Source organism: Duncaniella freteri (assembly GCF_004766125.1).
Classification (GTDB): domain Bacteria; phylum Bacteroidota; class Bacteroidia; order Bacteroidales; family Muribaculaceae; genus Duncaniella; species Duncaniella freteri.
In genome coordinates this window covers 284,119-399,461 of the sequence record NZ_SJSA01000001.1, presented here as the reverse complement: position 1 = coordinate 399,461, position 115,343 = coordinate 284,119, and the positions used below count along the sequence as shown (strand labels likewise).

The window sequence follows — 115,343 nt, the reverse complement described above, 5'->3', positions numbered from 1 at the left end:
CTGTTTGAGCCGGCACAGGAGAATCTTAAGGATGTAGACCAGATGTATGACGATTCGAAGTTCGCACAGGGTTTCCTTGTGAATGTGTATCGTAACATCCCTGCCTACTATGACAACAGCGATTATGCCACTGACGATGCTGTGACCAATGAGACCGACAACGCTTTCCGTAAGATGACTTCCGGCTCATGGACCTCTGACAATGATCCGACATCGCAGTGGGTCAACTCGCTCAACTCCGTGCAGAACCTTAACCTGTTCCTTGAGAATGTCGATAAGGTGAACTGGGCGAATGATCCCGAGACAGCAGAACTGTTCCGTCTCCGCACCATTGCCGAGGCTCGCGGTCTGCGCGCCCTGTTCATGACCTATCTGCTCCGTTCGCATTCAGGCATAACAGCTGACGGTCAGCTCACCGGTGTCCCCATCCTTGACCATTATCTTACAGTGGACGATGATTTCAATATGCCTCGCGCATCGTTTGACGACTGTGTGAAGTTCATCCTTGAAGATCTCGATTTCGCTCAGGAAAATCTCCCCATGGAGTATGAGAGCATAGGCACCGATGACCCTGTCCCCGCACCGTTTGACAAGATCACTTCCAAGCCCGGTACCTACAACCGAGTAATGGGACATTATTCACGTCTGCTCATCAACGGCCTGGCTTGCCGTGCCATCCGTTCACGTCTCCTCCTCCTTGCTGCCAGCCCTGCCTATGATGCATCGGCAACTACCTGGGAGGATGCGGCAAATGCGGCAGCCGGAGTGCTCGACCATATCGGAGGCACAGCAGGCATGGATGCCACCGGTGTCACATACTACTGCAACACCACTGAGATCGATAACATGTCGGACGGAACAAACCCCAAGGAGATAATCTGGCGTGAGTCCGTCAACAAGAACAACACCGAGCAGGAAGAGGCAAACTTCCCCCCATCGCTCTACGGAAACGGACGCATGAACCCCACTCAGAATCTTGTTGACGCATTCCCGATGGCTAACGGTTATCCCATCAGCGATGAGCGCGGCAAGTATGATGCAACGCAGCCTTATGCCGGCCGTGATCCCCGCCTCGCCCACTATATCATATATAACGGTGCAGCCGAGGGTGTGAACAACACAGCTATCTATACAGGTTCCGACGCCACTACCGCCGACGGTCTCAACAAGCGTGAGACATCTACCCGCACAGGCTACTACATGAAGAAGCGTCTGCGTATGGATGTCAACATGGATCCCTCCATGAAGCAGGGTCAGAATCATTTCAAGCCACGTTTCCGTTACACCGAGATATTCCTCAACTATGCCGAGGCAGCCAATGAGGTTTGGGGCCCGAGGGGCAATGGCGGACACTCTTATTCGGCTTACGATGTGATCAAGGCTATCCGTCACCGTGCATTGGGTATCGACAGCGATCCTTATCTTGAGGAGTGTGCTGCCAATCCTGACAAGATGCGCGAGCTCATCCGCAACGAGCGTCGTCTGGAGCTTTGCTTCGAGAGCTTCCGTTTCTGGGACCTCCGTCGCTGGAAAGCCGATCTCAAAGAGACAGCACGCGGCATGAATATAACCAACAACAGTGTATATAATGTGATCCCGAATGTGGAGGCCCGTTCGTACGAATCGTATATGTACTACGGTCCTATACCCAAGACTGAGTTGCTTAAGTTCAGCAATCTTAAGCAGAATCAGGGCTGGTGATCATGTAACCCCGGATAATAAGTTCATTAACTTAATCTATCATTTAGAATCATAATGAAAACCTTTAAAATATTGACTCTCGCACTGGCCGCGTCGATGGCCGTAACCTCTTGCCACAACGGTGACAATGAGTTCCCTGATTTCGATTATCAGGCGGTGTACTTCGCCAATCAGCGTGTGGGTCGCACTATTGAGCTTGGCCGTGACAGCGATATCGATCTCACGCTCGACAATCAGCACATCATGTATGTGAAGGCTGTGATGGGTGGTGCCTACTCCAACTCAAAGAACCGTGTAATCAACATCTCGGTTGATGAGTCGCTCTGTGACGGACTGTACCTGTCGTCCGATTTCGGTGGCAGGAAGGTGCTCCCTCTGCCTGAGAGCTATTATACCCTCGAAAGCAACGCTATCACTATCCCCTCGGGATCGATGGACGGCGGTGTGAATGTGAGACTGACCGATGCTTTCTTCAATGACCCCAAGGCTCTTGATTTCAACTATGTGCTTCCGCTGGTCATGAACAGTGCTATCGGAGTGGACTCTATCCTACAGGGCAAGCCTATGGTGGAGAATCCTAACCGTCTCGTTTCTTCCGACTGGACTGTTGCCCCCAAGGACTACACTCTCTACTTTGTGCGTTATGTGAATCCGTGGCATGCAATCTATCTGCGTAGCGGCAAGGACATACTTACTGTCGACGGTGTGAGCACCGAGATAGTGCGCAAGGCATCGGATGTAATCAAGGATGAGCAGGTTAGCGTTGTTACTGCCGGATATAAGGAGTGCACTCTCGCGCTTTCCACCAAGACTGACGGCGACCACGTGTACAACTACACCCTCAAGCTGACATTTGCCGAGGATGGCACTTGCGCCCTCTCTTCCACCGATCCGGCTGTCACCATCACAGGCACCGGTCGCTTCGTAGAGAACGGCGAAAAGAATGTGATCAACAACGAGGATCGCGATGCGCTCTATCTGGAATACACTGTGACTACTCCCGGATGGTCGCTCAAGACCAACGACACCCTCGTGCTCCGCAACCGTGGCGTACAGGCGGTTTATCCGACCATAGAAGTTAAATAGGTTTAACATCTTTTCTGAATTCCCATGAAACATATTAAAATAACCATGGCATTGGCAGTCGCTCTCGCAGGATTCACCTCCTGCGATGAGGACTATGATGTCACCATCCCCACTCCCGACGTCCCCTACGACGCCGAGATGGAGGCTGCTCTCAGCAAGTATGATGTCCTCACAGAATATGCCTCAAAGGCGGGTGTGCCTTTCGGCGTGTCTGTATCACCTGAGGATTTTGCATCCAAGAAGCTTGCATACAGCATTGTTGCCACAAACTATACTCAGGTAGAGGCCCCCGGGCTATTTACTCCAGCCAAGCTCATCAATGAGGAAGGCGTTTACAATTTCTCCTCTCTCTCAAGCCTTATATCGACCGCCGGCGAGGCCGGTGTGTCGGTGTTCGGCCCTGCTCTCTGCTCAGCGAGCAATCTCCCTGCCGATTATCTCAAAAAGCTTATCGCTCCTATAGTGATACCTTACGAGCCTGTTGAGCCTGAGGTCGGTGAGTTTGTGCTGACCGATTTCGAGAGTGATGAACTTGGTAAGACCTATCCCATGACAGGCGGAAGTGTCTCTACTGTCGAGGAGGACCCCGACGGAGAGAGCGGTCATGTGCTGCATGTAGGTGCTGAGGGGAATGTTGCTGCATATTCATTGCCTACATTTGAGGTGACAATGCCTGAGGGCAAGACTCTCGCACATCTTAAGATGGTGGTATTTGACATCAAGGCTCCGGGTTCAGGCGGTCTGTATGGTGCCGGTCTGCGTCTTACTATCGAGGGCACCGAAATGGCGTATGGCAATTGCACCTCTTTTGGCTGCGAGGACAACAAGTGGGGCCGCGGACTTATCAAGCTCGCCTTCGAGCCGGGTAAGTTCAGTCAGTCTGACCTTGACAAGAACACATTCAAGATGGCTATCGGATCGGCTACCGGTTCAGGTAACTACTATATCGACAATGTGAAAATCAAATGGGAGGTTGCAGGCGATGACACAGGTCTTGACAATGTTCTCGATTTCGAGGGTGACAATATCGGCAAAGACTATCCCACTACCAATGGCGGAGTGGCAAAGATTGTAGATGACCCCGAAGGAAAGAGCGGAAAGGTTCTCCAGGTAGGTACTGCTGAGGCTCCTGTCAAACAGTCGTTTGCTAAGGTAACAATAAAGCTTCCCAACGGTCATAAGCTGGGTGATTATGAGATGTTCCAGGTGGATATGAAAACTATCAAAGGTCAGTATGGCGGAGGTATGAGATTCATAATCAACGGCAGGGAGTTTACAGGTGCCAATGCTGCATCGTCAGGAGCTACCGAAGGTGGTCCGTGGGCGCGTGGAGGTATACGTCTGTCGTTCGTTGACTCAAGCGATCCATCAAGATACCTTGAACTTACCGAAGAGGAGAAGGCTCTTACCGAATTTGAGTTTGCAGTCGGCTCTGCAACAGGCGCAGGATTCTACTATCTCGACAACTACACCTTCAAGCGTGTGGTGTCTACCGAGGATACTGTGATTGAAAAGACTCCTGAAGAGAAAGCCGAGATCATAGGCGGAGAGTTTGACAAGTGGATCGACGGTCTGACTGCCGCTACAGGTGACAAGGTGACCGATATGATCATCTATGACGAGCCGTTCGATGACGAGTCAGCGGCGTTCAACTGGGCTGACTACATCGGCGAGGACTATGTGGCAAAGGTTCAGGCAAAGATCAATGAGAATGCCGCATCAGATATGCGTTATTTTGTAAGCCAGACTCTCGTTATCAGTGATAACACTCCTGCCGAGATAGCCGAACTCAAGAGAGTGATTGAGGCTCTTGAGCAGAAGGGTGTGACTGTCGATGCTGTCAACCTTGTGCTCTCGTCAACATTCTCCGAGGATTACGCTACCCAGGAGGGACTTGAAGCTGAGGCTGTGGCTGCAATGCAGGCTCTCTCGGCATTTGGCAAGCCAGTACGTATCTCCGACTTTGCAGTGCGTGTGATCGACCGCAACAATCTTGGCGTGAATCCCTCGACAATCAACATCTCTGAGCGTCGTGCTATCGGCGAGTATTATGCTGAGGTGATCAAGGCTTACAAGGCAGCCCTCGGCGAGAACGCCATAGGATTCAATCTCTCCAAAGTGCTTGAGGATGGTTCATACGTAGCTCCGTGGGCAGGTGGCGGTAACCGCAACTATATCTACGAGGGGCTTGTAAACGGACTCACTAAGTAAATTATCCCCTAAATCGAGATTATGAAAATCAATCATTTATTCTCGACCGCTGTACTCCTGTCGGCACTCTCGGTGATGTTCACCGGGTGTGACGACAAGGAGTTCACAGCTCCGGTGCTTAAGCCTGAGGCTGTGGAGACTCCGGTCGATAACATAAATGCCAATATCGCGGCAGTGCGTAGCTTTGTGCAGGCAAAGGAGACAGGCTCCAAGGTACGCAAGACAACCGTACTTCCTGACGATGCTGGCTTTATGGTAGAATTCTCCGACGGCAACACTGTGTCGCTCAGGACCAAGGTGGGGGCTCTTGCTGATTTTCCGCAGCAGCCCGACACCTATACTCCCACTGTAGCAGCTATGCCCGATGAGGATGGTGTGTACTATTGGACCATCGACGGTGAATGGCTCACCTCGGCGACACGTGCCGGTGAGAAGATCAATGTCACCGGAGCCAAGGCTGTGACTCCGCGCGTGAGCATCAATGAGAACGGAGATTGGGTGGTGGACGCCCTTGACTATGGCAAGACTGTGTTGCGTCCGGCTTCACGCGGAGAGCAGATCAGTGCCATTAGCACTGTAGACATATCCGATCCCGAGAATGTCACTGTATATTTCTCTGACGATACCGAGCCGCTGCAACTTGCGGCAGGCGGAGGCAGCACTCCTCCCGATGTGCCTATCACCGGAAGCCTGCGTCGACCCATCGATGCCGATCATCCGGCATGGTTTGTGCATATCGACTGCTGGAACTATGCCGACCCTGAGAAGATCATCAGCCTTATACCAGAGGATGTGCGTCCATACTGTATATTCAACCTTTCGCTCTCTGTGAGCCACGATGAATCAACAGGACGGTTCAAGGTGAGCGAATATGGCTACGAGCTTGTGAAATCATGGCTCCGCAGCTGTGGCGAGCATAATCTCTGGGCTATGATCCAGCCTTCGTCGGGCGGTTACAGCCATTTCCCTGATGTTGAGACCTACTCTCAGTTCGATGAGGAGAAGTACGGTATGTACAAGGAATTCTTCACATATCCCAACTTCCTCGGATTCAACTACTGCGAGCAGTTCTGGGGCTTTGATTCAACCGATGCCCTTTATTCACCATCATGGCTACAGCGTGTGGCTCACTGGAACGAGCTTCTCAAGCTCACTCATGAGTATGGCGGCTATCTGACGGTAAGTTTCTGCTCCAACCAGTGGTCAGCTCCGATCAATCCTGTGGCTATGATCAAGCGTAATCCCGACTTTGCCCGCACCACAGCTCTGTATCCCGAGAATTTCATATATTGTGAGAAGTACACCCAGTCCTCCATGTTCTATGAGGTGGAGGCTGCAAGTATGGGTGTATGGCTCTCAGGTCATGCAGGCAACTACGGACTCCGATTCGACCAGTGTGCGTTCAATGAGAAGGCTGCTGCTTACTATGGTATCCCCAACTGGGAGCAGGACAATACATTCCCTGTGGCACTTGGAGCCGCTCTCACTCTTGAGCATATCACTCTCACAGGTCAGACCGTATATGACGGTCCTGAGCTGATATGGCGTCAGGACTTCAAGGAGACCGGCATCATTGATGTCTCCGACGGTTACAAGACCCGTAGCTGGGATACTTTCGCACAGTTCCGCAATATCAATATAGATCTCTATCGTAAGATCATTGACGGTACTATCCGTCTCCTCACTCGTGATGAGGTGATCGCACGATGCAAGTATGCCGTTATACAGGATATCGCTGGCGGTTCGGATCTTGACAAGTACTGCTTGCCGAAGTGGTTCCACCAGGGTATCGGTGCCTTGGACCATGATGGCGGACGTGAGGAGAATTTCTTCTATCTTCGCAAGACAGGACGTTACCCGGCTATACCTGTGGTGGCTGAGTTTGCCGGAGATATGGCTAAGAAATTCAAGTATGTGCGCAATCAGTCGGAGATCATAAACTCCTGGTCCAATACATCGGACAAGACTCGTGAACTCAACCGTGTGTTCCCCAGCGAATACACCGGCGATCTCTTTGCCGGACGTCATGAGAACACTTGGGTGACATATAACCCCTGGAACTCTGTCAAGAGTGCCAAGGTGCCGTTCAAGTATAATACTTGCGAGAATGTAGAGTTCACACTGGAGACTTTCGCGACCACCGTATGGAAGGAGTACAGCGACCGTGTCACTTTCTATCTCACCAAGTATCAGGAGGACGGAAAGTCCACAAGATCGATAATAAAGATCAATGGCGCGACATCGAAGCCTTCTGTTCAGTTTACCCCTCGTGCCGAGGCTACAGCCAAGGTGAGCGAGTCGTGGGCTGACGGCGTTCTCACTCTCACTGTGGACCACAACGGTCCTGTCGATATCACAGTGAACTGTTCGGGCAATGGTACCGGCCGTCTCACAGAGTACACCTACTCGACTATTCAGATGCCTGGAAACCCGCAACTTTATCATGGTCCGCGTCAGCATGAGGCAGAGGTGTTCGATTTCAAGAACATCGAATATGATGGACGTGTCACAAGCGGATATGACAAGGATGTGCGTAACTACACCGGTCAGGGCTATCTCCGCATGGGCACCGGCAGCAATGTGGCTGTCCGTGATGAGGTGAGTGTGCTCACCGAGGGTCGATATGCCATCAAGTTCCGCTATCGTGCCGAGTCAGCCGACGTCACCAACTACGACCTTTATGTAAATGGTGAGAAGGTTGGGTCTCCAAAGTTCACTCAGTCGGGTGGCGACAAGACAGTATGGTATGTAAACTCAACAGCGGCATATCTCAATGCAGGATCTAACGTGATAGAACTTAAGGCAAATGCCACAGGTTCATGCGAACTCTATCTTGACAATGTAATTGTCGAAGCCGTAGAGTAGCATCGGGCAAGAGTTATCTTGTATGATAAATCCCTTTAGAGAGGTTGTGTCGTAATTATATATTGATATAATTATGATACATCCTCTTTTTTTATTTATTTTGTGGAATCTATGAAGAAAATTAATATTAAATCCTGGATCGTGCCGATGATGTTCATGTCGGCGCATCTGTGTGTCCAGGCTCAGGACAGACTTTACGACAATGAGTTCCCTCTCGGGGACGTTGAGTTGCTTGACGGTCCGTTCAAGCATGCGTGTGACCTCAATGTGCATGTGCTTCTGAAGTATGACACGGACAGGCTGCTTGCCCCATATCTCAAGGAGGCAGGTCTCACTCCCAAGGCTGAAAGCTTCCCTTGCTGGGATGGGCTTGACGGACATGTCGGCGGACATTATCTTTCGGCACTCGCCATCCATTATGCCGCTACAGGTGTTCCGGAGCTTAAGGAACGTATGGACTATGTGATCTCGGAGCTTAAGCGTTGTCAGGACGCAAACGGCGACGGCTATGTGGGTGGTGTGCCCGATGGAGCCAGGCTGTGGGACGAGCTGCGAAAAGGGAATGTTGACCTTATATGGAAGTACTGGGTGCCATGGTACAATGTGCACAAGACGTATGCCGGACTGCGTGACGCATGGGTGTACACCGGGAACGAGACTGCCAGGGATATGTTCCTTAAATTCTGCGACTGGGGGCTTACTGTCATAGCTCCGCTTGACGATAAGAGCATGGAGTCGATGCTGGGCAACGAGTTTGGCGGCATGGACGAGGTGTATGCCGATGCCTATGCGATGACAGGCGACAGCCGTTATATTGATGCAGCAAAGCGTTTCTCCCATCATTGGCTTCTCGACAGCATGGTGGCAGGTGTTGACAACCTCGACAACAAGCATGCAAATACTCAGGTGCCCAAGGTTGTGGGTTACCAGCGTATTGCCGAGCTCAGCGGTGATGCGGATTACTATGACGCGTCACGTTTCTTCTGGCACACTGTTGCTGACACACGCTCGCTCTCGATAGGAGGCAACAGCCGTCGTGAGCATTTCGCTTCCAAAGAGGATTGTAAGAGCTATGTTACCGATCGCGAAGGTCCGGAGACCTGCAATACAAACAATATGCTCAAACTCACCGAGGGGCTGTTCCGCATGTCGCCTGATGCACATCTTGCCGACTTCTATGAACGTGCACTCTACAATCATATCCTTTCGTCGCAGCATCCTGATCATGGCGGATATGTGTACTTCACATCCGCACGCCCCGGGCATTACCGTGTGTATTCCCAGCCCAACGCTGCGATGTGGTGCTGTGTGGGCACAGGTATGGAGAACCATGGTAAGTACGGACAGTTTATATATACCCATGAGTCGGACTCTCTTTATGTGAACCTCTTTATGCCATCGCGTCTTAACTGGAAGGAAAAAGGCGTAACCGTCACTCAGGAGACGGCTTTCCCCGACAGTGAGTCCACCCGAATAACAATCTCTACACGCAAGGCTCGCCGCTTTCCTATCATGGTGCGCTATCCGGGGTGGTGCAAGGGTATGACTGTTAAGGTCAACGGAAAGGCTTATACTGTTGATGCGAAGCCTGAATCGTATGTAGCGATTGACCGTAAATGGAAGAATGGCGATGTGGTAGAGGTGAATCTGCCGATGGAGATGCGTCTTGAGGAGGTGCCGAATCTCCCTGAATATGTTTCTATAGTAAGAGGCCCTATTGTTCTCGGTGCATCCTATGGCACGGAGGGGCTGAACGGACTTGTGGCCGATGACAGCCGTTGGGCTCACATTGCAGGCGGTCCGTTGGTGTCGGTGTTTGATACTCCCATCCTTGTCGGAGAGCGTTCCGACATACTTTCCCGCCTCTCTTCAGCCGAGGCAGTTCCCGGCAAGGGGATGACTTATGTGGTGAAAGGTGTTACGTCCGATCCGTCGCAGCAGCTGACTCTTCAGCCTTTTGCACGTCTGCACGATTGTCGCTATATGATGTACTGGCTCATGATGACCCCTGCCGAATACAATGCATATCTTGAGCGTGAACGAGCTGCCGAGGAGGCAATGCTCGCGCTTGACCGCCGTACGGTGGATGCTGTCAACACTGGTGAACAGCAGCCAGAAGCCGATCACTTTATGGAGAGTGAACGGTCAAACTCAGGTGTGAATTACGGTGTTGCATGGCGTGATGCCTCTGACGGAGGTTTCTTCACCTACAGAATGAAACCGTCAGGAAAGTCGGAGCTTGCTCTCCGTGTCCGTTATTGGGGTAATGAAGGTGGCAAGCGCGCTTTCTCGATATTTATCGATGACACGCTTCTGACTGATGAGAATGTCGGAGGGAAGTGGAACAAAGAGGAGTTTGTCGATGTGGAGTATCCGATTCCGGCATCGATGATCGACGGAAAGGAGTTCATAAAAGTGAAGTTCCAGAGCAATAAGGGCAACACAGCCGGAGGCGTGTATAACTTAAGGCTTGTTGCCCCCGAAAAACAATAAAAAGATTTTGCCTTATGAGAATACTATTGACAACATTGCTTGCAGGGATGTCGCTCGCGGCATCAGCTCAGAATCCTGTGATACAGACCTGTTACACCACTGACCCTGCACCGATGGTGCATGACGGCACTTTCTATATTTACACCGGACATGACGAGGACGGTGCGGATTTCTTCTGGATGCAGGAGTGGCGTGTGTACTCTTCCAAAGATATGGTCAACTGGACTGATCACGGCTCACCGCTCGCTATCGAGGATTTCGCGTGGGGCGATGACCGGGCATGGGCACCTCAGTGTGTGGAGCGTAACGGTAAGTTCTATTTCTATGTGCCGCTTCATTCCAAGCTCTCGGGTGGCATGGCTATAGGTGTTGCTGTCGGTGATTCGCCTGTAGGTCCGTTCAAGGATGCGTTGGGTGCCCCATTGTTTGACAACGGTTCGTGGGATAATATAGACCCTACGGTATATGTCGACGATGACGGACAGGCATACATATATTGGGGCAATCCTGAGATATACTATGCCAAGCTCAATGAGGATATGATATCGTTTGACGGAGAGGTGCGAAAAGTGGAGCAGACAATAGAAGGCTTCGGCGCGCCGGCGATAAAGGAGCGCAAGAAAGGGGAGAAGTATAAGGACATGTATACCGAGGGTCCCTGGTTCATGCGCCGTGGCGATAAGTATTATCTGATTTATGCTGCCGGAGGTGTGCCCGAACATATATCCTATTCAATGAGCGACTCGCCTGTGGGTCCTTGGAAATATATGGGCGAGATTATGCCTCTCGGCGGGACCGACTCGTTTACAAATCATTGCGGAGTCATGGATTTCAATGGGCACTCGTATTTCTGTTACCATACAGGCAAACTGCCTGGCGGTGGCGGATTCGGACGAAGTGTTGCCATAGAGGAGTTCAAGTATAATCCCGACGGGACATTTCCGCTGATACGTCCCACAGAAGAGGGTGTGGCACCTATCGCACAATTTGATCCTTACAGGCGTGTGGAGGCTGAGACCATGGCTTTCAGCAAGGGGCTCAGCACCGAGCCGAATGCCAAGACCGGTGTGTATGTGTCGGATATACATAACGGAGATTACCTGAAGCTGCGGAATGTGGATTTCGGATATGAGGGCCCGCGTACGTTTGGGGCATCTGTTGCAAGTGCATTGCGTGGTGGTGCCATAGAAGTGCGTCTCGACAGTATTTCCGGTCCTATAGTGGCACGTCTTGAGGTGCCCGGCACCGGTGGCTGGGAGGAGTGGAGATATATTGAGGCTCCTTTCTCAGCAGAGGCTGTCGGCAATCATGATGTGTACTTTGTGTTCACAGGTCGCAAGGGGCCCAAACTTTTCAACTGGGACTATTGGGAATTTAAGAAATAGTCCTGGTGTGGAGCGATTGATATGATTCCTACCAATGACCTCATCTAAACTTTTTATCATTTAAAGAAAAGTTTAGGTGAGGTCATTATTACACTGTATATTAGTCAAATAATATAATCTATCACATAATATGAGACCATATTTTTGTATCTTTGTTATAACCCTATATTTGTTTGGTATTCAATCTTGTAAGAGGCAATCCCAATCATCGGCAAACGATGAACCGGCAACCGACAGGTTGTTAAAGACTGAGACAATAACAGTTAAATCTAATCCTACAGTTGTCTCATTATTAAGCTATGGTCTTTCGGATTATTGTCATAATAACAGGTGTATATATTCATATAATTATAAGGAACATGCTATTGACATATTGGATTTGAAGACAGATACGGTTAGCCGGTCAATATCTCTCGAAAGCGAGGGTCCTAATGCTGTGATGAGGGAACTTCATGGTCTGCAAGTTTATAGTCCGGATACTATTGTCACCTATGATTTTGTAGCGATAAAAATAATTGACAGCGTAGGAAATGTCATATCAAAGATCGAATTACCTGACAATGGTTTTAGCCGTATAGACTGTAATGTTCGCAGCAATATATCTGATTTTAAAATAGATATGGATAATCATACCATATTATATCCAATAAAGCAACCAGGCAAAAATGAAATTATTGAGTATGATTTCGCAGAAAAGAATGTTGTTAATCATATTGCATTAAAAAATCCAATTCATGAGGGCTATTATGGATTCATGGATTATCCGAATGTCAGTTTCTATAAAGATTGTATAATATATAATTATCCTTTTGAGGCGAATGTCTATATCTATGACAGAAAAAGTGATTCGACCAGAATGATTTCACCGAAAAGTAAATTCACGGATAAGTGTATTAAGGAGTACGATGGCAAATTTGTGGAGGAATTGAGCTGGTACGGAGCCACCAATTGTTTTTATTCACCGTTATATTTGATTCCGGGAAAAGATTGTTTTGTGCGAATTACTCTTGGAGCAGGGCTGGCGCATGAGATTTAACTCAAATTCAGTCAAAAATTCACCTGATTATGTGAAATAAACTTTCAGATATTGCATATGTTGCTGAAAATGGTTATATTAGAGGTATGCAAATAGAAATTTTCAGCAAAGTAAAAGACCCGCGCGACTTGGGCAAGGTTAAACATGAGCTTGAGGATGTGCTCCGAATGGCACTCATCGGCGTGTTGTGTGATTGTGAGGACTGTGACGACATATCGGATATGGTTACAGACCGAGAGGAAGAATTCAAGGCCGCCGGATTGCTGAAGCTTAGCAACGGTGTCCCGTGTGGTGACACGATACTTCGTGTTGTAGAGTCTGTCAATCCCGCTCAGCTCCGGGCAAGTCTTGATTGCTGCCGAGGCCACATAATCGAATCCCTGTGCGGCAATCAGGTCATCATTGACGGTAAGAAACTGCGGGGTGAAAATCCCAGGAGTCCCGGATGCCACGGACTGTATATCCTCAATGCGTGGGTATCTGAAACAGAAATCTGCGTTGCCGAAAAGCCGGTGGATGGCAAGACCAACGAACTTACGGTTCTGCCGTCCGTATTGTCCTCTTTATGGCTTACAGGGGCATTGGTTTCAGTCGACGCAATGGGGACCCACCGTAATATCGCAGAACAGATCATACTCCAGGGCGGCGACTATCTGATGGCGCTTAAAGACAATCAGCCGATACTCAAGGGCTTGACGGAGAGTATCTTTAGTAGCACTACTCCAATATCGGTATACACAACCGAGGAAAAGGGGCACGGAAGAGTTGAGAAGAGAACCTGTTCAATTATGGATACGACACTTTTGGAACAGGAGGGAATGTACGAGAAGTGGCCCGGTCTTAAACGTATCATAAAGATGGAGCGTGAGCGTACTGAGAACGGTGCCCGCTCGCGTGAAACAATCTACTATCTCAGCAGCGTGGAGAAAGATGAGGCTTCTTACTATGCGATGCGTATTCGTGCGCATTGGGGTATCGAGAACAAACTACACTGGCATCTCGACGTGACGTTTCAGGAAGATATGTGCCGCGTACGCGCCAAGAATGGCGCTGTCAATTTTTCAGCGATGCGCAAGTATGCATTGGAAATGCTTAAAAAGCAGAACGATAAACTCAGCCTTAAACGAAGACGCAAAAAATGTATGTGGAGCACTGAATATCTGTACAAAGTCTTTAAGGATAGTTAAATCTCATGCGTCAGCCCTGCTCTTGGAGAGACCTCTCTTGACAAATCGGATAATATTGACAAGGCATACTATGATCGTCCTATCTATGTTATGACTTTTGACAATGAGTTTAAGGTCATAGATGAATTCGAGATCGAACGCAATAGATACAATACATTTGCCGGATGGTGTCCATTATATGACAGGATTGCGTTTTTTCAAGAGAATGCATGTGACCCTCAGAATGATAATGACATAGTAATAGACATGATTTCGATAGACTAAACGTTGAAATGACGCGCCCCATAAATGCTTTCTGTGTGGCATTTATGGGGCGGTTTTCAATGTCCTTTCGAATCGAATGTCTTAAATCCTGATGCTGGTCTTCTTTCCGTTGTAGTTGACACTCCTTTCTCCCCAGGGTGTCTTTATAGTGATTTTGCGGGAGGTAGGCATGCCCGGGTATGAGCCTTTTTGGGCATTGAGGGTGAGGATGCGTTTGCGGTCATTCCAGCTTATGCGGATGGTGGTGTAAGATCCGGATTCATAATTGTAGTTGTCCCCTTCATCCTCGTAGAATTCAAATTCTGAATCCCGTCCGGGGTATACATTTATTGTTATAGGGGATCCGATCTGTGCGTCAGCGTATTCAGTAGGCTGTGCTGTAGGTATCAGACTGCCTCCTCTCACAAAGAGCGGCAGCCGGTCGATGGGGGTCTCGATGTCGATCCATCCGCCACCTTCATATACAGTTCCTGACCAGTAGTCGGTCCATTTTTCGCTTGAGGATGAGTGCGGTAGATACACTTTACGTGATTTTGCTTCAGGGACTGTCACCGGACATACCATTATATTGCCGAACATATACTGGTCCTTGATGTCAAATACATTAGGATCGTCAGGGAAGTCGAAAGCCAGTAGCCTTGCCATTGTGTAATCGTGCAGAGTCTGCCTTGCCGCCATGCTGTATATGTAAGGGATGAGAGTGTAACGCAGATTTATCATTCGGAGTATTGCGTCGTAGAATCTTGTTCCAGGCTCTCCGAACCGCCATATTTCGCGAGGGGTGTCGGACCCATGGCTGCGCAGCATGGGAAGGAATGTCCCCCACTGGAACATGCGGGTGTAATATTCCTTGTATGCATCGTCCTTTACACCATCGGGGAACTCTCCGAGGTAGAACCATCTGCCATCGTTTTTGGTGAAAAAAGAGCCTACATCTACCGTCCAGTATGGGTTGCCTGTAGCCATATAGTTGAGTCCGGCGGGGATCTGTTGTCTGAATGACGCCCATGAGGCATGGGTGTCTCCGTTCCATACTATTGTGCCGTATCTTTGTTGACCGGCGTAGCTTGAGCGGGTGAGGTTGACAACGCGCTTCCGTGTGGATGTGGCTCGCTGGTTCTCGTATATGCCTTTTGAGTGATAGAGAGAATATAGGCTGCTGCGCTCGGCTCCGAGAGTTGTGCTGAGGATATCCTTGTTGAGCGACCACCTCCTTTCATGATCGCCCCATCTGTAGGGTATTCCGTCCTTAGGCTCGGGCATTCTGTTCCAGTCGCCGTCGAGAGGCTCGCTGCTGTCGCACCACCATGCATCGAATCCGTTGGAGAAAAATTCGTCGTTGGCATATTTCCAGTAATGTTTTCGTGCGTCAGGATTGAACACGTCGTATACCGAGTTATCAAGCATGTAGCCTTTCTCACGAAAATCCTTTTCCTGCGGGCAGTATTGCGGATTGGGCCATATGCTTATCATGAGTCTTGCATTCATCCTGTGTACGGAGTCGGCAAGAGCTTTGGGATCGGGATAGTACTTTCTGTTCATCTTCATGTATCCCCATCCTTCGGGCCAGTAATTCCAGTCCTGCACTATCATATCGATGGGTATGTGCCGTCGCCGGTATTCGGAGAGAGTGGCGATTAGCTCGTCACTGCTTGTGTACCGCTCTTTTGATTGTGTGTAGCCGAACACATATCTTGGGGGCAATGACACTTTACCTGTCAGATGGCGATATCCTGACACTACATTGTCAATGGAACCTCCGTTTATGAAATAGTAGTCAAGTGAACGGGCGGCATCAAGCTCAAAGGTTCCGTTGTCAAATTTCATGGCACATCCTGCATCAAACATAAGTCCATAGCCTTTGGTCGACACCAGTACCGGGATTGTCACTTTCAGATTATGCTGTGTGAGATAAAGAGTCTTTCCGTTAAGGTTCATGTAGTCCTCCATATGGGATCCGAGCCCATAGAGGGCTTCTTTATCATCGAAACAGAATCGGTTGATGTAACGCGTGGTATATCCTATGGTGTCCCTCCTTATTATGTCCTTGACTGTCACCTTGCCATTTGCTGTATCCTCGATGCGTGCGGATTTCTCGTCATATACAATGCGTTCGGTCACATTCAATACTCCGTTACGAGGCATGTCGTGTCGCTCTCTCAAAATGGTGGTTACACCTTTATGATCCTTGAATGATAGGCTATATGTGTCTTCCATCATTTCCACCGACAGTTCCGGTGACATGAATAATGTGGAACTGTCGGTCTTGACGATCCTTACATCAACGTTTTCCGGCTTGTACACGCATATACCGGTGTTGTTGTCCTCTAAAATGCTGTCAATGCTCCAATGGACTCTCACGATGGATGGTGTTATGAACGTGATTTTTGGCGGATGGTTGTTATGGCTGTCGGCATGCAGTGTGACGAAGCCGCATATAAAAGTTAAAAGGATTCTGGGATAGACATATTTTCTCATAGGAATGTGACAATTGGTGAGTGTATGCAAATTTACGGAAACTATGCAGTCCGTACAAAAGGATAGTGTTTCAGATGGATTTATACTTGTATTGTAAGATAAATTTGTACGATGAGGTAGTGTGCTGATTTATAGTGGTGTGTGTATTTGATATTACGAATTGAAACGAATATGTTACATGATAGTAGTGTTATGTTACGATAATATATGAGTATGACTCAGAATTATTTTTAAAAATATATCAGCTCTGAATAACTTTGCATACCGAAATGAACCAATAAAATAAACTCCATGAAAATTCTCAAGTGCATATTCACTCTTGTTGCTATGACGTGGTTGCTGAACACCACTCCGGCGTGGTCGAAGAATGACTCAGCCCGTCTGAATCCGGTGATATGGGCGGATGTCCCTGATCCGGATGTGATCAGAGTCGGTGACACATATTATATGGTAAGCACTACTATGCATCTGATGCCCGGATGCCCTGTCATGAGATCGAAGAATCTTGTTGACTGGGAAACCATAAGCTATGTATTTGACACGTTGGACGATAATTCGAAATATCGTCTTATTGACGGTAATGTGTATGGACGCGGACAATGGGCTACATCCATCAGATATCATAACGGAAAATTCTATGTGCTTTTCTCTCCTAATGACCAGCCATACAAATCATATGTCTATACGGCTGATGACCCGGCTGGAAAGTGGACTCTTGTGAGCCGTACACAGCACTTTCATGATGCGTCATTGCTGTTTGACGATGATGGCAGGGTGTATGTATATTATGGAACCGGACAGCTTTGCGAGCTTGAGCCTGATCTCTCCGGAGTGAAGGAGGGCGGAATCAATACCACCATCTTCAGTCGTGACGAATCGGAGACCGGTCTGCTTGAAGGCAGCCGTGCTATAAAGCATGACGGCAAATACTACCTGCTCATGATTTCATGGCCGAAGAACGGCAAGCGTCGTCAGGTGTGCTATCGTGCCGACAACATTGAGGGTCCGTATGAAAAGAAGGTGATTCTTGAGTCAGATTATGCCGGATTCCCATATGTAGGGCAGGGATGTATATTTGATTGCCCTGACGGAAGCTGGCGTGCTATGATATTCCAGGACAGAGGTGCTGTAGGGCGTGTTCTCACTGTGATGCCATGTGTGTGGCGTGACGGATGGCCTATGCTCGGTAATGCTGAAGGGAGAGTTCCTTATCTTATAGAACCGACTTCCGATGAGGCTGTGGAATCTAATCTGATATTAAGTGATGATTTTGATAATAAGACCCTTGCAAGTTGCTGGCAGTGGAATCATGTGCCTGACAACAAGGGCTGGAGCCTGAAAGATGCTCCCGGAAGCCTGCGTCTGTACACCACACGTGTGGTGCCGAATATCTACTTTGCGCCCAATACTATAAGCCAACGTATGTCAGGTCCTACCTGCTCTGGTTCCGTCAAGATTGATATTTCAGGTATGAAGGATGGCGACGTTGCCGGCTTTGGAGCATTTAACGGTCATTCCGGTCTGCTCAACATCGTATGTGAGGGCAAAAAGAAGTATCTTGTAATGACAACTGAGGTCGTTAATTTTGATGACAAAAAGGATATTACGGATGTTGAAGTGCAGGATTACAGCAAGATAGCTCTTAAAGGAAACAATGTATATCTGCGTATTGACGGTGATTTCAATCCCGGAAAGGATATAGCCACATTCTACTACAGCATGGATGGTGATTCATGGCAGAAAGTAGGACCGGATTTCAAGATGGTGTATGATTACCGCAAGCTCTTTATGGGTAGCCGCTTTGCGATATACAACTATGCCACCAAGAAGAAAGGCGGCCACATCGATGTTGATTATTTCCATTATGACGGAGCGTCAAACAAGCTGCCCTCACTTGCATCGGCTACTGAAGGAAAATATCTTGCAGGTGTGGCGTTGGGTGTCCGCGATATAAATTCGGAGGCTGCACGCAAGCTCGCTGCTGATAATTTCAACTGTATTGTAGCCGAGAACTGTATGAAGTCGGCTGAGATCCACCCCGAGGAGGATGTGTATGATTTCACTGACGCTGACAAGTTTGTAGAGTTCGGTGTAAAGAACAATATGAAGATCATAGGCCATTGCCTCATATGGCATTCTCAGTGTCCTCGTTGGTTCTGTCATGACGAAAAGGGCAATCTCGTCTCTCCCGAAGTCCTGAAGCGTCGCATGAAGGAGCATATCACTACAGTCATGCAGCGTTACAGAGGTAAGATTCATGGCTGGGATGTTGTCAACGAGGCAATTGAGAATGATGGCTCATGGCGCAACTCTGATTTCTATAAGATTCTTGGTGCTGAGTTCATTCCGTTGGCATTCCGGTATGCTCATGAGGCTGATCCGGATGCACAGCTCTACTATAATGATTACTCTATGGATGCGGAAGGTAAGCGCAACACAGTGGTCAATCTGATACGCGATCTCAAGAAGAGAGGTCTGCGCATAGATGCTGTTGGGATGCAGTCGCATGTCGGGCTTCATGAGCCTACTATAGATGAATATGAGAAGAGCTTGTTGGCATTTGTAGCTGAGGGTGTGCATGTGATGGCGACAGAGTTTGATGTGAGCATACTTCCGTTTGTTCATGCCAGTGCCAATATATCGGATACTGCCAAATATGATGAACGCCTTAACCCTTATCGCAACGGTGTGCCGGAGGAGGTGCAGTTTGAATGGAATAAGCGTGTCAGAGACTTTTTCAATCTGTATGACAAGTATTCCGATGTGTTTGACCGTCTCACCGTATGGGGGCTCACTGATGCGTCATCATGGAAGAACAATTTCCCGATAGTGGGACGTACTGACTATCCGGTATTCATAGACCGTGCAGGAAAGATCAAACCAGTAGTTTACGATATAATAGGTGATTATATAAGGAATAAAAAATGACCTGACTTTATATAGATTTCAATGGTAAAAAAGAAAAAAACAGCAGGGTAAGCAGAAAAAGGTAAAAAGATTTGTTAGGTTACTATTTTAAGCATAGAGCGGGGTGTGACAACCTCATGGAGTTCATCCCCGGTCTATGCTTTTTTTATTTTATTAAGGCTTTAAATTTTACTATGAATAGAATGAAATGTCTTTATTTGATCGCATTTGCGATATGCGCTTCGGTGCTTGGCTTCAACTGTGCCGTAGCCGGTGAGCTTGCTGATGAGGACGGTTCACGTCTGTGGCTTCGTGGAGATAAATATAACGGAGCCGAAGTCCTGTTCAGAGGTTCTATGACGCCATCGATAGAGATTGCCTTATCCGAACTGCGTGGCGGATGGCGAGGCGGACCAGTGAGGCTTGAGCTAAAAAAAGGTGGCGGCAAGGAGAGTTTCAGAATCTTTTCCGACAAGAATGGGATTAAGATCACGTCAGCCGGAGATGCCGGGTTGTTGTATGGTGCCTATCATCTGTTGCGTATGCAGAATACAGGAGCTGACATGTCGAATATCGATGTGAGTGAGATGCCTGCATTCGATTTGCGTATCCTGAATCATTGGGACAATCCTGACGGGAGTATTGAACGTGGTTATGCCGGACATAGCCTGTGGCGTTGGGATGAGCTTCCGGGGGTCGTGGCTCCGCGTTATCGTGAGTATGCAAGGGCAAATGCCTCGGTAGGCATAAATGGTGCCGTGCTCAATAATGTGAATGCTTCACCGACCATTCTCACTAAAGATAATCTTGTAAAGGTCAAAGCTATTGCCGATGAGCTCCGTCCTTATGGTGTGAAGACTTACATATCGGTGAATTTTGCATCGCCTATGGTTGTGGGTTGTCTGCCTACAGCTGATCCTCTCGACAAAGGTGTGGGCAGATGGTGGAAAGATAAAGTCGATGAGATATATGGGCTTATACCAGATTTCGGCGGTTTTCTGGTAAAGGCTAATTCCGAAGGGCAGCCCGGACCGTGTGATTATGGTCGTACTCATGCCGAAGGTGCCAATATGCTTGCCGCTGCGCTTGCTCGTCATGGGGGCATAGTGATGTGGCGTGCTTTTGTCTATAGTGCGAGTGACAGTGACCGTGCCAAGCAGGCATCATTGGAGTTTCAGCCACTTGATGGAGAGTTTGCACCTAATGTGATAGTCCAGATAAAGAATGGCCCGATTGATTTCCAGCCTCGTGAGCCATATAGTCCCTTGTTTACGTCACTTGAGCACACCCCGACAATGGTGGAGATGCAGCTTACCCAGGAGTATCTCGGGTTCTCCAATCATCTTGCCTATCTCGCTCCGTTATGGAAGGAGTTCTTTGATTTTGTACCGCCGTCGAGTCTCAAGGGGATAGCCGGAGTCGCTAATACCGGTGATGATGTAAACTGGTGCGGGCATCATTTCGGACAGTCCAACTGGTATGCTTTCGGCCGTATGGCTTGGGATCCTGGTTTGACATCCGGCGAGGTGGCTGAAGAATGGCTGAAACAGACATTCTGTTCTGACAGTGCTTTTGTAACTCCTGTCAAGGGGATGATGCTTGACAGCAGGGAGGCTGTTGTGGATTATATGATGCCTCTCGGACTGCATCATATATTTGCATGGGGGCACCATTATGGTCCGGAGCCTTGGTGTGAAGTCCCGGGTGCTCGTCATGACTGGTTGCCGTCATATTATCACCGTGCTGATAAGCAGGGTATCGGTTTTGACCGCAGTGTAACCGGTAGCAATGCTGTGTCGCAGTATCCCGATTCATTGTGCCGGCTGTATGGCGATGTTTCCACATGCCCTGAAGAGTATCTGTTATGGTTCCATCATGTGCCGTGGGGGCATAAGATGCGCAGTGGGCGCACTCTCTGGGACGAGCTCTGTCACCGTTATGATCATGGAGTATCTGAAGCCCGCAGATTTCAGTGTGTGTGGGATATGGCTGAGCCGTATGTCGATTCGCGTCGTTTCAGGGATGTCCAGTCCAAACTCAGGATACAGTCGCGTGATGCTGTGTGGTGGAAGGATGCATGTCTGCAATACTTCGCGACATTTTCAGGCATGCCGATATCTTATGGGATAGAACGGCCTGTGCATGATCTTGATGATATGATGAAATTTAAGCTCGACATTACCAATGAGGAATGCCCTGAATCCGGATTTAACAAATAGGAGAAGTTGTATGACAGGATGAAGAGGATGTCATAAAACTTCTGATTGAAATATTTTACCCCTGCTACAGTCATGGTTTCACATGGACTGTGGCAGGGGCGTTTGTATAAAGGAGCCTGTTTCGCATCCAAATTTTTACCGTATGGATTAGGGTGGGGAGGACCTGATGCATCCTTTTCATTGCAAAATGTCAGGACCCTTCTATTGAGTTTGAGTCCATGTAGGCGGATGGCGTGGTGCCGTATAGCTCTTTGAATGCAACGGAGAAATGGTTGGCATTTTTGAATCCTACCATGTAGGCTACCTCCGAGATGGGCAACTTGTTTTCTGACAGTAGCCTGGATGCCTGTTGCAGCCGCATGTTGCGTATGAAGTCGCGTGGTGACTGATTGGTAAGTTCCTTGAGTTTTCTGTGAAGATGCACGCGGCTCATGCCTACTTCTATAGCGAAAGCTTCCACAGTGAAATCGGCATTGTCCATATTTGCGTTTATCACTTTCATTATCTTGGAGAGTAGGGCTTCGTTGGTTGATATGACCCCAATCTCTTCAAGATGCTCTTTCTGTGCCTGATTTCCAGAATAGATGTTTTGCAGGTTTTTTCGCACGAGTATCAGGTTGTTTATTGTGGTCAGTAGTATCTCAATGTTGAACGGCTTAGAGATATATGCGTCAGCACCTGCTCTGAGTCCTTCCAGAGTATCCTCGTCACGCCCTTTGGCTGTCAGGAGTATCACCGGAATATGGTTGAGGTTCACATTCTGTTTTATCTTCTGAGCGAGTGTCAGACCGTTCATTTCAGGCATCATAAGGTCGCTGATCACAAGGTCGGGTTTGTGCCTGAACATTTCGTCAAAAGCCAGTTTGCCGTTCTCGAAAGCAATGACTCTGTAATGGGTGGAAAGTTCATTCTTAAGATAGTTTCTTATCTCCGCGTCATCCTCAGCAATGAAGATAGTGCCTTTTGTGGAGTTAAGTTGCTGAGTATTGTTTTCCGATGGCAGGTCGGGTAGGAGAGTGGTTTCGAGAGAGTGTCCGTCGGTCTTGATATTATTGTCGATCACATGGTTGGTGTCGGCTGGCGGAAGTCCGAGCGGAATGCGTACAGTGAAGCATGATCCTTGACCTTCAGGATTGTCGGTGACTTCGATATCTCCATGGTGGAGTTTCACAAGTGCTTCCGTGAGATTCAGACCCACGCCTGAGCCTCCGGCATTGTTGTTCATCACCTGATAGAATCGTTCAAATATGTGTGGCTTCTCCTTATCGGGTATGCCGCAGCCTGTATCGGTGACACTGATCTGTGCCATTTCCTTGCCAGTGGCGTTTCGTACAGTAGACAGCCATATTTTTATACTTCCGCCTGAGGGTGTGTATTTCAATGCATTGGAAAGCAGGTTGACTATCACCTTATCAAAATTGGATGTATCGATCCACACTTTAAGGCCATCATTCCCCTCATGATGGAATGAGAAGCTGATTCCTTTGGCTGCTATTGCTTCGGAATAGGTGTAATATATGTCATCGATGAACTGAACAATCTGCACCTCTTTGTATATAAGGTTCATCTGTCCTTTTTCGATTTTTCGGATATCCATGAGCTCGTTCACCAGTCGGAGCACACGTTTGGCATTTCGGTATATCAGGTTGTAGCAGCGCAGGCGTGTTGTGTCTGATTCCTGTGAGATGAGTTTTTGTAGCGGAGCTATCACTAGCGACATCGGCGATCTGATCTCGTGAGACACATTTATGAAGAATTGCATACGTGCCTCGTTGACTTGCCGCATATATTCCCGCTCAAGAGCTTGGTTGCGCATATGGCTGCGGGTTTTTATGAATCTCCACAGCATGAATGCTATCACAACCATGAGTATTGAGTATACGATGTATGCACATGTTGACTGGTACCACAGAGGGGATACGTACAGGTCGACTCTGCTGATGTTGGATTCGATACCGTTGTCTATCACTTTCATATCGAGAGTGTGGTGTCCGGCAGTGATATTGCTGAAGCTCACAATTCGGCTTTCTCGCGGGAGGCTCACCCATGGTTTGCCGTCAAGTGAGTACATATATGTCACGCTTTGGGTGTTACCAAGTTCGCATGTGGCAAATTCGAGTGCTACAGGTGTTTTCGGACTCGGAATTTTTATTTGGGTGGTAGCATATACCGGACCTTTTACTATAGAGCCTAATTTAGGATTGCGGTTTACAGGTATGCCGTTGACATACAGATCGGTCACTCGTACATTGAGCTTTCTGCCGGGCTTTACCACCGCATCGGGATTGAAGTAGCTAAGTCCGTTTATGCCTCCGAAATATAACGTATCGTCGTCGCAAAGAGAGGAGTTTTTGTAGAATTCGTTGGCTTGCAGACCGTTTTCTATATAGTAATTGGTGATTGTTCCGGTCTTTCGGTTAAGTCGGGCAAGACCTTTGGTTGTCGATGCCCAGATGTCATCCTGGCATGCTTCAAGTGAATATACTGTGTTGACCGGGAGTCCGTTATCAATTGTATAGGTGACGGTCTGTTCGGTGAGTGGATCAAGCATTTTGAGCCCTTCCGAGGTGGCAAACCATATGTTTCCTGCCTTGTCCTCACGAATTGAAAAAACAATGCTCTTTTCCTCGAAATTTTTTACTTCGTTTTTTGTCGGGTCGGCTATTATGTCAAGTCCGTCGTATGTGCCGAGGTATAATGCTCCTGACTGTTGAGAGAAGTATATCGCATCTATATAGTATATGGACTGTTTGCGTCCGTGGTTCCATTGTGTCGTCTGTCCGGTTGCGACGTTGTGGCGGAACAGTCCGAATCCCATTGTGGCGATCCATATGTTGCCGTTGTTGTCCTCGGTGTAACTGTAGATACGCACCACTTTTTTTCCGTTCATGTCATAGATAGGTATGCTGGTGAACTTTCCTGTTGTCTGGTCCACATATCCAGCCTCGCCTCTGATAGAGCCTACCCATATACGCCCGGCACTGTCCTCAAACAGCGATAGCACGACTTCCGGAATGCCGTTGCCTGACAAGTGTTTTGATGATTGGCGGTTTTTGTCCACTATGTATATGCCGTCGTTGTCGGTACCTATCCACAGACGTCCGTCGCCGGTCTTGTGTATCGCTGTGACACAACTGTTGCCTATGATATTGTTGACAGCCGATCGGCTTCCGAGATAATTGAATGCATTGAGGTGGTTGGATACCAGCTCCACTCCTTTCTGATATATGCCGAGCCACATGTTGCCGTCATTGTCCTTGGTGACACTATGCACTTTCTGCACGCTTGCATCAAGCGACCATAGCCCATCATAGAATTGGCTTACAGTTCGGGTGTCACGAGAGTATTTAAGCAGACCTCTGCCGTCGGTGGCTATGTATATGTCGCCGTTTTTGTCGGCATATAGGTCACGTATAATACTGCCTCCTGGGCAGTCGGCTATATGCTCGAATGAATCTTTATCGTAATTGTAGCGGAACAGTCCTTTGTCATATGATCCGAAGAACAAGCCTGATACAGGGCTTTCGACAACAGATACGAGCCCAGGTGAGTCAGGATTACTGAAGTAATGTTTTATTTTGCCGGATCGGTCTATACGGTAAAGCCCTGCCTCATCCTTTATGATCCATATGTTGCCTGCACTGTCCTCTATGCCTTGATGGCTGAAGCCAAACAGCTTTCTGCTCTCAGGGATATGCCTGACCTTAATTTTGCCATTCTCAATCGATTTTATCGGGGCCGTGATATTGCCCACTATCCATATCTCTCCGTTGTCGCGCTGGAAGAATGACTTGATGTTTCCGGTATGACTTTTGCCGTTGCTGTCAAAAACTGCCGGAGGCGAGAATGTGTCATCATCGCGGTTATACATCTGAGCGCCGTTGTGTGTGCCTATGAAAAGGTTCCTGTCCTTGTCCTCAAACACAGAGTTTACGAAGTTATGGGCAAGTCCGTTCGGCCTGTCATTGCAGCGTCGGTACACAGTGAATTTAGCTCCGTCATATCTGTTGAGCCCATCTTCAGTGGCTATCCATATCATTCCATAGGAATCTTGAAATACATCGTTGATAAGGCTGCTTGACAGGTCTTTGTCCGAGGAGAACAGCCGGTGGGTCTGTCCTTCTGATATAAGGGCAGACGAGAAGAAGATGATGGTGGTGAGTAATAGATGGATAATTCTCATGGTTTATTACAGGTTGACGGAGAATCAGATGTTAGATTTGGCTGTGTAACAAATTCTATTTCGCAAATATAATTGTAATTTTCTTATAATTAACAAGTAATATTATAAAAATGCACTACAAGGTTATATATGTTACATGGGGAAAGATAATTGTATCATGCATGTTACGGATTTGAAGGAAAATGAGATTGTATTAATATATAACTTAAGTTATGCTTAAGTAAATTTGCATAATCAAGAAAAAGTACTGTAGAATCTAAAACACAATGGAAACTAAAATGTCTATGGAAGCATCAGTGCCTGTAAATCGGGATGATAGTTTCTGCCGGCTTAGCTGGATGCAACGAGTAGGTTTCGGCTCCGGCGATTTGGCTCAAAACCTTATTTACCAGACGATAAGCATGTATTTGCTTTTCTTCTATACCAACGTCTACGGGCTTCTGCCCAAAGTCGCTGCCGTTATGTTCCTTATAGTCAGGATTATCGATGTGATATGGGACCCCCTTGTAGGAACATTTGTCGACAAGCGTAATCCTTCGATGGGTAAATATCGCTCTTATCTTATTACTGGCGGTGTGCCTCTGACCGGATTTGCGATACTATGTTTTTGGAATGGTTTTTCAGGGTCTCTTCTTTATGCCTATGTGACCTATGTCGGGCTCTCGATGTGTTACACCCTTGTTAACGTACCATATGGTGCGCTTAATGCTTCTCTGTCGCGCAGCACCGATGAGATAACCATTCTTACATCTGTCAGGATGTTTATGGCGAACATAGGCGGTCTTGCTGTGGGAATGGGCATACCCTTGGTTCTACGCTTTTTCGATTCGGCCGAGACTACTGACATGTCAACATCCGATAGTGCCTGGCTTAAGACCATGATGCTTTATGGTGTTGTAGGTCTTGGCTTGTTGATATTTTGCTTTTCCCAAAGCCGTGAGAGGGTGGTGATGGATAAAAGCCATGCAGAAAACGTGAAGGTTGCAGACCTTTGGATGGAGTTTGTGCATAATAAGCCGTTGCGTGTTCTTGCTTTCTTCTTTATTACGGCATTTGCCATGATGGCGATAGGTAATTCTGCGGGAGCTTATTATATCAACTATAATCTTCATGGTTCGGCAGCCCAGTTGTCGATATTCATGGGGCTTGGTTCCATACCTGCATTTATTTTCATGCCGATGATTCCCTCTATCAAGCGTGCAGTGGGAAAGAAAGGTATGTTCTACATATTCCTTACGGTAGCGATCGTGGGAATGGCGATGCTTTATGTGATCTCCGTGGTGGAATCGTTGCGTTCTCATATGTGGCTTGTGTATGTGGCTCAGTTTATTAAGTCCACAGGTGTGATTGTAGCCACCGGATACATGTGGGCTCTCGTGCCTGAGGTGATAAGTTTCGGAGAGTATACCCATGGATGCCGTATCGCCGGCATTGTCAATGCTCTCACAGGCATCTTTTATAAGGCAGGCATGGCTCTGGGCGGTGTTGTCCCTGGACTTGTGCTTGCTTTTGTGGGCTTTGATCAGACTAATGAGGTGAGTCAGACTGCGTTCACCCAGCAGGGCATACTGTGGCTCGTGGCTGTGATTCCTGCCATGCTGCTCATGCTTGCCATGTTCATAATATCTCGTTATGATCTGAGCGATGAGAAGATCGAGGAGATAAACCGAGAGATAGAAAGACGTAACAAATAATTAAATTTATGATATAATGAAACCAAGATATCTTATTCCGGGTGATTATATGGCTGATCCGTCGGTCCATGTGTTCAATGGCAGGGTGTATATCTATCCATCGCATGACCGTCAGAGCGAGTTTGAGGAGAATGACAACGGTGATCATTTCGATATGAAGGACTACCATGTGTTCTCTACGGATGACATTATGAACGGTGAGATTGTAGATCATGGCAAAGTGCTTGATGTGGATGATATCCCCTGGGCCGGACGTCAGCTATGGGACTGTGATGTCGCTGAGAAAGATGGTCGCTATTACATGTATTTCCCCTTGAAGGACCAGAATGATATATTCCGTATCGGTGTGGCTGTTGCCGACAGTCCCGAGGGACCGTTTGTTCCGCTGGCAGATCCTATGCATGGAAGTTATTCCATTGATCCGGCAGTGCTTAAGGAAGGTGATGAATACTTTATGTATTTCGGTGGTCTGTGGGGCGGTCAGTTGCAACGCTATCGTGACAATAAGGCTATAGAAAATCCGCATCTTATGCCTGACGAGGCTGATGCCCTGCCGTCACGAGTGGTGCGTCTGGCTCCTGATATGTTGCAGTTTGCCGAAGAGCCACGTCCTGTGGTTGTCCTCGATCCGGAGACCGGCAAGTCATTGCTTGCAGGTGACAATGAGCGTCGTTTCTTTGAGGCATCATGGGTGCATAAACGTGGCGGGAAATACTATTTCTCATATTCTACAGGTGACACTCACCGTCTATGTTATGCCATCGGTGACAATCCTTACGGACCGTTCGTTTATGCCGGATGTATCCTTACCCCGGTTGTAGGATGGACCACTCATCATTCTATCATAGAATATAAGGGAGAATGGTATCTGTTCTATCATGACTGTGTGCCGTCCGGAGGAAAGACGTGGCTCAGAAGCCTCAAGGTGCGCAAACTTGAGTATGACGAGTCAGGCCACATCATTGAGATGAGCGGTGAGGATTGAGTCCCTCTTGCAGTAATATAATCATAATCCCAGCTATAACCCCATCCCTGTTGCATTTATGCAGGGATGGGATTTTTTTGATGCGGTCATTGTCATGATCAATCTCAGGTGCGGAAGTGTGTTGTTTTCCATGTCTCGATTCTTTGTAGTAACTTTGCAGGGCTAATACTTACAGGCATGTATTCTTCAATTCCGACAACTGGCATAAAGGAAAAAGTGATATCTTTTATCTGGCAACATATGCTGCTCCTGATCTCATTGTATCTGATGACGTTGGGAGTCGTTTTTTGTGTGAAATCCTGTTTGGGGAGCAGTGTTGTCTCCTCCCTTCCGTTTGTGTTCTCCCTGGCGGGGATGGATGGCAAGGTCCCCGGATTGACTATAGGAGGCTACACGATTGTGATGAATTTTATTCTGGTGTTGTGTCAGATGCTTATTTTGAGAGGTCGGTTCGACCCCATGCAACTGTTTCAGCTTGTGATAGGGTTTGTGTTCGGATGGTTGATTGACGTTAATATGATGCTGACATCCGGTCTTCATTGTGATACATTGTTTTCTCAATTGATCGTCCAGGCGATAGGGTGTACGGTCATGGGTATAGGGATTGCCTTTGAGGTCAGGTGCGGATCGGTCACCATGCCAGGCGAGGGTATTTCGATAGTTGTCAGCCAGGTTGTGCAGCGGCCGTTCGCGAAAGTCAAGATATGGGTTGATACCACTCTCGTATTGCTCGCGATTGTGTCTTGTTATCTGTTTTTCGGCAGCTGGCAATGGAATGTCATAGGTGTCGGGACTCTTTTTGCAATGATATATGTAGGGCTTGTGGTTAAATTTATGACTCCACATCTTGGATGGTTTGACCGTCTTTTGGGGTATATTCCCGGATTCCGGCGTTATCTGTTCGGGCTTGCCCGGTTTATATATCGTCATGGTTCCAGATCGGAATAATAAGAGGTATTTTCAGTAAATCTGAATCCGTAGAAAAAATTTTTCTACGGCTTTAATGATTACAGTTCTCGTTATCTCGGGTATAAGTGTTATATTTGCAAAAAATAATCTGTAAAATTCTCAACTTATAATACCACTCAACGATATGAGCGTTAATAAGGTTATACTTCTTGGCAATGTGGGGCGTGATCCGGAAATCCGTTATGTGGAGAAGCGTCCTATAGCTTCATTCCCGCTTGCGACGGATGAAAGGCCTGTGAGAATGCCTGACGGGACGGAAAGGCCTGGACGTACAGAGTGGCATAATATCATAATGTGGGATGGTGCTGCCGAGATGGCAGAACGATATATACGCAAAGGGACCAGGATGTATATCGAGGGGCGGCTACGTTATCGCACATGGGAGGACCGTAACACCATAAAGCGCACTGTCACGGAAATCTATGTCGATTCTTTTGAGCTTCTCGGATCTCCTAAATCCAGTTGATCTGCATGGTAGGGCGTTTCTCATTCAATTGAATCCCCTCGCGGTATTGGTCCTGACATGTTCATAAGTTTTTATCATAACCGCCAAAATTTCAGTCTGATATTTTGGCGGTTACACATTTAATTCCTAACTTGTGGCCGAAATCCTTATGCAAGCGCGCTAAGGATAAATCTACAGACCTCATCACATTTTATATTTATTTTATCAATTCTAATAACATGACTGGATTTTACCTGCAAGGTCCGCGTTTTGAGTCGGTCTTTGCTGTGACATTGGTGGTATTTACATCTATTTTTTCTTTTGTACGATCTTCTGCTCAAGAGGTGTTTTACCGTGTTCATGCTGATGAATACGAGCTGATAAAGGATCATCTGCGTAATTATCCTAACGGTTTTCTAATAGTCTCCCCTGATAAAAAGATGGCTATGCCTCATATTCTTGCTGCAAGCGGGAGTAAGACAGTTCTGGAAGGGGTTCCGGTCGACATCTCGGACGACGGTGAGACTATTACGGTGGATGATGTGGAAAACAGCAATATATTGTATGAGCTGACATTGCCGAAAGGGAGCAGCTATGTCAATCTGCAATATACTCGGGATGGCAGCATAATGCATATCTATAATAAAGGGGAAAATGCGTTTTATTCAGAAAAGGAGACAAATGACGCTGTGGATAAAAGATTCAGGATAAAATATAACTCCTCTGACGATGCTCTCCTTGAGATCGTGACACCCGAAAAGGATGGAAAGACTTATCATATAATATATGGGGATACACCGACTACTTCCACTGAACGTTTCCGTATGCGTGACGATATGACCGACAAAGAGTTGTCGATATATCACCGCGATTGCTTCAACATACATATAATAGGTCAGGACGAGCGTAGGGCTGATAGCTATGTGAAAATAGGGCTGGATATTGCAGGACTTGTCGCAGGAGTGGAAACTCGGCTTAGCTATGTACAGAACAATGGTGCGGAAGTGGGGATTGCAGAGCTTGTCGGATCTCCTGATTATGAGGTGATATATGCCGATGATGCTGTGCGGTCGGCTGCTTCGGTCTCGATTCCTGTCCGCGATGGTTGCAATACCATTTGGGCGATGCCTGTAATGATGGAGGGCGATGTTGCATATCCGGCAGGCAGGATCTTCAAGGGTAATATAAATTCAGCTTCTTCGGGAATTGCAGGAGTAGGGGAGGATGAGGATGATTCGACTCCTGTCTATTTCGACCTATACGGCAGGAAAGTGTCACAACCGATGTCGCGAGGCGTGTATGTCAGGCGCGTTGGATCGAAGGTGTCAAAGATTATAGTGGAGTGATTTATGACACATTTGTCAGCATCGTTTAACACTATTTGTCAGTTTTAGGCTTTGGCATTTGTTTTGCAAGTTGTTATAGGAAAGGAAACAAAAACACAAAAAACATATATAACATCATGCAGAAAGGACAGATTGGAGTAACAACCGAGAATATCTTCCCGGTCATCAAGAAATTCCTTTATTCAGATAATGAGATATTTTTGCGCGAGCTTGTTGCTAACGCCATTGACGCTACGCAGAAGCTTAAGACTCTTGCTTCGTTTGGAGAATTCAAAGGAGAGCTCGGGGATATGCGCGTCGAGGTCAAGGTCGACAAGGATGCAGGCACACTCACTGTCACTGACCACGGTATAGGCATGACAGCCGATGATGTCAACAAGTACATCAATCAGATAGCGTTCTCCGGGGCTGAAGAGTTTGTCAATAAATACAAGGATAATGCCAATTCCATTATAGGTCATTTCGGACTCGGGTTCTACTCGGCTTTCATGGTGTCGAAGAGGGTGGAGATACGCACACTTTCCTATAAGGACGGAGCCGAGGCTGTGCGTTGGGATTGTGACGGCTCGCCGGAGTATACTATGGAGCCTTGCGACAAGTCGACACGTGGCACAGAGATAACTCTGTGGATCGATGATGACAACAAGGAATATCTTGAGCAGTCGCGCATTGACATGCTGCTTAAGAAGTATTGCCGATTCCTTCCTGTGCCTGTTGTCAGTGGCAAGGAGCAGGAGTGGAAGGACGGAAAGTATGAGGACACTGACCGTGACAAGGTGATCAATTCCACCGAGCCTGCCTGGACCCGTAAGCCTGCCGACCTTACCGATGAGGATTATCGCAACTTCTATCACGAGTTGTATCCCGGTCAGGAGGACCCGCTGTTCTGGATACATCTTAATGTGGACTATCCGTTCAATCTCACAGGCATCCTTTATTTCCCTAAGATCAAGAGCAATCTCGATATACGTAAGGACCGCATACAGCTCTATTGCAATCAGGTGTTTGTCACCGACTCGGTTGAAGGGGTGGTGCCGGAGTTCATGATGCTCCTCCAGGGAGTGATAGATTCTCCCGACATACCTCTGAATGTATCCCGCTCCTATTTGCAGAGCGACCGTGCCGTGAAGAAGATTTCAGGCTATATCACCAAGAAGGTAGCGTCTCGCCTTGAAGATCTTTTCAAGGCTGACCGTTCCGATTTCGAGTCAAAGTGGGACGATATAAAGATATTCATCGAATATGGAATGCTCACTGATGAGAAATTCTGTGATGCGGCCCTCAAGTTCACTCTTTTGCGCGATACGGAGGGCAAATACTTCACTCTTGATGAGTACAAGACCCTCGTCGAAGCATCTCAGACCGATAAGGATGGCAACGTTGTGTACATCTATGCTACCGATCCTGTAGAGCAGTACAGTTATATAGAGGCTGCTAATGCCAAGGGGTATAATGTGCTTCTGATGAACGGTCAGCTTGACGGACATTTCATATCAATGCTTGAAAATAAGCTTGAGAAAACCACTTTCGTACGTGTCGACAGCAATGTCGCTGACAATCTTGTGGTAAAGGAGGAGAGAAAGGATTCGGGGCTTTCAGCCGATCAGATATCTCTTCTCACCTCTATATTCCGCTCTCAGCTCCCTAAGCTTGAGAAGTGTGAGTTCATGGTGTCGTTCGAGTCCCTTGACCCTGCCGCCAGTCCGGTTCTGATAACTCAGAACGAGTATATGCGTCGTATGAAAGATATGGCTGCCACTCAGCCAGGCATGAGTTTCTATGCCGAACTGCCTGACAATTACAATCTGATTGTCAATACTTCGCAGGCTGCTGTGGCAAAGGTGCTTGCCGATGCCGAAAGTGCACTTGAGGATAAGATATCGCCTCTGCGTGCAGCATTGAATGCCGACAATGAGAAGCTGACAGCACTTCGTGCCGAGATCAAGGACAATAAGCCCACTGATGAGCAGAAGGCTGATGAACAGAAACTTATGGATTCTGTTGATGCCTCTCGTCGTGAGCAGGAGGCTATGGCTTCTGATTATGCCGGCGGAGTGCCTTCTGTGAAGCAGATGATCGATCTCGCACTTCTCGGCAACGGATTGCTCCAGGGCAAAGAGCTGAGCGAATTTATAGCTCGTTCGGTCAGGATGCTGTAAGCATCTTTTTCGCTCGGATATAAAATAGATCAAATGACTGTGGACGATTGAACAACGTCCGCAGTCATTTGATTTTTATTTTCGGATTCACAGTGATGTCTTTGGTCTACATGGATTCTGCTATCCATTCCTCTATGGCGGCAGGGGTGGTGTCTTTGAGCATTACTGTATTGTCGGGAGCTATGAGGTATATTACCGGCATTGCCGGGAATGAATATTTTTCGTTCTCGTCCACCTCTCCACCTGGAGATACTCCGTTGATCCACTTGCCTGGCATGGTGTGGCGGGCTCGCTCCCATATATCCTTGTCTCCGTCGGCGTATACGGCTATGACTTTTATTATGCCTGAGTCCACAGCGGCACCGAGCATCTCCGACGTTTTGAGTATCTCCATTATTTCATGGCAATGGCTGCATTCAGGGTCGTAGAATACGAGGAGTCTGCACTGTTCCGGGGAGGCTTCCGAATAAAGCGATGTGTGACGTCCGTCATCGGTTACGATCGCGAAATCGTTAGCCGGAGTGCCTCGACGGTTTTTCAGTACATCTTCAATCTGTGCTTTGATTCTTAACCGTTGGATGTTGTCAATGAATGTCGACTTGTCAGCCGCCTGAAGAAAGAGGTAGTAGATCTCTTCATCACGCATAGAGGAGTTAGGGCTGGTGAGAAAATGTTCTGCCACTTCAAGTACTTTCTGGTAAGCTGCCTGACTTGCCTCGGCTCGTTTCATCAATGTCTCTGCTGCGAGTGAGGCATCCTCCTGGCTTGCATATGGGAATGCCGAGAGATAGTTCATGAAGCTATGTTCCATGAACTTGTCGTCCGATACCTTTGTGTAGTCCGAAAAATCCATATTGTCCCAGTAGTGCACGATGGCGTATCCGGCTATAGCCTGAGGGTCAGTGATGGTTACAGGTATCTTAGGAGGTGTCAGTCCGTATGTGGAAGAATCATCTGTGGCTGTGGTGACGGCTGATTCTTTACCGGTCTCTGCTGACTTAGCACCATGGTCTGATGTGCATGATGATGTCATGGCAATTCCAAATATGGATATAAGCAGTGCTTGAAATTTCATGGTTGTAATTTTTTTGCTGCAAAATTAAGTATTTTCATATTAATTATAATATTTATCGCCCTTAATTTTAAGAATTAGCAACAAATTTAAACAACTGTCTTGTCCTGTTGTTCCGAACATATGGTCTGTAAATCGCATATTTATATCTTGGCATACCTCTAAATAAATGAATTTTTGGTTAAAGTAGGTTAAATAATTGGGGGGGTAAAAAATTGTAATAAATTTGCATCCGATTTTTGAGGATAGAGACTGCTGATAAAGCAAGTAGCCTTATATCTTACTTTACGAGAATAATATAGACTTGTACATTCTCTACTATTGGTGACAAATTTATAGGTAATTAAAACATTATGCACTCTAATCATTCATTTTTGAAAGGAATGACAATTGCCTCTTGTTTTGCTTGCATCGTTCTCTCTACGATTAAGACAGAGGCTGGTGAGTTATTCACCGAAGTTGATCCGGTCGTCGAATTGCCGGCAGCAGATACCGCAGCGGCAAAGGGATATGCCGATACCATGACTACCGATACAATTCCATCCAGGATTGTCGAGTATCCTAAATGGAACGTAGGAACCAATATTCTTGAATGGATCGGCGTGATGCCTGATCTTAAGTACACCACATGGGGTGCCAATATCTATGGGGAATTTTATTTCAAAAAACAATTCTCAGTAAAGCTGACAGCAGCCTATAGCGAACATCATTATGGTGGAGGGGAGAAGTTCCAGGGATTCACATCTTATGTTGCTGAGCCTCGCTACTGGTTCCGTAAGGATTCTACCTTCAAGGGTTTCTTCGGTGGAGTTTACGGACAGCTCGGTGATTATAACGACATCGACACCGAACGTAAATACACAGGGCACTTCTGGGGTACTGGTCTCTCAGCCGGTTATCTATATCCGGTGTGGAAAGGTCTTGCCGTAGAGTTCAACGTGCGTGCGGGATATCGTTCCACCAACATTAACAAGTACGTCTACAATGGTACGGGCGATCGTTGTTTGTGCCAAAGATTTGGCGAGCATAAGTTTGTGCTTTCAGGATTCGCGCTGAATCTTTCATGGCGTTTCTGATAAAAAATAAGTTGTAAATTTTCTTATCTGGCAGTAGCCTTTGACTCATGTCAGACAAAAGTTCCGGAACTTTTATTTCTCGGGACCACTTATTGACATGCATTTAAATGCCTAATATCGAACATTAAAAACAATACATCATCAATCGACAATTTATGAAAAAGATTTTTTCAATGTTGGCAGCCGGCTCGATGCTTTTGGGATTGTGCGCCTGCTCTTCTGAGGAAACTGAAGTTGATAGCGTCGCCTCATCGGAAGGACGTGTGTTCATTCGCCTTGTGAATGTCGTAGGGCCATCCGAGTCACGTATGACAGAGACTCCTAAAACCGAGTCTGATGTGACCGAATTTCACAATGGATTCATCATCTTCGGCACTCCTAAGTCAGCTATCCGCAAGCACTATGAGATTGTGACAGATCCTGCAAAAGTTGATCCTAAGAACGATCATGTCATACTTCTTGACGATCTCCGTGAGGGCAAAACTTTCGAAGGCATCCCTGGTGATGTCACTAATGTCGCCATCATAGCCAATGTCACAGAGGATGAACTCAGTGCTGAGGAGTTCCATAATGGGACAATCCGATTCCACAACGATGTGCTCAACCATGTCATCCAGTTGCGCAACCAGTATGCCGACAATATGAGCCATGTTGCACTTTATGATATGAAGAAACTCGCCTCTACCGGTCAGAACTCCATGAGTGCATCGCTTGAGCTAAAGCCTATGTGCGCACGCCTGGAGATTGCAAAGATTACCCCGGGTCCTGACATTATTCAATATAAGGTGGATGGTATTTATCTTGCCGGTTTTTATTCCCAGATGTATATCAGCCAGATTTCCAACCGCGATTTCTGGACCGGTCCGGAATACGATACCGAAAATGCGGCCGAAGAGCTTAACCGTTTCTACACTCAGTATCCTTACCTGAAAAATGAGGATATCAGAGGTGTCGCTGAGACAGTGAATGTGACTAATGAAGATGGTTCTGAGGGTACTAAAGAGATCAAAGTTTTCTATCCTACCGAGGAGGGCAAAGTGTGGGCATATCCTTTCTTCGGCAAATATGAAGCACGTGATGATAACGATCATTACGGTCTGCGTCTGATCGTGAAAGTTTCCGACCTTATAGTGTACCTTAAGGATGAGAACGGAGATATGCAGCTTCGCGATGTGACGGCGAATGACATCTTAAATGGTGTTCCGGCTGAAAAGGCAGGTATTCGTTATCTGAACATCAATGGTTTCGTTGAGGATTACCACAATACAGAGGCTGAGCCTATCCAGTTCTACAATGGAAATGTCTACACTGTGCAGAATTTTGATATCACCACACAGAATCTTTCCGACAAGATCATGCCTAATGATATCTCAGTGAACGTAACGCTCACTGTCAAGCCCTGGACTATCAAGAAAGTGTATCCACAAATCTAATCTTTCCTCATGTCGAGAGTATTATATAAAATCCTCGTCCCGGTATTCGTGTTGCTACTCTGCCAGGCCTGCATTACTGAGGTCGATGTCGGAGCGTGCAACAACACCGTGATACGGTTCGAATATTTCGGTGACGGCAAGGATGATGTCTTTGCTGATAATGTCTCCTCCGTGACCGTCTGTGTCTACGACAGCGAGGGCAAACTGGTGACGCAGGTGACCATCGACAAGGACAGCCTCAAGGACTTCCCGGGCCTGAAGTTGCGCTTGCCGGAGACAGGCTCGTATACTGTGGTCGCATGGGGCAACCTCGATGATGACTGCAAGCTTGAGTCGCAGGACAAGTATACTGATGGCAAGGTGGTCGTTGACGGTGACAATCCGGATACGTTCGACAAGATTTTTGTAGGTAAGATCGAGTTCGAACTCGATGATCTGGATGGACGTAAGGAGATGGAGATTCCGTTCAAGTCCGGTCATGTCACTGTGAACACCTACATACAATCATCGCTTGACGAGACACCGAAGTACATGGTAAAGATGGGTGAGTTCGCGTCGGGTATATCCAACTCCGGCGATCCTGTAGGTCCCATGCGATACTATCAGACCGACTTCACCACTACTCCTGAAGGTCGTCATGAGGCTGTCACCCATCTGCCGCGCTTCAGCGAGGACACTGACGCTGTGCTTGAGGTGTATGATACCGCTACCGGTACTCTTGTGGCATCAGTCAAGCTTGCCGAATATATTGCCGCTCACGGTATAAAGCTTACCGGGGTGGAGGATGCGGTGATCGATGTTCTGATAGCCATTTCAGGCACGAATATTTCAATCAAATTTCCCGGGTGGAAACCAAAGCCGGTCTACCCGAGCATTTAAAAACGAATGGAAATGTTCCGAAAATTGCATAATATAATTGCAGTAGTCTGTTGCGGTGTGGTTTCCATGCTGTTTGCTGCCTCCTGCTCATCAGATGAGCCTTTCTCATCTGATGGCAAAGGCAATGAAATAGTGGTCACTATCGAGGTGAGAGGCTCACGTGCCGCTGCCGATGACAAAGACAGTCTTCATACCGATCTCAAGGTACATGAGGGTATCGTACTGATTTACGATGAGAACGGCGTATATGAGGGTGGAGAGAAAATCGACCCTGACAAGATGAAGACATCTCTGCGTCTCACCGAAGGTGATAAGCGTATCATAGCAGTGGCTAACCCCACCAAGGCTCTGCGCGATCTGCTTGCAGTGGACTGTCATGAGCCGATACTGGATGAGTTTGGCAATGTAAAGACCTATAAAGGTGACACAGTGTGGAGGAATATAAAGCCTGTCTACAACCGTTATGACAGTCTGGTGCCGAAGCTTTCGCTTAGCGCAGACTATCTCAAGGGTGTTCAGAACAGTGGCCGTATGCTTCTGCTTTACGATAATGTCGTAAACGTGATAAGCGAGGACGGCAAGACCGGATACCTGGAGATACCGCTGAGCTATCCTATAGCGCGTGTGGATCTGCATGCCCGATGTCTTTCGACCGAGAAGACAAGGGTTGTGGATGCCGCGATACGCTTGAGCCATATATCACCGTGGCTCAATTGGGATCACACGCGTCCTGCTGTGGAAGGCATAGTGGAAGCGAAGTTTACGGATGTCTCCGACCGGATGACAGTTGTTGTTAAGGAGGACGAGCTCTTCGGTGACTGGGTTGTGGGAAATGTCAAGGAGAATGCCCCGCTGGCTACACTCTATACATATCATACCGACACCAATGCGAGTCTTGAGATAGGTTTGCGCTTCAAAGGTGGTGCCGACTACGATTGGTATCCGATCGATATGGCGGAACTACTGAAGGAATCCGGTTTCAAGGGGTTCGAAGCCGGTCATCTTTACCAGATTTTCATAACGGTATATCCCGATAAGGTGGGTCATATTATAGTTGACCCATGGGTAGTGTCTGAAGAACTTGATTTTACCATAGGATAATGCAGGTGAGGGTGTATTATCAGTCAGATGATACACCCTCTCTATTTTTAACCTTAGATAATGAGACTGACCAATCATCTTGCAAAAATTGTATTGGGGGCACTTGTCCTGGCATTATCATCATGTAGTGATGACCGGTTTGCGGATAATGCCGATGCCTGCATGGTTCTTCCCGGTGACCGCGCTGCCACCATTGAAGTGCCGTTGCGTCTGCACGCCGATGCTCCGTCGGTAATCGGCAAGCCCCTTGTCAACGACATCGTGTCGAGGGCCGACGGTGATGCCGGCACCCCTGCTGATCCTGAGCAGGCAGCCGAGGAGGCCATCAAGAACATCTGGGTGTTCCAGTTCGACTCGATCGGCAACCAGCTCATAGCCCCGCGCTATTACGAGGTTGCCTCCACCGAGATCCGCAAGCTCAACATCCGTCTTGCCGAGGGGGAGGACAGCTACGTCTATGTCCTTGCCAACACCTGCGACCCCGATTGGGCAAAGGGAAAGGACCTTTCCACAGTGGAGAAGTTCGTTGGCTACGAATACCCCTTCACCGAGGACAATGTTGAGATGGGCAAGGATGAATACCTGCTTATGGAGGGTAACGTAAAGGAGACCATACGCAAGGAGACCGATTTGCTTCCCATCGATATCCACCTTACACGTATGATGGCTAAGATCAGTTTCAAATACGTCACTGCCGAAGCTGCCAAAAACCTTATTGTGACACGTGTGATCATCCATAACATGCCTGAGAAGATGCGTATGGAGGAGACTCCGATTGAAGAGAATTATCCTACAGGTGACTTTGCAACACGTTCGGTGACAATCGACAAGAAGCTGGCTTCCGGGGAATTGTACACTTTCTATATGCCTGCCAATCGTCGAGGCGAGACCGCCAACACAGATGCTTCCTTGAAGAACAACGAGGCACCTGACAAGGCTCTATATGTGCAATTGTTTGTGACATCGCGCACCAATGGCTCCAACTTCCTTTACACCATCTATCTTGGAGCCAATGATACCAATGACTATAATGTGTGCCGCAACCACAATTACAATATCACCTTGAATCTGAAATCGGAGAATCGCGATGATCGTGTTCTTGCAGCTCCTGCCAACTGCTTTGTGATGAACACAGGCAATGAGATCATGTTTGATCCCTATACGCGCACTGAGACCGGTGGCGGATTCAAGTACTCGGATTTCGTCAACAAGAGCGATCCTAAGAAAAAAATTGCCAAAGTGAAGATCCTTTGGCAGGAGGCCGGAGTGATCGGCAACAATAAAGATTATGACAAGGTCTACATTGATGACTATTCTCGCATACATGTCAAGTCGGGCACAAGCGTTGGCAACGCACTGATAGCGGCATACAACAGTGTAGACACTATCGTGTGGTCCTGGCATATATGGATCAACAACGAGTCGCCTGCCAATCTTGACGAGGCAGTGCCTTATTATACATTCGAGTGGGATTCATCCGGTATCAAGGCTGGTGATGACAAGCGCACTGTGAAGGGGCGTTCACTTATGAAGTGCAATCTCGGGGCTAAATCGGCTGATCCCGAATCATATGGTCTCAGCACCTATGGCACGGTATATCAGTGGGGGCGCAAGGACCCGTTCCCTCTCGGTTGGAAAGTCGATTATTATCCGTCAGGATATTATGCCTACAACAGTTCTAACATCGGTACTCTTTACGACAATGAGTACAACCCCATAAAGATGACTACCGATGGCGGGGTCAGCACTACAGAGCTGTTCAGCACTGAAAAAGTCACTCGCGAAATCGGCTCGATCAAATATGTGACCGAGCATCCCACTCACTTTATCAGCACGGTGAAAGCAGGGGATTCTTATAATACCTCTCCCGCCAATCACATCAATGATGCCGACTGGTATTGGGAGCATAATGATCTACTGTGGGGAGGCACATCCTATGATTCAGCTGAAAAGAAGTATACCGTATCTTCCAATATAGAGCTTACCGACAATGGTGCCAAGGAGAAATCCATTTTCGATCCCTGTCCGGCAGGGTGGATGGTGCCTCCGGGCGACATGTGGCTCGGTTTCACAAAAAATGGATTGAATGCATCTTCATATTCCAACATCAACTCCATGCACAGCGGTGACAACACTTCCTACCGCGGATTCAGAATGTATGTGCAGGAATGGGGTAAAGGCAAGTGGGTATACTTCCCGAGCCAGGGATTGCGTACTATGGGCGGCAAGCCATGGCGCAACGGAATGTGTGGTAACTATCATACATCTACAGCCTCCAAGGGAGGACGCGTAAATATTCTCCATCTTCACACCCCAGGTTCTTTGGCACCGTTTGAGACCGATTACGGTTACACCGGACGAGCTGTTGGCGGACCTGTGCGCTGTGTGCGTGATGTGGATGAGGAGTAGAGGGTGATATATGTGTGAATCTACGGTGAGTGAGTGTGACAGCTCACTCACTGGCAAAATGAAAAAGTAATCTTTGAAATGAAGACAATCGATAAATTTCTCAATTTCTTGATTTCATTGCTGCTGTTGCCGGTGATGATGTCGTGCTCTGATACGGATCTTGATGTGTCGGATGCACCATTTGCTCAGCCCGGAGACCGCGCTGCTACTATTGAAGTGCCGTTGCGTCTGCACGCCGATGCCCCGTCGGTAATCGGCAAGCCCCTTGTCAACGACATCGTGTCGAGGGCCGACGGTGATGCCGGCACCCCTGCTGATCCTGAGCAGGCAGCCGAGGAGGCCATCAAGAACATCTGGGTGTTCCAGTTCGACTCGATCGGCAACCAGCTCATAGCCCCGCGCTATTACGAGGTTGCCTCCACCGAGATCCGCAAGCTCAACATCCGTCTTGCCGAGGGGGAGGACAGCTACGTCTATGTCCTTGCCAACACCTGCGACCCCGATTGGGCAAAGGGAAAGGACCTTTCCACAGTGGAGAAGTTCGTTGGCTACGAATACCCCTTCACCGAGGATAATGTGGAGATGGGCAAGGATGAATACCTGCTTATGGAGGGTAACGTAAAGGAGACCATACGCAAGGAGACCGATTTGCTTCCCATCGATATCCACCTTACACGTATGATGGCTAAGATCAGTTTCAAATACGTCACTGCCGATGCTGCCAAGGGATTGAAAGTCACACGTGTGATCATCAACAATATGCCTGAGAAGATGCGTATGGAGGAGACTCCGATTGAAGAGAATTATCCAAAGGGTGATTTTGCCGTACGCTCCGTTTCTATCGATAAGAATCTCGCATCGGATGAGATATACACTTTCTATATGCCTGCCAATCGTCGAGGCGAGACCACCAATACAGATGCGGCACTGAAGAATAACGAGGCACCCGACAAGGCTCTCTATGTTCAGCTGTTTGTATCGTCGGAGACCAATGGCTCCAACTTCCTTTACACCATCTATCTTGGAGCAAACGACACTAACGATTTCAATGTGCGCCGCAATCACAACTACAATATTAAGCTCAACATCAATTCGGAGAGCCGTGATGACCGTGTGCTTGCCGCGCCGGCTAACTGCTACGTTCTGGCTTTTAACGACTCCATCATGTTCGACCCCTACAACCGCACGGAGAAAGGCGGAGGATGGGTGTACAGTGACTATGTGAAAAAAGGTGATCCTGACAAGGAATTCACTAAAGTAGAGGTGCTCTGGCAGGAGGTTAACGTGATAGGCGACAACAGCAAGGGCGACAGGGTGTATCTCGACAGGTACAACCGCGTGCATGTCAGGTCCAGGAGCACAGCCGGAAATGCTGTAATAGCCGGATACAATGCCAAGGGTGATATCGTATGGTCATGGCATGTGTGGGTAAATAACGAGATGCCTGCCAAACTGTCAAAGGCGGTTCCCTACAATACTTTCGCATGGGACAGCAACGGCATAAAAGTATCTGAGGGCCGTAAGGTCAAAGGCCGTTCGCTCATGCAGTGCAATCTCGGAGCCCATAGTGCTACAAAGACCGGCAGAATGGGATATGGAGCTGTGTACCAATGGGGGCGTAAGGACCCTTTCCCTATCGGATGGATGATTGATAATCAGTCATCAGGAGCCTATATGTTTACTAAGACGAGTGTGGGTTTGATCACTGACAATGCCAACAAAGAGATCAAGATGACTACCGACGGCGGTAGGGAGAACTGCGGAGAGCTGTTTGACTATCGAAAGACAAATTCGGATATCGGAAATATACCCTATGTCCTTAAGCATCCTACAGTGTTTCTCGGAGCTACAAATACCGAGACTTCGTCCGGTGCGATGAGTAGTGATAGCTGGCGTCAGCCTGCCTCCTGGGTCAACAATGGTGACTGGTATTGGGGTGGAAAGGATACGCTTTGGGGCGGCAAGCCTTTTTCTGAAGCAAAGGAGAAATTTTGTGTGCATAAAAAGGGCGAAGAATGGCTGGACGTAGGAAAGATGGCAGTCGACGGATGGCTGAGCGATAACGGAGCCAAAGAGAAGTCGCTGTTCGATCCGTGTCCTGCCGGATGGATGGTGCCCCCTGCCGACATGTGGCTTTCGTTTACGTCCGACGGTAAGAATTCTGGTTGGGGGTCTAACGCTACAAGTCGAGTGAACGGAACGTTCCAGTCAGGTATATACGGTCATAAGATCTATGTGCAGAAGTGGAAGGGTGGTCCTACCGTCTACTTCCCGAGCAATGGATTCCGAAACAGCAACGGTACCATGAGGCGTAACGGCAATTGCGGCAACTATCATACCTCGACTCCGAGTACCGATGGCACAGTCAACTGTTTCCACATACATAACGCATCGGCGGCATTGCCGTTTGAGTCAGGCTATGAGTCCACACGCCGTGCGTTTGCTGGTCCTGTGCGTTGTGTCCGTGATGTTGATGAGTGATATGTCATAACTTTTACACTATAATTATAATAATGATAAATTTTCGACAGATTGTACGTATAGCAGCTTCGGTTCCGTTGCTGTGGGGTGCGGTGGCGTGCTCCGATACAGTATTTGATCGTACTGAAGATCCCGAGGCTTTGCCAGGTGACCGTGCCGCCACTATTGAGGTGCCATTGCGTCTGCATCCCGAAAAGCCTAAGGTGATCGGAAAGCCGTTGGTTAACGATATCCCTTCTCGCGCAGAGGGCGATAATGATGATGAAGAAAAGCCTGCCGATCCAGAAAAGGCGGCTGAGGAGGCCCTGCATGACATATGGGTGTTCCAGTTCGATTCGATCGGAAATCAGCTTATAGCTCCGAGATATTATGAAGTGGTCTCAACCGAAATCCGTAAGCTCAATATACGTCTGGCTGAAGGTGAGGACAGCCATGTGTATGTGCTTGCCAATACCGGCGACCCTGAATGGGCTAAGAACAAGGACCTGTCCACAATCGAAAAGTTTGTTGGTTATGAGTACCCATTCACCGAGGAGAATGTTGAGATGGGCAAGGATGAATACCTGCTTATGGAGGGTAACGTGAAGGAGACCATCCGTAAGGAGACAGATCTGCTCCCCATAGATATCCACCTCACGCGTATGATGGCGAAGATCAGTTTCAAGTATGTGACGGCGGAGGCTGCCAAGGGACTGGTGGTGACTCGTGTGATCATCAACAATATGCCTGAGAAGATGCGTATGGAGGAGACTCCGAAAGAGCAGAATTATCCTCTTGGAGACGAATTCGTGACACGTTCGGTGACAATCGACAAGCAGCTTGCTTCGGGCGAGGTATACACGTTCTATATGCCTGCTAACCGCCGAGGCACCAACGGAAATACTGATCCAGGAACCAAGAATGACGGTGCGCCTGAAAAGGCTCTCTATGTACAGCTCTTTGTGTCTTCTAAATCCAATGGATCAAACTTCCTCTATACCATATATCTTGGGGCTAACGATGTCAACGACTTCAATGTGCGTCGCAACCACAATTACAATATTACCCTGAACATCAATTCCGAGCACCGTGACAACCGTGTGCTTGCCGCTCCTGCCAACTGCTTTGTGCTTGCTCACAACGATGAGATAATGTTTGACCCCTATACCCGCACCGAGACCGGCGGAGGCTGGAAGTACACCGATTATGTCAATAAGAAAGACCCGAAGAAAAAAATCACAAGTGTCAGCATCATATGGCAGCAGGCCAATGTGATAGGCAACAATTCATCAAACGATCGGGTATGGCTTGACAAATATGACCGCATACACGTCAAATCGGGAACTGCCAACGGCAATGCCCTTATTGCCGGCTACAATGCCGATCATGAGGTTGTATGGTCCTGGCACATCTGGGTCAACAACGACAAGCCTGCCGAACTTGCGGCGGCTGTGCCTTACTACACGTTTGAATGGGATGCCAAGGGGATCAAGACTGCTCAGGGACGTACCCGAAAGGGACGTTCGCTTATGACGTGTAATCTTGGCGCTTTGAGCCGCAGCCGAAAGCCGTCCCGTCCTGCCGATACATTCGGTTGTCACTATCAGTGGGGGCGCAAAGATCCGTTCCCGGCTGCTTGGGGGCGTGGCGAAGCCGGTTCAAGCTATGGATCGTTAGGTGGTCAGAAAAATTATGACAAAGCCTATATCGGACAGCTCTATGATAATTCATATAAACAGATACCGATGACAAGCCAGACCGGTAACAAGGTCAATACAGGTTATATATTTGATGTAGCTCAGACATCTGCTACAGTCGGTACTATCGAATATTCAATTAAAAATCCCACGAAGTTTATTTCACCATTGTTGGATACCGACGGCTCTGTGCAGAATCCTTCTTTAGCCTCTCAATGTGTGGCAGGAACGGATGGTGACTGGTATTTCCCGAATCCTAATCATGCCGATAATCTTTGGGGAGGTACTTCATTTACATCTGCTTTGCAATATGTTGTTGATTCTGCGAGTGGAGCTATTCTTTCTGATAATGGTGCAACTGAGAAATCTATTTTTGATCCATGTCCTGCCGGATGGATGGTTCCTCCGGGCGACATGTGGCTGTCATTCACAAAAACGGGAGTCAATACAGGATCGGATGATTATCCGAGCATGAATACCAAGGATTCCAAGGCTGTTAATGAGGCGGCACGCGGTTATAATATGTGTATGACCAAGGTGTTCAAGAATGCAGGATTGAGCGGTGCTGCTGATATCACGGTGTTCTTCCCGTCGCAGGGTGTGCGCATGGCTGGCGGCACATTCAATCAGGTGGGCTATTGCGGTAACTACCACACCACTACCGGTGGAAAGGGTGGACGTACCAATGCATTCCACATGCACACTCCGTCGTTCATGTACCCCTTCGAGACAGGTTTCGGATATACCCGCCGAGCCACCGGATGTTCTATCCGCTGTGTGCGTGACGTGGATGATTGATTTCCGGTAATATATTATCGACTTCATATAGGGAAAGGCATTGCTGTGATCGGCAATGCCTTTTTTATGTTATTATGGCGTGTCATTTAGCCAGGCATATGCTGTGTTTTAACTTTTTTAAGTCTGAGTGGGCATGAAAGTTGCTCGTGTGGAGGTGTATTTTTGTATCGGCAAACATAAATCTCTCTTATTATGACTGCAATACATCGCACCGACCTTCTTCAAGTCACCGCCCAGTCATGCGGGACTGTACTTTTGTCACTCACCATGAGTGGCGTGACAACGCTCAGCGACGTGTTCCAGCAGGTGCGTACATCCGCTCCTGCCGAGTCGGGTATCGTCACTGTCAGGCTGCGTAACCGCACACAGGGATGGACGCAGCAGCATAATATAGTTTTCCGTCCCGCATCTGCCAAAACGTCATCTCCCGGACGCCGGACTGATGACACATACCCTTCCCTGTTTGCTTAAAGCGCTGTTTGTTACCCTCGGTCCTTCTGTCCCGAAAACCAATTGGCATGATTTTTGTTAGTATAGGTATAAGGATTATATCACGAACCTTCAACTTACAAAATATAGCTCATGAACTTCAATAATTTTACAATTAAGTCTCAGGAAGCGATACAGAAGGCGATAGAGATTGCCCGGGGAGCAGGCAATCAGGCTATCGAACCCGTACATCTTCTTAAAGGGGTTATGACTGAGGGTGAATCGCTCATCAACTTTATATTTTCCAAGGTGGGGGCAAGTACTGCCACCTTGATGCGTCAGGTTGATGAAAAGATAGCCTCCGAACCGCGTGTGTCAGGTGGCGAGCCATACCTCAGCCGTACTTCCAATGATGTCCTCCAGAAAGCTCTTGACATAGCCAAAAAGCAGGGTGATGAGTACGTGACTCTTGAAGCTCTGCTTATGGCGATCTTCACGGTCAACTCTCCGGCTGCAACAATCCTTAAGGATGCCGGATTGAGCCAACGTGAACTTGAAGCCGCTGTGGCTGAGCTGCGCAAAGGGAAGAAAGCTACTGACCAGAGTGCCGAGGACACATATCAGGCATTATCCAAATATGCCATTAACCTGAATGAACGTGCCCGCGAAGGTAAGCTCGATCCGGTCATCGGTCGTGATGACGAGATACGCCGAGTGCTCCAGATCCTTTCGCGACGCACGAAGAACAACCCTATGCTCATCGGTGAGCCGGGCACCGGCAAGACCGCTATCGCCGAGGGGCTTGCACAGAGGATTGTGCGCGGTGACGTGCCCGAGAATCTGCGCAGCAAGCAGATATACTCGCTTGACATGGGTGCCCTTGTTGCCGGTGCAAAGTATAAAGGCGAGTTTGAGGAGCGTCTGAAGGCTATCGTCAATGAAGTGACCGGAGCCGATGGTGAAATCATCCTCTTTATTGACGAGATCCACACTCTTGTGGGTGCCGGTAAGGGTGAGGGTGCCATGGATGCCGCCAATATTCTCAAGCCCGCGCTCGCCCGCGGTGAGCTGCGCTCCATCGGTGCGACGACTCTTGATGAGTACCAGAAGTATTTTGAAAAGGACAAGGCTCTCGAACGCCGTTTCCAGAAAGTGATGGTGAATGAGCCTGATGAGGCGGCTGCTATCGCTATCCTGCGCGGACTTAAGGAGCGTTACGAGAACCACCACAAGGTACGTATCCGTGACGAGGCTATCATAGCAGCGGTCACTCTGTCGGAACGTTACATCACCGATCGTTTCCTCCCTGACAAGGCTATCGATCTTGTTGACGAGGCTGCATCCAAGCTGCGTCTTGAAATCGATTCGGTACCTCAGGCTCTTGACGAGATATCCCGTCTTATAGCTCAGAAAGAGATAGAGAGGGAGGCTATCAAGCGCGAGGGTGACAAGCCTAAGGTGAAGGAGATTGAAAAGGAACTTGCCGATCTGCGTGACCGTGAGAAGGATTTCACAGCCAAATGGAAGGCTGAGAAGGATCTGATCAACAGAATTCAGCAGAATAAGATCGAGATCGAACAGCTGAATTTCGATGCCGAGCGTGCCGAGCGTGAGGGTGATTATGCCCGTGTAGCCGAAATCCGTTACTCCAGGATTCAGCAGAAGGAGAAGGAGAATGCCGACATCCAGGAGCAACTGAAGATGATGCAGGGCGAGAAGGCTCTCATAAAGGAGGAGGTCGACTCGGAGGACATCGCCGACGTGGTGTCACGCTGGACCGGGATTCCTGTCAATAAGATGGTGCAGACCGAGAAGGAGAAACTGCTCCATCTTGAGACTGAGCTTCATCATAGGGTTGTGGGTCAGAACGATGCCATCCGTGCTATTGCCGATGCCGTACGCCGCTCTCGTGCAGGGCTCAATGACCCCCGGCGTCCTATCGGCTCATTCATCTTCCTCGGTACCACAGGTGTAGGTAAGACCGAGCTTGCAAAGGCTCTTGCCGAATACCTGTTCGATGACGAGAATATGATGACCCGTATCGATATGAGCGAGTATCAGGAGAAGCATTCGGTGTCAAGGCTTGTAGGCGCGCCTCCGGGATATGTCGGTTATGACGAGGGTGGGCAGCTCACTGAGGCTGTGAGGCGCAAACCTTACTCGGTGGTGCTGTTCGATGAGATAGAAAAAGCCCATCCCGATGTGTTCAACATTCTTCTACAGGTGCTTGACGACGGCAGACTCACCGACAACAAGGGGCGTATGGTGAACTTCAAGAACACCATAATCATCATGACATCCAATATGGGATCGTCACTCATACGTGATAATTTCGCCAAGATGACCCCCGACAACCGTGAGGTGACCATCGAGAACACCAAGAATGAAGTGATAGAGCTCTTGAAGCAGACTATCCGTCCTGAGTTCCTCAACCGCATCGATGAGATCATAATGTTCACACCTCTTGACGAGGCTGAGATCGAAGAGATAGTAGGTTTGCAGATAAGGTCGATACAGAAGATGCTTTCTGCCAACGGTATTACTCTCGAAGTCACTCCGGCGGCACTCAAGTTTCTTGCCGAGGAGGGTTACGATCCCGAATTCGGTGCGCGTCCGGTCAAGCGGGTGATCCACCGCATGGTGCTCAATCAGTTGAGCAAGGATATCCTCGCTCAGAAAGTGGACCGTGAGCATCCGATTGTCATAGACTATGACGGAAATGATATAATATTCAAAAATTAATACATATATAAGTAGATATCAACTCACTAATTAACTATAATAATTATGAAAAAGTTCCTCTCTCTATTTCTCGCACTCCCTATGCTGGCATTTGTGGCATCTTGTGATGATGACGACAGCAAAGTGCCTGATGTAAGCGTATCCATCGAGTATTCAGGCGGCACACTCACTGATGGGGTGCTGACAGTTGTTGAAGGTGATACCCTGAAGATCGAAGGGCTGAAAGTGACGCCTGCACCCGGAACCGGAGAGGCTGTACTCGGTATGACCACCTATTTCCTCGACAACATACCTTTCCTCACCACATCGATAGCTCCTTTTGCGGTTGATATCGACACTGAAGGGATGAAAGAAGGCACTCACTATCTCAGGGTTAACACTCAGATATTCCAGGTCAACAAGTCGATAGGCTGGGGCATATTCCAGTATAAGCTCAACATCGTGGCTTCACCTGATGACCAGCCCGGTGATACCGGCGGAGGCACTGACACTCCGGAGCAGACCATCACTGATTCGGTCGACTGACAGTAGGCAGGACGTTATGATACAGTTGATGTGAAACTGTATTATATGAGTAAAGCGATTGGAGGATGTGCCATGATATGATTATGGCACATCCTCTCTTTTCAATAAGCCTGACAGGGGATTAGGTATTATTCAAAAACACAAGGGACAGAAGTTCCGTAGATACGGAATTTCTGTCCCTTGTGTTTATTGTCTGCAATAATATTTTGGACGAGAGGAGAAAGCTGTAGACTTCTACTTGTCTATTTCGTTGTTTCGTGGATTGTTGTTGAGTTCTTTGGTCTCCTCGTTCAGAAGTTGAGGGGTCACCTTATTGTCGTCAGCTCTGTTGATGTCTACGCCTGGTAGTGTCTCTGCTGCTTTGTCGGGGGTATTGTCGTGTTTCTTTTCCATAATAGTTGATGTTTAATCTATTATAAGAAACATCGGGCACGGCTTAATGGTTCACAAACAGCTCGTGAAGAGCAGTCACGAGCCCTATGGCACCCATGAGCATTATAAGTGCCCCCACTATACGGTTGAGCAACCATAATGAGCGGATGTTGAAATGGCTCCTCATCTTATTGACAATCCATGTCACACCAAACCACCACATTACAGCTCCTGCGAATATCGAGATGTATCCTGCCACATAGTGGTATGCTTCAAACTCAGGTGCGAGAAAACTGAACCTTGCAAACAGTCCGATAATGAAAAACAATATGAACGGATTGGAGAATGTCAGCAGGAATCCTGTCACGAAGTCTTTCCAGTTGCTCATTGACTGCACTCCTTGCGACTGTAGCGTGCGTGACGGATTTGCTCCGAAGAGATAGCCGGCATATACTAACAGCACCACCGAGCCTATCAACTGAAGAAGGCTTTGATTGTCCTGTACGAAATCGGTGACAAACGATAGTCCCAGTCCGGTGAGCAGACAGTAGATAAGGTCGCTCAATCCGGCTCCGACACCGGTATAGAATGCAGGCCATCGCCCACGGTTGAGTGTTCGTTGGATACACAGCATCCCTATCGGCCCCATTGGAGCCGACACAAGAATCCCTATGAGGATTCCCCTCATCATTATGATAGGTAAGTGTATCACTACAAAATGCAAAGTTACGAAATCATCCTGTAGGATGCAAATAAAGAGGCAATTTGGGCGGAAACATTTGCTGTCGGAGTGACGTTATACCTTAAATCAAAATAATTGACTGATAAGAAGAAATTTTTAATCGCCTTTCTCGCCGTGTTTTGCATCAGTGTTGCAGCTCGTGCTGATAAGTACACTCTTGACCGCAGCCAGCTGCCTCAGCCGGCGCAGGAGATGATTGCCAAATATTTCCCTAAAGCCAAGATCGCTATGATAAAGGTTGACAAGCATCTGCTTAAGAGGACTGACTATGATGTGAAGCTTGTCAATGGCACTAAGATTGAGTTCAATAATGCCGGGAAGTGGACATCCGTGGACTGCAAGAAGAAAGAGGTGCCTCAGGAACTTGTGATCCGGTCTATACGCAATTACGTCAAGAATAATGGCAACGGAGCCTACATTGTCAAGGTTGAAAATAGTTTCAAGGGCTATGAGATAGAATTGTCCGACGGTGTGGAATTGAAGTTCAGCAAGCTCGGAAAGCTCAATGGCATTGACATGAATGATTAGGCTGTCTGGGCGTCGTCCCTCTGACTATGGCTGGGGAATGCATTCCATGGAACGAGTAGGAACTGCATCTTTTCCCCTTTGATGAAGTATACGCAGTATCGTGAAGTGTATTTAATTTTCGCGATTTCGTTCCAGTATATTGTCTCGGGTTGCGGGACCGTTTCGGCGGTTCCCGGTCCGGGATTGTTTGTGTCTCGGTCATTGGTGGCATCGCCAGCCGTCTCGGCTTCATTGCCGCCTGATGTCCGGCTCTCGGATGGGAGATATGTCAGTCTGATGTATTTTCCTTCTGCAATCTCCACTCTTTTGTTCAGGATTGTACGGCGAGCCTCGGGCGTGAGCATGTAGTAAGTATATAGAAACGACATTACCATGGGAGCCACAATGAAGGTCAGTATAAGAGCTGTAATCAGCCATCGTTCATCCTGAAGCATATAGCCGAGTGTTACAAAAAATGCAACCGGAAGCAGCATCAGCCATCCGTAACGAGGAATCCATGCTCCGAGAAGCACGGAAAAATAGTCGCCTGATACGGTCCGGAAAGGCTTTGTGACACGGATTTCCGGACCTGTTGGGTTCATTGCGGTATTATTCTCAGTCATCAAGGTAGCGTCGGGTGAGTCCGGAGAAACTGTCGATGCGCCTGTCGCGCAGGAATGGCCACCAGCGGCGCACCTGCTCGCAGCGTTTCATGTCGATATCCACTACAGCTACAGCCTCGGTGTTGTCGGGTGCTTGATAAAGGAATTCTCCTTGCGGACCGGCAACGAAGCTTGAACCCCAAAAACTGATGCCTCCGGTCACCCCTGACGGATCAGGCTCGAAACCGACACGGTTGACTGTGACTACAGGGAGTCCGTTGGCCACGGCGTGGCCGCGCTGCACTGTGATCCATGCTTCGCGCTGACGCATCTTTTCATCGTCGGTGTCGCTGCTTTCCCATCCTATGGCTGTAGGATAGATGAGCATTTCTGCTCCGCGCATAGCCATGAGTCGGGCAGCCTCGGGGTACCACTGGTCCCAGCACACGAGAACCCCGAGCCGTCCCACACTTGTTGATATGGGCTCGAATCCCATATCACCCGGAGTGAAATAGAATTTCTCGTAATATGCGGGGTCATCGGGAATGTGCATTTTGCGGTATTTCCCGGCTATTGAACCATCTTTTTCGAATATCACTGCGGTGTTGTGGTATAGTCCGGCGGCACGGCGTTCGAATATTGATGTCACGAGCACAATGCCGCTTTCGAGAGCCGTTCTGGAATAGAATTCTGTTGTGTCTGACGGTATCGGAACTGCTATATCGAAATTGTCGACACTTTCCACCTGGCAGAAGTAAAGGGAGTCATGGAGTTCCTGGAGCACTACAAGTTGGGCTCCTTCACATGCGAGTGCCTTGATTTTCTCGCCGAGGCGCCGGCGGTTGTCAGGTATATCAGGGGTGTTGTGCTGCTGAATGATTCCTACTTTCATAGATTGCGTGATTTTTCCTCCCATCGTCCGTCCTTTATGCCTCTGACTGCTCCGGTGGGGAGCTGCATTGTGACACAGTGGAGAGAGCCGTGCTGCTTTATGAGTGCCCGGCAGTCGATAGGTATTATTTCGTGGTCGGGATATGCTATTTTTAGGGTCTGTTCGGCAAGCAGGTCATTGGCTGCCTGACCGTATACCGGCAGATATATCGCATCCGGTGTGACAAGATAGTTGGCATATGTTGCGGGGAGCTGCATTCCGTTCTCGTCATATATGGGGGAGGGCAGAGGGAGTTCGATGAGGTTGAACGGAGCACCTTCGGCAGTACGCATTCCTGTGAGTTCCTCTCGCATTCTGGCGAGTGATTCCACTGTGTCACCATCCCTGTCGGTCGGACTTACATATATGATGGTGTCGTGTGGTGCGATGCGGGCTAATGTGTCGATATGGCTGTCGGTGTCATCTCCTGCCATACCGCCGTTGCGGAGCCATAGCTGGTGGGTGAATCCGAGCGTGTCGGCGAGATACTCTTTTATATCCGCTTCGGTCATCTCTCCGTTGCGGTTGGGTGACAGGAGGCATTCGGCGGTGGTAAGCAGTGTGCCTTTACCGTCGGTTTCGATACTTCCTCCTTCGAGAACGAATCCCATGCGGTTGACATATTCGGCGTTCAGTCTGCCGTTGAGTACAAGATGGGTGGTGATGAGATTGTCCTTATCGGCTGCAAATTTCATTCCCCAGGCGTTGAACTTGAAATCCAGTGACTGTAGGCAGCCATCTTTTTCAATTGTTATGGGTCCGAAGTCTCGTGCCCATGTGTCATTGGTGGGGATATCCTCGATTCTTACTCTTGAGGAGTCAAATTTGTATGCCTCGATTGATTTCCTGCATATGTGTTCGGGACAAGCGAGTATCACACACTCGCGTTCCGATATGGCTCGTACTATCTCCGCAAAGCATTCGCGCGCTTCATCAAGCATATACGCCCAGTCAGTGTACTCATGAGGCCACGCCATGAGCACACAATCGTGACTTTCCCATTCGGCGGGCAGGCGAAGTTGCTGGCGTACAGGGTTACTCATCTTCATATTCGTCCTTTAGATTGTCCCATATGGAGTCCTGTGATTCGAAATACTCCTCACAGTAATCCAAAAAACCTTTCTTTTCACTGCTGCCTACCTCGTGACACCATTCGCGATAACGTTCGCGAAGTTCGGGATTCTCATGTACCAGTTTTTTAAATTCAGCTTCAGCGATGTCTATACTGCCATATTGTTGAAGCATCTCATTAAAAAAATCAGTAATGTGTTCCATAATGTTTAATTTTTCACGATAAAGTAGTAGGTTTTTGTTGTCAAATATAGGGCTTTATAGGCAAAATTCCAAATTTTTAGGTGTCTATATTTAAATGTTGTTATTTGAGAGTGTCAGAAAACAGTATCTGACACCTGTCTTTGGGTCTTCACGGTCAAACTCGGGAGCGGACACGCACAGCCTGCCGAGATCTATGTCGGGGAAACGTGTGTCGGCATCAGGCCGTTCGGCATCTATGAGGGTCAGTTCTATGCAATCGGCTACCGGGAGAGCCTGACGGTATATCTCTCCGCCTCCGATTATGAATGCACGTTCAGCACCTTCACACATTTTCACGGCATCGTCAACCGACGATGCGGTCTCTATGCCTGGGGCTGTGTAGCTTATGTTGCGGGTCACCACGATGTTCCGTCTGCCTGGGAGTGCTCCTTTGGGGAATGATTCGAATGTCTTGCGTCCCATGATGATGGGATGTCCCATGGTGAGCGATTTAAACCGTTTCAGATCGTCGGATATATGGTACAGGAGATCGCCCCGGTTGCCTATTGCCATGTCGCGTGTTGCGGCTACAATAATAGTTATATCTGTCATACTGCTACAGTGCCTTTGATATGGGGGTGGGGGTCATATTCTTCAAGAGTGAAGTCCTCGTATCTGAAATCGAGGATATCCTTTACTTCAGGATTGAGCTTCATTCTTGGGAGTTTGCGCGGTGCACGCTCCAGTTGTGTCCTCACCTGATCGAAATGGTTGTGGTATATATGTGTGTCACCGAGTGTGTGGATGAATTCACCTGGTTCGAGTCCGGTCACCTGTGCCACCATCATGAGGAGCAGGGCATATGAGGCTATGTTGAACGGCACTCCGAGAAAGCAATCGGCACTTCGCTGATAGAGCATCAGGGACAGTCTGCCGTCGGCGACATAGAACTGGAATAGTATATGGCACGGAGGTAGTGCCATCCCGCTTATGTCAGCCACGTTCCACGCGCTCACTATCATGCGGCGCGATTCCGGATTGTTTTTTATGGTCTCGATCACCTTCTTTATCTGGTCGATATGTCCCCCTTGATAGTCGGGCCATGAACGCCATTGGTAGCCGTAGATGTGTCCGAGGTCTCCGTCTGGCCGTGCCCATTCGTTCCATATTCTCACTCCGTTGTCCTGTAGGTACTTCACGTTTGTGTCACCTTTCAGGAACCATAGCAGCTCGTGTATTATGGATTTCAGGTGGAGTTTCTTGGTGGTGAGAAGCGGGAAGCCGTCGCGGAGGTCGAAGCGCATCTGATGTCCGAACACACTCCGTGTTCCGGTGCCGGTGCGGTCGCCTCGGTCGGTCCCTTCATTCATTATTCTATTCAGAAGGTCGAGATATTGTCGCATTTTGTGGATTGTTTTGTTGGTTGACCTGTGGGTTGCTGCTGCATCCGGTGCATCCGTCAAGTTTGAAACGTGTGCCGGAAGGTTTTATGTCACCCACTTTTATCATGAGAGGAGTTGAGAGCTGATGTCTTGACCAGGTGTAGTGTATGGCATCATTTTCGCATACCGGCAGGCAGTCAAAGCATTCTACGCATCTTGAGGAGTCCACCACATGCGATGTCAGGTCTATGCAGGATGCTTTGCACGCCTGCTCGCATTTGCGGCACTGGGTGCACTTGTCGGTGTTGATGTCAATGTGGTAGATAGAATACTTTGCCACGTAGCCAAGAGTTGTGCCTACAGGACATATGGAGTTGCAGAATGTGCGGCCGTTCTTAACGGCAAGCCAGCTTATCACTCCTGCTATTATTATAGATATCGTTGTTCCGGTCAGAGAAGCTGCGGCTATCATTACCGGAGGGTAGGAGAGGATGTTGACAGCTGCGCCCCATATGGGTTTTGCCACATCTGTGCATAGTTCCGAGTATATTTTCCAGGGATCTGTATGCGATGTGACTATATTGATTCCGAGCAGGATTGCTGCTGCCACAAATGCAAGCGAGATGTTGCGTAGCAGTGTAAGTGGCTGGCTGTAACGGTATCGGAGATGGGATGGCAGATGGCGGCGCAGACGTGGCAGACGAGAGCATATATCCTGCCACACACCTAAGGGACATGCCACCGAGCAGTAGACTCGCCCGAACAGTAGAGTGACTATTAGCCATATCACTATGGTGGTGATGCCAAATGTCATGGCTGCCGGCATGAACTGCACACGTTCTATCCACACGGCAAGCCTTGGAAACGTCATTCCGTAGCTTGTCAGTCCAGCTGTGGCTGCCACCCACATGATGAGTGCCGCCACGATACGTCCCCAACGCAATATGTCAGCACTTCTTATGCGCATCGATGCAGGCTCTGATTCTTAGATTGGATTTCTTGATGCAAATTTACAATCAAAAAACGGATTAAGTCTCAGAGATATGGTGACAATATGTTAAAACTTATTAATTGTAGTGCAGTCTCAATTGATGAGAGCGACGGCGAGAGCTGCTATTCCCTCGCCACGACCTGTAAATCCGAGATGTTCCGTGGTTGTGGCTTTGACCGATACGCAATCGGTGGGGATGCATAGGTCTGCGGCGATATTTTCTATCATCTGAGGGATATGATTTAGCAATTTGGGGCGTTGTGCTATTATCGTGACATCCACATTACCTATGGAGTATCCCTTTCCGGCTATTATTTCTGCCACTCGTCTCAGAAGCCGCCGTGAGTCGGCACCGGCATAGGCTGGGTCTGTGTCGGGAAAATGATAGCCTATGTCGCGCATTGCTGCGGCTCCCAGTATGGCATCTGCGAGTGCATGCAGAGCCACATCAGCGTCACTGTGGCCGAGCAGTCCGAGCCCGTATGGTATCTTTACTCCGCAGAGTATCAGTTCGCGCCCCTCCACAAGGCGGTGCACATCGTATCCTTGTCCTATTCTCATCGTCCGAATATCTCTTTAAGTCCGTCCATATCAAATGTAAGTGAAAATCTCAGTGTCTGGTCCAGTGGGGATGTCTGGGCTGTAGCAAGCATGTAGGAGGCATCGAGTCGGAGTACATTGAGTGCGAATCCGGCCCCGATGCTGAAATATTGAAGGTTCCCCTTGGCTGGATGCTGGTAGAAATATCCTCCGCGCAGGAAGAATTGTTGGTTGTAATTGTATTCTGTACCCACCGAGCAGGAGATCTCTCTGAGTTCCTCTTTGAATCCTCCTGGCGCATCGCCGAACGATTTGAATATTCCGGTTATGGGCGACATGTTTTGCCAGTCGGCGTAAGCTTTTGCCCATTCCTTTTCCCCTTCTGGTCCTTCCTCATAGTCGGACAGGCGGGGCATTGCCGGGACAAGTAGTTTGTTGAGGTCAAGATTGAGCGAAAGGTTGTGGTAGTCGGCAAGAGGGAATGTGAATGATGTGCCTATACGCAGATTGGTAGGGAGGAATGCCGGATTGGTGCCATTGTTGAAGTTGACTTTCGATCCTATATTGGATATGTCCCATCCCCACGACCATTGGCATTCGTTGCGTCCTATGATGGGGTAGGTGGTGTAGTAGCCTGCTATGTCGGCTGAGAATGCCGATGCGCCCGATGACTGGTCTACTTCCGATGCTCCGAATCCGAGATCGGAGTAGATGTAACGGAACACTATGCCCATTGAGAATTTCTCGGAAAGCTTTCGGGAATATCCTACATCGACCGACATTTCATAGGGATTTATTGTGCGGTCGGAATTGCTTGACACCACTTCTCCGAGCGAGAAGTAGCGCAGGGATGCCGATATTGCCTGATTGTCATCGCTGCCGAGCTTCCAGTAGCCGGAGAGGTTGGCGAGGAATATGTCGTTGACAAGTTTGCGCAGCCAGGGGGTATAGCTGAGCGATACTGCTCCTTGGCTGTAGGCGAACGCATATTTCGACGGATTCCAGAATTGTGAGTTGGCATCTGGGTCGGTTGCGGCACCGAGGTCGCCCATTGATGCTCCGCGGGCATCGGGAGCTATGCCGAGTGATGTCACACCTGTGGTTATGGGATTAAAGTCATTCTTGTCCTGGGCAGAGGAGGAGATTGCTGTTCCCGCACACACCGTGCAGACAAGAAGCATTTTGGCGGCAATATTCATTTTCGAGATAAGGATATTCATATAGATAACTCCATGTGCGACGAAATATTGCGCGTGAGTATAAAAATGCGGTTAAATTGAGCGGCGGTTGACACGAGCAGTGATTAAAAAGTGAAAAGGCGGGAGCTACTCATGTAGACCCCACCTCATCAACTTAGAGAAACGAGAATTTCAACTCAGATGTTGAAAAACCGTATGGTTGGTTATGAATGTTTTACGTTATTAAGTTGTCGTTTTTAGTAGCTTTCGAGTCCGGAAAGACCAGAGGAAGCTGTTGAGCCGTAACCGTTGTCGCCGTATTCCTCAGCATTGAGGATAACGTCAAGGAATTCCTGTGATATGGGACGGTTGTACATGTAGGGCTTGAATGATTTTGCAGCACGTTTGTTATAGCGTGCAAGACGTTCTTCGATGTTGTTGTGACGCTTGAGGAGATTCCAGCGGCTGAACTCACCGCAAAGCTCGCGGGCATATTCATCAAGCACGTCATCCTCGGTGGCAGTGGCGAGTTCATAGTTGCCTGCGTATCCGGGGCGTAGGGAGCGTTTGCGCAGATCATTGATGAAGCCTGCTGCACGTGCTCCGTCTCCAAGCATCTGGTTGGCTTCGGCAGCTATCAGATACACTTCTGCGAAACGCATGATGTACATGTCGCCGATCTTGATCTGTAGGTTGCTTGTGTAGCAGCCGTCATAAGCCCAGTTGAACTTGATGAGCGAGGGACACACCTTTCCGTTAACAGCAGTGCCGTTTCCGACAGGCAGAGTAGAGCCGGCTGAGCCGTTGGCTGTGTTGCCGTAGGGGTAGGTGTCATTGTAGCAGTCGCTGAGTGTGATGACTACATAGGGGCATTTCGCCTTTTCGTCGGCAGTTAGAGGCTTGTGTACGAAAAGGGTATTGAAGCGGTTGTCGTTGCTTGCCACCGGGTAGGGGACGGCATATGCCTTGGTGGTGTTGGCTACACCTGCTGAACCGAATTCAGCCGATGAAGTAGCCACGCGGAGGAGCTTTGAGGCATCATCCTCGGTCACTCCGAGAGGCCATATTCTTACGTTGTACTGGTTGGCAAATGCGCCGTTGTTGATCCATGAGCAGTCTGCAAAAGGCTGTAGGGTCTGTCCTATCTGTGACTTGTCAATGCCATATTTGTTGCAGATATCCTCCGTAAGCTTGCAGGTCGCCTTCTTGCGTGGGGTCACTACGCTTCCGCCCCAGTCGAGGAATGTGAATGTGCTTGCGGTGTAAAGCCATGTGTATTCCCAGCGGCGGTCCCATTCAGGGTTGAAGCAGTACATGAGATACTCTGACGGCTGCCATACCTGCTGATTGAGACGACCGTAGAAATACGAGCCTCCTTTGGTGGGTTTTCCGTTTGAGTTTCCGTTATAGAAGTCATCTTCAATGAATCCTCCGCAGCTGTAAGAGAACAGTTTGTTGTTTTTTGTGGTTGTGGACAGATTGAATATCTCATTATAAGGGTCGGCTGCTGATGCAATGAACAGGGCTTCCTTGTTCTGGCGGTTGTTTGCGTCAGCCCACATGTCGGCAATGTCAGAATACAGGTAGGCTCCATATGTGCCCTTGTTTGTGATCATGTCCTCCGCACAGTCACGGGCGAGAGTCCAGTATTCTTTTCCGTCACCGAAGAATTTGTCTCCGAGGCCTGCGCGCTGGGCATATACACGGCAGAGAAGCCCCTTGGCTGTCTTTTTCGTAACTCGTGCACGGTTGCCTCCGTAGGGCTCGACAGGGAGCACAGGGATAGCTTCCGACAGGTCTTTTATTATCTGAGCGTATATGTCCTTCTCGCTTGCACGCTTGGGATAGAGGTCCACTATGCCGGTGATGCTTGAAGAGCTTTCAAGATTGAGTGTAACCGGTCCGAACTGGCTAACAAGCAGTGAGTAATAGAACGCACGTAGGGTCTTTGCCTCTGCCACAAGTATATTCTTGGCATCAGCTTCTCCATCAAGGATATTATCCACCTCATTGATCACAGTGTTACAGGTCGATATTGTTGTGTATGCCTGTTTCCAAAGTTTCTTTGAGTTGTTGGTGGAGGTGCCGAATTCCTCATAATTGAAAATCTGCTTTGCGTAGTCACCGTTGTTGGACGATACCCATATGTCAGTTCCGGTCTCAGCCATGATAAGCCAGTCGGATGATGAGTAGAGTTCGTTGTTAAGCGGAAAATAGCAGGTTGCCTGCATGCCGTACCACGCCTGGAAATTATTGAGGGTGGCATCGCCGGCGTGCGGATTGTCTTCGTCAAGGCTGCAACTGCTGAGTAGAAGCCCGGCTACAATCGCGCTACCGATATATTTGAATGAATTTTTCATTGTGATTTCTGTAATAAATGATGGAAAGGAATCTTAGAGTGTGAGACTTAGACCGAACACGAGCTGTTTGGTGAGCGGGTTGTTGAGCTGACCGTTCATTTCGGGGTCATAGTCCTTCAGCATCTTGTTGGTTGCGTGAACGAGCGGATTGGTCAGGGTGCCGTAGAGACGTAGATTCTGAATTCTCATCTTGTTGCATGCTACCTTTGGAAGAGTGTAACCGAGGGTTATGTTCTTGATCTTGAAGAATGAGCCTTCCTGGTAAGCGAGTGAGCTGTGATAGGTGTCGTTTCTCCAGTCGCGGTTGGCATCAAGCGCGGGGAAATCATTGGATGGGTTGTCCTTGGTCCAGTAGTCGAAGTAAGCGGGGAATGCTCCACCCTTGGAGTCATACTGGGTCATCATATTGTACTTGATCATCTGGCCGCCACGGTAGTACATGTACACCGAGAGATCAAACCATTTATAGGTGAATGTGTTGTTGAAACCGATGGTCCAGTCGGGAGAGGCATGACCTATTATCTGACGGTCGGTGTCGCTCACTGCATAGGGGTTGTCCTTGTCGAAAGTACGTGTGATGGGGTTGCCGTTGTCGTCAAGCTGATCGGGATATACTTTTTCCCATACACCGTCGCTGACCTTGCGCATGTTAGGTATGCTAACACGGAGGTCGCCCGGTGCTTTGCCGAACACTGCCGCATCGGCTTCCTGTCCATACTGCCATATGCCGTCGAGGGCATATCCGTAGAATGACTTGATGGGGTCGCCCACATGGAGAGTGTAGTCGCCGTGAGTCACATAGTCGGAGGCTCCTGCGCCGAGCGATTTTACTTTTTCCCAGTTGCGGGTAAGTGTGAGAGTGCTTGACCATGTGAAATCGCGAGTCACGATATTCTTGGTGTTAAGGGTAAGCTCAATACCGTGGTTGCGTGTCTCGGCGATGTTGGTGTTCATGGTGAAAGGCTTCCCGGAGATTACATCACCACCGTTGACAATGGGGAGCGACTGGGTCCATATTACGTCGTCAGTGTTGGTGAGGAAGTAATCGAGTGACATATCGATGCGATAGTTGAGCGCGCTCACATCAAGACCGAAGTTCCAGCTCTTGGATTTTTCCCATGTGAGTGTGGCATTGGAAAGCACCTGTGGATAGTAATAGGCGTTGAGCTTCTCATCGCCGAGTCCAGCGGCGTTGTTTATGAGATTGGTCATCGAGGAGTAGGGGTTGATGCCTGCTGCTCCTGTCACACCGTATCCGACACGTAGTTTCGCATTGTTGAGCCAGTTGCGTGACCAGTCCATGAATTTCTCCTCAGAGAAACGCCATCCTGCTGACACTGAGGGGAAAGTGTCCCAACGCACATCCTTGGCGAGAACTGATTTCCCATCATGGCGTACAGATGCTGAGAACAGGTATTTCCCTAAGTAGGAATAGTTAAGACGGCCTACATAACCCATTCCCTTGCTCATGGTGTAGTCGGAAGCTACCTGAGCGAGAGTGTTGCCTGGCTGTCCAAGGTTGGTCCAGTAATATGTGTTGGATGAGAATCCGGCGTTGGATGTGTCCGATGAATTGTTATTGCTGTCCGACCATGTTGTAACGCCTGTCAGTGTGAACTCATGATCATTGGCAATCTTGAAATTATATGTAAGGATATTCTCCCACTGATAGCTGAATGTGTCACTGTTGCTGATTTTGGCATATGTGTATTTGGCATTCGCAGGGTCCTTTTCATTGCCGACTGCTGCCGCTCCTGCCTGCTGATAGAACTGGTAGGAACCGTAGCCGCGGAACATGTTGTCCTTGTTGTAGGAGAAGTTGGCTGAGAGGCGTGACTCGAATGTCATGCCCTTGATCGGATATATGCGGATGTAGGGCTGCACATAGAGGCGTATGCGCTTGCGGTTGTCCTTATATACTCCTGGCTGGTTGTTGAGCAGAAGGTTGAGCTTGTCGGTCTGGACATCAAGAGGGTACACCTTTATGGATCCGTCCTCGTTGTAGAGCTCGCCGAATGGGTCGGCCTGTAGCGCGTCCTGAAGATTGATGGATGCGCGGTTGAGGTTGGTGTAGCTCAACTGTGAGTGTACACCTGCGTCCAGCCAGCTGGCAACCTTTTGGTTGAGGCGGATGCTTGAGGAGTATACATCATAGTTGTCGTTCTCGTATTGTCCGTCTGTGCGGTTGTAGTTCAGAGAGAAGTATGCCTGGGTTTTCTCTGTGCCGCCACTTACGCTCAGCGAGTAGTTCTGCGATGAGCCGCCTTTGAGCATGGTGTCAACCCAATCGATGGTACGGCCTTCGGCAGCAGCCTGAATGGCGGCATTTATGTCAGGGTTGTTGTCGGTGGGTAGTCCGGCCTGTTCAAGTGCGTAAATCTTTGTGTCAGCCCATTGCTGAGCATTGTTCATGGTGGGGAGCTTTGACCATCCGTTGTAGCCGTAATAGGCGTCGAAGTTTACACGTGTGGTTCCTGCCTCTCCTTTCTTTGTGGTGATTATGATTACACCGTTTGCGCCTGACGAACCGTAGACTGCGGTTGAGGAGGCATCCTTGAGTACTTCGATGCTTTCGATGTCGTTAGGGTTGATGGTGGAGTAATCACCGGGCATTCCGTCGATAATGAACAGAGGGTTGCCTGATGCGTTGAACGAACGGTTGCCACGCAGCTGGATATCTACGCCGGCACCGGGTGCTCCTGATGTGCGGCTGATGTCAAGACCTGCCACTCTGCCCTGAAGCGCGTCCATGGGGTTGGCGGTTGGTGTCAGAGTGATTACATCTGACTTGACGGATGATACTGCGCCGGTAAGGTCGCGTTTCTTGACCGTTCCGTAGCCAACCACTACAACGTCATCGAGCACATTGTTGTCCGGCTCCATCTTCACTTCGATGTGTGACTGACCGGTAGCAGTGATGGTCTGAGTCTTGTAGCCGATGTAGGAGAACTGGAGTTTGGCTCCCTGCGGAACGTTAAGTGTGAAATTTCCGTCAAGATCGGTTGCGACCCCTGTCTTTGTTCCGACCTCAATTACTGAGACTCCGAGCATAGGCTCGCCTGTCTCGTCAATGACGGTTCCTGAAACTTGTTGTTTTTGACTAACTTGCTGAGTAGTAGGAGATTTTACCCCCCCATTATATCTGTGGAGTGTGCCGTTAACGGAGCTCCACCGATGAGAGCGACAGCGAGAATGCCGCCTGCCAGAGTCTTGTCAACGCTGCATGAGAGCATAGCAAGACCTTTAGGGACTTGTTTCATGGTTAATATTTATTGGTGAATATAGGAATATTTAAGGATTTTAATATGATTTTGCAAAGATAAATACTTTTTTTCAATAAAGCAAAAAATATTAATGTCAATATTACACTTATTAATTTGTGCTACTATAGATTATATATTTTAAAGAATAAAGATAGGTCTTTGGTGTTAGCCCAGGGCAGGGTCCGATATGTGTAGTGAGGTTATATAATCAATGGGATTGTGTAAAAATAAAAACCTCAAGAGAAATCTCTTGAGGTTTTTTATTCTCAGCGGAGAGAACGAGATTCGAACTCGTGGATAGGATTGCTCCCATCGTCGGTTTAGCAAACCGGTGGTTTCAGCCACTCACCCATCTCTCCTTACCGAAGGCGATGTGTATGTTCTGAGTCATACATTTCGCATTTGCGTTGCAAAGGTAGATAATTTTAGTTGTTCTGCCAAATTTTTTGACGCATTTTTTTGTTGTTTTATGTGATGAGCAGAGCTATTCGGTAGGCTGCAAAAGCGAATGTCCAGGCTATCAGAGTGTTGTAGATTATGGAGAATAGACCGTAACGTGGGTTGCCAGTCTCGCGCACTACAGCTGTTATGGTGGCTATGCATGGACAGTAAAGGAGTATGAACACAAGGAAGCTGATGGCTACCGCCGGAGTGAAATCAGGGCGGTGGGTCACAGGGTTTGGTTCTGTGAGACGAGAGGAGAGTGTTGACTCGGCTACTTCTTCTTCGCCTGTATAGAGCACCCCGAGAGTGGATACCACTATCTCCTTGGCTGGCACTCCGGCTATGGCTGCCACTGTTGCCCGCCAGTTGAAGCCGAGCGGTTCCATAATGGGATTGACCGCTTTGCCTGCCATCTGAAGATAGGAATCAGTGGCAGTGTTGATTTCCGAATCATCAATTGATGTTGTGGCTGGGGCTGAAATAGTGTCGTCATGTCGTGGGAAATAGTTCAATGCCCACACTATGATGCTTGCCACGAGGATAATTCCACCCATTTTTCGGATGTATTGTTCACCTTTGCCCCACATGTGGCGCATTGTGGCCTTGAATGTCGGTACACGGTAGGGTGGTAGTTCCATCACAAAAGGGGTCTCGTCCTGTCCGAACCATAGTTTCCTTAGCAGTCGTGCTGTTATGCCTGCAACGAAAATGCCGGTGAGATATATGCTCAGGAATACAAGCGTGGCATGATTTGGGAAGAATGTGCCTATAAGAAGCACATATATTGGCAGGCGTGCCGAGCAGCTAACGAACGGATTGATAAGTATTGTTATGATACGGCTTGAGCGGCTTTCTATGGAGCGTGTAGCCATTATTGATGGTACCGTGCATCCGAATCCCATCACCAGCGGTATGAATGATTTGCCGTGAAGCCCCAGTCTGTGCATGAGTTTATCCATTATGAAAGCAGCACGGGCCATGTATCCTGAGTCCTCCATAAAGGATATGCAGGCATATAATATAAGTATATTGGGTAGGAACACTATCACACCGCCTACTCCTCCTATGATGCCGTCGGCTATAAGGTCCTTTATCCAGCTGTCCGGGAGATATTCGCGCGAGATATTGCCGAGCCATGTGACAAGGCTCTCGATCCATTCCATAGGGAATGATCCTATATAGAAGGTAGCCCAGAAGATGAATGTCATTATGGCTATGAATATAGGGAAGCCGAACAGTTTATTGGTGACTATTGTGTCAATGATGTGTGTCGAGCTTGCTGTCGGATTCTCTTCTTTTACCATTGTTTCGGCAAGTGCGCCTGCTATGAATCCGTATTTTTCATCGGCGATGGCTGCTGTGATGTCTATTCCTGGATTGGAGTCTTCGTATTCGGCTACACTTTTGTCGCGTAGTTTTATAAGATGGTCAGCGTCCGGAAGACTGAGCACCTGATGCTGCACCTCGGCATCCCCTTCAAGGAGTTTGATGGCGAGGTAGCGTGGCGAGAAATGCCTCTCTACGGCGGGGTGGGCCTTTAGCTCGTCCTTTATTCCTGACAGGGCTTTTTCAAGCTGGTTGCCGAGTGACACGTGTACGTGGCGTACGGCAGCTTCTGTCCCCTCATATACCCTGATCACTGTGTCGAACAGTTCGCTGACCCCTTTCCCTGTCTTGGCGGCTGTCGGGATTATGGGCACGCCTATCATCTCTCCGAGTGTGCGATAGTCGAGCCGTGAGCCCGAACGTTCGAGTTCGTCGTACATGTTCAGGGCTATGACCATCGAGCGGTCCATATCGATGAGTTCGGTGGTGAGGTATAGGTTGCGTTCGAGATTGGAGCCGTCAACCACATTGATTATTACGTCGGGAGCTTCGTTGCGCAGATAACGGCGCACATATAGTTCCTCCGGTGAATAAGATGCCAGTGAATAAGTGCCGGGGAGGTCTACGATATTGAAATGATAACCGTTGTGTGTGAACTCTCCGTATTTGGCATCGACAGTTACACCGCTGTAGTTGCCTACATGTTCGCGGGCACCTGATGCGATGTTGAATAGTGATGTTTTGCCGCAGTTAGGATTGCCTATCAAGGCAACATTGATCACACGATGACGTTCGGCGTTTACATTGCTTGACGTGGGGATATTGTCGGCTGATGAGGATTCAGTGACCGTATTGGTGTGGGCAAACCGCTCCGGAGGTATTGTGCTCGGAAGCGGCTCCACTTCCACCAGATCCGCTTCGGAGTGGCGCAGCGACACCTCGTAGCCCATTATTTCATATTTCACAGGATCTCTAAGCGGAGCGGCCATAAGCACTTTTATCTCATGTCCGCGTACAAATCCCATCTCGATCATGCGCTTACGGAATGCGCCGTGACCGAGTATCTTTATTATGACACCGGATTCTCCGGTGGTGAGCTGCGATAATCTCATAGTCGACATATAAAATTTACCGGCTGCAAATTTCGACAAAAAATCTCATAGGGGAAATACCTAAATATGGCTCAAATCGAAATGCCAGTGCATGAATTTTTGGAAAAGTGTTAAATTTGCGGTATGAAAACCGCAGATGCATTTTGGCAATTCCTGCCAGAAGGATTGGACGAACTGTTTGAGATGGTCAAGTTTGAAAAGACAGACCAGTCCTACGACATATGGCTTGACGAGAAGAAGAAACTGTCGGATGAGGATTTCCGCAATCCGAACATTGTGGCACGTGGATACACGGATTACGTTACAGTGCAGGACTATCCGATGCGCGGCAGACCGGTGTTCCTGCACATGCGCAAGAACAAATGGTGGGACAAAAAGACCAACGAGATATTCTCATATAACCTGGAACTGCCCAACGAGGAGAGGACACGACTCAGCGCCGAGTTCGTGGCTTTTTTAAAAGACGAAGGTGGAGACGACGGCATTGTCGATTAAGCATATATCGCAGATGTACTGCGTCAACGGCAAATATTTTGCCGAACAGTATCGCAACAGGATAAGCGGTTATACCGAATGGCGTGAGGCCGAACTCGGTTGCGGCTTCTACTTCAACGCTAACAATATCGGCCCGTACATGAGTCTTGACGAAACCTGCCTGAGCAACGGCGAGGTATGGACTTTCCTCACGAACAAGGACGGACACGGCGGCCGTGGGACGCTGGCGGCGGCCATCCCCGGCACAAAGAGCGATGAGATAACCACAATCCTCATCGGAGCCATGGGTAAATCGGTCAGACGCAGGGTAAAAGAAGTGACCTGCGATCTGTCGCCCTCGATGATGCTGATAGCCGCCGAGGTATTCTACAACGCCCACGTCGTTAACGACCGCTTCCATGTGCAGCAGGTCTATAACGAGGCTGTCGACGAAATTCGCATAGACATCCGCCGACAGCTCATTGCCGAAGACAACAGCCGTGACAAATCAGAGCCTCCAATTACATATTCCAACGGCGAGACCATGCGCCAGATCCTTGCCCGCAGCAAGCACACCCTGATGATGTCGCAGAACAAATGGACTGACATACAGCGTCATCGCGCAAACATTCTGTTCAGACACTATCCGATACTGAAAGCTGCATACCATCTGGCTATGGAACTGCGCCAAATCTTCAACGCAAAGATATCACCCACCAAAGCAATGGGTCGGATGAACAAGTGGTATGAAAAAGTAATGGCATTGGGCAACAACAACTTCCGCTCTGTCATCAAGACGTTCAAGAACCACGCCCCGACTATCCTCAATTATTTCCGACGTCGCGCAACTAATGCCTCGGCCGAAGCATTCAACTCCAAAGTCAAAATCTTCCGTTCGCAGATGCGAGGGGTCCGTGACCGTGATTTCTTTATCTTCCGACTCGTCAAGCTATACGCCTGAATCTTTAACACTCTATTCTAATTGTTTTAACAAATGCACCGGAATTTCGGCTTGTGCCCTAAATATAGTGATTTTCCTGAAGGTCTGAAAAAATCCGCTGGCTCCGGAAATATAAAACCCAAACATCACAACGATATTGGATGCTTGGGTTTTCATGTGGTGCTCGAAGCGGGACTCGAACCCGCACGATCGCAATGATCAAAGGATTTTAAGTCCTTCGTGTCTACCATTCCACCATTCGAGCATCATGTGGTGAGGCTTTGTGCATATTGCAAATCCGTTGCAAAGTTAGTACTTTTTTCTTTAAGTTTGGCATCTCTCATGATTTTTCTCATCTTTTTTGTGTACTTTTGTAGCCCGAATGATAACAGACAACAAAGAATAATAAAAATCACGTATTAATTATGGCACTCTGGTTTGAAACTAAAGTACGCTATGACAAGACTCTGGACAACGGTGTTCAGAAGAAAGTAACCGAATCATATATGGTAGATGCACTCTCCTTCACCGAGGCAGAGGCACGCATCTCTGAGGAGATTGCCCATTTCACATCAGAATACAATGTGTCGGCTGTGAAGATTTCCAAGATTTCTGAGATATTCCGTCAAAAGACAGGCGATAAATGGTATCTTGTGAAAGCTGCTTTCATCACTCTTGATGAGAAGACAGCTGTGGAGAAGAAGTCAATCACCCAGTTTCTCGTTGCCGCGGATTCCTTCAAGGAGGCTTACGATAACTTTATGGAAGGAATGAGCGGCACAATGGCTGATTTCGAGATCAATACCATCCAGGAGACACCCATCATGGATGTCTATGACGCTGACCTCAGCGGTAAAGGCTCCAAGGAGGGAGAATGATCCGGATATGGGGGTAAGAGAGAATCTTATGAGGCTGCGCGGATCAGTCCCTGATGGGGTTGTTCTCGTCGCTGTGTCGAAATTCCACCCCTTGGAATCGCTGCGGGAGGCTTATGATGCCGGTCAACGTGTATTTGGTGAGAGCCGTGCCAACGAGCTCTGCACCAAAGCCGTGGCGATGCCTGACGATGTGCAGTGGCATTTCATAGGTCATCTTCAGACCAATAAGGTGCGTCAGATTCTTCCTCATGTGTCGCTTATCCACAGCATAGATTCTGAGAGGTTGCTGCGTCTTGTGAATGCCGAGGCAGCACGCTTGGGGCGCAAGGTGTCTGTGCTTCTGCAACTTCATGTTGCGCAGGAGGAGACAAAGTTCGGGTTTACCCCCGACGAGCTTCTTGCCATTATGTCTCAGTCACTTATTGACGAGCTTTCCAATGTGGAGATAGCGGGAGTGATGGGTATGGCATCCAATGTCGATGACGAGGAGCGTATACGCAATGATTTCCGATTGATACGGTCGGCATTTGATTCGCTCAGGTCCACGGTGTTCTACAACCGTCCTGAATTCCGTATTGTCAGCATGGGCATGAGTCATGACTGGAATATCGCGGTGGCCGAAGGCGCGGATATGATACGCGTAGGCACCACGATTTTTGGAGAAAGGGAATACTGATGAGAAAGATAGCCATAGCCACAGGGACGCGTGCCGATTGGGGGCTGCTTAGCGGGATAGCCCGCTCTTTGCGCTCACGTGAGGATTGCACCGTTGCCGTTCTCGCCACCAATATGCATCTTCATGAAAGCTATGGCTTTACGGTTGACGAGATTGTCGCTGACGGATTCACCGATGTGCGCCGTGTGCCTATGCCGGATACCGGCGGCACCCCTGTAGGCACAGTGGAATCAATGGCGGAGTGTATGTCGGGAATGGCGAGGGAGCTTGATTCAATACGTCCCGACCTTCTTGTGATACTTGGCGACAGGTTTGAGATGCTTGCCACAGCTACAGCCGCTCTTATGCTCCGTGTTCCTGTCGTTCACCTTCACGGCGGTGAGATATCCGAGGGCGCGGTGGACGATTCCATCCGCCATGCCATCACAAAGATGTCGGCTCTCCACCTTACGGCTACCGAGCCTTACCGGCAGCGTGTCATTGCTATGGGTGAGGCTCCTGAAAGGGTCATAAATACAGGTTCGATCGGAGTGTACAATCTCATGCATGAACAGCTTATGAGCCGCGAGGAGCTTGAGCGGTCCATATCTTTTTCTCTTCCTGAAGGCTCATTGCTTGTCACTTATCATCCTGCTACTCTTGATGATGGGGATGCGGCAGAAAGATGCCGGGCTCTTCTTGGAGCACTTGACCGGTTTCCGGATTCTCACATACTCATTACATATCCCAATAATGACTCTGACGGTAAGGTGATAATCGACCTCATTGAAAAGTATGCCGCAACTCGGCGTGGCAGAGTGTGTGTGATACCATCGCTTGGCAAGATACGCTATCTCTCCGCACTGAGATGTGTTGGCGCAGTAGTCGGCAATTCTTCAAGCGGTATTATAGAGGTTCCATCCACAGGTATCCCCACAGTGGATATAGGCATTCGCCAGCAGGGCCGCCTATGCTCCGCCAGCGTGATTCATTGCGGAGATTCCGAAGAGGAGATTGCCGGGGCCATACGTTTTGCACTGTCTGCCGCCGGGCAGGCTGAAGCAAAGTCGTGTAATAACCCTTATGCCAAGCCTGATACTCTCGGGATTATAGTCAAGGCAATAGCCGAGACCCCTATTGAATCGCTTGGGGCGAAAAAATTCTACGATATCATAGATCCTGAGATGCATAATTGAATATCATATGGAGCGACATATAATATCTGATAAAGCCACGATTATTGAAGCCCTGGAGAAACTTAATCTCCTGTCAGGCGGCAGAATGACACTTGTTGTTACCGACGACAATGGGTGTATGTGCGGTACCCTGACTGATGGCGACGTGCGTCGGGCATTCCTTCGTGGTGTCGCGCTCTGTGATTCTGTGGCTGATGCTATGAACCGCAACTACAGTGCCCTGCATCGTGGCAGCGAGATTGCGGCATCATTGCGTGATATGCGTATCCGTGGGCTTCGTCTTGTCCCGGTGCTCGATGCTTACAACCGTGTGGTCAGCATAATCGACACCCATGTTACTCGCACCATTCTTCCGGTCAGGGCAATACTTATGGCTGGAGGCAAAGGTGAGAGGTTGCGTCCGCTCACGCTTACCACCCCTAAGCCTCTGCTCCAGGTAGGTGACCGTGCCATTATCGACCACAATATCGAAGCACTTGCATCGGTCGGTATCAGTGATGTGACAGTGACGGTCAATTATCTTGCCGAGCAGCTTGAAGAGCATTTCTCCACACCGGTGAGCGGGGTGGATGTGAAGTGCGTCAGGGAGACTGTGCCTTTGGGAACCATAGGCTCCGTATCATTGTGCGATATACCTGAGTCGGGTGACACTGTAGTGATGAACTCTGACCTTCTCACCTCCATTTCATTTGAGGACATGTACTTTCATCACAGATCCGAGAAGGCTGACATCACAATCGCCGCTACACCATACAATATATCAGTCCCTTATGCTATCCTTGCCACTGATGGATCGAGGGTGAAGTCGCTCGAAGAGAAACCGTCATATTCGTTCTATGCCAACGCAGGCATATACATGATATCTAACTCACTGTTGCGCTCCATACCGGCGGATACACGCACCGATGCCACCGATCTGATTGAGTCAGCTATCGCATCGGGGCTAAAGGTGACATATTTCCCTATCAACGGCACTTGGATAGACATTGGCTCTCCCGCCGACTACGCTCATGCTCAGGAGCTGATGCGTCAGGTCACTGATTTCCCGTCTCATTCCTGAACACATCCATATTCTCACTTGTCATATTTATAATCATCAATTACAGTTCACACATATGGCTGATTCCAACTTCATAGATTACGTAAAGGTGCTGTGCCGTTCCGGTAAGGGCGGTGCCGGCTCTCGTCATTTCCATCGTGCAAAATATGTACCGAAAGGTGGTCCTGACGGTGGTGACGGTGGTCGCGGAGGACATATAATACTCCGTGGCAATTCCCATATGTGGACACTTCTTCCGCTCCGTTATCGCCGCCATATATTTGCCGGCAACGGTGAGTCAGGATCGGCAGGACGTTCCTTTGGCAAGGATGGCGAGGATGTGACTGTAGAGGTGCCATGCGGCACTGTGGTATTTGATGCCGAGACAGGCGAGTTTCTATGTGAGATAACCGGGGACGGTGAAGAGGTCAAGCTCCTCCGCGGAGGTCGCGGAGGTCTTGGCAACTGGCATTTCAAGAGTGCCACCAACCGCACGCCGCGTTATGCTCAGCCCGGTGAGCCTGCTATAGAGAAAAGTATAATAATGGAACTCAAACTCCTTGCCGATGTGGGGCTTGTGGGATTCCCGAATGCAGGAAAATCCACTCTGCTCTCTTCGATTTCTGCCGCACGTCCCAAGATTGCCGACTATCCCTTTACCACTATGGAGCCTCAGCTTGGCATAGTGTCCTATCGTGGCGAACGTTCATTTGTCATGGCTGACATTCCTGGTATCATAGAGGGAGCAAGCGAAGGCAAGGGGCTTGGATTGAGGTTTCTGCGTCATATAGAGCGCAATGCGGTACTTCTGTTTATGGTCCCGGCTGATGCCGACGACATATGTAAGGAGTATGCGATACTTGCTTCGGAGCTTGAGAAGTTCAATCCTCAGCTTTCCGATAAGCCTCGTGTGCTTGCCATATCCAAGAGCGATATGCTTGACGATGAATTGCGTGAGGAGATGTCGCATCATCTTCCTGAAGGGGTGCCACATGTGTTCATTTCGGCTGTTACAGGTCAGGGTTTGACCGAACTTAAGGATATGCTGTGGAGTGAGATCACTGATGAGCGCAACCGCATAGAGGTAAGTCCTATCACACATCGTCCTCTCGACGGACATCATCGTGTACGTGAAGAGGATGAATTCATTTTCGAGAATGTCCCGGCAGTCTCTGATGAGGAGGACGACATGTTCGATGAGGATTTCGAAGGAGAGGATTACGGATATGAGATGCTTGATGAGGACGATCCGCGTGACATTGACGATTTCAGGTAGCCTCGGGCTGTGATGACGTAGTTATGTCCGATCACAACGATTTGGGTAAATGGGGTGAAGGGGTTGCCCGCGAATACCTTTTGACCCGGGGATATGCTATCGATGGCATAAACATAAGGATTGGGAATGTCGAGATTGACTTCATAGCGCGTAAGGACAATCGCATATGCTTTGTTGAGGTTAAGACAAGGACTACCGATTATGTTGATCCGTCAGCGTCTGTTGACCGTAAGAAGCAGCAACGCATGATCCGTGCCGCTGATCTCTATATGAGCACTCTGCGTATGGATGCCGAACCTCAGTTCGATCTTATATTCATAATCGGTGATCCTGACGGTTACACCCTTGAGCATATTCCTGACGCTTTTTACCCCACAGTTTAATAGAAATACAATAAAATGAGGATATGTCTTAACTTTGGCATATCCTCATTTTCGTGATAAATATCTGTGGTATTACAGTTTTACTATGGTTGACTTGCCGGAGTAGGACACATCTTTCGCTTGTCCTGCCGGATCAATTACCTTTATGCGGAAACGTCTGTCGTTAAGCATCCCGGGGTATTCACCTTTACGGTCTGATATGGTAAGAATGTGCTTGCTGTCGTCCCATGAGAATGTGATTGTTGAATACATCCCTTTCTCGTAGTTATAGTTGTCGAACTCATCTTCATATAGAGAGAATTTGCCGTCCGCACCGGGGTATATCCTGATTTCAAGGTCATCCCAAGGCTTTTCTGTTGCATATTGTACGTCTGGGCCCAGAGGGATTATGCTTCCCGATCTTACATATAGCGGTATAGTGTTTATATCGGATTTCTTCTGTATGGATTTGCCTCCGCGATGGCGTTCACCGGTCCAGAAGTCTATCCATTCAGTGCCTGATGGAAGATACACGTCGGCTGGTGTCTGTTTTGTGAAGTCAACAGCGGTTGTCTTTTCGCTGTCATCTTTTTCTGAACGGTTCCATCCGGTGTTTTCGTCAGCCTTGCTTACTTTCTCAGTGGTATAGTGAGCTTCAAGTATAGGAGCAACGAGTAGTGCGTCGCCAAACATGAATTGGTCGCCTCGGTTCCATCCGTTCTTGTCGGCAGGGAAATCCATCATGAGCGGACGCATGAAACTTGAGGCTTCGTTGGTGACTTGCCAGGATGTGGAATATATGTATGGCAGAAGGGTGTAGCGAAGCCTGATGGCGTTCTCGATGGCATCGTACACCGGCTCGCCCTTCTTACCGAAGTAATATATCTCACGCTTTATGTCAGTGCCGTGTGAGCGCATCATGGGATTGAATGTGCCCATCTGTAGCCATCTGATATACAGTTCTTGGAACAGAGGGTTCTTTACAGCTGAATTATCCATATACGACTTGTTGTATCCGCCGGCAAAGAATCCGCCTATATCGCTGTTGGTGTTCGGGTTGCCTGTCATTGTGAAGTTGAGCATTGCAGGTACTGATTTTCTCAGCATATCCCATGTGGACTGAGTGTCACCGGTCCACACATTGCATCCGTATCGTTGTTGCCCTGCAAATCCTGACCTTGTGAGTATGAACACTCGCTGCTTGTCGGATGTCGCGCGCTGGTGGTCATATACCCCTCCCACAGTCATTAGCGGGTATGCTCCGCGCACTTTGCGGAATGATCCCATACCGGTCGGGGCGTTCATGTCCTCTTCTGTTCCGTTGAAGAAGTCTGGTTCGGTCGAGTCCATCCACCATCCGTCCATGCCTAAATCGTAGAGACGGCGAAGATTTTTCCAATATATGTCGCGGGCCTCTGGTTTGTAGGGGTTATAGGCTCTCACGCCTGAAGGGTAATCTTTGCGTGGAGGCCATTGTTCGGCTATGCCTGATTCCGGCCAGGTCGTAAAATTGAATAATAGTCCTTTGGCGTCAAGTTCGCGGTAAGGTATGGTCTGAGGTCCGAAGGATGACCATATCGAAATGATGATGTGCGCATTGTCGGAGTGGATGGCATCCATCATTTTTTGAGGATTGTTGAATTCGGGATTCAGGAACTCCATCGCGTTCCACAGGTAATTGTTCCCCCAGTATTGCCAGTCCTGTATTATGCCGTCGAGTGGCACTCCGAGTTCGCGGTGACGTTTCACCACCTCGGTGATCTCCTGTTGGCTTTTGTAGCGTTCGCGGCTCTGCCAGAAACCATAGGTCCACAATGGGAACATGGGGACTTGACCTGTGAGGTGCCGCATCTCGGCAATCACGCCGTCGGCATTATCTCCTGACATCAGATAGTAGTCTACACTTTTTCCTACCTGTGACTCGAAGCTTGTGCCGTTCTCGTTGTCAATGAAATGTGTGGGGGAGTAGTTGTCCCAGTATATGCCATAGCCTTTAACGGAGACTATCATCGGTATGCCGTCCTCCACATTGCCTGGTTGGAGCAACCTGCTGACATTGCGTTGTGACAGTTTTCCGTTTTCAAGGTTGCCAAGACCATATATTGCTTCTTCCTTGTCAAGCCGGAATGACTGCTTTGCCATGGTGGATGGTTTTCCGGCATCCTGTATAGGGGTGAACACCGGTCCTCGGTCCTCTTTTACAATGGTCTTGCCTTTGGTATCGAAAAATGATATCGAACCGTCCCTGAGATCGAGTCTGGCTCTTAATCGGTCGCTTTTTATTTCCGCGCTGTTGCCGGAGGTCCTTACAGTGGTTGTCACATCCTGAGGTGTGGCTGTTACTGCCAGTGATTTCTCTTCAGCGGAAACTCCGGCGGGATGTTTCACCACACGTATCGTGGATGGTGTGTAGAACTGAAGCGAGATTTCATTACCGTTTACAGTGGTCTCTATTCCGTTCGGAATCTTGTTCACTTGTGGTTTTGTAGCCATAGATGCGGCTGTCATGGACATGGTGCCTAATGCAGCTGCCACAAAGGCTGTCACAATGGATTTGGGATTGATCATGGCTGATGTCAGTTACATTTAATGTGATGGTGTTGATGTGTTGAATGTGATGCAAAATTAATGCTAAGTGCCTCATATTCTATTAAACAAATGTTGAAATCGATATAATGTATGTTGAATTTCGACCTTGACATGCCACTTTTTCTAATTCTGTTTCTGACTGAATTCCGAAGGACGGCAACCGAACTTTTCCTGAAAGCATTTGCTGAAATAGCTTGCACTGTTGAATCCCACCTGTTCGGCTATATCCGCTATTGTCGGATTGCGCTCCTCCTGTAGCAGCTGAGCGGCTCTGCTGAGGCGTATTTCACGGATGAACAGGCTCGGTGATTTGTCAAGCAGAGTCACGAGCCGTTTGTACAGCCCGGTACGTTCCATGCACATGTCGCTGCTCAGCTGCGATACCGAGTAGGATGGGTTGGCGATATTCCGTTCCACGGCTTCCACTGCTTTGGCTACGAAGTCTCGGTCGGCGGCATCCATGCTTTCGGTCGGGATAGCCCCGGTGCTCTCCTCTGTAGTGTCGTTTTCCTTATCCTTTACCTGATCTATAAGCATCCTGATTTTAGCGAGCAGCATCTCTTCCCGGTGTTGGCGTTCGAGCCTGGTCTTGAGAACTCGGGTATGTATATGTAAAGCTGCTGTGATTGCTAAAGCCAACAGCAGGGCATATGTGCAGTATGCCCATGGGGTGGTCCACCATGGAGGCTTTATGCTGAAAGATATGCTCTTTCTGCCTGCTGTGTATGAGACATCTTTTGCAGTGGACACCTCGGTTGCCAAAGTGTATTTACCTGGCCGTAGATTGGCATAAGTGAAGTCGGTCTCTCTTTTTTGTCCTGGTGCGATAATTGTTGTCGAGCAGTCCGAATCAGGACCTGTAAGTGTGTGACGCAGGTATATGGTGTCGCATCCGGCATAATCGAGTATCGACAGTTTTATGTTGATCAGGTTTTGGTTATGCTCGAATGTAAGGTCATTGCCGTCTATTATCTGACCCTTTACAGTGATGGATTGAAGATGTATTGGGATGGTTCTTGCTGTTTTGTGTGTGGACATGTGCCTGGGTACGAATATGTCAATCTCGTTTCCTGCCAAGAAATATACCTCATCACGGCTATTGCGGAAAGAATTCCCCTTGCCTGATTCAGTGATATCGGTGTTATGCAGCCTGTTTCCATTGAGCAGGTGAAGAGTTTTGTTGTCGGTGTCTATATGATATGACGAATTGAGGCATCTGAGAAACATCATCCCTTCTCGGCTTTCCATGAATGATGCAGTGGAGTGTGGGATCATGCTGCAATAAATGCGTATGAATTCATGTGATGACGGATGATGGTAGAATATTCCTCGATTGTACATACCGAGCCATATTCCTCCATCGGCATCCTCGTATACGGTGCTGATTTCGGTTGCGAGCATTTCGCCTGTTGAGGTGCGTATGTCCTTATTGTAATTTAAAGAGTCGTTGCATGGTGTATAGGTCCATATCCCTTTTGCACAGCTTGTATAGATCGATCCGTTTAGGCTTGGCATCAGGGTGTTGAGAGCATATGGAGTGTTGAGTATGGTGTCACAGTCAAGCGTGATGGGGTCATAATGGAGCAGGCATCCGCCTTTGTATCCGTTACGTAGCTGGTAGATGGAGCCGTCGGTGATTTTGACGAGTGATGTGTTATGGCGGATATTTATATCGGATGGCGGTCGTGAATTTATGTTTTTCCCGGTTTTTCTGTCAAAGACACGTATACCGCCATGTTCAAAAAACAAGTAAATCTTATCCTTCAGTGATGCCGCATCATGCAGTTCCCCCTCGTCTTGTGGCAGTGTCATATGTGAGCCGGAATAGTACAAGGTGTTTCCTTTGCGCATCATCACACACCCCGAATCGTCGACAAACAGGTCATCGATATCTCTCTTGCCTAGCACAGAGTCGGGATCGGACAGCCTGTCACATTTCGGATCGAAGCAATGTAGCCTGCCCTGGTTCTTTATCCACAGCAGGGAGTCACTTGATATGTATGGATGATGATAGCCGTTGTAGCCTCCGAGCAGTGATGATTGGCTGTCATCGAGGGGATAGCTTTTTGTGCTTGTGTTGTTGTATATGTGAAGATGATTGCTGGTGATGAATGCCATTCTTCCGTCGGGGAGTTGTATGATGCTCCTGAGGCTCATGTCATTGGCATCGCCGGTGATCCTTTTGGGAGAGAACAGCATTTTCTCTGTTGATGTTATGGAATATGCTGCCACAGGCTGGAGGAGCAATAGTATTGATACAAGAATAAGTCTATAGAGAGCCGGCATAGCGGATTAATGATTTTTGTGAGGTATATTAATTCATTTGCAAAGGTAATGACTATAGCCAATAAATCAGACATCGGATTGACTAATTATGCCATGTATAACTTGCACTTTTACACATGTATTGTGCAAAAAACTGAGCTATTTTTGCATCAAATGGATAAACGTGTCAACAAATGTTGCTAAAAATTTGTGTTTTACAACATATATTCATATTTTTGCGGATAGTTTAATAAAATCATAGGGCGCAACATTAGGATTTAGTGTTTAAACCTTTATAATACAAAGAAATTGTAATATCGCAATATGAAGTTCCCGTTGAGAAGCGCAGCAAGTACCGAGGGTCGCCGCATGGCAGGTGCCCGAGCCTTATGGCGAGCCAACGGCATGAAAGAGGAGCAGTTTGGTAAGCCCATCATTGCCGTTGTCAATTCATTCACACAGTTAGTTCCGGGCCACACTCACCTCCATGAGATTGGTCAGGTGGTCAAAGAGGAGATTGAGAAGCTTGGATGCTTCGCTGCCGAATTCAACACTATTGCCATTGACGATGGCATAGCAATGGGGCATGACGGGATGCTCTATTCTCTACCCTCGCGTGACATCATTGCCGACTCTATTGAGTATATGGTAAATGCCCACAAGGTGGATGCTATGGTGTGCATATCCAATTGCGATAAGGTGACTCCAGGTATGCTGATGGCTGCTATGCGTCTCAACATTCCTTCGATATTTGTCTCCGGCGGACCTATGGAGGCTGGACGTGTTGGCGATCGCGATGTTGATCTCGTCGATATTATGGTGGAGTCTGCTGACGATACTGTTTCTGATCATGATGTGTCTCTGCTTGAGATGAAAGGATGCCCCACTTGCGGTTCATGCTCAGGGATGTTTACAGCCAATTCCATGAACTCTCTTAATGAGGCGATCGGACTCGCTCTCCCCGGCAACGGCACTGTCGTGGCGACACATGCCAACCGTCGTGAGCTCTTCAGGAAAGCGGCTCGTCAGATAGTGGAGAACACTTATTCATATTATCGCGACGGCGATGTAAGTGTTCTCCCTCGCAGCATAGCCACACGCCAGGCAATGCTCAATGCAATGACTCTCGATATCGCTATGGGCGGTTCGACCAACACTGTTCTCCATCTTCTTGCTATCGCCCATGAGGCTGGAGCCGATTTCTCTATGGAGGATATCGATAGGCTTTCGCGCCACACCCCTGTGCTCTGTAAGGTGGCTCCTAATTCTCATTATCATATCCAGGATGTCAACCGTGCGGGCGGAATCCTTTCAATAATGAAAATTCTCGCTGATGCCGGGCTGGTGGATGCATCGGTCAGGCGTGTCGACGGCATGACACTTGCCCGGGCTATGGAGCAGTGGGCTGTTGTCCCTGGCAAGAATCTTGGCAACGAGGCCGATATACTATGGAAGAGTGCCCCTGGGATGAGGCGCACCACCGAGCTCGGATGTCAGATGAGCTATTACGGCGAGCTTGACACTGACCGTGCCACAGGCTGTATCCGCGATATGGAACATGCCTATGTCAAGGATGGCGGACTCGCTGTGCTCAAGGGCAATATCGCACAGGACGGCTGTGTGGTGAAGACTGCCGGTGTGGATGAGAGCATATTCCGTTTCAGCGGTCCTGCCAGGGTCTTTACTTCTCAGGAGGCTGCCGTGGACGGCATTCTTCGTGATGAGGTGAAGAGCGGCGATGTGGTGGTGATCACTCATGAAGGTCCAAAGGGCGGGCCTGGTATGCAGGAGATGCTTTACCCCACATCCTATATAAAGAGCAAGCATCTTGGCAAGGAGTGTGCGCTGATTACCGACGGTCGTTTCTCTGGCGGGACGTCAGGTCTTTCCATCGGACACATATCTCCCGAGGCTGCTGCTGGAGGAAACATAGGTCTTGTGCGTGATGGTGATATTATTGATATTGACATTCCGTCACGCACCATAAGTGTAAGGCTCAGCGATGAGGAGCTTGCCGCACGTCGTGACGAAGAGATGGCTCATGGAGCCGGGGCGTTCACTCCTCGCGATCGTGACCGCATGGTGAGTCGCGCTCTTCGTGCTTATGCCGCGATGGTGACTTCAGCCGACAAGGGCGCAGTGAGGACTTTATGAATATCGGTCACAATTTCTAATTAAAAAAGGTACTTATATTATATATGAGCGAAAAGATTCAAGGTTCGGAGGCGATGTGTCGTGCACTTATCGCTGAGGGTGTCGACACTATATTCGGTTATCCCGGAGGGCAGATAATGTCGTTTTACGACACTCTCTATGGATATCAGGACCGTCTCCATCACATACTTACCCGTCACGAGCAGGGTGCTGTGCATGCTGCTCAGGGTTATGCGCGCTCATCAGGAAAGGTGGGTGTCGTGACAGTGACCTCAGGTCCTGCTGCCACCAATCTTATCACAGGCATCTGCGATGCGATGACCGACTCTACCCCTCTGGTTGTGATCACAGGTCAGGTGGCTGTAGCGTCCCTCGGCACGGATGCTTTTCAGGAGACCGATGTGTTGGGTATAACTCAGCCTATCACAAAGTGGTCCTATCAGATTCGTTCAGCCGAAGAGATTCCTTGGGCTGTGGCTCGTGCCTTCTATCTTGCCTCTACCGGTCGTCCTGGACCTGTTGTGCTTGATTTCACCAAGAATGCGCAGATAGGTTCTGTGGAGTGGGATTACACCCCTGTCAAATATATCCGCAGCTATGATCCGGATCCGGAGCCTGCTCCTCAGTCGGTTCTCGATGCGGCTACGCTGCTCAATCATGCTAAACGCCCTATGATATTGGCAGGTCACGGAGTCCTCATCTCAGGTGCTGAAAGCGAACTTATAGCTCTTGCCGAGAAGGCTGACGTGCCTGTCGCCACCACGCTTCTCGGATTGTCGTCAATTCCGTCCGACCATTATCTCAATAAAGGTATGATAGGGATGCACGGCAATATCGCACCCAACATCAATACTAACGAGGCTGATGTGATTCTTGCCGTGGGCATGCGTTTCAGCGATCGTGTCACCGGACGACTCGATGCTTATGCCAGGCAGGCAAAGATAATACACATTGACATTGATGAATCGGAGTTTAACAAGAACGTCCGTACCGATGTCCACATCCACTCTGATGCACGCAAAGCTCTCCAGACTCTCCTCCCACATATCAACAAGTCGAGCCATTCCGAATGGCTGGATACCTTTGACGCGCCAAGACAGACGGAGGAAGTGGAGGTGATGCAGCGCGAGCTTCATCCGATAGATACTCGTAACGGTGCCATGCGCATGGGACAGGTGATACGCAAGGTCTCGGAGGCAAGCAATAACAACGGTATACTTGTGACTGACGTAGGGCAGAATCAGATGATGTCGGCACGCTACTTCAAATACAGTTATCCCAACAGTGTCATTTCCTCGGGAGGTCTCGGCACCATGGGCTTTTGCCTCCCTGCCGCTATCGGCGCGAAGATCGGTGCGCCTGAGCGTCAGGTGTTCGCATTCATGGGCGACGGCGGTTTCCAGATGACAATGCAGGAGCTCGGCACTATCATGGACTACCGCATACCTGTAAAGATCATCATACTAAACAATAACTTCCTCGGCAATGTGCGCCAGTGGCAGGAACTGTTCTTCAACAGTCATTTCATGGCTACACCGCTTCTCAACCCCGACTTTGCCATGGTGAGCAAGGCCTATGGTATTCCGGCGGAGGATGTCAACGATGTGTCGGAACTAGACGCCGCTATCGGGCGTATGGTAAGTTCCGATACGGCCTACATGCTGAATGTCAATATTGAGGCTGAGGATATGGTGTTCCCGATGATAGCTCCGGGATCGGCTGTCGATGAGATCCTTCTTAACCGTACTAAGAAATATCAGAAATAAGGAGATTATGGAAAAGAAAATGTTCACCATAGCGGTATTTACAGAGAATCAGGTGGGTCTGCTCAACCGCATCTCCATTATATTCACGCGCCGTGGCATCAACCTTGAGAGTGTATCGTCAAGCCCGAGTTCGGTATCCGGAGTCCATAAGATGAATTTTCTTGTGGCAGGTGAGAGGGAAGTTCTTGAGAAGGTAGTGAAGCAGATTGAGAAATGTGTCGATGTGCTGCGTGCATTCCTTTACACAGACGATGAGATTGTGTATCAGGAAGTCGCTCTATATAAAGTGCCTACTATGCGCCTGCTTGACGAGCCCAATCTGGAGCATATCATCCGTGTACACAATGCGCGCATCCTTGAGATCACACGTGACTACACTGTGATTGAGAAGACCGGACATGAGACCGAGACCCAGGCTCTCTATGAGCTGCTTACACAATATGACATACAGCAGTTCATACGTTCAGGGCGTATATGTGTCACAAAGTCACCTACGGAACACTTTTCCAGATTTCTTAGAGAACAGGAGGCACGTCGCAATAAAATCGAGGGCTGATAACATAAAAAATATTAGGAAGATATCTAATCAATCTTACCCGTGAACCATTACATCAACGAGTTCTATCTCACAGCTGCCGAAGTCAATGCACAGGAGGAGATGCCGCTTTCGCGTCTTGTGACACTGATCATCGACACGGCTACAGCCCATGCCAACAGTCTCGGGTTCGGCTATGCTCATATGATGGAGACCAACACGTCTTGGGTGCTTTCTCGCTTGAGCATTGACCTTAGGCGCATGCCGGGGGTCAATCGTAAATATATGTTGGTGACATGGGTCGATAATGTAAACCGTCTTTACTCCGACCGTATGTTCGAGCTTCAGGATGGTCAGACCGGTGAAGTCATCGGTTGGGCGCATACTACATGGATGGCTATCGACATGGATTCGCGCCGTCCTACCGATCTATTGGTCCACAAGGCTCTTGTTGATGTGATTCAAAGCCGGGAGTTCGGTGGAGAAAAGAGCGGTAGATTGCTGCCCTTGCGTGATGATTCCGAGGGTTATAGTTATACTTTCAAAGTCAGCGACATAGATGTCAACCGTCATGTCACCACCAGGCGTTACATCGACCTCATCACTGATCTGTGGTCACTCGACAAGTACACCGAATGCCGTGTGGCGCGTTTTGAGATTGCATTCAAGCATGAGGCGCGCTATGCCGAGGAGGCTATCGCTCTTAAGGCTCCTCACCAGTGTCCGGGAGATGTGTATGACACCGAGATAAGGGTAGGGGATACGGCATGTGCTCTCGCACGTATCGAATTCGTCGAACGATAAAATCATAAGGTACAATATTAACATAATATCTGAATTATGGCAAAACTTAACTTTGGCGGTGTAGAAGAGACCGTCATCACTCGTGAGGAATTTCCTCTTGGCAAAGCCCTTGAGGTGCTTAAGGACGAGACGATTGCAGTGATAGGTTATGGAGTGCAGGGTCCCGGTCAGGGTCTTGATCTTCGTGACAACGGTTTCAATGTGATTGTCGGACAGCGTCCGGGCAAGACTTATGACAAGGCTGTGGCTGACGGATGGAAGCCCGGTGAAACCCTCTTTTCCATAGAGGAGGCTTGCGAGCGTGGCACTATCATCATGTGTCTGCTCAGCGATGCCGCTGTCATCTCGCAGTGGCCCACTATAAAGAAGCATCTCACAGCGGGCAAGGCTCTCTATTTCAGCCATGGTTTCGCCATAAATTGGAGCGATCGTACCGGAGTGGTGCCTCCTGCCGATGTTGATGTTATAATGGTGGCTCCTAAGGGGTCAGGCACAATGCTGCGTGTTCTCTTCAAGGAAGGCAAAGGCACCAATTCATCTTTCGCCGTATATCAGGATGCCACCGGTCGTGCTCTCGAACGCACGCTGGCTCTCGGTATCGGTATCGGTTCAGGATATCTGTTCGAGACCACATTCCAGCGTGAGGCAGTGAGCGATCTCACTGGCGAACGCGGATCACTCATGGGTGCCATCCAGGGGCTTCTTCTTGCTCAGTACGAGGTGTTGCGCGAGAATGGGCACACACCCTCCGAAGCGTTCAACGAGACTGTCGAGGAGCTTACCCAGTCGCTCATGCCATTGTTCGCTGCTAAAGGCATGGACTGGATGTATGCCAACTGCTCGACCACCGCACAGCGTGGTGCTCTCGATTGGATGGGGCCTTTCCACGATGCCGTGAAACCTGTGGTAGAGCAGCTGTATGCCAGTGTGAAGTGTGGCAATGAGGCTCAGCGTAGCATAGATTCCAACACTCAGCCTGATTATCGCGAGAAGCTTGAGGAAGAGCTCAAGGCTCTCCGTGAAAGCGAAATGTGGCGTACCGGTGCCGTGGTCCGCACCTTGCGCCCTGAGAACGCTTAATCCGGTTTTATTTTATAAATGCACAATACTACAGAGGCTTCGAACCTAATGTTCGAAGCCTCTGTAGTATTGTGCATTTTAAGTATAACTTGCCTCTTCCATTCGGTGGGCGATTGTGTTTTATGTCCAATAGGTATGATAGCTCTTGATTAGATATGTCTAAGCCAACTGATTATTGATAGAGGATGGCGCAGGAGCATGCGGGGACCTGCGTATCGCATCACGGCGCGTATGCGAGCACGCATATCTTGTGAATAGCAATGTATCTTGCAATGTCGGCATGATGGCTTGTCATCACCGTGAGGACATTTGTCGAGTCTGCGGTAGGCATATTCCAGAAGCTCTTTGCACTCCCTGCATAGTTCCGGGCTGCACGAGTGATTGTGCTTGCGGCAATACAGTGAGATCATCTCCTTGATGGTTCTCTTTTCGTCAGCTATCATGGATTGCGGAGCATTATCGTTTGGAGATGCCCCAAAGCAGTTTGGAGCTCAGAGTGTCAACAAATGTATGTCCGTCCATGTGTATGACCTTTACTACGAACGGAGCGCGTCTGATGTGCAGTGTCACATCTATTGGCAGTATGAGCTGACGTCCGTCTAGATTTACTCGGTAAGTGTCGGCTCTTGAATCCACCCTGATCGTTATTATATGGCTGTCGCTCACTACGAGAGGGCGCATAGTCAATGCATGCGGGGCTATAGGGGAGAGAGCCCAGCAGGGAGCCGTGGGCTGTATTATCGGACCACCTACTGACAGATTGTATGCAGTGGAGCCTGTCGGGGTAGAGATGATGAGACCGTCCCCCTGGTAGGACGCTATTTCGATATCGTCCAGGAAAGTGTGCACGGTTATCATTGAGGCGGAATCATGACGCAGTATTGCAGCCTCGTTAAGAGCGTAAGCCCATCCTGAGATTGACTGGCGCAGATTTTGACCCGAAGCTTTCACCTCAAGGAGGGAGCGTGGTTCAATGAAAAATTTTCCGGCAATCAGATTGTCAACAATCACTGGGGCCTCCGACAATGATTCTTCGGCAAGGAATCCAAGGTGTCCTGTGTTGAATCCGATTATAGGTATCTCCTTTGGCCCTACCCACCGTGCTGTGCGCAGGAACGTTCCGTCACCGCCGATGCTGATGGCTATGTCGGCGGTGAATTCATCCGCATCAAACACATCGTCAGCCTCCAGAGGCATTCCGAGCTCGCGTGTCATCGCTTCATAGAAATGACGTTGTACGGCGACAAATATTCCCCTGTCTGACAGAATCTTCATCAGAGATGCTATGCGGGGTAGATCCTCGGCATTCTGACGCCTTTTACCGAATACTGCTATCTTCATTGTTATATTTATGCTGCTCCCTTGTGCTCTATAATATCAATCCCAGGCTCTTCTCCTCTTAAAGATCAATGTAATGCATAAGTTCCTTGATACGGTCGGCGGCGATGTCATCACCGGCAAGGGCATCATGTTCCACATCAAGCACTTCATAGCCATACCGTTCAAGTGAGCGGGCTGCGGCAAGCGGGCTTCGATGGCTCACGCGAAGTTCCACCACCACACGGTTGTCAAGTTGTTCGCCGTCGGCAGTGATATTGAGATTCAGGAGATGTGCGTCACAATCCTCCACTGCCCGGGCTATGCGCGACGCGCTGTAGTCTGCAGGGATACAGCTAACCAACAGGCGGCTTGACTCCTCATTATGAGGGAAAAGCCGGTCGATGGAATGCCCTGGTGGGAGTGAGGGAAGAAATTCGTTTGGCGATATGTAGTCTTTTGATGTCAAAATTTTCCTTTTTTAGTTTTTTCTTGGTAAATTTGCATCCGAATTCGGTAACACCGACACAAAATTACGAAATTTTTATGACAAATCTAAGCGTTAACATCAATAAAATAGCCACTCTGCGTAACGCGCGTGGAGAGAATGTCCCCGATCTTCTCAAAGTGGCAGCCGACTGTGAGGCGTATGGAGCACAGGGCATCACCGTGCACCCGCGTCCCGACGAGCGTCATATACGCCGTGATGATGTCTACAGATTGCGTCCGCTTGTGTGTACCGAGTTCAATATCGAGGGCTATCCGTCCCAGTCGTTCATGGACCTCGTGCTTCAGGTGCGTCCTACTCAGGTGACTCTTGTGCCGGATGCTCCCGATGCCCTCACTTCAAGTGCCGGATGGGATGTGGCATCCAATATGGAATTCCTCGTATCTGTTGTCGACCGTTTTAAGGCCGAGGGTATCCGCACCTCTATATTTGTGGGGACCGATACCGACAACATCCGTCAGGCTGCAAAGACAGGCACCGACCGTATAGAGCTTTACACAAAGCCCTACGCCGACCTTTACCCTTCCGGTCCTGAGAAAGCGGTCGCTCCATTTGTCGAGGCAGCTGATGTAGCTTTGAAATGCGGGCTCGGTGTAAATGCCGGACATGATCTCAGCCTGGTCAATCTTGAATATTTTCACTCGATGATACCTCGCCTGAGCGAAGTCTCCATCGGGCATGCTCTAATCTGTGATGCCCTGTATCTGGGGCTCGAAGAGACAATCCACCGTTATCTCAATTGCCTTAAGTAATTCTCAGTTATGTTTCAGGAACAATTTGTCGACACCTTGAACTCAGCGGCATCCGCATTCACACCGGTCATGCAGGACCAGGCTGCTCAGATGGTACAGGAACTCTCAGTATGGGACCTCACTATGCGTGGAGGTCTTATCATGATACCCCTCGCAATACTGTCTGTGATAAGTATATATATCTTTGTGGAGCGTTACATCGCCATCAGCCGCGCCCGTAAAGAGGATTCGTCGTTCATGGAACGCATACGTGACTACATAAAGGATGGTGAGATCGAGAGCGCACGCAATCTGTGCAACCGCACCGACACACCATATTCTCGTCTCATACTCAAAGGAATTTCACGAATCGGACGTCCTATGAACGATGTCCTTGTGGCTATCGAGAACACTGGCAACATAGAGATTGCCAATCTTGAGAAAGGGCTTTCATGGCTTGCCACAGCTGCTGCCGGAGGACCCATGATCGGATTCCTCGGCACTGTGATAGGCATGGTCGATGCGTTCTATAATCTCGCATCAGCAGGTACCAGTGCAAACATTGCCGTGCTTGCCGACGGCATCTACGCTGCTCTTGTCACGACTGTTGCCGGTCTTGTGGTAGGCATTATAGCACTGTTTGCCTACAACTATCTTGTGGCGCGTATCAACAAGGTGATGAACAATCTTGAGGCTAAGACCATGGAGTTCATGGACCTCCTCAATGAGCCAGCATAACCCCTGACCCCTATGGCACTCAAACGACAGCACCGAATGATGGAAGTGTTCTCCATGGCATCCATGACCGATGTCATATTCCTGCTTCTCATCTTTTTTATGGTGACATCCACATTCGTTTTCCCCACCGCCCTTGAAGTGAATCTTCCGGAGAGTTCTCATCAGACATCTCTAAAGCCTTCCACCAGGGTGTTTATTGACAAGGACTCACGTTTCTATGTCTCCATTTCCGGCGAAGAGCCGTCAGCGGTTGAGCTCGAATCGCTCGCCGGTGCGCTTCAGGATGCACGCATCAACTCTTCTCCCGATTCTGACGATTTCATCGCTGTATATGCCGATGAGGAAGTGACTTATGGTACCCTTGTCAGGGTCCTCGACCTCGGAGCGCAGAATAATCTTAAAATGGTGCTTGCAACCAAACCCGCGCCTGCATCCGCTCGACCTGAATAAAAAAAGGACATGGACTCATCCCGTCGAAATCATATCATAGCACTTATCGCCACTCTGCTGTTTCATGCATTGGTGGTGGTGATCCTCGTGTCGATCTATCTGCGCTATTCCCCGGCTGAAGAGGCAAAGCGCGGATGGCCGCCTGTCGATTCCTCGGAGGTGCTGTTCGGAGGTGAGTTTGTGATGATAGGTGATTCTCCCGAGCAGTCCGAAAACAGTGACGAGTCAGCCCCGGCGGAAGTGTCCGAACCTACACCTCCATCACCGGTCGCCGAGGCGGTGGAGAATACCGGCTCACCGTCTCCAACCCCCGCGCCTGTCATCTCTTCCGAGCGTCCTTCGCCTGCTAAGGTTGTCAAGGAGACTCCGAAGGAGCCTACCGGACCCACTAAAGCCGAACGCGAGGAGGCCGAGCGTGTGAAACGCGAGCAGGAGACCCGTCAGAAGATAGCCGACAAGGTGCAGTTCGGAAAGTCTGGTTCCGGCTCGGCAGGGCAAGGTAAAGCAGGAAGTCCCAACGGCAACTCCAATACCGGTGCCCTTAGCGGTACACCCGGATTCAACCTTAAGGGGCGCACTATGGATTCGTGGCAGACTCCTCCGCGCGGACCTCTCGGCACCATAACTGTGCGGGTGAGCGTCAACCGTCAGGGGCAGGTAACGGCAGCATCCTATCAGACAGGTACTGGAGCCGCGGCAGCCAATGCCGCCACACGCCAGAGCTGTGTCACTGCTGCGCGTGCTTCGCGGTTTTCAGTCGACAATGACGCTCCGGCAATACAGACCGGCACCATCACATACCGCTTCCAGTAACTCTGCGTCGAATAAAGTATACTGAAATACAGAAGAGACAGAAGCGACTTATGTTATCGAAGTATTTGTATCGGTAATTATAGTCCACACTTTGTCTCTTCTGTATTTTTATATCGCTTTTTCTTAGTCAACGTATCGGTATGAGGAGATGGTTTGATAATTTTTGAAAAAATCCCACACAAAAGTTTGAATAAATCCAAATTAAGCATTATATTTGCCTCGGATTTGATAAGGCAATCGGTTGTAGAGACATCATGAGAGCCTAATCAGGTCCGGATAACTTTCCTTACATTGACTATCAGAGGGTCAGACAAAGGGAAAAGTAGAGACATACTGAAGATAATTAAGACAGCTTTCCGCCCATCTCCCGCAATTTCCGTTCATTCCATAGCAGTCATTTATGTAGCGGGTATCGTGAACACTTATTGTTAATTACTTCATCATTGCCGACGTATTGATGTTGTGCGCACAGCAGGGATGTGTCGCATAGCCGGTCCGTTTCGGCACACACCTTAAGGTGTGTGCATTCATGCCATGGCATGAATGCACACACCTTAAGGTGTGTGCATTCATGCCATGGCATGAATGCACAGATACCCTTAGATGCTCTCGCTTGCCTTGTCATCACATCGTGCTCGATGATTTTGCTCTGCCGGAAAGACACAGTTAGTTTGGAGATTATTTTATTCATATTTACAACTTTCTAAAAAACTCTTGCATGAAGAACATTTGTTTTCAAATGAGTCGGAAGGTGTGGCTTGCAGCGATACTCACGCTATGCTTCTCTTTCCCTGCTTTAGCGCAGAAAATTACGGTATCAGGTACCGTGATTGACCCTGAGGGTGAACCCCTCATCGGAGCAAGTGTGTTAGTGAGAGGGGAGACCCTCGGAACTGCCACCAACATCGATGGTGAGTACACTATCTCAGTACCCTCCGACGGTGCTCTCGTATTTTCCTATGTAGGTTATGCTACACAGGAGATTCCCGTCAACGGACAGTCCGTTATCAATGTTACCATGAATGTCAACAGCGAAGTTCTTGGCGAGGTAGTGGCTATCGGTTATGGCACAGTGAAGAAGAGTGATGCCACCGGTTCGGTAGCAGTTGTCAAGCCCGACGAAATTGAGGCTGGGCTTGCCACCTCAGTACAGGATATGCTCGTAGGGCAGACCCCTGGTGTTGTTGTCACCACTTCAGGCGGACCGGAGGGCTCTGGCACAATACGTATCCGTGGAGGCTCGTCGCTCAATGCTTCCAACGACCCTCTGATTGTGGTCGACGGTGTACCCCTGTCCAACGACGGTGTGCAGGGCATGGGCAACTCTCTCTCCATGATCGCTCCTGACAATATTGAATCTATGACCATACTCAAGGACGCCTCGGCAACAGCCATTTACGGTAGCCGTGCATCCAACGGTGTCATCATAATCACTACCAAGAAAGGTATAAAGGGGACTCCCGAGGTCAGCTTCTCTGCCAATATGTATGTCAACAAGGCTCAGAAGAGATGGAACGTGCTCGACGCCAATAGCTTCCGTGCTATGATGACAAATGTCTATGGTGCAGGCTCCAACGAAGTCAATGCCCTCGGCAACGCCAACACCGACTGGCAGGACGAAGTTCTGCGCACCACAGTCTCCTCCGACTACAATCTAAGTGTGCGTGGTTCAGCTGGCATGCTTCCTTACAGGGTTTCAGTCACCTATACCAATAGTAATGGTATTCTTAAGACATCCAAGATGGATCGTCTCACATTCGGCTTCAACCTCAATCCCAAGTTCTTTAACGACCATCTGAGCGTAAGTGCTAATGCCAAGGGCTATTATTTCAATAACCGGTTTGCCAACACCGGAGCCATAGGCGGAGCTCTGTCCTACAATCCCACCGTGCCTGTTTACGATATCCATCGTCTGTCAGGCGACAGTGGTCAGAAGTACCTTTTCAACGGCTATACATCCTGGTACAACATATCCGATAAGGACAACAGTGTGGTCCTCAACCCCAACTCGGCTGTCAACCCTGTGGCACAGCTTATGGATGTCAACAATCACGCCGAAGTGTTGCGCTCCAACGGTAACCTTCAGCTCGATTACTCGTTCCATTTCCTCCCCGAACTTCATGCCAACCTCAACCTCGGCTATGATATATCGAAGACCGACGAATACAACGAAGTGATGGCTAACTCTCCCCAGGCATGGCTCAATCACAAGAAGAACGGTGCCGGATATGAGGATTACACTTACCAGTCACGGAGCAACACCCTTCTCGATTTCTATCTCAATTATAAGAAAGATTTCGAGTCGATCAAGTCGATGCTCGATGTCACAGCCGGTTACTCATGGCAGCGTTTCTCCGCTCATGGACGTAACTGGGGTGCTTCTTCCGAAAAGGGTCGTCCCACCACTGCCGGTTTCAAGACCATATCTTACAATAACGGCTCATTCATGATGGATATAGACCCCGAGACCATATCCTCTATCGGCTCCAACTACGTTCAGGACCCTAACAGTGGCAACGGCAACTATCGTTGGCGCAACCATCTTCAGCTTCTTTCATTCTTCGGCCGTGTCAACTACGGCTTCATGGACCGCTATCTTCTCACAGTCACCGTCCGTGGTGATGCCACATCGCGTTTCTCAAAGGACAACCGTTGGGGCGTGTTCCCTTCGGTGGGACTTGCCTGGAGGATCAGCGAGGAGAATTTCCTGGAATCAGCCCGCGGATGGCTCAATGACTGGAAACTCCGTCTCGGATGGGGTGTGACCGGTCAGCAGGAGGTCGGCGGCACAGTCAACTACCTTCCGCAGTACAGCATTGCCCAGCCCGGCTCTTATTATCCTTCCGGACAGCTCGATGCCAACGGTCGGCCCATATATGTCGCTCCTCTGTACCTTCAGGGCTACAATCCCGATCTTAAGTGGGAGTCAACCACTACCTGGAACGCAGGTATGGACTGGGGATTCATGAACAACCGCATCACAGCGGCTCTTGACTACTACTATCGCAAGACCACTGACCTTCTCAGCTTTGTGGCTATCCCGGCAGGTTCATCCACAACCAATATGCTCAACCGCAACATCGGTTCTCTCGTCAACTATGGTATCGAGTTCAACGTTCAGGCTCGTCCCATTGTCACTGACGATTTCACATGGACAGTTAACTACAATGTGGGCTGGAACCACAACGAGATCACAGAGCTTTATGAAGGCTCCACCATCCGTACCGGTGGTATAGCCGGAGGCAACGGCAACACGGTTCAGGCTCATGCCGTAGGTCATGCCGCCAACACATTCTATCTCTATCAGCAGGTATATGACCAGGCTGGCAATCCCATCGAGGGTGCCTATGTCGACCAGAACGGCGACGGTCAGATCGATGATGCCGACAAGATTCTCAATAAGTCACCCGATCCTAAAGTGACTATGACTCTCGGTAACAATTTCCGTTACAAGAACTGGGATTTCGGTATCAACTTCCGCGCCTCAATCGGCAATTATGTGTACAACAATGTCCTTTCCAACAACATAAATACCTCAAATCTCTACTCCTCCTACGGTATCAGCAATGTTGTTGACAATGACGTGTACTTCTCACAGCCCCAGTACATGAGTGATTACTTCCTGCGCAACGGTTCGTTCCTGCGTTGCGAGAACATCACCATAGGTCACACCTGGGACAATCTTCTCAACGACAATCTGCGTATGCGCCTCTTTGCCGGCGTTCAGAATCCATTCATTATCACCAAGTACAAGGGCATTGACCCTGAAGTGTTTGGCGGTATCGACAACAGTGTCTATCCCAAGGCTGTAATCTATACTCTTGGTGTTGTAGCCACATTCTAAACGATTGTTGAAAACACTATTAATCAAGACTAACACAATGAAATTGAATAAATATATTGCGCTTGGCGGTCTTGCCCTCGGTCTCTCGATGTCCTCCTGTATAGGCGACCTGGATCTTGAGCCCAACGACCCCAACTATGGCAATGCCACCGACTATGCAGCCGTTCTTGCCAAGTGTTACAGCGGTATGGCTGTATCAGGTCAGGATGGTCCCGGCTCATCCGATATATCCGGTCTCGACAACGGTCGCGGACAGTACTGCCGTGCCATCTTCATGATGAATGAGTTTCCTACCGACGAATGTCTGTGGATATGGAAGGACGAGGGCATCTATGACATCTGCACCAACTCCTTCGATGCGTCCAACGGCAACATTTACGGTACATACTCGCGCCTATACTCTCACATTGCTGTCTGCAACGACTTCATAGCTAATGCCCGCACCAATTCCGATCCCGTTGTTCAGGATATGGTGCTCCAGGCCCGTACGCTCCGTGCGATGAGCTACTATTGGGTGGTTGACATCTTCGGTCAGGGTTCGTTCATCACCGAGGAGGCGGCTGTGGGTGAGAATCCGGTACAGAAGTCTCGCCTTGACCTCTACAACTGGCTCAAGGATGAGCTTGAGGACATAGTGGCTAAGTTTAAGGACTCTGATATGCCTGTAGCTTACGGCCATGTGGGTCTTGACGGAGCACAGGCTCTCCTGGCCCGCCTTTACCTCAATGCCAAGGTCTACACCGACGGAAAGCAGGAGGGCTGGGCTGAATGCCAGAAGCATTGCGAGGAGATCATCGCTCGTCATAAGGGTGGCGGTTTCAATGGCTCCGGTCTTGCCAACCATTACCTCTATCTGTTCTGTCGCGACAATCATGTGTATATGCCCGGCGGAGGCAACACTGCCGAGAACGAGATTCTTTGGGGTCTCGCTTTTGAACCCTACTATACACAGTCCTACGGTGCTGCCAACTTTATCATCTGTGCTTCCATCACTACTGCAAATATGGATAAGAACGGCTTCTCGATGTCGTCAGCCAACTATGGTATGGTCAACGAGTGGACCTGTATGCACGGTCGTAAAGAGTTCTTCGACAAGTTCACCGACGGAGACAAGCGTTCATCCTTGTGGCTTAAGGAGGATGACGGATTCACCAGAGAGAACACCGACTACTCTACTTTCAACAATGGCTATGCCACTGTCAAGTTCACCAATCTTATTGCAGGTACCGATGGCGGCTGGAGCCAGGAGAACGGTGGTATCTATGGTCCTGTCGACTCTGAGGGCAAGCCTACTATGGCTGCCAACACTCAGAACTGGCCTGACACCGACTATCCTCTCATACGTCTTGCCGATGTCTATCTGATGTATACCGAGTGCTTCATCATGGGTAATGTGGGTGACCAGGCAAAGGCTCTCCGCTATGCCTCCTACGTATCCGAGCGTGCCGGACAGCGCGCCTGGGTGGAAGGCGACCTCACTGCCGACAATATCCTCGACGAGCGTGCGCGCGAGCTGTATTGGGAGCTCACACGCCGTTCCGACCTTGTGCGCCACGACAAATATACAGGCGGTCGCTATCTCTGGTCATGGAAAGGTAATGTCGCTGAAGGAAACTCCATCAACGAGCGTTACAAGCTCATGCCTATCCCTGTGCAGATTATCTCGGCTCAGCCTGAATTCAAGCAGAATCCCGGCTATTAATTCTTAACGGACTTAAATCAACAATGAAAAAGATATCTATATTTTTCGCAAGCGTGGCAGCCGTGCTGTCTTTCAGTAGCTGTAGCGAGACCTGGGATGATAATCCTGTACTGGCTGGTGTCCCTGAAGGTGCCACATTTGAGCTCAACAAGCCCACAATGGCTGATAATGTTGTTCTTCTTGAGGATGGCGGGTCTTTGCATATGACATGCAATCAGCCTGATTACGGCTACCAGGCTCCGGTTTCATATCAGGTACAGGTGTCGCTCACAGAGGATTTCGCTCAGTTTGAGAACCTTGCATCTATCCAGACTAACCGTTCACAGATCAATCCTCCATGCGAGCAGGTGGCAAATGCTGCCTGTAAGCTCCTCGGTGTAGTCGATCCGGAGGATGTTCCTGCCGATCCTGTTGCATTGTGGTTCCGTCTGCGTGCGTTCATAACCCAGAGCCCCGACAACACCTCATGCTTCTCCAATGCTGTCGAGTACAGGAAAGTACGGGTGTATTACAATATCTCAATCCCGGGCAAGCCTTCAGGATTGTACATCCGTGGCGGTATGAATGACTGGTCGGCTACAGCCGATGGCGAATTCAAGACCACCGAGGAGACCGGCATCTATGAGTTAGGTCCTGTGACAATTGCTAAGGGCACTGAGTTCAAGGTGTCTACAGCTGATTGGGGCTTGCCTAATCTCGGTAAGGGCTCCGGCGACCTGAAGATTGACCAGCCTTATCTGCTCACCAACGATGGTGGCTCCGGCAACCTCGTGTGTCCTGACAACTTCACCGGAATTCTCAAGCTTGAGGACCGCTCCGGCAAGTATTATCTCACACTTATCCCCAATAACGAGTAATTTAAAAAATGAAATTTCGCATGAAACTTAATATATTTCTCATGGGGTTGGCTGCTTTGGCTGTTGCCTCATGCGAGGATGGTCCCGGTATTGTACAGCCGAGTGTTGAGCCTCAGTTGCCCGAATTCACTGATGCTGATGTTCAGGTGGCTCTCAGTCAGGGACTCAATTCCTCAGCTATCAATCTTCAGAGCGCGATGGCATCGGATGCGCCTGTCGCTATAGTCGATGTTACTTCTGTGGAGAATCTTCCGGAAGGTGCGCAGCTCGATTTCGCTATACAGATTTCTGACGATGCATCTTTTGCTGACTATAGGGAAGTGTCGGGTCCGGTAAGTGCCGGAAATGTCGCTGAGGCTTCCGCTGTCAGCTTCAACAGTGCATTGAAGGCTATTGCCGGCAATGTCACCGTCCCCACTCAGGTGTATTATAGGATACCTGGTTATGTCACCATAAGCAAAGGCAAGTACCGTCTTGGTTCTGCCGACAAGTATTATGGGGAAGGTCAGGTGACTGTTACCCCTGTGGATAATCCTGTTATCTCGTCCGATCCGTCCGCCGAGCTTGCATCAGGTGCTATCGATATCCAGCAGATGACCGATGATGGTATCGAGATAATACCTCTCATTGATGTGACTTCAATCTCTGAGCTTCCCGAGGGATACAAACTGTCATACAAGTATGTGCTTTCAGGTAATCAGGATATGTCCAATGCAAAGGCTGGCGATGCCGGATTTGAGTCGAATGTTGTGTCCGTATCCCGCGACAAGTTCTATGAGACCTATAAGCAGGTATTCGGAGCTGGTTCCGAAAAGAATACCGTTTACTGGGGTGTTCAGGCTTTCTACACCTACGATGGTGCCACCTACAATGTGAGCGGAGACGATAACTGCATTAAGCAGGGATCTGTAGAGGTGACCCCGTTGGCTGTGCCTCTCCATCTCGGTACTCCTAACACATCTCAGGACTGGAAGCCGGAGACCTCACAATGGCTCGTTAAAGTGGGCACCACCGATGTGTATCGCGGATTCTCATATTTTGGCGGTCAGTATGGCGGCAAGTTCACTGATGATTTCACCGGATCTACAGTATGGTATGGGCTTGACGGCGATGTGGTGATAGATGAGAATGGTGTGGTCACAGGCAAGATAAGCAGCTCATCGGGCAATAACATACTTGAAGGCTCATCACCGGCTCTCTACTGGATGGAGGTCGATATGGAGGCTCTCACTTTCAAGATGACTCCCATTGAGTCCTTCGGTCTGATAGGCAGTGCCACCCCTGGAGGCTGGGATGCCGAGACTAAGCTTGAAGCTTCTGCCGATATGCTCAAATGGACAGCTACAGTAGGGCTTAAGGATGGAGAGCTGAAGTTCCGTGCCAATAATGCATGGGCTATAAGCCTCGGTTCAAGTGCCTCCGATCTTCAGTTTGATGGCGGAAATCTTCCTTCGCCGGGTGAAGGCAATTATGTGGTCACCCTGAGCCTTGGCAAGATCCCTTACACAGCCACTTACGAAGCTCGATGATCAGCCCTTGTTTTTAGATAAATATACCCTCTGATAGTGTCGTCCGGGTGTTTTCCCATATTGTCTTGGGAAACATCCGGACGACCGTTTTTCCGTATATCGGTTCTTTTCTATGCCTGTTCTGAAAATTTTCTTAACTTTGTACTGTGGAAAAATGGTTGCTTTTACCATAAAACAGGTACATGTCCCTGGGAGCATTCTCTGTAATTTTGTACCGTAAATCAATCTTTCACGTATTATGGAAATTATCAAGGATAAGGAATTCGGTGGAGAGCGTCCGCTCTTCGCGTCTCAGGGCATTAAGCTGGAGAATGTCACCGTCCATGCAGGTGAGTCGGCTCTGAAATGCTGTAGGAATATTGTCGCGAGCCATTGTCGGTTTGAAGGCAAGTATCCGTTCTGGCATGTCAAAGGCTTTGAGATTTCAGGCTGTGAGTTCACTCCTGGAGCGCGTGCCGCACTGTGGTATTCGTCAGGGCTACGCATGACCGACACTCAGGTGGATGCCCCGAAAATGTTCCGGGAGATGGATGGCGTGGACCTTGAGAATGTACGCATACCCGATGCGCAGGAGACCCTCTGGCACTGTCGCAATGTAAGGCTCCGCAATGTCGAGGTCGGGAATGCCGATTATCTGTTCATGCACTCCGATAATATTGATATCGACAATTACCGCCAGGATGGCAACTATTCGTTCCAGTATTGTCGTAATGTGGTGATACGCAATGCCGAGATCAATTCCAAGGATGCTTTTTGGAACACTGAGAATGTAACCGTCTACGATTCGTCGCTTACAGGCGAATACCTCGCCTGGCATTCCAGGGGGCTTCGTCTTGTGCGCTGCCACATTTCAGGCACGCAGCCCCTGTGTTACTGCGAAGGTCTTCTCTTGGAGGACTGCACATTTGATGCGGATGCCGATCTCGCTTTTGAGGATTCCTGTGTCGATGCCACCATCCTTTCTCACATCACAAGTGTGAAGAATCCACGCTCCGGCTCTATCCGTGCCGGCTCTATAGGTGAACTGATTCTTGACACAAATATTCTCGCTCCTGCCGACTGTAAAATTCAAACTGAATCATAAGCAATGTCTACCTACGATTTCGATCACACACCTTCCCGCTCAGGATCAGGCTCCTGCAAATGGGACAGATACCCCGGTGCTATACCTTTGTGGGTGGCCGACATGGATTTCCCCGCCGCACCATGTATCATGGATGCCCTGCGCCGAAGGATCGATCACGGTGTGTTCGGTTACACACATGTCCGTGACGAATACTATAGCGCACTCACAGGATGGTTCTTACGCGAGCACGGCTATGAGTTCTCACGTGAGGATGTAATATATATTCCCGGAGTGGTCCCGGCACTTTCGGCTATAATCAAAGCTCTTGTTCCTGTGGGCAATGGCGTGATAGTCATGACCCCTGTCTACAATTGTTTCTTCTCATCTGTATGCAACAACGGTTGCGAGGTGGTGGAATGCCCGCTTGAACCACATCCGGCAGGCGACGGAGAATTCTCCTACAGCATTGATTTCCCTCTTCTTGAAGAGCTTGCTTCCGATCCTCGCAATTCTATGCTCATACTCTGCAATCCTCACAATCCTGGCGGCAGGGTTTGGACTGTCGAAGAGATGACCAGGGTTCGTGACATATGTCGCAGTCACGGAGTGCAGGTGCTGAGCGATGAGATCCATTGTGAGCTTACGATGCCGGGTTACAAATACACCCCTTATGGCATACTCGACCCTGAGGCTGTGGTGTGCGTGGCTCCTACCAAGGCATTCAATATTGCCGGACTACAGATAGCCAATATCGTGTGTCGCAATCCTCATACTCTCGCGCTCGTCAATCGTGCAGTGAACATAAACGAGGTGTGCGATGTAAATCCTCTTGGAGTCGAGGCTCTTATAGCAGCCTATACTCCCGATGGCAAGGAGTGGCTTGATGCCGTAAAGGCATATCTTGCTGCCAACTGGCAATACACCCGCGATCTCTTGCGTGAACAGTTGCCGCAGTGTCCGTTAGCCCGTCTTGAAGCCACTTATCTCCCTTGGCTTGATGTCTCGTCATTGGGTGTGACAGGTTCTCGGCTTGCCGACATGGTTGAGCGTGAATGCAACGTGAAGGTCAATTCCGGAGCCATGTATGGCGACGACCGTTACATACGTCTCAACATCGCATGCTCTCGCTCACTTCTCGATGAGGCACTCACTCGCATTATTGCAGTCATTAAAAGCCGGCTGTAGAAGCATGTAATCCTCATGCCGGATATATCAGTCATACGTTCCGGCGGTAAGCTCACCATTGCTCAGCAGCTCAAGCTTACCGTTCAGCTGTCGTGGCCTGCCATGATGGCGCAGTTGTCGAGTATCATGATGCAATACATCGATGCGGCGATGGTCGGGCGACTTGGGGCGGATGATTCCGCATCAGTGGGTCTGGTGTCCACATCCCTCTGGCTCTTTTGGGGCATATGTTCGGCTGTCACCATGGGGTTCTCCGTGCAGGTTGCGCACAGCATAGGTGCCGGCGATTATGCCAGGGCGCGGAATATTCTGCGCCAGGGTATCACCGCCTGCCTTATATTCAGTGTGGCGGTGGCATTGGTGGGTGCGGCTATAGCCTGGCCGCTTCCTCATTGGCTTGGAGGCAATGAGGAAGTCTGTCCGGGGGCTTCACTGTATTTCCTGGTGTTTGTGCTTGCCCTCCCGCTTCTCACCATGAATTATCTCGGCGGAGCCATGTTGCGGTGTTCCGGCAATATGAAAGTCCCCGGCGGCCTTAATGTGATGATGTGTCTGCTTGATGTGGTGTTCAATTTTTTCCTTATTTTCCCTACGAGGCAGCTCGACATTTTAGGCATGCAGATAGTGATGCCGGGAGCCGGGCTCGGAGTGTTCGGAGCGGCACTCGGCACAGTGTCGGCTGAGATTGTCACGGCAGGAGCTATGATGTGGTATCTCTGTTTCCGACAGGAGGGGATGGCGATCGCGCGGGAGCGCGGGAGTTTCCGTCCTGTCCGGGATGTGATACGTAAGGCATTGAGGGTGTCTGCCCCAATGACTCTGGAGCACGCTGTGATATGTGGCGCGCAGATTGCTGTCACCGTCATTGTCGCGCCTCTCGGCATTATGGCTATTGCAGCCAACGCCTTTGCAGTCACGGCAGAGAGCATCTGCTATATGCCTGGATACGGTATCGGGGATGCTGCTACGACGCTTGTGGGGCAGAGCTATGGTGCTGGGCGTCTCGACCTTGCACGGAGGTTCGGGTATATCACTGTGGCACTCGGCATGGTGACGATGACAGTCATGGGCGTGGTCCTGTATGTCTGTGCCCCTTGGGTTATGGAGCTTATGACACCTGTGGGTGATATAGTAAGTCTCGGGGTCAGGTCATTGCGCATAGAGGCTTTCGCCGAACCGATGTTTGCCGCCTCCATCGTGGCTTACGGTGTGATGATAGGGGTGGGTGACACAATTCTCCCTGCTGCTATGAATTTCTGTAGCATCTGGCTTGTGCGTCTGCCGCTTGCCGCCATCCTTGCCCCTTCTATGGGGCTTGCCGGAGTATGGTTGGCGATGTGTATCGAGTTGTCATTTCGTGGAGCCATATTCCTCTTCCGCCTATTCTCGGGAGCATGGTTGAGGAAAGGGTTGTGATAACCGATGACCACAGGCTGATTTTAGTAATCCAATGGTGCTGCAATTCAAAATATTGATGGTTTAATCAGGTTGAATGGCGGCTGTCGGCTTGCAAAATGACATTTTTTTGAGTAAATTTGTGGATTGGTTGTCGGAGGCTTGCAGATGAAGCCGTCCGGGATGACCGGTGATCAACAAAATAATTCAGCCTTGCGCCCGAATTGCGTCAAGGCACAAACGATTATGCTTGACGGAACGCTTGATAAAGACCTTGTTGCTGATGCGTCGATATGCAATATGCTTGTGCGTGTCGGCATTGAACGCGTTGATGTGGTAGTCTACTCCATAGTCTCTGACAACAGCCTTATATATCGCTCCTTCCCTGTGGCATCGGCTGTCTCGCGGGTTAAGGCTCTTGAATCAGTGGTGTACGAAAATCCTCTGATGCTATGTGATTTTCGTAGAGTGTATATTGTCATAGACACAAATGATTATGTTGTTGTCCCCGCTGAGGTAAACGACACTGACGATGCATCAAGGATATTTCTGGCTCTTCATCCAGGCTATGACGGTACGGTGGAGAGGGCCGATACGGCGACTCGCAACGCCTTCATGATGTTCGGTATAGAGCGGGAGTTGCAGGGATTCATTGGCAGGACATTTGTCGGGGCGGTTGTTATGCCTCACATGGCACCGCTTATGCGGTATTTCGCCTCCAAGCCTGGACGAGGAAACTCCCGGCGCATGGTGTGCAATTTCCGTCGGTCATCTGTCGATGTTGTGATGCTCGACGGAAACTCTTTGCTTCAGGCCAACACTTTTCTGTTCAGTAATCCTATGGATGCTGTCTACTATATACTTGCGTCGCGTTCGCGGCATGGGCTTGATCCTTACAACGACGAGATCCTTCTCACAGGCGACCAGAATATACGTGAAGAAGTGACCCCTGTGCTCCGTAAGTATGTGTCACGCGTCATGCCTTCGATATTCCCGCCACAGATGTTCCGCGCAGGCAAAGATGCCATGCGTGCTCCTTTTGACTTAATAGTGACCCCGTTATGCGAATAATCCGAGGAAAATACGGACGTCGCCGTTTCGACGTGCCTACAAATATCACAGCGCGACCCACCACCGACTTTGCGCGTGAAAACATTTTTAATGTCATAGAGAATATCACTGACATAGAGGGAGCGCGCTGTCTCGACCTCTTTGCCGGGACCGGTGCTGTGTCTTTTGAATTTCTCTCACGTGATGCCGCTTCGGTGACCTCGGTGGAGAAATCACCCATACAGGGCCGTTTCATCGAAAAGGTGGCTCGTGAGCTTGGCGACAGTAACATCCGCCTGCTCCGGGCCGATGCAGTGCGGTATATACGCGATGCAGTCACTCCGTTTGACATCATATTCGCCGATCCCCCTTACAATATGGAGGGATTTGCCGACATTCCGGCAGCAGTTCTGTCAAGCAGGCTTATTAAGCCTGGAAGTGTATTTATAATGGAGCATTCCAAGGCTTATGATTTCTCGTCGCTCCCGCATTTTGATCATCATAGGGCTTACGGCTCGGTCAATTTCTCCATCTTTGTTGTGCCATCTGAAGTGGATAGCGCATCGGAGCTTGCAGGTGAGAACGAAAAAAATACTGCCGAGTAGGTCAAAAATCGCACGCGAAGTGTTAACTTTGCGGAATATTATCATCGATTCATAACAAATACCCGAAATATGGACTTATTTGAAAGAATTTCCGCCGATATAAAGGCCGCTATGCTTGCACGCGAAAAGGTACGTCTGGAGACCCTTCGTGGCGTCAAGAAAGAATTTCTCGAAGCCAAGACTGCTAAGGGAGGTGACGGCTCTCTGTCGGATGATGCCGCTATGAAGATTCTTGCCAAGATGGTGAAGCAGCGCAGGGAGACGGCTGCTATCTATGAGGAGCAGAATCGTTTCGACCTCCGCGACAACGAGCTCGCTGAGGCTGCTGTGATCGAGGAATATCTCCCCAAGCAGCTTTCCGAAGATGAACTCACCGAGGAGCTTAAGAAGATTATAGCTCAGGTAGGTGCTACATCTCCTAAGGAAATGGGTAAGGTGATGGGCATAGCCTCCAAGGCTCTCGCTGGCCGTGCCGACGGCAAAGCCATCTCCGCAAAAGTTAAAGAACTTCTCAACTGATAGAAAGGATGCTTACTCTACAACAGATAAAAGAGGACCCCGAGCGCATCATTGCGCGCCTCGCTGTCAAAGGTTTTGACGGCAAACAGGGGGTTAATGACGTTATTGACTTCGACGACGAGCGCAGGAACCTTCAGTTCCAGAGCGATACTCTCGCAGCTCAGCTCAAGAAGAAAGCTGACTCAATAGGTCGTCTCATGAAGGAAGGAAACAAGGCTGAGGCTGAGGAGGCCAAGAAGGAGGTTGCCGAGATGAAGGAGAAGCAGAAAGAGCTGTCCGACCGTCTCGCCGTCACTGAGAACTCTATCCGTGACATTCTTCTCGGTATGCCCAATGTACCTTGCGATATGGTGCCCGAGGGGCTCACCGCTGCCGATAATGTTGTGGAGAAGACAGGTGGCAAGATGCCTGAGCTTTCATCTGACGCACTCCCTCACTGGGATCTTGCCAGGAAGTACAACCTCATCAACTTTGATCTCGGTGTAAAGATCACCGGACCTGGTTTCCCTGTGTACATCGGCAAGGGTGCGAAGCTCCAGCGCGCTCTCATCCAGTTCTTCCTCGACCGGGCTTCCGATGCCGGTTATCTTGAGATACAGCCCCCTTATGTTGTCAACGAGGCTTCCGGTTACGGCACCGGCCAGCTCCCCGACAAAGAAGGGCAGATGTACCTTATCAATGAAGATAAGCTCTACATGATCCCTACCGCAGAGGTCCCTGTCACCAACCTCTATCGCGATGTCATAATCCCGGCTGATCAGCTTCCGGTGAAGAACTGTGCTTATTCGGCATGTTTCCGTCGCGAGGCAGGAAGCTACGGCAAGGATGTGCGCGGACTCAACCGTCTGCATCAGTTTGACAAAGTCGAGATCGTGCGCATCGAGAAGCCTGAGGACTCATATGCGGCTCTCGAAGAGATGAAGGATCATGTTCAGGGTCTGCTTGAAAGCCTCGGGCTCCCCTGGCACATACTCCGTCTGTGTGGCGGCGACATGAGCTTCACCTCTGCGATAACATTCGACTTTGAGGTCTACTCTGCCGCGCAGGAACGTTGGCTTGAGGTGTCATCTGTATCCAACTTCGAGACCTATCAGGCAAACCGTCTGAAATGCCGTTACCGCGGTGAGGACAAGAAGACTCATCTTTGTCACACGCTCAACGGCTCGGCTCTCGCCCTCCCGCGCATCATGGCTGCTCTCCTGGAGAACAATCAGACACCCGAAGGTATCATTGTTCCCGAATGCCTGCGCAAGTACACAGGATTTGACGTCATCAACTAATCGAGCCTATCGATTGTTGTATCCTTGAAAATTCAATCAGATTATGGAAACAACACGACAAGCTAAAATAGCACGTCTCATTCAGAAGGAACTGAGTGAGATATTCCGCTTGCAGACTGCCAAGACTCATGGAGTGCTCGTGTCTGTGAGCGCAGTGCGCGTGTCGCCTGACTTGAGCATCGCCAAGGTATATCTCTCTATTTTCCCCACAGATAAGTCGCAGGAGCTTCTGGAAAGTATCACTGCCAGTGCAAAGACCATCCGCTACGAGCTTGCACAGCGTGTGAGATTTCAGCTCAGGAAATGTCCCGAGCTGAGTTTCTACATCGATGATTCGCTCGATTATATCGAGAATATCGATAAGCTCCTCGGAAAACAACCGGACTGATATGCTCGCTCTGCGCATAGCGTTGCGCTATCTGTTTGCTAAGAAAAGTCATGCCGCTGTCAATATCATATCCATGATATCGATGGCTGGCATTGCTGTTGCCGCAATGGCTATGGTGTGTGTGCTGTCAGTGTTCAACGGTTTCACCGATCTCGCCTCCTCACGCCTATCGGCTATCGATCCTGAAATCAAGGTTACGCTGCCGTATGGAGCGGTGATAGCCGATGGCGACTCTCTTTCTGGCATAGTGGCTTCGGTGCCTGGTGTGGCAGCTGTCAGGCAGGTGCTTGAGCAGCGCGCCCTCGCAGTGAGCGACGGCGACCAGATGCCTGTCAAAGTGCGAGGCATTGAAGAGGGGTACTCTGACGTGTCCACTCTTTCCGAACTCGTTATCGATGGCGAAATGGTCGACTCCCCATCGATGAATTGTGCATTGCTGAGTGTCGGGGTGGCTATCCGCACCGGGGCTCGTCCAGCCTACGAGTCAACCTTTTTCCTCACAGTCCCGCGCAGGCTCGGACGCATCAACCCTGCATTCCCGATGGCTGCGTTCCGTACCGACACATTGGTTGTGAGCGGCGTATATCAGACCGATCAGGGTGAGTATGACGAGGATCTCGTGTTCATACCCTTGCGTTCGGCACGTACTCTTTTCGACTATTCCACGGAGGCTACATCACTTGATGTGGCTGTTGATTCCGGATTCAGCATCCCACAGGTAGTTGATGGCATCAGCAGCCGTCTCGGTGACGGATACATTGTGGCTGACCGTCTCAAACAGCAGGAATCCTCTTTCCGTATGATAGAGATTGAAAAATGGATCACATTCCTGATGTTGCTCTTTGTCCTGGTTATGGCTTCGTTCAACATCCTTTCCACCATGTCGATGCTCATTATTGAGAAGGAGGATAATATGCGTATCCTCACATCGCTTGGTGCCTCACGAGGGATGCTCAGGAGGATATTCCTGGAGGAAGGTATGCTCATTGCTGTCATGGGCGGTATTATAGGGGTGGCTATTGGAGTTGTGTTATGTCTGCTTCAGCAGCATTTCGGACTGATATCTCTTGGCGGAGACCCGTCTCAGATGTCTATTGACCATTATCCGTGCCGTCTGTCCCTCACCGATGTCCTCGTTACCTCGGCAGTGGTGCTCGTCATAGGATTCTTTTCCGGAATGGTCTCCTCTCGTTCTCTCCCTCGATTGGACCGTTGACTTTTTTTGAATTGACGTGAGTTTTTTGTAACTTAGCGGTCAGTAATAATTGAAATCTTCATTACTATGATGTCTCATCGTTATTGTGTCATAATGTGTGGTGGAGTCGGTAGCCGTTTTTGGCCCTACTCACGCGAGGATCGTCCCAAACAGTTCATTGATTTTATGGGGACCGGGCGTTCGCTCCTTCAGATGTCCTACGACCGCATACTCCCATTGGTGCCCAAGGAAAATATCGTGGTGGTAACCAATGCGAAATACGCACCTCTCATCCGTGAGCAGCTTCCCGATCTGCTCCCTCATAATATACTTCTCGAACCTGCACGCCGCAACACCGCCCCTTGCATCGCCTGGGCGGCTTACCATATAGCAGCCCTTGATCCTGATGCTTCGATGATAGTCGCCCCGAGCGATCATCTCATAACAGGTGAGAGCATCTATTGCGACTGTGTGAGGAAAGGTTTTGAGTTTGTTGAGAGCAAAGATGCCCTCCTCACTCTCGGCATCACACCGGTACGTCCCGAGACCGGTTACGGCTATATACAGATAGGGCCTAAGGTCACCGATGATATCAACAAGGTAAAGACATTCACCGAAAAGCCTAATCTTGAGCTTGCCAAAGTGTTTTTGGAGACAGGTGAATTCTTCTGGAACGCAGGCATATTCCTTTGGAAAGCCTCGTCTATCATCAATGCTCTCCGCAGATATGACACCGATCTGACAGTACTTTTCGATCGTGGTGAAGGACTGTTCGGCACTCCCCGAGAGGACGATTTCATAAGGCAGAATTTCGGGGCGTGCCCCGCCAACTCCATTGACTATGCTGTGATGGAGAAAGCCGACAACGTATATGTCGAATGTGCCGGATTCGGTTGGAATGATCTTGGCACATGGAGTGCGCTGTATGACAATTCCGCCAAGGATGCCGACAGCAATGTGGCGCAGGGAGGAAGTCTCGTGGCTTACGACTCTCATGGCAACATCTTTGTGACACCTAATGGCAAGCTCATTGTGGCTGACGGTCTTAAGGATTATATTGTTGCCGATGCGGAGGATGTGTTGCTTATATGTCCTAAGGCTGATGAGCAGCGCATAAAGCAGATGGTCAATGATGTGAAGATGCGTTTCGACGATAAATTCCTTTAATACCTATCGACCATGGAACCCCAGTCTTATTCTCTGACTCCCGAGGAGGAGCGCAAGCTGATCGATGATGAGTTTGCCGATCTTCTTCAGGGATATATTAAAAGTAATCACCGCAAGAAAGTGGATATAATAGAGCGGGCATTCAAGTTTGCTCGTTCTGCCCATGAAGGGGTGCGACGCCGCTCCGGCGAGCCTTACATCCTGCACCCTATTGCCGTTGCCAAGATTGCTTCACGTGAGATAGGGCTTGGTTCTACTTCCATATGTGCCGCCCTTCTTCATGATGTGGTGGAGGACACCGAGTACACGGTCGAGGATATAGAGCGGCAGTTCGGCAAGAAGATTGCCGAGCTTGTGGAGGGGCTCACCAAGATCTCGGGTGGTATCTTCGGCGACAGGGCGTCAGCCCAGGCTGAGAATTTCCGTAAACTCCTGCTCACAATGAGCCAGGATATACGTGTTGTGCTCATAAAGATGGCTGACCGCCTGCATAATATGCGCACACTTGGGTCAATGGCTCCCAACAAGCAGTACAAGATCGCAGGCGAGACCCTCTATATATATGCCCCGCTTGCCCATCGCCTGGGGCTGTTCAGCATAAAGACCGAACTGGAGGACCTGAGCTTCAAGTTCGAGCATCCTGCCGAGTATGCCCGTATAGCATCTCTTATAAAAGGAAGCGAAGAGAAGCGCGAGATGGTCTATAACAATTTCGCGACACCGATTCGTCAGCGTCTTGCCGCCATGGGGCTCACCTACGAGGCTAAGGCACGCGTCAAGTCGGTGTACTCCATATGGCGTAAGATGGAGGCTAAGCGTATTCCGTTTGAGGAGGTATACGACCTCTATGCCATGCGTATCATCTTCGATCCGCCGTCAGGAGTAGGGGAAAAGGAGATGTGTTACCGCATATATGCCGCGCTTACCGATCTCTATCGGCCGCATCCCGAACGTATCCGCGATTGGATCACAGTGCCGAAAGCAAACGGTTATCAGGCTCTTCATGTGACGCTTATGGGACCTGACGGCAACTGGATAGAGGTACAGATACGCTCTCGCAAGATGGACGAGATAGCCGAGAAAGGCTTCGCTGCCCATTGGAAATACAAGATTGGCGGCGAAGGGGAGGAGGAGAGCGAGCTGACAGTGTGGCTGCGCACAATCAAGGACATTCTTGACGACCCCAACCCGAACGCTATCGATTTTCTCGACACGCTCAAACTCAATTTCTTCTCAAGTGAGATAGTGGTGTTCACCCCTAAGGGAGAGCTTCTCACGCTTCCGTCAGGTGCGACAGTGCTCGATGTTGCATACACTCTTCACTCCGAGATAGGCAATCATTGTATAGCCGGAAAGGTCAACCACAAGCTTGTGCCGTTGTCGAGTAAGCTAAATTCCGGAGATCAGGTCGAGGTGCTGACTTCGCAGTCCCAGACTCCTAAGTCGGAATGGATGTCATTCCTTTCCACCGCCAAGGCGAAGACGCGTTTGCGCAAGGAGCTTCGCAGGGTGCAGATGCCATATGTCGAGGAGGGGAGCAGGATTTTTGAAAAGTTCCTTGCCGATAACCATATCATACTGAACAACAATGTTATCACCAAGATTCTTGGCAGATATCAGGTTCAGACACGTGAAGAGCTCTTTCTGAAGCTCGGGTCAGGTGAGGCATCGATTGACGATTATCTCAATGTCAATACATCCTCAGGGGCGAAGTCATTTGTTAGCCGTCTTTTCAGCCTCGGATTCGGAGGGCTGAAGCCCAAGCGCATTCGAGGAGCTGACGCAGGTCAGTCCGGTCAGACACCTGACTCGAATGCCGGGAAAATCAATACTAAAAAGGTATATGTGCTCCACGACGACGGCAAGGAGAGCAATTATATATTTGCCGATTGCTGTCGCCCCATACCCGGTGATGACGTGATGGGTTTTCTCAACTACGATGGCAAGGTGGAGATTCACTCCCTCACATGCCCTCATGCCCAAAAGCTTAAGGCAAGCCACGGCGACCGTCTTCTGGCGGTGAGATGGGATAAGGTTGCAAGCGAGTTTATAGCCAATATCCGTATTGAAGGTATTGACCGTCATGGCATTCTACAGGAGCTTACAGGGATGATTTCCAGCTCATTGGAGATCGACATACGCCGGCTCAACATTGAGGCTAAGGGCGAAGTGTTCACATGCAGTCTCGATGTCAAGGTCTCAGATACGTCCCAGGTGGACTCTCTTTGTTCGAAAGTTCTGAAGATCAAAGGTGTCAGGAGGGCTGACCGCGTGAAGTGATCCCTGTTACATCACAGCTATACGTTTGGCTGCTGACGATGATGTGGAGGGTGTGGTGTCCGACCCTTCCGATATCACGGTGGCGCGGTACACATATATGCCGCGGCCCACACGGTTGCCGCTCATATTGTTGAGGTCCCATTTCACAGGTGTCGTCAGATACATATCGGCACGTCCGCGGGTTGTGTCGCTCCATACGAAGCGTCCCGACATGTCGTATACATCTATCCTCACGCTCAGCATGGCATCTGGACGGTTGTGTGCTATATAGAAATTAGCCTCTGTCGAAGCCGGGTTTGCATCGGTATAAACGTCGAATATCTTTGGGGCAAGTGTCGGGTCCACATAGAAGTCTATTGACGCAGTTGTGGAATTTCCTCCTATGTCCCACACTTTGAGTGAGGCTGTATGGTGTCCCGGAGTCAGTTCCGGCAGCTGATAGGCTATGTTGCCTGCCGGAGAGCCGTCTATGTCGGGTATGAATGACGATGACAGGTCGCTGAGGTTCTTTGTTTCATCTATGCGCAGCGACATCTGATGGCCTACTCCGGCAAGTGACATGTTTATACCCATATCATCGCTCACTCTTGCCAGCAGCATAGGGGTGGGATTGACGGCATCACCGTTGCGGAAAGTCTCGTGGTTGAGATACATTGATTCGATCACCGGGGCATTGTCGTCCACGATAGCATTCTCATCATATCCGTACACATAGAAATCTCGGTTGGCTCCCACTGCTGATAATAGTATGTCATCATCGCTTTGGGCATACATTGACAGGGTGGCATTGCGGAAATTATCGGATATTTCAGGAGGAAGTATTATTGTGCACTCCCATTTTCCGTTGACAACTTTGGCTCGTCCTGTATAGAGCTGTTCCCCCTGCTCGTCGAACACTATGCCTCCTGTGCCCGAGGAATTCTCCCTTCCGTGTGTTGTGTGGCTGCTTTCGGCATCGTAGAGAGTAAGCTCGATGAATCCGTTGAATGACTCGATGACATTTCCGTCATGGCTGCATACCGATCCGCTGAGTTTTGTGTTCCCGAGAGCAGTGATTACCGGCGGCTCTGAATCTCCGTTGTCGGCAGTGACTGCCTTGTCATTTATGCTGTCGAGTGTGGCGGTATTCTCCGGAAAAGCCAGTCTCATGGCTGGATCGCCGAGCAGCACATATCGGAGCTTGTTGGAGTCTGCGCCTATTCTGTTTTTTGAACGGCGCAGTATCTCTCCTATAGGGCGCATCCTTCCGTCGCTGTCAGTGTCGAACAATTCCTTGCCAAGGGCTGAGGTCAGTATGCCGTTGCGTGAGATATACACTGTCCTGGTGGCAGAGATACCGCCTATCAATCCTCCGGCATCGGAAAGGGTGAGATATTCCATTCCGCAATGCTCATCGTCGTCCCATTGGGCGAATGTGCAGGTCGCCCCATAAAAGAATGGCGCACGGCGAAGATATAATTTCTGGAGGTCCGAATAGTTCAGTAACCCTTCTCTGCCTATGCTGTTGTGGGATGAATGACCCACATAGTTCCACCACACCACACCCTCGTTGAGCAGATTGTGAAGTTTCTCTCGTGCCGGTTTCGCTACACCTCCGATCAGTTCGAATTCATCGACATATACTTTATGGTATGTCATGTCGCGTCCTTTGGCAAACGAACGGAAATTCTTCTCTATATCCTCGGTCTGTGTCATGTGTATGTTATCGTTTCCGTTGTCAGCAGCGAGCACTATCCGGTTGCGCCATCTTCCGCTTTTCGGAGCCTTGTTATAGGCGGTAAGGCGGTCTACAAACACCTTTGCCTCTTCCGGGTTGTGGGCTGGTATTCTGCCGACTGCGATATTTATGGTCGCTGACGAAAAATTTAGCCCTGTGTTGTCCCCGAGTACACCCAGGGCATCGTCAGTGCTGTATGATTCCTGTTCGCTATGTCCGTTGTCGGTCTGCCATACAGGGACTGTTGTCTCCATATTGTTGCGCCACACTGGGGTTATCTTCCGGTGGTCATAGTTTACGCTTCCCATGATCAAGGCATACTGTAGTCTATGTCGATTTGTGTCACTTCCGCGGTCATAGAACATCTTGAGCATTCGGCGCATGGCGTTGATGTCGGCACATCCGCTTCCGAATTCATTGGCTACAGCATCCGTGCTGACAACAAGTACCCTCAATGAATCTGGCTCTTCCATGTGAAGCCTTGCTACTCGTTCTGCTTGCTCTCGTAGCGAAGGGTGTGTGAAAATCACCATGTCGGGAGTAGGTTCGGCATGTATGTTCTGGTTTCGCACCACTTCGGCAACTTTAGGCACCGGTAGTGCCGCATTCTCGTCCCAGGCGGCATATCTGCGCTTGCCGTAATACTCATTGGTCCAAGTGGCGTTCCCTTGTGAGATGACAGGTTTCATCCTAACTACTTTAAGCGGATTTGTCACATCCCACACGCGGGTCGACTCCGACACTCCTGAGAGAGTTACTGTGGAGTTTTTCACAGTGAAGTCAAGATGTCGTGATTCCGGCATAGCCAGTTCGCGCAGGTAGCATATGGTGATATTATCAAGATGAGCAAGCGACACCGATCCTATGGGAGAAGCCGTGATAGTGAGGTTGAGTTTCTCTCCCTGTGTATCGAGGGTGCGTTGTGTCACGAGGATCTCTCCGTAGTCAGTGGTCCCGGCTACTCGGTCAGATGTCAGTGGCGGCAGAGTGTTGCCGTTCTCCGCGAATGTCAGTTGCACGCCACCGCTCGATTTAGCGAAAAACTCACAGCGCATATAGGCGTTACTGTCCGCGCACCTCCCTGGCATGTTGAATGTGAAACGCCGCGTGGGAGTGAACTTGAAATCCTCGCCAACAATGAGATGTCCGCTGTGTGCGGGGCTTACTGCTTCAAGCTCGTGGCGCACACTTTCAATGAATGTGGTGACCCCCTCACCGGAAGGAGTGCCCCCTTCGGTCGGTATGGACCTTTGTTCGGCATTACGGTCGCTGATGAAATAATACCCGTGAGTGCTGTAAGGATTGGCGGTATGGTAATGGGTATTGTCACTGTTATCGTGGCGTGACAGCGGACCTTCGGCATAGAACACAATCCCTCTGGGGGTCATCTCGCTCTGTACCATAGGGAGGTCATCGATATAATTTTCGAGTGAAAGCCTGTCAGGGATCCTCCTGCCACCGTAGCCGTACACCCTTACATTTCCGGGGTTATCGAACCCCCATGCTCTTATGTCGGCAATCGGTATGAGATGCATCCCTGTCTGCTCCACGCTGAGCTTCACCCAGCGGCCCCGGCTCAGCACAGAATGTCCGGTATAGATGTCAGGGGAGAAAGCAACAGCCGATGCAGCATCCCATAACGACAGAATTAAAAATATATATCGTAGATATCGTGAATTCATGATACAGATCCGTATAACCATATTAACGCGGCCCAGCGACACTTTATTGCAACGGCTCATTGAATTCCGTCCCGACAGCAAAAAAGTAGCGTGACCCTCTTAAAGCTCCAAGTCACGCTACTTTTTCAGATGTTTCGGAAAATGATATTGTATTTATAATTTTTCAATCTGGTAATGTATCATCTCTTTGTCAATTAGGCAAGTCAATAACCATTTAAGAACTTTGAATGTAACCTGTGGCTTAGTGCGCTGTTCTCGTCGGATGCGCTGTTGCCGCTGTCTATGATATGCGCTGATTTGCGGTTATGTCAGCCATGAACATATCGGACGGCGGATTATGACGTGTCTATTCGCCGTAAATCAAGGTGCTATAATGTCGGTTTTTGCCGATGTTTGTCGTCGTTTATCAATCACGTATTTCGCCTTTGTGGACCACCATTTTTACCAATGTCCGTTTGGAACTGTGTGTATCTGAAACCCAAAGCACGGAATCGTTCTGTGCGTAGATGCGTGTTGGTTGGGAAAAGGCGTATCCTTTGATTGCTTTCAGGGCGCGACACCATTCTTGAAGGTTGCGGTCATATATGTTTATGGCATCGTTGTTGCCGGTGACATACCATCTGTTGTTGCATATGGCAAATGTTTTGGGTTTGAAGTCGAGAGCCATAGTGAGTTCATCGATATCAATTGAAGTGTTGTCGGGCAGATCGTCATTTATCAAGGAAGGATCAATCACGCGGATTATCTTGTTTTCATAATCTGAGAGGAGTATCCTACCGTCCTCGTCAGGCTGCATGTAATGGGCGGCAAATGAATTGTTTGATGATCCGTTTCCGGATACGTGTTTATAACGCTTTGTCTTTTGATAATTATCTTTGGTGGCATCCGATTCTTTGTAGATGCTTACTTTACCATTCTTGTCACGTGCGAGTATCAGACCATCATTGACTGTTAGTGCCTGAGCTTGAAATACAGGTCCATTCCAGTTGCCATTGCCAATACATGTGATATAGTCAAGATCGGGAAGTCGGAATACATGGATTCGTGACTGGCGTTCGGATATGTACAGCCGGTCGCCGGCCGGGACTATAGCTTCTATCCAGCTTCCGAAACTTAATGTCTTATTGTCGAATTGCCACGACTTAATGGTGGAGAGTAGCTTGTTGTCCTTTTGGCTGAACAGCATAAGGCTGTTGCCTTTGCCGCCAATGTTGGCTACAAGCAGGGTGTCTCCGATATGGGCTACTGTATAAGGGATAAATTCATCAGCCTGCTCCATATTGAGAGTCAGAGCATTGATTTTATTTACTGCTTCGTAGGAATAATACCAGTAACTATTGTAGTCATCCGTTGAGTCTTGTTTAGGAAGAGTGTCTTCAAGTTCATCTTTGCCGCATTGTACGGTCATAACACCGAACATTATGACAAGAATATAAGAGTATATTTTCATATATTTTTAGTCTGTTATATAAGGTTGGAGTTATATCAGTTCATTCATAGGGATTGCATAGACACAGGTGGCGTTTTTCATGCGGTCGGTTATGAACAGTGTGTTCCGTCGTATGCAGAATTTTTCAGGAGCCTGTAGTGTGACGGAGCCTATTGTGGTGAGATCTTTTATGATCTCTCCTGTGTCGGGATTGACTTCGCAGAATTTTTCATTACCGTTTGAGCTCACAAACATACGTCCTTGGTAGAAGTCGAGAGCATATGGTCCGTTTTTGTAAGGCAATTGTTTTGTGCGTTTGAGTGTCGCGCATTCGCGGATATCGGCGGGGGATAATATGTCGATACGTCTGGACGGATGTGTCGTGTACAGAAGACCGTTGCGGTCGTTCATCGCCATTCCATAGGTCCCGGATGTCTCGCCAAGGTTTTCCGATCGTGCGTAGATGTATTGTATCGATCCGGAGGATATTGATTGCTCTTCAGCGAAATCCACATAGCGTTTGTCTCGTATCATGACGAGTCCATTGTAGAGTGTCACGTCAAATGCGTGTACGGTCTGAGTAAGAGATGTGCCCCATTTGCCGTTGCCTATACACGTGATGAACTGATAGTCGTTGGCATCAAA

Annotated in this window: 84 protein-coding genes, 2 tRNA genes and 2 pseudogenes (2 of these 88 only partly in view); 60 read left to right on the top strand and 28 right to left on the bottom strand. The window is 49.1% G+C overall.

Features of this window, described 5'->3' with window-relative positions; translation table 11 throughout:
• The 8 genes from EZ315_RS01780 to EZ315_RS01745 all read left to right on the top strand — a co-directional run.
• On the top strand, positions 1-1,701 hold the 3' portion of the coding sequence (locus EZ315_RS01780) for a RagB/SusD family nutrient uptake outer membrane protein (protein WP_135470088.1). Its footprint begins 69 nt before the window's first position; only the last 1,701 of its 1,770 coding nucleotides appear in the window; the start codon falls outside the window, past its left edge; its stop codon occupies positions 1,699-1,701.
• 54 nt (positions 1,702-1,755) lie between these two features.
• Positions 1,756-2,787, top strand: coding sequence for a DUF5627 domain-containing protein (locus tag EZ315_RS01775; protein WP_135470086.1), 1,032 nt, complete (start codon positions 1,756-1,758; stop codon positions 2,785-2,787).
• Between the two features lie 24 nt (positions 2,788-2,811).
• Positions 2,812-4,998 carry a phage tail tape measure protein gene (locus EZ315_RS01770; RefSeq protein ID WP_135470084.1) on the top strand — a complete coding sequence of 729 codons (2,187 nt, stop codon included), beginning with the start codon at positions 2,812-2,814 and terminating at the stop codon, positions 4,996-4,998.
• Between the two features lie 21 nt (positions 4,999-5,019).
• Positions 5,020-7,863, top strand: a complete 2,844-nt coding sequence (locus tag EZ315_RS01765) for a glycoside hydrolase family 98 domain-containing protein (protein ID WP_135470082.1) — start codon at positions 5,020-5,022, stop codon at positions 7,861-7,863.
• 111 nt (positions 7,864-7,974) lie between these two features.
• Positions 7,975-10,356: a glycoside hydrolase family 127 protein gene (locus EZ315_RS01760; protein WP_135470081.1), complete on the top strand. Its 2,382-nt coding sequence runs from the start codon at positions 7,975-7,977 to the stop codon at positions 10,354-10,356.
• 14 nt (positions 10,357-10,370) lie between these two features.
• Positions 10,371-11,741: a glycoside hydrolase family 43 protein gene (locus EZ315_RS01755; protein ID WP_242452473.1), complete on the top strand. Its 1,371-nt coding sequence runs from the start codon at positions 10,371-10,373 to the stop codon at positions 11,739-11,741.
• A gap of 130 nt (positions 11,742-11,871) precedes the next feature.
• A complete protein-coding gene (locus EZ315_RS01750; protein ID WP_135470079.1) occupies positions 11,872-12,777 on the top strand; it encodes a DUF4221 family protein in 906 nt (301 codons plus the stop codon).
• A gap of 86 nt (positions 12,778-12,863) precedes the next feature.
• On the top strand, positions 12,864-13,964 hold the full coding sequence (locus tag EZ315_RS01745) for an ISAs1 family transposase (protein WP_135470077.1): 1,101 nt from the start codon (positions 12,864-12,866) through the stop codon (positions 13,962-13,964).
• 345 nt (positions 13,965-14,309) lie between these two features.
• On the opposite strand, the gene EZ315_RS01740 is transcribed toward EZ315_RS01745, so the two are convergent.
• A complete protein-coding gene (locus EZ315_RS01740) occupies positions 14,310-16,706 on the bottom strand; it encodes a glycoside hydrolase family 31 protein (protein WP_135470075.1) in 2,397 nt (798 codons plus the stop codon).
• Between the two features lie 327 nt (positions 16,707-17,033).
• Here EZ315_RS01740 and EZ315_RS01735 point away from each other — a divergent pair.
• The 3 genes and pseudogenes from EZ315_RS01735 to EZ315_RS01730 form a co-directional block, all read left to right on the top strand.
• Positions 17,034-18,572 (top strand): annotated as a pseudogene (locus EZ315_RS01735) (glycoside hydrolase family 43 protein); the annotation flags it as partial.
• Positions 18,549-19,634 (top strand): endo-1,4-beta-xylanase, encoded by a 1,086-nt coding sequence (locus tag EZ315_RS16590; RefSeq protein ID WP_262709755.1) that lies wholly within the window; start codon positions 18,549-18,551, stop codon positions 19,632-19,634. The pseudogene EZ315_RS01735 and the gene EZ315_RS16590, both read left to right, overlap by 24 nt.
• A 182-nt stretch (positions 19,635-19,816) precedes the next feature.
• On the top strand, positions 19,817-21,832 hold the full coding sequence (locus EZ315_RS01730; protein ID WP_242452472.1) for an alpha-glucuronidase: 2,016 nt from the start codon (positions 19,817-19,819) through the stop codon (positions 21,830-21,832).
• Between the two features lie 190 nt (positions 21,833-22,022).
• On the opposite strand, the gene EZ315_RS01725 is transcribed toward EZ315_RS01730, so the two are convergent.
• Positions 22,023-26,015, bottom strand: a complete 3,993-nt coding sequence (locus EZ315_RS01725) for a hybrid sensor histidine kinase/response regulator transcription factor (RefSeq protein ID WP_135470071.1) — start codon at positions 26,013-26,015, stop codon at positions 22,023-22,025.
• A gap of 266 nt (positions 26,016-26,281) precedes the next feature.
• On the opposite strand from EZ315_RS01725, the gene EZ315_RS01720 reads away from it, so the two are divergent.
• The 6 genes from EZ315_RS01720 to htpG all read left to right on the top strand — a co-directional run bounded on the left by EZ315_RS01720 (position 26,282) and on the right by htpG (position 33,613).
• The gene (locus EZ315_RS01720) at positions 26,282-27,709 is read left to right on the top strand and encodes an MFS transporter (protein WP_242452471.1); all 1,428 of its coding nucleotides are present in this window, start codon (positions 26,282-26,284) and stop codon (positions 27,707-27,709) included.
• 16 nt (positions 27,710-27,725) lie between these two features.
• The gene (locus EZ315_RS01715) at positions 27,726-28,694 is read left to right on the top strand and encodes a glycoside hydrolase family 43 protein (protein WP_135470069.1); all 969 of its coding nucleotides are present in this window, start codon (positions 27,726-27,728) and stop codon (positions 28,692-28,694) included.
• A 177-nt stretch (positions 28,695-28,871) separates the two neighbouring features.
• A complete protein-coding gene (locus EZ315_RS01710; protein ID WP_135470067.1) occupies positions 28,872-29,642 on the top strand; it encodes a YczE/YyaS/YitT family protein in 771 nt (256 codons plus the stop codon).
• 145 nt (positions 29,643-29,787) lie between these two features.
• Entirely contained in the window at positions 29,788-30,129 is a 342-nt protein-coding gene (locus EZ315_RS01705; protein ID WP_135470065.1) for a single-stranded DNA-binding protein, read from the top strand.
• Positions 30,130-30,347: 218 nt separating this feature from the next.
• On the top strand, positions 30,348-31,454 hold the full coding sequence (locus EZ315_RS01700) for a hypothetical protein (protein ID WP_135470063.1): 1,107 nt from the start codon (positions 30,348-30,350) through the stop codon (positions 31,452-31,454).
• A gap of 116 nt (positions 31,455-31,570) precedes the next feature.
• Entirely contained in the window at positions 31,571-33,613 is a 2,043-nt protein-coding gene (gene htpG, locus EZ315_RS01695; RefSeq protein WP_135470062.1) for a molecular chaperone HtpG, read from the top strand.
• Between the two features lie 106 nt (positions 33,614-33,719).
• On the opposite strand, the gene EZ315_RS01690 is transcribed toward htpG, so the two are convergent.
• Positions 33,720-34,688, bottom strand: a complete 969-nt coding sequence (locus tag EZ315_RS01690) for a DUF5106 domain-containing protein (RefSeq protein WP_135470060.1) — start codon at positions 34,686-34,688, stop codon at positions 33,720-33,722.
• 380 nt (positions 34,689-35,068) lie between these two features.
• On the opposite strand from EZ315_RS01690, the gene EZ315_RS01685 reads away from it, so the two are divergent.
• The 10 genes from EZ315_RS01685 to EZ315_RS01640 all read left to right on the top strand — a co-directional run bounded on the left by EZ315_RS01685 (position 35,069) and on the right by EZ315_RS01640 (position 50,234).
• On the top strand, positions 35,069-35,761 hold the full coding sequence (locus EZ315_RS01685) for a DUF3575 domain-containing protein (RefSeq protein WP_170957429.1): 693 nt from the start codon (positions 35,069-35,071) through the stop codon (positions 35,759-35,761).
• A 155-nt stretch (positions 35,762-35,916) separates the two neighbouring features.
• Entirely contained in the window at positions 35,917-37,194 is a 1,278-nt protein-coding gene (locus EZ315_RS01680; RefSeq protein WP_135470056.1) for a hypothetical protein, read from the top strand.
• A gap of 9 nt (positions 37,195-37,203) precedes the next feature.
• Positions 37,204-38,073: a FimB/Mfa2 family fimbrial subunit gene (locus EZ315_RS01675; protein WP_135470054.1), complete on the top strand. Its 870-nt coding sequence runs from the start codon at positions 37,204-37,206 to the stop codon at positions 38,071-38,073.
• A gap of 12 nt (positions 38,074-38,085) precedes the next feature.
• Entirely contained in the window at positions 38,086-39,174 is a 1,089-nt protein-coding gene (locus tag EZ315_RS01670) for a FimB/Mfa2 family fimbrial subunit (RefSeq protein ID WP_170957428.1), read from the top strand.
• 60 nt (positions 39,175-39,234) lie between these two features.
• On the top strand, positions 39,235-41,583 hold the full coding sequence (locus EZ315_RS01665) for a DUF4906 domain-containing protein (protein ID WP_135470051.1): 2,349 nt from the start codon (positions 39,235-39,237) through the stop codon (positions 41,581-41,583).
• Between the two features lie 78 nt (positions 41,584-41,661).
• Positions 41,662-44,064 carry a DUF4906 domain-containing protein gene (locus tag EZ315_RS17035; protein WP_135470049.1) on the top strand — a complete coding sequence of 801 codons (2,403 nt, stop codon included), beginning with the start codon at positions 41,662-41,664 and terminating at the stop codon, positions 44,062-44,064.
• A gap of 32 nt (positions 44,065-44,096) precedes the next feature.
• Complete coding sequence (locus EZ315_RS01655) at positions 44,097-46,538, top strand: DUF4906 domain-containing protein (RefSeq protein WP_135470047.1); 2,442 nt, start codon at positions 44,097-44,099, stop codon at positions 46,536-46,538.
• A gap of 192 nt (positions 46,539-46,730) precedes the next feature.
• The gene (locus EZ315_RS01650; protein WP_135470045.1) at positions 46,731-47,009 is read left to right on the top strand and encodes a hypothetical protein; all 279 of its coding nucleotides are present in this window, start codon (positions 46,731-46,733) and stop codon (positions 47,007-47,009) included.
• Between the two features lie 111 nt (positions 47,010-47,120).
• Positions 47,121-49,709, top strand: coding sequence for an ATP-dependent chaperone ClpB (clpB, locus tag EZ315_RS01645; RefSeq protein ID WP_135470043.1), 2,589 nt, complete (start codon positions 47,121-47,123; stop codon positions 49,707-49,709).
• Positions 49,710-49,754: 45 nt separating this feature from the next.
• Positions 49,755-50,234 (top strand): hypothetical protein, encoded by a 480-nt coding sequence (locus tag EZ315_RS01640; RefSeq protein ID WP_135470041.1) that lies wholly within the window; start codon positions 49,755-49,757, stop codon positions 50,232-50,234.
• Positions 50,235-50,468: 234 nt separating this feature from the next.
• Here EZ315_RS01640 and EZ315_RS16275 read toward each other — a convergent pair whose 3' ends face one another.
• Together EZ315_RS16275 and EZ315_RS01635 are read right to left on the bottom strand one after the other, a co-directional pair.
• The gene (locus EZ315_RS16275; protein ID WP_170957427.1) at positions 50,469-50,627 is read right to left on the bottom strand and encodes a hypothetical protein; all 159 of its coding nucleotides are present in this window, start codon (positions 50,625-50,627) and stop codon (positions 50,469-50,471) included.
• 43 nt (positions 50,628-50,670) lie between these two features.
• Positions 50,671-51,297, bottom strand: coding sequence for a LysE family translocator (locus EZ315_RS01635; RefSeq protein WP_135470039.1), 627 nt, complete (start codon positions 51,295-51,297; stop codon positions 50,671-50,673).
• A gap of 165 nt (positions 51,298-51,462) precedes the next feature.
• On the opposite strand from EZ315_RS01635, the gene EZ315_RS01630 reads away from it, so the two are divergent.
• On the top strand, positions 51,463-51,876 hold the full coding sequence (locus EZ315_RS01630) for a PepSY-like domain-containing protein (protein WP_135470037.1): 414 nt from the start codon (positions 51,463-51,465) through the stop codon (positions 51,874-51,876).
• Here EZ315_RS01630 and EZ315_RS01625 read toward each other — a convergent pair.
• The 14 genes and pseudogenes from EZ315_RS01625 to feoB form a co-directional block, all read right to left on the bottom strand.
• Entirely contained in the window at positions 51,873-52,457 is a 585-nt protein-coding gene (locus EZ315_RS01625; RefSeq protein WP_135470035.1) for a hypothetical protein, read from the bottom strand. The genes EZ315_RS01630 and EZ315_RS01625 overlap by 4 nt on opposite strands.
• A 13-nt stretch (positions 52,458-52,470) precedes the next feature.
• Positions 52,471-53,349 carry a carbon-nitrogen hydrolase gene (locus EZ315_RS01620; protein ID WP_135470033.1) on the bottom strand — a complete coding sequence of 293 codons (879 nt, stop codon included), beginning with the start codon at positions 53,347-53,349 and terminating at the stop codon, positions 52,471-52,473.
• On the bottom strand, positions 53,346-54,437 hold the full coding sequence (locus tag EZ315_RS01615; protein WP_242452469.1) for an agmatine deiminase family protein: 1,092 nt from the start codon (positions 54,435-54,437) through the stop codon (positions 53,346-53,348). Before EZ315_RS01615 ends, EZ315_RS01620 begins: the two co-directional genes overlap by 4 nt.
• Positions 54,424-54,663: a hypothetical protein gene (locus tag EZ315_RS01610; RefSeq protein ID WP_135470032.1), complete on the bottom strand. Its 240-nt coding sequence runs from the start codon at positions 54,661-54,663 to the stop codon at positions 54,424-54,426. Before EZ315_RS01610 ends, EZ315_RS01615 begins: the two co-directional genes overlap by 14 nt.
• Before the next feature lie 90 nt (positions 54,664-54,753).
• The gene (locus EZ315_RS01605; protein ID WP_135470030.1) at positions 54,754-55,254 is read right to left on the bottom strand and encodes a dihydrofolate reductase; all 501 of its coding nucleotides are present in this window, start codon (positions 55,252-55,254) and stop codon (positions 54,754-54,756) included.
• Positions 55,251-56,045, bottom strand: a complete 795-nt coding sequence (locus EZ315_RS01600; RefSeq protein ID WP_135470028.1) for a thymidylate synthase — start codon at positions 56,043-56,045, stop codon at positions 55,251-55,253. Before EZ315_RS01600 ends, EZ315_RS01605 begins: the two co-directional genes overlap by 4 nt.
• Complete coding sequence (locus EZ315_RS01595) at positions 56,017-56,991, bottom strand: 4Fe-4S binding protein (protein WP_135470026.1); 975 nt, start codon at positions 56,989-56,991, stop codon at positions 56,017-56,019. Before EZ315_RS01595 ends, EZ315_RS01600 begins: the two co-directional genes overlap by 29 nt.
• 117 nt (positions 56,992-57,108) lie before the next feature.
• Positions 57,109-57,576, bottom strand: coding sequence for a 2-C-methyl-D-erythritol 2,4-cyclodiphosphate synthase (gene ispF / locus EZ315_RS01590; protein ID WP_135470024.1), 468 nt, complete (start codon positions 57,574-57,576; stop codon positions 57,109-57,111).
• Positions 57,573-58,775 (bottom strand): type IX secretion system outer membrane channel protein PorV, encoded by a 1,203-nt coding sequence (gene porV, locus EZ315_RS01585; protein WP_370276611.1) that lies wholly within the window; start codon positions 58,773-58,775, stop codon positions 57,573-57,575. The genes ispF and porV overlap by 4 nt, the downstream gene beginning before the upstream one ends.
• Positions 58,776-58,990: 215 nt before the next feature.
• Complete coding sequence (locus EZ315_RS01580) at positions 58,991-61,093, bottom strand: RagB/SusD family nutrient uptake outer membrane protein (protein WP_135470022.1); 2,103 nt, start codon at positions 61,091-61,093, stop codon at positions 58,991-58,993.
• Between the two features lie 33 nt (positions 61,094-61,126).
• A pseudogene (locus tag EZ315_RS01575) lies at positions 61,127-64,171 on the bottom strand (SusC/RagA family TonB-linked outer membrane protein); the annotation flags it as partial.
• Between the two features lie 47 nt (positions 64,172-64,218).
• Positions 64,219-64,353, bottom strand: coding sequence for a hypothetical protein (locus EZ315_RS16835; RefSeq protein WP_262709747.1), 135 nt, complete (start codon positions 64,351-64,353; stop codon positions 64,219-64,221).
• Between the two features lie 273 nt (positions 64,354-64,626).
• A tRNA-Ser gene (locus tag EZ315_RS01570) sits at positions 64,627-64,715 on the bottom strand.
• A 108-nt stretch (positions 64,716-64,823) separates the two neighbouring features.
• On the bottom strand, positions 64,824-67,238 hold the full coding sequence (gene feoB, locus EZ315_RS01565) for a ferrous iron transport protein B (RefSeq protein ID WP_135470018.1): 2,415 nt from the start codon (positions 67,236-67,238) through the stop codon (positions 64,824-64,826).
• A gap of 123 nt (positions 67,239-67,361) precedes the next feature.
• On the opposite strand from feoB, the gene EZ315_RS01560 reads away from it, so the two are divergent.
• Together EZ315_RS01560 and EZ315_RS01555 are read left to right on the top strand one after the other, a co-directional pair.
• Positions 67,362-67,733: an ISAon1 family transposase N-terminal region protein gene (locus EZ315_RS01560; protein WP_123612966.1), complete on the top strand. Its 372-nt coding sequence runs from the start codon at positions 67,362-67,364 to the stop codon at positions 67,731-67,733.
• Positions 67,708-68,673: an ISAon1 family transposase gene (locus tag EZ315_RS01555; protein WP_242452468.1), complete on the top strand. Its 966-nt coding sequence runs from the start codon at positions 67,708-67,710 to the stop codon at positions 68,671-68,673. Before EZ315_RS01560 ends, EZ315_RS01555 begins: the two co-directional genes overlap by 26 nt.
• A gap of 157 nt (positions 68,674-68,830) precedes the next feature.
• Here EZ315_RS01555 and EZ315_RS01550 read toward each other — a convergent pair.
• Positions 68,831-68,917 (bottom strand) — tRNA-Leu (locus EZ315_RS01550).
• A 160-nt stretch (positions 68,918-69,077) separates the two neighbouring features.
• Here EZ315_RS01550 and EZ315_RS01545 point away from each other — a divergent pair.
• The 6 genes from EZ315_RS01545 to EZ315_RS01520 are packed head-to-tail and all read left to right on the top strand — an operon-like array spanning position 69,078 to position 74,079.
• Positions 69,078-69,530 (top strand): DUF4494 domain-containing protein, encoded by a 453-nt coding sequence (locus EZ315_RS01545; protein WP_135470017.1) that lies wholly within the window; start codon positions 69,078-69,080, stop codon positions 69,528-69,530.
• Positions 69,531-69,537: 7 nt separating this feature from the next.
• Positions 69,538-70,206, top strand: a complete 669-nt coding sequence (locus EZ315_RS01540; protein ID WP_135471881.1) for a YggS family pyridoxal phosphate-dependent enzyme — start codon at positions 69,538-69,540, stop codon at positions 70,204-70,206.
• Entirely contained in the window at positions 70,206-71,381 is a 1,176-nt protein-coding gene (neuC, locus tag EZ315_RS01535; RefSeq protein WP_135470015.1) for a UDP-N-acetylglucosamine 2-epimerase, read from the top strand. The genes EZ315_RS01540 and neuC overlap by 1 nt, the downstream gene beginning before the upstream one ends.
• 7 nt (positions 71,382-71,388) lie before the next feature.
• Positions 71,389-72,441 carry a sugar phosphate nucleotidyltransferase gene (locus EZ315_RS01530; protein WP_135470013.1) on the top strand — a complete coding sequence of 351 codons (1,053 nt, stop codon included), beginning with the start codon at positions 71,389-71,391 and terminating at the stop codon, positions 72,439-72,441.
• Between the two features lie 55 nt (positions 72,442-72,496).
• The gene (gene obgE, locus EZ315_RS01525; RefSeq protein ID WP_135470011.1) at positions 72,497-73,696 is read left to right on the top strand and encodes a GTPase ObgE; all 1,200 of its coding nucleotides are present in this window, start codon (positions 72,497-72,499) and stop codon (positions 73,694-73,696) included.
• Between the two features lie 23 nt (positions 73,697-73,719).
• Complete coding sequence (locus EZ315_RS01520; RefSeq protein WP_135470009.1) at positions 73,720-74,079, top strand: YraN family protein; 360 nt, start codon at positions 73,720-73,722, stop codon at positions 74,077-74,079.
• A 72-nt stretch (positions 74,080-74,151) separates the two neighbouring features.
• On the opposite strand, the gene EZ315_RS01515 is transcribed toward EZ315_RS01520, so the two are convergent.
• Positions 74,152-76,572, bottom strand: a complete 2,421-nt coding sequence (locus EZ315_RS01515; protein WP_135471880.1) for a glycoside hydrolase family 31 protein — start codon at positions 76,570-76,572, stop codon at positions 74,152-74,154.
• Positions 76,573-76,770: 198 nt separating this feature from the next.
• Positions 76,771-78,933, bottom strand: a complete 2,163-nt coding sequence (locus EZ315_RS01510) for a helix-turn-helix domain-containing protein (protein WP_135470008.1) — start codon at positions 78,931-78,933, stop codon at positions 76,771-76,773.
• 303 nt (positions 78,934-79,236) lie between these two features.
• Between EZ315_RS01510 and ilvD the strand changes: the two genes are divergently transcribed.
• The 5 genes from ilvD to ilvC are packed head-to-tail and all read left to right on the top strand — an operon-like array spanning position 79,237 to position 85,251.
• Complete coding sequence (gene ilvD, locus EZ315_RS01505; protein WP_135470006.1) at positions 79,237-81,066, top strand: dihydroxy-acid dehydratase; 1,830 nt, start codon at positions 79,237-79,239, stop codon at positions 81,064-81,066.
• Between the two features lie 44 nt (positions 81,067-81,110).
• A complete protein-coding gene (ilvB, locus tag EZ315_RS01500) occupies positions 81,111-82,832 on the top strand; it encodes a biosynthetic-type acetolactate synthase large subunit (RefSeq protein ID WP_135470005.1) in 1,722 nt (573 codons plus the stop codon).
• Between the two features lie 7 nt (positions 82,833-82,839).
• Positions 82,840-83,388: an acetolactate synthase small subunit gene (ilvN, locus tag EZ315_RS01495; RefSeq protein WP_135470003.1), complete on the top strand. Its 549-nt coding sequence runs from the start codon at positions 82,840-82,842 to the stop codon at positions 83,386-83,388.
• A 42-nt stretch (positions 83,389-83,430) separates the two neighbouring features.
• Positions 83,431-84,171 carry an acyl-[acyl-carrier-protein] thioesterase gene (locus EZ315_RS01490; protein ID WP_170957426.1) on the top strand — a complete coding sequence of 247 codons (741 nt, stop codon included), beginning with the start codon at positions 83,431-83,433 and terminating at the stop codon, positions 84,169-84,171.
• 36 nt (positions 84,172-84,207) lie between these two features.
• Positions 84,208-85,251 carry a ketol-acid reductoisomerase gene (gene ilvC / locus EZ315_RS01485; protein WP_135469999.1) on the top strand — a complete coding sequence of 348 codons (1,044 nt, stop codon included), beginning with the start codon at positions 84,208-84,210 and terminating at the stop codon, positions 85,249-85,251.
• 149 nt (positions 85,252-85,400) lie between these two features.
• Here ilvC and EZ315_RS01480 read toward each other — a convergent pair whose 3' ends face one another.
• Genes EZ315_RS01480 through EZ315_RS01470 form a run of 3 tightly spaced genes read right to left on the bottom strand, consistent with a single transcriptional unit; the run spans position 85,401 to position 87,037 of the window.
• Positions 85,401-85,694, bottom strand: coding sequence for a nitrous oxide-stimulated promoter family protein (locus tag EZ315_RS01480; RefSeq protein WP_135469997.1), 294 nt, complete (start codon positions 85,692-85,694; stop codon positions 85,401-85,403).
• Positions 85,695-85,707: 13 nt separating this feature from the next.
• On the bottom strand, positions 85,708-86,592 hold the full coding sequence (locus EZ315_RS01475; RefSeq protein WP_135469995.1) for an NAD kinase: 885 nt from the start codon (positions 86,590-86,592) through the stop codon (positions 85,708-85,710).
• Between the two features lie 58 nt (positions 86,593-86,650).
• Positions 86,651-87,037, bottom strand: a complete 387-nt coding sequence (locus EZ315_RS01470) for a hypothetical protein (protein ID WP_135469993.1) — start codon at positions 87,035-87,037, stop codon at positions 86,651-86,653.
• Between the two features lie 77 nt (positions 87,038-87,114).
• Here EZ315_RS01470 and EZ315_RS01465 point away from each other — a divergent pair, with 77 nt between their 5' ends.
• The 19 genes from EZ315_RS01465 (at position 87,115) to EZ315_RS01375 (ending at position 109,870) form a co-directional block, all read left to right on the top strand.
• Positions 87,115-87,828: a pyridoxine 5'-phosphate synthase gene (locus tag EZ315_RS01465; protein WP_135469991.1), complete on the top strand. Its 714-nt coding sequence runs from the start codon at positions 87,115-87,117 to the stop codon at positions 87,826-87,828.
• Positions 87,829-87,897: 69 nt separating this feature from the next.
• Positions 87,898-88,545: a MotA/TolQ/ExbB proton channel family protein gene (locus tag EZ315_RS01460; RefSeq protein WP_242452556.1), complete on the top strand. Its 648-nt coding sequence runs from the start codon at positions 87,898-87,900 to the stop codon at positions 88,543-88,545.
• Between the two features lie 12 nt (positions 88,546-88,557).
• A complete protein-coding gene (locus tag EZ315_RS01455) occupies positions 88,558-88,995 on the top strand; it encodes an ExbD/TolR family protein (protein ID WP_135469987.1) in 438 nt (145 codons plus the stop codon).
• A 9-nt stretch (positions 88,996-89,004) separates the two neighbouring features.
• Positions 89,005-89,808: a dihydrolipoyllysine-residue succinyltransferase component of 2-oxoglutarate dehydrogenase complex gene (locus EZ315_RS01450; protein ID WP_135469985.1), complete on the top strand. Its 804-nt coding sequence runs from the start codon at positions 89,005-89,007 to the stop codon at positions 89,806-89,808.
• A gap of 739 nt (positions 89,809-90,547) precedes the next feature.
• On the top strand, positions 90,548-93,652 hold the full coding sequence (locus tag EZ315_RS01445) for a SusC/RagA family TonB-linked outer membrane protein (RefSeq protein ID WP_242452467.1): 3,105 nt from the start codon (positions 90,548-90,550) through the stop codon (positions 93,650-93,652).
• Positions 93,653-93,689: 37 nt separating this feature from the next.
• Positions 93,690-95,354 carry a RagB/SusD family nutrient uptake outer membrane protein gene (locus EZ315_RS01440; protein ID WP_135469982.1) on the top strand — a complete coding sequence of 555 codons (1,665 nt, stop codon included), beginning with the start codon at positions 93,690-93,692 and terminating at the stop codon, positions 95,352-95,354.
• Between the two features lie 23 nt (positions 95,355-95,377).
• Complete coding sequence (locus tag EZ315_RS01435) at positions 95,378-96,211, top strand: SusE domain-containing protein (RefSeq protein WP_135469980.1); 834 nt, start codon at positions 95,378-95,380, stop codon at positions 96,209-96,211.
• Between the two features lie 20 nt (positions 96,212-96,231).
• On the top strand, positions 96,232-97,740 hold the full coding sequence (locus EZ315_RS01430) for a cadherin repeat domain-containing protein (protein ID WP_170957425.1): 1,509 nt from the start codon (positions 96,232-96,234) through the stop codon (positions 97,738-97,740).
• Between the two features lie 238 nt (positions 97,741-97,978).
• A complete protein-coding gene (locus tag EZ315_RS01425) occupies positions 97,979-98,824 on the top strand; it encodes a DUF3737 family protein (RefSeq protein WP_135469978.1) in 846 nt (281 codons plus the stop codon).
• Positions 98,825-98,827: 3 nt separating this feature from the next.
• Positions 98,828-99,991 (top strand): MalY/PatB family protein, encoded by a 1,164-nt coding sequence (locus EZ315_RS01420; protein WP_135469977.1) that lies wholly within the window; start codon positions 98,828-98,830, stop codon positions 99,989-99,991.
• Between the two features lie 15 nt (positions 99,992-100,006).
• Positions 100,007-101,407 carry an MATE family efflux transporter gene (locus EZ315_RS01415; RefSeq protein WP_135469976.1) on the top strand — a complete coding sequence of 467 codons (1,401 nt, stop codon included), beginning with the start codon at positions 100,007-100,009 and terminating at the stop codon, positions 101,405-101,407.
• Between the two features lie 225 nt (positions 101,408-101,632).
• Positions 101,633-102,457 carry a DUF3822 family protein gene (locus EZ315_RS01410; protein WP_170957424.1) on the top strand — a complete coding sequence of 275 codons (825 nt, stop codon included), beginning with the start codon at positions 101,633-101,635 and terminating at the stop codon, positions 102,455-102,457.
• Positions 102,448-103,041 carry an RsmD family RNA methyltransferase gene (locus tag EZ315_RS01405; RefSeq protein ID WP_135469974.1) on the top strand — a complete coding sequence of 198 codons (594 nt, stop codon included), beginning with the start codon at positions 102,448-102,450 and terminating at the stop codon, positions 103,039-103,041. The genes EZ315_RS01410 and EZ315_RS01405 overlap by 10 nt, the downstream gene beginning before the upstream one ends.
• Before the next feature lie 69 nt (positions 103,042-103,110).
• Positions 103,111-103,560 (top strand): GatB/YqeY domain-containing protein, encoded by a 450-nt coding sequence (locus EZ315_RS01400; protein WP_135469973.1) that lies wholly within the window; start codon positions 103,111-103,113, stop codon positions 103,558-103,560.
• Positions 103,561-103,568: 8 nt separating this feature from the next.
• Complete coding sequence (serS, locus tag EZ315_RS01395; RefSeq protein ID WP_135469972.1) at positions 103,569-104,840, top strand: serine--tRNA ligase; 1,272 nt, start codon at positions 103,569-103,571, stop codon at positions 104,838-104,840.
• 43 nt (positions 104,841-104,883) lie between these two features.
• On the top strand, positions 104,884-105,228 hold the full coding sequence (rbfA, locus tag EZ315_RS01390) for a 30S ribosome-binding factor RbfA (RefSeq protein WP_135469971.1): 345 nt from the start codon (positions 104,884-104,886) through the stop codon (positions 105,226-105,228).
• A gap of 1 nt (position 105,229) precedes the next feature.
• Positions 105,230-106,444, top strand: a complete 1,215-nt coding sequence (locus EZ315_RS01385; protein ID WP_170957423.1) for an FtsX-like permease family protein — start codon at positions 105,230-105,232, stop codon at positions 106,442-106,444.
• 66 nt (positions 106,445-106,510) lie between these two features.
• Positions 106,511-107,590: a mannose-1-phosphate guanylyltransferase gene (locus EZ315_RS01380; protein ID WP_170957422.1), complete on the top strand. Its 1,080-nt coding sequence runs from the start codon at positions 106,511-106,513 to the stop codon at positions 107,588-107,590.
• A gap of 12 nt (positions 107,591-107,602) precedes the next feature.
• Positions 107,603-109,870, top strand: a complete 2,268-nt coding sequence (locus EZ315_RS01375) for a RelA/SpoT family protein (protein WP_135469969.1) — start codon at positions 107,603-107,605, stop codon at positions 109,868-109,870.
• A 6-nt stretch (positions 109,871-109,876) separates the two neighbouring features.
• On the opposite strand, the gene porU is transcribed toward EZ315_RS01375, so the two are convergent.
• The 3 genes from porU to EZ315_RS01360 all read right to left on the bottom strand — a co-directional run.
• Positions 109,877-113,269, bottom strand: a complete 3,393-nt coding sequence (gene porU, locus EZ315_RS01370; protein ID WP_170957421.1) for a type IX secretion system sortase PorU — start codon at positions 113,267-113,269, stop codon at positions 109,877-109,879.
• Between the two features lie 406 nt (positions 113,270-113,675).
• Entirely contained in the window at positions 113,676-114,719 is a 1,044-nt protein-coding gene (locus EZ315_RS01365) for an NHL repeat-containing protein (protein ID WP_135469966.1), read from the bottom strand.
• 30 nt (positions 114,720-114,749) lie between these two features.
• Positions 114,750-115,343, bottom strand: the end of a protein-coding gene (locus EZ315_RS01360; protein WP_242452466.1) for a polysaccharide deacetylase family protein. Its footprint extends 1,179 nt past the window's final position; 594 of the gene's 1,773 nt are visible here — the last part of the coding sequence; its start codon lies beyond the right edge, outside the window — the gene reads right to left on this strand; the stop codon is at positions 114,750-114,752.

Excerpts from the sequence above, each read along its gene's own strand:
- EZ315_RS01615 (WP_242452469.1), bottom strand. The coding sequence starts at position 54,437 with ATGAAGATGAGTAACCCTGTACGCCAGCAACTTCGCCTGCCCGCCGAA.
- EZ315_RS01635 (WP_135470039.1), bottom strand. The coding sequence starts at position 51,297 with ATGATGAGGGGAATCCTCATAGGGATTCTTGTGTCGGCTCCAATGGGG.
- ispF (WP_135470024.1), bottom strand. The coding sequence starts at position 57,576 with ATGAGAATAGGACAAGGATACGATGTGCACCGCCTTGTGGAGGGGCGC.
- EZ315_RS01770 (WP_135470084.1), top strand. The coding sequence starts at position 2,812 with ATGAAACATATTAAAATAACCATGGCATTGGCAGTCGCTCTCGCAGGA.
- EZ315_RS01760 (WP_135470081.1), top strand. The coding sequence starts at position 7,975 with ATGAAGAAAATTAATATTAAATCCTGGATCGTGCCGATGATGTTCATG.
- neuC (WP_135470015.1), top strand. The coding sequence starts at position 70,206 with ATGAGAAAGATAGCCATAGCCACAGGGACGCGTGCCGATTGGGGGCTG.
- feoB (WP_135470018.1), bottom strand. The coding sequence starts at position 67,238 with ATGAGATTATCGCAGCTCACCACCGGAGAATCCGGTGTCATAATAAAG.
- rbfA (WP_135469971.1), top strand. The coding sequence starts at position 104,884 with ATGGAAACAACACGACAAGCTAAAATAGCACGTCTCATTCAGAAGGAA.
- EZ315_RS01765 (WP_135470082.1), top strand. The coding sequence starts at position 5,020 with ATGAAAATCAATCATTTATTCTCGACCGCTGTACTCCTGTCGGCACTC.
- EZ315_RS01425 (WP_135469978.1), top strand. The coding sequence starts at position 97,979 with ATGGAAATTATCAAGGATAAGGAATTCGGTGGAGAGCGTCCGCTCTTC.
- EZ315_RS01540 (WP_135471881.1), top strand. The coding sequence starts at position 69,538 with ATGGGGGTAAGAGAGAATCTTATGAGGCTGCGCGGATCAGTCCCTGAT.
- EZ315_RS01385 (WP_170957423.1), top strand. The coding sequence starts at position 105,230 with ATGCTCGCTCTGCGCATAGCGTTGCGCTATCTGTTTGCTAAGAAAAGT.
- EZ315_RS01400 (WP_135469973.1), top strand. The coding sequence starts at position 103,111 with ATGGACTTATTTGAAAGAATTTCCGCCGATATAAAGGCCGCTATGCTT.
- EZ315_RS01445 (WP_242452467.1), top strand. The coding sequence starts at position 90,548 with ATGAGTCGGAAGGTGTGGCTTGCAGCGATACTCACGCTATGCTTCTCT.
- EZ315_RS01375 (WP_135469969.1), top strand. The coding sequence starts at position 107,603 with ATGGAACCCCAGTCTTATTCTCTGACTCCCGAGGAGGAGCGCAAGCTG.
- EZ315_RS01620 (WP_135470033.1), bottom strand. The coding sequence starts at position 53,349 with ATGAAAGTAGGAATCATTCAGCAGCACAACACCCCTGATATACCTGAC.
- EZ315_RS01420 (WP_135469977.1), top strand. The coding sequence starts at position 98,828 with ATGTCTACCTACGATTTCGATCACACACCTTCCCGCTCAGGATCAGGC.
- ilvD (WP_135470006.1), top strand. The coding sequence starts at position 79,237 with ATGAAGTTCCCGTTGAGAAGCGCAGCAAGTACCGAGGGTCGCCGCATG.
- EZ315_RS01455 (WP_135469987.1), top strand. The coding sequence starts at position 88,558 with ATGGCACTCAAACGACAGCACCGAATGATGGAAGTGTTCTCCATGGCA.
- EZ315_RS01700 (WP_135470063.1), top strand. The coding sequence starts at position 30,348 with ATGACTGGATTTTACCTGCAAGGTCCGCGTTTTGAGTCGGTCTTTGCT.
- EZ315_RS01720 (WP_242452471.1), top strand. The coding sequence starts at position 26,282 with ATGGAAACTAAAATGTCTATGGAAGCATCAGTGCCTGTAAATCGGGAT.
- EZ315_RS01675 (WP_135470054.1), top strand. The coding sequence starts at position 37,204 with ATGTCGAGAGTATTATATAAAATCCTCGTCCCGGTATTCGTGTTGCTA.
- EZ315_RS01460 (WP_242452556.1), top strand. The coding sequence starts at position 87,898 with ATGCAGGACCAGGCTGCTCAGATGGTACAGGAACTCTCAGTATGGGAC.
- clpB (WP_135470043.1), top strand. The coding sequence starts at position 47,121 with ATGAACTTCAATAATTTTACAATTAAGTCTCAGGAAGCGATACAGAAG.
- EZ315_RS01595 (WP_135470026.1), bottom strand. The coding sequence starts at position 56,991 with ATGCGCATAAGAAGTGCTGACATATTGCGTTGGGGACGTATCGTGGCG.
- EZ315_RS01410 (WP_170957424.1), top strand. The coding sequence starts at position 101,633 with ATGCTTGACGGAACGCTTGATAAAGACCTTGTTGCTGATGCGTCGATA.
- EZ315_RS01580 (WP_135470022.1), bottom strand. The coding sequence starts at position 61,093 with ATGAAAAATTCATTCAAATATATCGGTAGCGCGATTGTAGCCGGGCTT.
- EZ315_RS01430 (WP_170957425.1), top strand. The coding sequence starts at position 96,232 with ATGAAACTTAATATATTTCTCATGGGGTTGGCTGCTTTGGCTGTTGCC.
- EZ315_RS01435 (WP_135469980.1), top strand. The coding sequence starts at position 95,378 with ATGAAAAAGATATCTATATTTTTCGCAAGCGTGGCAGCCGTGCTGTCT.
- EZ315_RS01715 (WP_135470069.1), top strand. The coding sequence starts at position 27,726 with ATGAAACCAAGATATCTTATTCCGGGTGATTATATGGCTGATCCGTCG.
- EZ315_RS01520 (WP_135470009.1), top strand. The coding sequence starts at position 73,720 with ATGTCCGATCACAACGATTTGGGTAAATGGGGTGAAGGGGTTGCCCGC.
- serS (WP_135469972.1), top strand. The coding sequence starts at position 103,569 with ATGCTTACTCTACAACAGATAAAAGAGGACCCCGAGCGCATCATTGCG.
- EZ315_RS16835 (WP_262709747.1), bottom strand. The coding sequence starts at position 64,353 with ATGAAACAAGTCCCTAAAGGTCTTGCTATGCTCTCATGCAGCGTTGAC.
- EZ315_RS01775 (WP_135470086.1), top strand. The coding sequence starts at position 1,756 with ATGAAAACCTTTAAAATATTGACTCTCGCACTGGCCGCGTCGATGGCC.
- EZ315_RS01690 (WP_135470060.1), bottom strand. The coding sequence starts at position 34,688 with ATGAAATTTCAAGCACTGCTTATATCCATATTTGGAATTGCCATGACA.
- ilvN (WP_135470003.1), top strand. The coding sequence starts at position 82,840 with ATGGAAAAGAAAATGTTCACCATAGCGGTATTTACAGAGAATCAGGTG.
- ilvB (WP_135470005.1), top strand. The coding sequence starts at position 81,111 with ATGAGCGAAAAGATTCAAGGTTCGGAGGCGATGTGTCGTGCACTTATC.
- EZ315_RS01450 (WP_135469985.1), top strand. The coding sequence starts at position 89,005 with ATGGACTCATCCCGTCGAAATCATATCATAGCACTTATCGCCACTCTG.
- EZ315_RS01745 (WP_135470077.1), top strand. The coding sequence starts at position 12,864 with ATGCAAATAGAAATTTTCAGCAAAGTAAAAGACCCGCGCGACTTGGGC.
- EZ315_RS01610 (WP_135470032.1), bottom strand. The coding sequence starts at position 54,663 with ATGGAACACATTACTGATTTTTTTAATGAGATGCTTCAACAATATGGC.
- EZ315_RS01415 (WP_135469976.1), top strand. The coding sequence starts at position 100,007 with ATGCCGGATATATCAGTCATACGTTCCGGCGGTAAGCTCACCATTGCT.
- htpG (WP_135470062.1), top strand. The coding sequence starts at position 31,571 with ATGCAGAAAGGACAGATTGGAGTAACAACCGAGAATATCTTCCCGGTC.
- porU (WP_170957421.1), bottom strand. The coding sequence starts at position 113,269 with ATGAATTCACGATATCTACGATATATATTTTTAATTCTGTCGTTATGG.
- EZ315_RS01545 (WP_135470017.1), top strand. The coding sequence starts at position 69,078 with ATGGCACTCTGGTTTGAAACTAAAGTACGCTATGACAAGACTCTGGAC.
- EZ315_RS01475 (WP_135469995.1), bottom strand. The coding sequence starts at position 86,592 with ATGAAGATAGCAGTATTCGGTAAAAGGCGTCAGAATGCCGAGGATCTA.
- EZ315_RS01665 (WP_135470051.1), top strand. The coding sequence starts at position 39,235 with ATGAGACTGACCAATCATCTTGCAAAAATTGTATTGGGGGCACTTGTC.
- EZ315_RS01365 (WP_135469966.1), bottom strand. The coding sequence starts at position 114,719 with ATGAAAATATACTCTTATATTCTTGTCATAATGTTCGGTGTTATGACC.
- EZ315_RS01510 (WP_135470008.1), bottom strand. The coding sequence starts at position 78,933 with ATGCCGGCTCTCTATAGACTTATTCTTGTATCAATACTATTGCTCCTC.
- EZ315_RS01625 (WP_135470035.1), bottom strand. The coding sequence starts at position 52,457 with ATGAACCCAACAGGTCCGGAAATCCGTGTCACAAAGCCTTTCCGGACC.
- EZ315_RS17035 (WP_135470049.1), top strand. The coding sequence starts at position 41,662 with ATGAAGACAATCGATAAATTTCTCAATTTCTTGATTTCATTGCTGCTG.
- EZ315_RS01755 (WP_242452473.1), top strand. The coding sequence starts at position 10,371 with ATGAGAATACTATTGACAACATTGCTTGCAGGGATGTCGCTCGCGGCA.
- EZ315_RS01740 (WP_135470075.1), bottom strand. The coding sequence starts at position 16,706 with ATGAGAAAATATGTCTATCCCAGAATCCTTTTAACTTTTATATGCGGC.
- EZ315_RS01605 (WP_135470030.1), bottom strand. The coding sequence starts at position 55,254 with ATGACAGATATAACTATTATTGTAGCCGCAACACGCGACATGGCAATA.
- EZ315_RS01685 (WP_170957429.1), top strand. The coding sequence starts at position 35,069 with ATGACAATTGCCTCTTGTTTTGCTTGCATCGTTCTCTCTACGATTAAG.
- EZ315_RS01600 (WP_135470028.1), bottom strand. The coding sequence starts at position 56,045 with ATGCGACAATATCTCGACCTTCTGAATAGAATAATGAATGAAGGGACC.
- EZ315_RS01705 (WP_135470065.1), top strand. The coding sequence starts at position 29,788 with ATGAGCGTTAATAAGGTTATACTTCTTGGCAATGTGGGGCGTGATCCG.
- EZ315_RS01380 (WP_170957422.1), top strand. The coding sequence starts at position 106,511 with ATGATGTCTCATCGTTATTGTGTCATAATGTGTGGTGGAGTCGGTAGC.
- EZ315_RS01440 (WP_135469982.1), top strand. The coding sequence starts at position 93,690 with ATGAAATTGAATAAATATATTGCGCTTGGCGGTCTTGCCCTCGGTCTC.
- EZ315_RS01515 (WP_135471880.1), bottom strand. The coding sequence starts at position 76,572 with ATGTCCATGACAGCCGCATCTATGGCTACAAAACCACAAGTGAACAAG.
- EZ315_RS01530 (WP_135470013.1), top strand. The coding sequence starts at position 71,389 with ATGGAGCGACATATAATATCTGATAAAGCCACGATTATTGAAGCCCTG.
- obgE (WP_135470011.1), top strand. The coding sequence starts at position 72,497 with ATGGCTGATTCCAACTTCATAGATTACGTAAAGGTGCTGTGCCGTTCC.
- EZ315_RS01680 (WP_135470056.1), top strand. The coding sequence starts at position 35,917 with ATGAAAAAGATTTTTTCAATGTTGGCAGCCGGCTCGATGCTTTTGGGA.
- EZ315_RS01750 (WP_135470079.1), top strand. The coding sequence starts at position 11,872 with ATGAGACCATATTTTTGTATCTTTGTTATAACCCTATATTTGTTTGGT.
- EZ315_RS16275 (WP_170957427.1), bottom strand. The coding sequence starts at position 50,627 with ATGGAAAAGAAACACGACAATACCCCCGACAAAGCAGCAGAGACACTA.
- porV (WP_370276611.1), bottom strand. The coding sequence starts at position 58,775 with ATGAATATCCTTATCTCGAAAATGAATATTGCCGCCAAAATGCTTCTT.
- EZ315_RS01655 (WP_135470047.1), top strand. The coding sequence starts at position 44,097 with ATGATAAATTTTCGACAGATTGTACGTATAGCAGCTTCGGTTCCGTTG.
- EZ315_RS01405 (WP_135469974.1), top strand. The coding sequence starts at position 102,448 with ATGCGAATAATCCGAGGAAAATACGGACGTCGCCGTTTCGACGTGCCT.
- EZ315_RS01725 (WP_135470071.1), bottom strand. The coding sequence starts at position 26,015 with ATGAGAATTATCCATCTATTACTCACCACCATCATCTTCTTCTCGTCT.
- EZ315_RS01480 (WP_135469997.1), bottom strand. The coding sequence starts at position 85,694 with ATGATAGCTGACGAAAAGAGAACCATCAAGGAGATGATCTCACTGTAT.
- EZ315_RS01670 (WP_170957428.1), top strand. The coding sequence starts at position 38,086 with ATGTTCCGAAAATTGCATAATATAATTGCAGTAGTCTGTTGCGGTGTG.
- EZ315_RS01730 (WP_242452472.1), top strand. The coding sequence starts at position 19,817 with ATGAAATGTCTTTATTTGATCGCATTTGCGATATGCGCTTCGGTGCTT.
- EZ315_RS01710 (WP_135470067.1), top strand. The coding sequence starts at position 28,872 with ATGTATTCTTCAATTCCGACAACTGGCATAAAGGAAAAAGTGATATCT.
- EZ315_RS01650 (WP_135470045.1), top strand. The coding sequence starts at position 46,731 with ATGACTGCAATACATCGCACCGACCTTCTTCAAGTCACCGCCCAGTCA.
- ilvC (WP_135469999.1), top strand. The coding sequence starts at position 84,208 with ATGGCAAAACTTAACTTTGGCGGTGTAGAAGAGACCGTCATCACTCGT.
- EZ315_RS01560 (WP_123612966.1), top strand. The coding sequence starts at position 67,362 with ATGAAAACCGCAGATGCATTTTGGCAATTCCTGCCAGAAGGATTGGAC.
- EZ315_RS01465 (WP_135469991.1), top strand. The coding sequence starts at position 87,115 with ATGACAAATCTAAGCGTTAACATCAATAAAATAGCCACTCTGCGTAAC.
- EZ315_RS01640 (WP_135470041.1), top strand. The coding sequence starts at position 49,755 with ATGAAAAAGTTCCTCTCTCTATTTCTCGCACTCCCTATGCTGGCATTT.